We start from the raw sequence: 115050 nt of genomic DNA on the forward strand, positions 1-115050 counted from the left end.
CGCCACCGTGACAGGCGGCACGGTCAGCAGCTCGGGCGGCACCCTGCGGGTCTCCGGCGCCACCAGCGTGACGGTGCTGGTGTCGATCGGCTCCAGCTACGTCGACTTCCGCAACGTCGGCGGCGACTACCAGGGGATCGCGCGGCGCCACCTCGACGCCGCCCGCAACGTCGGCGTCGACGAACTGCGCCGCCGGCATCTCGCCGACTACCAGGGGTTGTTCAACCGGGTGTCGATCGATCTGGGCCGTACGACGGCGGCCGACCAGCCGACCGACGTACGGATCGCGCAGCACGGGCAGGTGAACGACCCGCAGTTCTCCGCCCTGTTGTTCCAGTTCGGCCGGTACCTGCTCATCTCGTCCTCGCGGCCGGGCACCCAGCCGGCGAACCTGCAGGGCATCTGGAACGACCAGATGGCTCCGTCCTGGGACTCGAAGTTCACCATCAACGCCAACCTGCCGATGAACTACTGGCCCGCCGATACGACGAACCTGTCCGAGTGCTTCCGCCCGGTCTTCGACATGATCGACGACCTGACGGTGACCGGCGCCCGGGTGGCCCAGGCGCAGTACGGCGCCGGCGGCTGGGTGACGCATCACAACACCGACGCGTGGCGGGGGGCCTCGGTCGTCGACGGAGCGCAGTGGGGGATGTGGCAGACCGGTGGCGCGTGGCTGGCCACCCTGATCTGGGACCACTACCTGTTCACCGGTGACATCGACTTCCTCCGCTCGAACTACCCGGCCCTGAAGGGCGCCGCCCAGTTCTTCCTCGACACCCTCGTCGCCCACCCGACGCTCGGACACCTGGTCACCAACCCGTCGAACTCTCCGGAGCTCCCTCACCACGCGAACGCCACCGTCTGCGCCGGGCCCACCATGGACAACCAGATCCTGCGCGACCTCTTCAACAGCGTCGCCCGCGCCGGCGAAGTCCTCGGCGTGGACGCCGCCTTCCGCGCTCAGGCACTGGCGGCCCGGGACCGGCTGGCGCCGACGCGGGTCGGCTCCAGGGGCAATGTCCAGGAGTGGCTGGCCGACTGGGTGGAGACCGAGCGGACTCACCGGCACGTGTCCCACCTGTACGGTCTGCATCCGAGCAACCAGATCACCAAGCGCGGGACACCCCAGTTGCACGAGGCCGCGCGGCGGACGCTGGAGCTGCGCGGTGACGACGGGACGGGATGGTCGCTCGCGTGGAAGATCAACTTCTGGGCCCGGTTGGAGGACGGCGCCCGGGCCCACAAGCTGATCCGGGACCTGGTGCGGACGGACCGGCTCGCGCCCAACATGTTCGACCTGCACCCGCCGTTCCAGATCGACGGCAACTTCGGCGCCACCTCGGGCATCGCGGAGATGCTGGTGCAGAGCCACAACGGCGAACTGCACGTGCTGCCGGCGCTGCCGGCCGCCTGGCCCACCGGGCGCGTGAGCGGACTGCGCGGCCGCGGCGGACACACCGTCGGCGCCGAGTGGAGCAGCGACCGGATCGAGTGCGTCGTCACACCCGACCGAACCGGTGCCGTCCGGGTGCGCAGCCGGATCTTCGCCGGTGACTTCACGCTGCGGGACGAATCGAGCGGCGATCCCGTCCAGCCGAAGCGGCTCGAGACCGATCTCATCGAGTTCGCCGGCCAGGCCGGCCACACCTACCGCGCGTCCGCACGCAGGTCGGGGCCGGTGGAGACCGGCGTGGCCTATCGGCTGGTGGCCCAGCACAGCGGCAAGGCCGCCGACATCAGCGGTGCGTCCACGGCCGCCGGTGCGCGGCTGATCCAGTGGCAGATCACCGCCGGTCTCAACCAGCACTTCGAGTTCCTGCCCTCCGACGGCGGGCACCACAAGATCCGGGTTGGGCACAGTGGTCTGTTCCTGCAAGCCGCCGGTAGCGGCAGCGGCGCCGACATCACCCAGCAGCCGGACACCGACACCACCGGCCAGCAGTGGCGGACAGTCGACCACGGCGGTGGTGTGGTCAGTCTGGTCAACCGGCAGAGCGGCCTCGCCCTGGACGTGTGGGAGGGCTCCACCGCCGACGGAGCCCGCATCTCCCAGTGGGCAGCCACGGGCAGCGCCAACCAGCGGTTCCGACTCGACCGCGTCCAGCCCCAGGGCCTACGGCGGCAGGACCGACCTGCCAGAGCCATGTCACCGAGCAGCGAGGGAGCCGCATGATGCCGATCCACCGATTGTTCTCCTGGCGAACCGTGTTGGCGGCGTTACTCGTTCTCGCCATGGCCGACGTGGCGCGAGCCGCCGCGGCCGACGCGTCACCCACCGCACGGTCCACCCTCGCGGGGACCGCCGGATGCGGACGCACCCCCACGCTGACGAACGGCACGCACACCATTCAGAGCGGCGGCAAGAGCCGCTCCTTCATCCTCAGCATCCCGGAGAACTACGACAACACCCGCCAATATCGACTGGTCTTCGGATTCCACTGGTTGGGTGGCACCGCCGGGCAGGTCGCCGGCGGCGGAAGCGACGGCGATGTCTATGCCCACTACGGACTCCGGCGACTGGCGAACAACAGTGCGATCTTCGTAGCTCCGCAGGGCCTCAACAACGGCTGGGGCAACTCCGGCGGCGAGGACGTGACCTTCGTCGACGACATGATCAGGCGTATCGACAACGACCTCTGTGTCGACACCACGCAGCGCTTCGCCCTCGGCTTCAGCTACGGCGGAGCCATGAGCTACGCACTCGCATGTGCCAGGCCCAACGTCTTCCGTGCGGTCGCCGCGATAGCCGCGCCCGGGGGGATCAGCGGGTGCAGCGGAGGCACCCAGCCCTTCGCGTACATGGGAATCCATGGCATCAACGACAACATCGGCGCCGGTCGCGGGATGCGGGACAGGTTCGTCAGGAACAACGGCTGCACTCCCCAGAACCCGCCGGAGCCCGCGTCGGGCAGCCGCACCCACATCACCACCGCCTACTCGGGCTGCCGCGAGGGGTATCCGGTCGTCTGGGCCGCGTTCGACGGAGGCCACCAGCAAGGCCCCGTGGACGGGTGCGCGGGCTGCGAGAGCGGCGCCAGGAGCTGGGTCAAGCAAGAGGTCTGGAGCTTCTTCACGGGTGCCGACCCGAACCCGAATCCCCCGGACCCGACCACATTCCGGCTGCGGAGCCAGTCCGCCGACCGATGCCTGGACGTCAGCGGTGCCGACTCGTCCAACGGTGCCCAGATGGTCATCTGGGACTGCCACACCGGCACCAACCAGCAGTTCACCCAGACCGGACAGACCCTGCGGGTGCTGGGCAGATGCCTGGACGTGCCGAGCAACGCCGCCTCCGGCACCCGAGCGCGGATCTGGGACTGCACCGGCGGTGCGAACCAGCAATGGAATGTGAACACCGACGGAACCGTCAGCAACGTCCAGACCGGACTCTGCCTGGACGTCAACGGCGGCAGCACCGCCAACGGCGCTGCGGTGATCGTGTGGAGCTGCCACACCGGAGTCAACCAACGCTGGGCCCGAGCGTAAGCAGAGGTGTGAAGGCGGCCGCAGTAGTCGCGGCCGCCTCCACCTCCAGACGGCCCAGCCCTTCGGAAGTCCGTCTCGCCCTGACCGCACGCGATCTTCCGCAACCTCGGCAGTCACCCGGACCGGCGTCCGCCTCCACGCCTCAGCGCCGGTCGGCAGGTGCATGTCACCTTCGGGTGTGGACGACGCGTCGCCGGATGCACCAGGCGCGTTGCTCTCCGTCTCCCAAGCCGCGGCAGCCTCCCGCCCATAGCGAGCGTCTGGGTGTTTGTGCAGGTCAGGGCCATGATTGGGTCGCTCAGGTCAGTAAATGGTCAGCATCAGGTGCTCAAGCGTCCCGTCATGCCGACCTGGTGACCGCCGCGGCAGCGGCCCGGGCGCAGACGCCGGGCTCCCGCTCGGAAGGTTCACTTCCTGGCTCGTCGGCTCGCTCGCGGTATGGGGTCGTTCTTCAAGGACTGAGGCTGTGCCAGGCCGAGCCGGTGCCAGCAGCCTGTCGGAGTGGAGGCGGGACCGCTCGCAGTGAGCGGCACCCCGCACCACGCTCCGGCGCCGCTCCGCCCTCTCTTACCGGCACCCCGTTGGTCCGATACGCCCGAGTCGGTGCGCCGCTGGGCCCCTCTTCGCCCAGCGCCGTGCAACGACGCCGAGACCCGGCCTGGTGACTCATAGGGACCGATGGGGCCGGTCGGCTCCGCACCGGGGACCTGCGGTACCTGCACCCGTGGCTTCCTCCGCCACCACCCTGGCATCGCAACCCCGACACAGGAGGTGGACAGCATGTCCCGCAATGTCACCGTGGGCCTCGACGGCTCAGCAGAGAGCCGCGCGGCTGCCGAGTGGGCGGCCCGGGAGGCGAAGCTGCGCGGCCTGCCGCTGCGGCTGGTGCACGTCTGGGAACCCGTCCCGGAGCCTTTGGCGCAGGCGCAGGCCCCGCTGCTCGGCGCCGAGAAGCTGCGGCACTGGGGCGAACGGATTCCGCGCGAGACGGCAGAGGGCCTGCGTCGGCGCCACCCCGGCGTGCAGGTGGAGATCGAGCCGATCCCCGGCAGGCCGATGGACGCGTTGCCCAAGGCGGCGAAGGACACCGAACTCCTCGTCCTCGGCTCGCGTGGGCTGAGCGGGATCGGCGGGTTCCTCGTCGGGTCGGTGGGCGCGGCTGTGATCGCGCACACCGACACCCCCGTCGTCCTGGTGCGGGCCGGGGAACAGGCCGCCGACGAGCACGAGATGGACCCCGCCGGCATCCCGTCCGCCGCCACCCCGTATCGGCCCGTCGTGCTCGGCCTCGACCCCGCACACCCCGACGACACGGTGATCGCCTTCGCCTTCGAGGCGGCAGCCCGCCGCGACACCGCCCTGCGGGTCGTGCACGGCTGGAACCTCCCGCCCTACGTGGCCTACGGTCTGCTCGCCGACGCCGAGCTCGACTCCGCACTCGGCCGGCAGGAGGCCGCCGCCCTCGCCGCGGTGCTGCGGCCCTGGCGGTGCAAGTACCCGGACGTCGAGGTCTTCGAGGAGACCCCCTCCGGCAAGCCCTGCCCACCACGTCGTCGACGCCTCCCGGAACGCTTCCCTGGTGGTCGTCGGCCGCCGGGTCCGCCGCAGCCCGTTCGGCGTCCACATCGGTCCCGTCACACACGCGGTACTGCACCACGCCGCCGCCCCCGTGGCCGTCGTCGCGCACGACTGACCACGCTCTCGGAAGGAGTGGAGACCATGAACCCGCAGACGAGCGAGCCCTCGGCGGGCCCCTGGTCGTAGGCGCCGACGGTTTCGAGCCGAGCCTGCGCGCTGCCGACCGGGCCGCCGACGAGGCCGTCCTGCGCGGGGCGCCACTGCGGGTGGTGCACGCCTGCCTGTGGTGGCGGTACGAGGGCGCCGCGCTCACCCGGGACATCGGCAAACCGACCGAACTGCCCCTGCCTCAGGACGTGGTGGGCGCCGCTGCCGAGCGTGTCCGCGCTCGGCACCCCGGGTCTGTGGGTCATAGCGGACGTCGTGTTCGAGGAGCCGGAGCACGGGTACGTCGCCGCCGCGAAGGAGTGCCGGTCGGCCCTGGCCGTGGCGCCATCAGGCCCATGCGGACGGGGCGCGGCCGGGGGAGTGTGGCGGGTGAGCGTACTGGCGTACTGGATGTGGGAGGCACGATGAGCGGTGTGGTGGTAGCCGGTGTGGACGGGTCGGCGTCGAGTCTCGCGGCGGTCGAGGCCGCGGCGCGGGAGGCGCGGTCGCGCGGGGCGGGGCTGCGGGTGGTGCACGCGTTCATCTGGCCCGCGCTGCACGTGCCCCTGGGCCCGCCACCGTCGGGTCCGGCCGAGGGCGGACTCCGGAACCTGGCCGACCGTGTGGTGGCCGAGGCGGTCGAGCGGGCGCGCGCCGCGGCGCCTGAGGTCGAGGTCAGCCATGCCGTGGTGACGGGTGAGCCGCTGACGGTGCTGGAGGCGCAGTCGCGTGCGGCCGAGCTGGTGGTGGTCGGGTCCCGCGGCATGGGCGGGTTCGTCGGGCTGCTGGTCGGGTCGACGGCCGTCCATCTGGCGGCACACGGCCGGTGTCCGGTGCTGGTCGTGCGTGAGCAGCCGAGAACGGAGGGCCCGATCGTGCTGGGCGTCGACGGCTCGGCGGCGGGCGGGCCGGCGGTGGACTTCGCGTTCGCCGAGGCCGAGCTGCGCAAGGCGCCGTTGGTGGCGCTGCACGCCTGGACCACGTGGAACGCGCCGATGCCCGCACCGCAGGATGTGTCGATGCCGTACGCGAACCCGCCGGGCGCCCTCGTCGGGGAGGAGGAGCGCCTGCTGTCCGAGGCGCTGGCCGGACGCCGGGAGCGGCACCCGGGTGTCGTGGTGGAGCACCGGGTCGTGCACGGCGGGACGCGGGAGGCGTTGATCGAGGCGAGCCGGTCCGCCCAGCTGGTGGTGACCGGTGCCCGCGGGCGGGGCGGCTTCGCCGGGCTGCTGCTCGGCTCGGTCAGTCAGGCCCTGCTGCACCACGCCCACTGCCCGGTCGCGGTGGTGCGGGGAGCGGAGGCGCGGCACTGACCTCGTGCGGTGGGCGGCCCCCTGCCCTGTCCCGCGCCGCGGGACAGGGCAGGGGGCCGTCTGCCTGGTGGACGCGAAGCGGGTGAGGAGCGGGCCGCAGACGCCGAGGAGCATCACGTAGGTGGTGACCGGCGCCGCCAGGCGGCCCTGCCCGGGGGCGGCCAGGCCGATGATGACGACGGAGAACTCGCCGCGGGCGATGAGCGCGGTTCCGGCGCGGAGCCTGCCGCGGCGGCCGGCGCCCTCGCGGCGGGCCGCGTACCAGCCGGAGGTGACCTTGGTGGCGGCCGTGACCACGGCCAGCGCCGCGGCAGCGGGCAGCGTCGGCAGCAGGTCGCCCGGGGCGACGGACAGGCCGAGGGCGAGGAAGAACACCGCGGCGAACAGGTCGCGCAGTGGGCTGAGCACGGTCCGGGCCCGGTCGGCGGCGGTCCCGGTCAGGGCGAGGCCGATCAGGCCGGGGTGTCCGACAGGGCCGAGTGGCCCCTGGGCACGGACTGACGGCCCCTGGGCGTACCGGCTCGCCGCGCCGAGGCTGGGAACCGAGGGCCCGCGCGTCGGCGACGGGCCGGATGGGAGTATCCAGTGAGTGACCGTGACACGGTGAGTGATCCGGTGATCGTGGGCGTGGACGGTTCCGCCTCCAGCATCGACGCGGTCGAGGTCGCGGCCCGTGAGGCGCATCTGCGCGGGGTGGGGCTGCGGATCGTGCACGCCTTCGGCCAGGTGCCCGGACGCCGGCCGGCCGGTGCGCCACCGTGGGACCCCGCCGGCCACGGCCTGCAGCCGATGGTGCGGGGTGCACTGGCCCACGCCGAGGAGCGGGCGCACGCGCTCGCGCCGGACATCGAGATCACCCGGTCGGTGGTGGCCGGGGCAGCGCTTGAGGTGCTGGAGATCGAGTCACGGTCGGCGTCGCTGGCGGTGGTCGGCAGCCGGGGCCTGGGCAGCTTCTCCGGGCTGCTGCTGGGCTCGACGGCGGTACATCTGGCCGCCCACGGCCGGTGCCCGCTGATGGTGGTGCGGGGCCGCCCCGATCCGGCCGGTGCGGTGATCCTGGCCGTGGACGGCTCCGAAGCCGGCGAGGCGGCGGTGGGGTTCGCGTTCGCCGAAGCGGCGCTGCGCAAGGCGCCGCTGGTCGCTCTCCATGTGTGGAACACCTTCAGCGAGCGTGCCTACGAAGGCCCCGGTGACCCCCTCACCGCAGTGGTGGCGGACATCGACCGTATTCGCGAGGCCGAGCAGCAACTGCTGGACGAGACGGTGGCCTCCTGGCGGAAGGTCCATCCCGAGGTCGTGGTCGAGCGGCGCCTGGTGCGTTCCCGTATCCGCCCCGCCCTGATCGATGCCAGTCGCGGCGCCCAACTGGTGGTGACCGGCGCCCGGGGCCGGGGCGGCTTCGCCGGGCTGCTGCTCGGCTCCGTCAGCCAGGCCCTGCTGCACCACGCCCACTGCCCCGTCACCATCGTCCGCGGCAAGGAGTGACCGTGCCTGAGCAGCAGTCCACGGCCGGGAAAGACACCCGGCCCGAGCGGCAGCCCACGGCCGGGAGCCACACCCTGTCCGAGCAGACCCCGGCCGCACATCATGCCCTGCCGGTACGGACGCCCCCGCAGGCGGACGCCTACCGGCGCGACGCCGCCGAAGTGGCGGGCTTACTGGCGGTGGTCCCGGCCAGGGGCCTGAGCACGGCGGACGCCGAGCAGCGGGCCGCCGCCTGGGGCACCAACGTACTGGCCGAGCCGGTGCGCCGGCCGCAGTGGCTGCGCCTGCTGGACCAGTTCCGCAGCTGGCTGATCGGCATCCTGCTCGCCGCAGCCGTCGTCGCCGGAATCATCGGTGAGATCAAGGACGCCCTCGTCATCACGGTCGTCCTGCTCATCAACGCCGCTATCGGCTACCTGCAGGAACGCCGTGCCGAGCGCAGTCTGGAGGCGCTGCGCCAGATGCTGGTCCCCACCGCGCGCGTGCGCCGGGACAGCCAGGTGAAGGTGATCCAGGCCGATGCCCTGGTCCCCGGCGACATCGTCCTTCTGGAAGCGGGTGACCGTGTCCCGGCCGACGGTCGCCTGGTGGTCGCCGAGTCGGTCGAGGCCGCCGAGGCCGCGCTGACCGGCGAGTCCCAGCCCGTCGCCAAGACGACCGCGCCCACCGAGTCCGACGGCGCCGAGCCCGTACCCGTTGCCGAGCGCACCGGCATGCTCTTCATGAACACCGCGCTGGCCCGCGGCCGAGCCGAGATGATCGTCACGGCCACAGGCATGCGCACCGAGGTCGGCGCGATCGCCGAGGCACTGCGCACCGGAGCGGAACCACCCAGCCCGCTGCAGGTCCAGATGGACAGCCTGGGTCGGCGTCTGGCCCTGGTCAGCGGCATCGCTGTGGCCGCCTACACGCTCGTGGCCCTCCTGCGCGGCGAGGAGCTCGCCGACCTCGCGCTGCGCGCGGTGGCCCTGGCCGTCGCCGCGATTCCCGAGGGTCTGCCGGCCGTTCTCGCACTCACCCTGGCCCTGGGCGTCCACCGCATGGCCCGCCGCGGCGCCATCGTCAAGCGCCTGGCCTCCGTCGAGGCACTCGGCTCGGCGACCGTGGTGTGCAGCGACAAGACCGGCACCCTGACCCTGAACCAGATGACCACCCGAGCCCTGTGGGCCGCCGGGCGCGCGTATGAGGTGACCGGGGAGGGCTACGAGACCGTCGGCGCCGTCCGCCTCACCGACGAGCGGCACGGCCGGGACCCGCACGATGCGGCCCTGCCTGACGCGGCCACCCGCGATATGAGGCAGCATGACGCGCCCGTGTATGACGCGGCTCCGCCTGCCCTGCGCGACGCGGTGCTGCCGTTCGCGTTGTGCAACGACGCCCGGATCACCCCGGACGGCGTCATCGGGGACCCCACCGAGGCCGCCTTGGCCGTACTCGCCGCCAAGGCCGGTCTCGATGCCGGACTCCGCGACCGCACGCCACGCACCGGTGAGATCCCCTTCGACTCGGACGCCAAGTACATGGCCACCTTCCACACCGACGCGGACGGCCGCGTCCGCGTCCACGCCAAGGGGGCCGTCGACGCCCTGCTGGACCGCTGCACCCACGTCCTGACCGCTCAGGGCCGCGTCCCCCTCGATGCCGAGCGCCGCCGCGAGGTCACCCACGTTGCCCGGGGAATGGGTGGTCAGGGCCTGCGGGTCCTCGGGGCGGCCACCGCCACCACCGACCGGCCGAACCCCCAGGAGGTGACGGGACTGACCCTGACCGCGATCGCGGGAATAGCCGACCCTCCGCGTCCTCAGGCCCGCGACGCCGTCGCCCTGGCCCAGGCCGCCGGAGTCACCGTCAAGATGATCACCGGTGACCATGCGGACACCGCCGCCGCCATCGCCCGCGAAATCGGCATCACCGGTGACGTCGTCACCGGCACCGAACTGGTCCGGATGAACGAGCGGGAGCTCGCGGACCGTATCGAGGACATCGGTGTCTTCGCCCGCGTCGCCCCCGAACACAAGGTGACCGTCGTCCGCGCGCTCTCCGCGAAGGGCCACATCGTGGCCATGACCGGAGACGGCGTCAACGACGCCGCCGCCCTGCGCGCGGCCCACATCGGCGTCGCGATGGGCATCACCGGCACCGACGTGGCCAAAGAGGCCGCCGACATGGTCCTGACCGACGACGACTTCTCCACCATCGTCCGCGCGGTGCGCGAGGGCCGCTCGATCTACGACAACATCGTCACTTTCGTCCGCTTCCAGCTGTCCACCAACATCGGCGCCATCCTCACCCTGCTCGCCACCGTGCTCGCCGGCCTGCCCGCGCCCATGTCCGCGATCCAGCTGCTGTGGGTCAACATCATCATGGACGGGCCGCCCGCCATGGCTCTGGGCATCGACCCTCCGCGGGACAACGTGATGAGGCGTCCGCCCCACCCGCCCGGCGAACGTATTCTGAACGCCCGCCGCCTGACCGCCATCACCCGCTCCGGCGCGGTCATGGCCGCAGGCACCCTGGCCGTCTTCGCCGGCGCCCGCCACCTCACCGACCCCGCGACCGCCGCCACCATGGCCTTCACCACGTTCGTGCTCTTCCAGCTGTGCAACGCCCTGACCGCGCGCGGCGAGGACGGCCCCGTCCTCGGCCGCCACCAACTGCGCAACCGCACCCTGTGGATCTGCCTGGCCGCCGTCCTGATCCTCCAGGTCGTCGCCGTGCAAGTGCCCATGGCCCAGGGAGTCTTCGACACCGTGTCGCTCAGCCCCGCCCAGTGGGCGATCTGCCTCGGCACCGCCTCCACCGTGCTGCTGACCGAGCACGCCTGGCGCGTCGGCCGGCAGCACGGCCGCTCCGCGGACGCACCCCGCAGAGCGTCTCGTGGTCGCGGGTCAAGACGGCGGTGGAGCATCAGCCGACCGTAGGTCCGCACATTCTGGGAGGACCGGGCGAAGCCCCGGGTCGACGGGGTGGGTTGACCCGCCCGACTTGTCGTCAGGCAAGTCGGTGTCCGGTCAGCACGGAATCGCAGGCTGGAAGCCTGCTCGTCAGAGCGAAGCGATGTTCCTCACAGTCACCGACTCCGACGCGTGCCCGTGTAGAGTGAAAACCGCCTTTGACCTGCACAAAGCAGGCAGGGAGCCGTCTTTCAGGAGTCCAAAATGCTGCGTACGATGTTCAAGTCGAAGATCTAGTATCTGGGCGTTTGTGCAGGTCGGAGGTTTGATCGGGCGCAGCGGGTCAGCAAACGGTCAGCATCGGACGCGGGGCGTCCCGGGTTGATGGCCTGGCGACCTCCTTGGTGGGGGTCTGAAGCAATGCCTGGTTCCGGTCCGGAAGGCGGAGAGGGCTGCACCAGGTTCCCGTGCGCGGGCTGTTCATGGTCAGGCGGGCGGACGGCCACGACCGAGGGCATGTGGCGGTGCCGCCCGGATCGCGGCGGACCTGGCAGTCACAGGCCGCGCTCCTGATTCGCGCTCTGGGGGACCTCCTCGACAGCCCATCCGACTGCCTGTGAAGGCAGATCGGTCCGCGCTGCGTGTCGCCTGCCGGGCAGGCGGTCGCTCAGGGCCGGGCATGCTGCGCTAGGCGAACACCTCGGCCCCCCAGGCGCCGGTTGGCCATCGTGGCAGGGCCTTCGCGGTTGCTGTGCTCTGCTCCTCAGAGCGCTTGCCAGACCTGGGCCAGCGCCGACGTGGTCAGGACCTGGTCCGGACGTCCCTGCCCGACGAGGCGGCCGTCCTGGAGCAGGAGGCAGGTGTGCGCCGCGCGCGCGACCTCCAGGTCGTGCGTCGCCTGGACGACCGTCACGCCGTCGGCGACGAGCGCCGTCAGCAGTGCCCCGATCCGCTCCCTCGCCTCCGGGTCCAGGCCGGTGGTCGGCTCGTCGAGGAGCAGCAGGTCCGACTCCTGCGCCAGACCCTGGGCGATGAGCGCACGTTGACGCTGCCCGCCCGACAGTTCGCCCAGTTGACGTGAGGCGAGGTCGCCGATGCCGAGCCGGTCGAGCGCCGCGTCCACGGTCGCGTGGTCTCGTGCGGTCAGCCGGCGCCACGGCCCGCGCTCGCCCCAGCGCCCCATCTCCACGGTCTGCCGAACGGTGAGCGGGAGGGTGTCGCCGACTGCTCCGCGCTGCGGTACGAAGGCGGGCGGTCGATCGCCGGTGCGGAGGAGATCGCCGGATGTCGGCTTGATCACACCGGCGAGCACACCGAGCAGGGTCGACTTGCCGCTGCCGTTCGGGCCGACCAGCACCGTCGTGGTCAACTCGGTTATTTCCGCACTGACTTGATGGAGTACTGGGCGCCCTGGATAGCCGGCGCACAGCCTCGAGAAGCGGAGGTGAACAGTCCGCTCGAGGGGAGGGGCGGGAGAGGTGCACGGTTTTTTGAACATGGTTTTCATTGTAGTGTCCTGCCTCATGGAGTGGTTGACGGTCCCGTTCGAGGTGACCTTCGTGCAGCGGGCTCTCTGGGGCGGGATGCTCGTGTCCGCGATCTGTGCGCTGGCGGGCACCTGGGTGGTGCTGAGGGGGATGGCCTTCCTCGGTGACGCCATGTCCCACGGGCTGCTTCCGGGCGTCGCGGTGGCCGCGCTCCTCGGGGGGAACCTGATGGTGGGCGCGGTGATCAGTGCCGCCGTCATGACGGCCGGTGTCACCGCGCTCGGCCGTACGCCGAGGCTGTCGCAGGACACCGGCATCGGGCTGCTGTTCGTCGGCATGCTCTCGCTCGGCGTGATCATCGTGTCGCGCTCGCAGTCCTTCGCGGTCGACCTGACCGGCTTTCTCTTCGGTGACGTCCTCGCTGTCAGGCAGCAGGACCTCCTGGTGCTCGCGGCGGCGTTGCTCGCCGCGCTGGTGGTGTCGGTGCTCGGTCACCGTGCCTTCCTGGCCCTGGCGTTCGACTCGCGCAAGGCCCACACCCTGGGGCTGCGCCCGCGCGTGGCCCACGCCGTGCTCCTCGGCCTGCTCGGTCTGGCGATCGTCGCCTCGTTCCACATCGTCGGAACGCTGCTCGTCCTCGGACTGCTCATCGCACCGCCGGCGGCCGCCCTGCCCTGGGCCCGCTCCGTGCGAGGGGTCATGGTGCTCGCCGCCCTGCTCGGCGCCTTGGCCACATTCGGCGGCTTGCTGGTGTCCTGGCATCTGAGCACCGCAGCCGGAGCGACCGTCTCGGCCCTCGCGGTGAGCCTCTTCTTCCTCTCCCACGTCCTGTCCGGGCTGCGTGACCGCCGTACGCCCCACGCCCACGCCCCCGCCCCTGTACTCGAAGTCAACTGAAAGAAGCCAGAGGCGATCGTCATGACCGTCCGCAGAAACGTCTCTCCGTGGGCATCGGCCGCACTGGTGCTCACCGCGCTGCTCACCGCGAGTTGCGCGGGGGAGAAGAGCAACGCTGCACGACCCGCCGCGAGTTCCCCGTCCGCCGTTCCGCACGGGTACGTCGAGGGCGCCCAGGAGGCCGCCGAGCAGCAAGCCCGGCTCCTCCTGAACGACCCCGACAGCGGAAACACCAGGATCCTCGACCTCGTCACCGGCAAGGTGCACAGGACGGCCCAGGTGAAGGGCGCCGTTCGGCTGGGTACGGACGGCAGGTTCGGCTACCTCCAGGCGCCCGGCGGCACGCATGTGCTCGACAGCGGCGCCTGGATGGTGGACCACGGAGATCACGTCCACTACTACAGCGCGGCGACACGCGACGTGGGTGAACTCCCTGCGGGCAGCCGAGCCCAGGTACGCAGCGACACCGCCGTGACCGCGGTGACCGACGAGAACGGCCGCACCGTCCTGTACGACCGCAGCAGGCTGGAGAAGGGGGAGATCACATCTCCCCAGACGCTGCCGGGCACTTACACCGGTGCCGTCGTGCCGTACGAGGAACACCTGCTCGCCTTCGAGAACAAGGGTGGCACCACCGAACTCGTCGTCCTCGACCGCAAGAGCGGGCGCGTCGCCTCCCCGGACGTGACGTGCGAAGAGCCGCGAGGAGACGCCGTCACCCGACGCGGCGTGATCCTCGGCTGCGTCGGCGGCGCCCTGCTCGTCCGGGCGCAGGACGGCGCCTTCACCGCCGAGGAGATCCCCTACGGGCGGGACGTCCCGGCGCAGGAACGAGCCACCGCCTTCCGCCATCGAGTCGGCAGCGACACCCTCACCGCCCCGGCCGGAGACGACGCGGTCTGGGTCCTCGACGTCGCCGAGCGGACCTGGAAGCGGGTGGACACCGGACCGGTCGTCGCGGCCAACACAGCCGGAGAGGGCTCCCCGCTGCTCGTTCTGGAGAACGACGGCTCGGTGCACGGCTATGACATCGCAACCGGAAAGCAGACCGCACGGACCAAGTCGCTGCTGACGGAAGGGAAACGGGCCGGCGCAGGCGGCCGGTCCCCCGTCATCGAGGTCGACCGCAGCCGCGCCTACGTCAACGACCCTGAGGGCAAGAAGGTGTTCGAGATCGACTACAACGACGGACTGCGCATCGCGCGCTCCTTCGACCTGGACGTCAAGCCCGTCCTCATGGCGGAGACCGGACGATGAGCCGAACCCAGGTGAAGCAGCGCGCGAGGGTGGGCATCGCACGCCTGCGGCACCTGATCGCGGGCCTGCTCGCCCTCGTGACAGCCGTGACCGCCACCGCATGCACCACCGGCGATGACCGGCCCAGCATCGTCGTCACGACCAACATCCTCGGCGACGTCACCCGCGAGATCGTCGGCGACGAGGCCGACGTCACCGTCCTGATGAAGCCCAACGCCGACCCGCACTCCTTCGGTCTGTCGGCGGTGCAGGCCGCCGAGCTGGAGCAGGCCGACCTGGTCGTCTGCAACGGCCTGGGTCTGGAGGAGAACGTACTGCGGCACGTGGACGCCGCCCGCGAGTCCGGTGTCGCCACCTTCGCGGCCGGCGAGGCGGCCGACCCGCTCACCTTCCACGCGGCCGACGACGGCGGCCCCGAGGGCGAGAAAGGGCAACCCGACCCGCACTTCTGGACAGACCCCGACCGGATGCGCAAGGTCACCGGCCTGATAGCCGACCAGGTCATCGAGCACGTCGACGGCGTGGAGTCCGGAACGATACGCGCCAACGCCGACCGCTACGCGAAGCAACTCACCGGCCTCACCACCTGGATGGAGAAGTCCTTCGGCCGCGTTCCCTCAGACAAGCGGGCCCTGGTCACCAACCACCACGTCTTCGGCTACCTCGCCGACCGCTTCGGCTTCCAGGTGATCGGAGCGGTCATTCCCAGCGGCACCACGCTGGCCTCTCCCAGCTCCTCGGATCTGCGCTCCCTCACCGAGGCGATGAAGAGAGCAGGCGTACGCACCGTCTTCGCCGACTCCTCCCAGCCCAAGCGGCTCGCCGAGGTACTGCGGACGGAGATGGGCGGCGGTGTTCGCGTCGTCGAGCTCTACTCGGAGTCCCTGACGGCGAAGGGCGAGGGCGCCGACACCTACCTGCGGATGATGCACGCCAACACCACCGCCATGGTCACCGGCCTGACCGGCGACTGACCCTTCGAGCCTCCCGGCACACCGGTCATCGGGCGCCACACGCCATACCTCTCATACCGCCACCGCGCGGTGCAGAAAGGAACACACTGATGAACAAGTCGATACGCGGCAGAGCCCTCACGGGCGCGGCACTGGCCTTGGCGGTCTCCTCGGTTCTGACCGCCTGCGGCGGAGAGGGCTCTTCCTCCACCGATACCAAGTCCGACGGAACCACGAGCGCCACGCCCGCCGTGGCGGTCAAGGATCCGCTGGTCGCCACCTTCGACGGCGGCCTGTACATCCTCGACGGCGAGAGCCTGAAGCTCGCCAAGACCATCGACCTGCCCGGCTTCAACCGGGTCAACCCCGCAGGCGACGAGGACCACGTCGTCGTCTCCACCGACAGTGGATTCCGTGTCCTGGACGCCACCGACCAGACCCTCACCGACATCGAGTACAAGGGCGCCAAGCCTGGCCACGTAGTCCGTCACGCCGGACAGACCGTGCTCTTCACCGACGGCACCGGAGAGGTCAACGTCTTCGATCCCACCGCCCTGAGCACGGGCAAGAAGCCGGAAGGGCGCACCTACACCTCTGCCGAGCCGCATCACGGTGTAGCCATCGAACTGGCCGACGGCAAACTCGTGAGCACCCTGGGTACCGAGGAGAAGCGCACCGGCGCGCTGGTGCTGGACAAGAACAACAAGGAGATCGGGCGCAACGAGGACTGCCCCGGTGTCCACGGCGAGGCCGCCGCCAAGAACGAGGCCATCGGCATCGGCTGCGAGGACGGCATCCTGATCTACAAGGACGGCAAGTTCACCAAGATCGACGCCCTCGACGACTACGGCCGCATCGGCAACCAGGCCGGCAGCGACGCCTCGCCGATCCTGCTGGGTGACTACAAGATCGACCCCGAGGCCGAGCTGGAGCGGCCCACCCGCATCTCGCTCATCGACACCGACAAGAAGAAGCTGCGTCTGGTCGACCTGGGCGTCAGCTACTCCTTCCGTTCGCTGGCTCGCGGCCCGCACGGCGAGGCCCTGGTCCTCGGCACCGACGGCGCCCTCCACGTCATCGACCAGAACACCGGCAAGATCGAGAAGAAGATCCCCGCCGTGGGCAAGTGGCAGGAGCCGCTGGACTGGCAGCAGCCCCGGCCCACCTTGTTCGTCCGCGGGCACGTCGCGTACGTCTCCGAGCCCAGCAAGAAGGTGCTGCACGCGATCGACCTGGAGAAGGGGAAGAAGATCACCTCTGTCACCCTGCCGGAGAGCACCAACGAGTTGTCGGGCGTCGTCGCCGGACACTGACTCCGCCACGTCCCCTCGCCGCCGTGGCCTTCGCGCCGCGGCGGCGAGGGCACACCGCTACCACCCGCGCCGCGGGACCGGACTCGGCAGCCGGCCACGACAGGAGAAGCGGCGTACGGACGTACGTGTGGCGCGGTATCGGGCAACGGGCAACGCCCCTGCGGGCGGCGGCCGTTCCCGCCGCCTGGAGTGTGCCGGCCCGCACAGGCCGTCACCGCCCCACGGGATCGCCGTCGGCACCGTCGTTCCGGACGCGCAGTGTCATGTGGCCGCCGTGATGCAGAGGTGTGGTCAGCCGCGGACGGGTCGCCTCGTTGCCTGTCTCCGCGTCGATGATGTGCACCTCGCCGTGGCCGCCCCGGGTGACGGCGATCCAGTCGGAGCCCGGTGAGGCGGCCACCGCTCGGCGTTGGACGCCTTCCCAAGGGGTGCCACCGCGACGCGGAGCGCCGTCCATGGCCGGCAGGGGACAGCGGCGCACGACGCCGTCGGCGCCGACAAGGATCAGTTCGTCGCCGTCGGGGTGGACACGGGTGAAGGCGGTGTGGCGCCGGGCGAGGGCCAGCCGGAAGACGAGCCCGGGACCGAGGTCCGTGAGTACGGTGCGGCCGGTTGTCAGGTCGTGGTGCCATGCCTGGTTGGTCCATTCCGGCCATCGCAGCGGGTCCGGGTCGCCGCCGCGCAGTGTGGTCCACAGCGCCTGTCGGCGGGTGTCGAGCCGGAGGTACCAGCCCCGCGCCGACGATCCCCAGGGGATGATCGCCTCGGCGGCGAGCGCGTCGCCCTTCCTCCGGGCCCGGTGCACTCCTTCGCTCGTGGCTGCGAACACGCGCTCCGAGCCGGGTGCTTGTGCGTCCCCGTGTCCGTCGTCCGGCAGCGGCAGGAGCGCGTGAGGTGTGACCGGAGGGCAGCCGGGCGGAGCCGCGAGGAGATCCATGAACCGGTGGACCGCCAGCGCACCGGGCTCCCGGTGCCGCAGTACGACCAGCGGGTCGCCTTCGCCCAGGACCGTCACGCCCGGTTCGCCGACGCGCGTGCGTACCCGCGCGGTTTCCCCGGTGGCCAGGTCGAGGACCGTCAGCAGGTCCGTCCACGGTTCGCTGTTCTTGCCGAGGCCGGTGGTGACGGCCAGTCGGTGGCCGGACGGGTCGCAGGCGAGGTGCTCGGCCGGCACGGCGACCGAGATCGCACGCTCCACGAGCTTCTCGGCGAAGGGATCGAGCACCAGCAGTTCCCCGCGACGGTCGTCGACGCAGGCCACCCGCCCTCCCGGGAGTGCCAGGAACCCGGCGTGCTCGGAGAGATGACGGCCGGTGAGGCGTCCTACTGCGGCGCCGTCCGGCACGGTCAGCAGGTGTACGGCTCCGGCCACATGGTCGGAGACGAGCAGGACGGGTGTGGCAGCAGGCATGAGTCCTCCAGAAACCGGTCTAGTGAAAACGATTATCATGTATCTTCGGTGCGTTCCCGGTACCTGAAAAGAAGCGAGGGCATCGATGCTGCGCTCATCGTCGAGATCTGTTCGCAGTTGGATCGCCGCAGCGGCGGTGGGTTCCGTCCTGGTCGGCTGCGGCTCGTCCTCCGAAGAACCCGCGAGCGACAAGGCCAAGCCCGCGGCGAAGACGGAGGTGACCGTCGAACCCATCAAGGCGTCGACGGAGTTGACCGACACCAACGGCGTCAAGGTCTCCTTGAAGAAGGAGCCCGAGCGGATCGTCTGCCTCTTCGCCCTGTGCGACGACATCCTGACGGAACTGGGCATCGTGCCGACGGCCACCAACAGCGCCTTGCTCGCCCACCCGGACTTCCTGGGGGAGGAGAAGGCCAAGGAGATGGACGTCATCCCGGGCGGATTCATCGCCCCCGAGGTGGAAGCGATCCTTTCCCACAAGCCCGATCTCGTGATCGGCCTCGGGGACACCCACGGCAAGCTTGCTCCGGCGCTCAAGGGAGCGACCACGTTCTGGGCCATGCAGCCCGAGACGTGGCAGGACAGCGTGGGCTACCTGCGCGACACCGCCGCGCTCACCGGCCGCACCGCCCAGGGGGAGAAGGCGGAGAAGACCTTCCGGACGAAGCTCGCCGAGGCCGAGAAGGCCCCGAGCGAGAAGACCGCGCTCATCATCTACGGCAGTGACGAGAACTTCGGCGTGGCGACGCCGGAAGGTGACGTGGCCGCCAGCCTGTTCCCCAAGATCGCCGACTACCCGTGGAAGTCCCGCGGTGTGGAGGGCAGCTACAGCCTCGAAGAGATCCTCGCCCAGGACGTCGACGTGCTGTTCGTCGAGACGCTGAGCTTCGGCGACGCGGACGGCAAGCTGTCGGAGAAGCTGGCCGAGAACCCGCTCTGGGGCAAGATCCCGGCCGTGAAGAACGGTGACGTCCACGAGGTGAACTCAGAGGTGTGGGCCAAGGGGCGCGGCACCCGCTCGCTGGGCATCGTCCTCGACGAGGCCACGGCCGCGCTGCGGTGAGGAAGCCCCTCCCGGTGCCCGCCGCGGCCGATCGCGCCGCGGCGGGCGGAGAGCGGCCGTCGCGCGGTGCGCGGAGGTGGCAACCGCTTCTGGTGGTCGTGTTGCTGGCCGTCTCCTCGGTCTGCGCGCTCAGTCTCGGCACCCCCAACGTCCCCCCGTACCGGCTGGTCGCCGCGGTGATGGACGGGGACACCACCCTCGCCGGGATCGTCGTGAGCGAACTCCGCGTGCCCCGCCTGCTGCTGGCGTTGGTCGCCGGAGCCTGTCTGGGGGCGGCCGGACTGGTGCTCCAGGAGGCGCTGCGCAATCCCCTGGCGGTGCCGGAGATGCTGGGCGTGTCGTCCGGGGCCGCGCTCGGGGTGGCCGCGCCGCTGGTGCTGACCCTCTCGCTGCCCGCCGCCGTCCAGCCGCTGCCGGCCATCGGCGGGGCCGCGCTCGGCGGCGGGCTCACCCTGCTCGTCGCCGGGCTCGGCCGCAGTCCGTCCGCGGTGCTGCTGACCGGCGCAGCGGTGGCGGCCGCGCTGCAGGCCGCGCTGCTCGTCCTGATGGTCATGGCCGACCAGCTCGACCTCCAGCTGATCTACCGCTATCTGCTCGGTTCCCTCTCCGCCCGGACGTGGGACGACGTGACGGGCCTGTGGCCGTGGCTGTTCGTCGCCGTGCCCGCCCTCGTGCTGTGCGCGCCGGTGCTGTCGGTGCTGCGGCTGGGAGATGAGGACGCCGAGGCGCTGGGTGTGCGAGCTCAGCGCGCCCGGCTGGCCGCGCTGGCCATCGCCGTGGTGCTGATCGCCCCGGTGACGGCCGTGTGCGGGCCCGTCGCATGGGTGGGGTTCCTCGCCCCACACCTGAGCCGCTGGTTCGATCCCGGGGCCGGAGCGGTGCGCTGGCTCCCATGGTCCGCGGCGTGGGGCGCTGTCGTCGTGGTGGTCGCCGATGTCCCGGCCAGACTGGCGCTGGCACCCGTGGAGACGCCTGCCGGTGCTTGGACGGCCCTGCTGGGGGTGCCGACCGGCGTCGCGCTGATGCGGTCGGGTGGCCGCCGCCGTGCGGTCCGGCGCGAACCGCTGCCCGGACCGCGGAAGACGGCTTCCGGTCCGGCGGACGAAGTCCCTCACGCCAGGGCATCGCATCACCTTCGCCGGGACGACCCCGGGTGCGGCGGGCCCGGCGATACCTCCTCGCCACCTCTCAGGAAAACCAGTGCGGAGGACGTACGGTGACCCGGCGTTTCACGGCGCTCGCGGCACTGGCCGTCGTCTGCGCCGGAGTGGAAGTGGTGGCCGGGCGCGGCATGTCCCCCGGTGTGGTCTGGGACGTCCTCAACGGGGGCGGTGACGCGACGGAACGCCACATCCTGTTCCAACTGCGCCTGCCGAGGCTGCTGGTGGCCCTCGGCGCGGGCGCCTGCCTGGCCGTGGCAGGGCTGGTCCTGCAGTCTGCCCTGCGTAATCCCCTGGCCGGGCCGGAGGTGACGGGCGTGACCCCGGGGGCGGTGCTCGGTGCCGTCACCGCGACCGCCCTGGGACTCGCCGGGTGGGATTCGCCCCTGGCCGTGGTCCTCGCCGCGTGCACGGGTGGGTGTGCCGGAGCGGCGCTCCTGTGGCTGCTCGCCGGCCGCGGGCGCGGTGATCCCGCGCAGACCGCCGTGCACGGGGTGCTGGTGTCGGCGGTGCTCGGCGGGCTCACCGCCATGGTGCTGCTGGTGGAGCCGGGTGAACTCGGCAGCGTGGTGCAGTGGCTGGTGGGCACCACGGAGGGCCGGGTGTGGCAGCACTGGCACCTGCTGTGGCCCTGGGCGCTCGTCTGGGGGGTCGCGGCCTGGCTGCTGGCCGGGCCGTTGACCCTGCTGCGCTGCGGGGACGACATCGCCCTGGCCGCCGGCCTGGCCGCCCGCCGGGCCCGGACCCTGGCCCTGCTGTGCGCGGTGGCGCTGACGGCGGGCGCGGTGGCAGCCGTCGGGGCGCTGGGCTTCATCGGGTTGCTCGTCCCGCATCTGGCTGTGGCCGTCTTCGGCGCGGACCTGCGCCGGAGCCTTCCCGGCGCCGCCCTGACGGGCGCGGTCGTGGTGTGCGGGGCGGACGCGGCCGCGCAGCTGTCCTCACGGCTGGTGGCGGCGGTGCTCGACTCGGGACGGCTCACGCTGCCGGTCGGGGCGCTCACCGCGTGCCTCGGCGCCGCGTTGCTGCTGGTCGTCGTGCGCCGCACGCCGAGCCGTACGTTCTGACGTCGAATTGAGGACAGAGCATGACCGAGTCCGTGGGGATCCACGTCGAGGGGGTCCACTTCGGCTACCCCGGACGACCCGTGCTGCGGGGCGTCGACCTGACCGTCCGGCCGGGCGAACTGACCGCCCTCATCGGCCTGAACGGCTGCGGCAAGTCGACCCTGCTGCGGCTGGCCGCCGGGCTGCTGCAACCGGATGAGGGGAGCGTTCGGCTCGGTGGGGACGACCTCGCCCGGCTCTCGAGGCGCGCCACGGCCCGGAGAGTGGCGCTGCTGCACCAGTCCGCTCCGGCCGTCCCGGGCATGACGGTGAGTCACCTCGTCCGGCAGGGGCGCTACGCGGCACGCGGCCCGCTGGGCATGCTGCGCGAGGGCGACGACCCCGTCGTGCACCGGGCGCTGAAGGACGTCGGGGTGGAGGACTGGGCCGACCGCGACGTCGACGCGCTGTCCGGGGGCGAGCGGCAGCGGGTGCGGCTCGCGATGGCGCTCGCCCAGGACACGCGCGTGCTGCTGCTCGACGAGCCGACCACCTACCTGGATTTGCACCACCAGCTCGACGTGCTGCAGACCGTGGTGCGCCTGCGCGAGGAACGCGGGCTCACCGTGGTGATGGTGCTGCACGACCTGGCCCACGCGGCCCGGTTCGCCGAACGCGTCGTCGCCCTGCGCGACGGCCGTGTGGTGGCCGACGGAACGCCGAAGGAGGTCGTGACACCGGGGTTGCTGGCGGACGTGCTGAAGGTGGCCGGCCGGGTCGGCCGGGACCCCGAGGGGGGCTGGCCGGTGTGTTACCCAGATCACCCTCTCTCCGCTCTGGAATATGAAAATCAGATTCATTAGATTGTGGTCACGGCGCTCATCCGAACGCCGTATCTCCCTGCTGATGAAGGAGAGTTCATGGACAACGAGCAGGTCTTCGCGCCGATCGCCGACCCGGGACAGCTGGCTCACGACTCGGCCTCCCACTCCAACGCGCTCGTCGAGAACCCCTTCGAGGACACCGAGGAGTAAGCAAGGGCCTCACCGCCCTCGACCGTGGGCCCGCCCGATGCCTTCCGGGCGGGCCCACGCCCGTCCCAGGTCCCGCCGACAGGAGGAACGCCGTGTCCCGCAGCCGACTAGTCCCCGGTGCCGAGGTCGTCGCTGTGCCCGGGCGAGGGCTCGCCGTCCGCACCCCGGAAGGGGAGTTCTTCAGCGTCAGGACAGCAGACGCGGACGAGGACGCCCTGCTCTCCCTTCTCACGGGCGGGACCACAGCCCCGGTGGACGGGGGACTGGAGCGCGTGGTGCGGGCGTTCGAGGCGGCCGGCTATCTGGCGGAAGGGCCGCGGCACTCGCCGTGGCCCGCCGCTCGCCGGGACATCCGGATCCTCGGCGACCCGGTGCTGACCGAACCGCTCGCCGTGCAACTGGCCGCCCTGGGCGCGCGGCCGCGCACCTCTTCGGCCGTGACCGCCTCCGACAGATCACCGGTGGGTATCGAGGACCTGCTCGACGGAAACCCCTCCGCGGTCGTGTGGTGCCTGGACGGGCCCGTGCCGGACGGGTTGTGGGACGCCGCCGACCGTTTGCCCGAGCACGGTGTCGCGTGGCTGCGCTGCCACCGCGAGGGCTGGCAGGCGTATGTCGAGCCGGTGGCCGCCGCTCCTGGAGACGTCACCTCGGCGCACGTCCGGTCCCGTCGGCTCGCCGCCACGCCCGCTCACCGCGAACTGGCCGCGTACTGGAGCGGACCGCGTACCTCCGGTGCACCGGTCCGGCTCGCCGTGCCCGCCGCAACGCTGCTCACGGCACTGCTCTCGGACGATCTCAGCCGGTGGGCCACCGACGCCCCCGCTGCGGCCGGCCTCCCGGCGCGGCGCCGCCTCCGACGGGTGGACCTGCGCACGCTGACCGTCACCGAGCACCCCGTCCTCCCGGTGCCCGACGTCGCACCGATGCCGAAGAAGGACGGATGACGGCGTTCAGTACGGCTGTGGGGGAACTCGCCACGGACGTCCGACTCCCGGCCGGCGACGGCCCCTTTCCGGCCGTCCTGGTGCGCACCCCTTACGACCGGACCCGGCACAGTGCCGAGGCGCGCGGCTGGGCCCGCCGCGGGTTCGCCGCCGTTGTCCAGGACGTACGGGGCCGGTTCGCGTCGCTGGGGGAGTGGCACCCGTACGCGGACGAGGCCGCCGACGGAGCGGCGACCGTGCGCTGGATCCGGCGGCAGCCTTGGAGCGACGGACGGCTGGTGGCCGTCGGAGCCTCATACGCGGCCCACTGTGCCCTCGTCCTCGCCCTCGACGTGCCCGAGGACGTCCGGCCCGATGCCGTCATCGCGGCCGTGCCCGCCCTCGGGTCCGCGGAGACCGCGCGCGAGGCGTCCGGAGTGGAGAGGCTGCTGTCCCGCGCCGGATGGTGGGCCGCCCACGGTGACCGGCGAGACTCCGACGAGAGCGCGCTGGACAAGGCCCTCTCCGCTGACCCGGGACTGCTCACCCACCTGCCACTGAGCGCCCTCCCCGAGCGGCTGGGCCGCGGCCTGCCCTCCTGGGCGGGCCTGTGGCGGCACCGCGACCGCGGCCGTCTCGTATCGCGGGCGGCGCACGCCGCCGTGCCCCTGCTCGCGGTGGGCGGCCACCATGACCACTTCACCGAGGAGACCGTCGCGCTGTGGCATTCCTGGGGCGGACCCTCGGCCCGGATGCTGCTGGGCCCCTGGAGGCACGGTCTCGTCACCGCGCCCGGTCCCGACTCCGGCCCGGCCCACCGGCTGAACCTCGGCGAGCTGTACGTGCGCTGGGCCCGCCGCGCCCTGACCGGCGAACTCGCCCCCGGCCACCATGGCGCGCAGGGGCTGGGCGGCGCCGACCTGTGGCTGTCCGCCCGCACCGAGGGCGAACCGCGCACACCACGCACGCGACTGTTGCACGGCTCCGTCTTCACCGCCGACTCCGGCAGGCCCGTCCGTTCTGACGACCTGACCGTCCCCACCGACGGCCCGCCCGACCGCTGCCTGCTGGTCACGCCGCCGCTCCCGCGTCCGCTCGACGTGGTCGGCCCCGTGAGCGTGCACCTGCGGGCCACGGCTCACAGCCCGTCCGCCGACTGGGCCGCCCGGCTCGTCGCGCTCACGCCGGAAGGGAGCGCCGAGCGGCTCGCCGTCGGCGTCGTCCGGCATGCCGAACCGGCCGGTAGTGAGGCCGAGTTCACTGTCGGCCTCGGCCGGGTCGCGCGTCGGCTGCGGGCCGGCACTCGGCTGCGCCTGGAGATCGCCGGGCACCATTTCCCGGCCCACGCCCGCAACCCCCACACCGGGGAAGACCCCGTGACGGCTTTGGCCGGCTGCACGCCTCCCGACGGGAGGTCGATGCGGACAGCGTGGTGCTGAGACTGCCCGTGCTCCCGTCCCGCCCCACCCCCGTCGACCCCTGCCGAGGAGATTCTGAGATGACGACGCTGCCGCTGGAAGCACTCGTCGACCCCGTCTGCGGCATCGTCCGCAAGGTCAAGCCCGTCGAACACCCCGCGGGCGCCCCACCCCGCTACACCGCGCTCACGGCCGAGATATCCGACGCCCGCAGACACGGCCTGTGGCCCGCCGACCGCGTCTCCTCGGCACCACCTTCGGCGACCCCGAGCAAGCCGCGTCGCCGCGATAGCCGAGGGGTAGAGCGGTACTGCGGCAACCGCGTGCCGCCCCCGGCCACCCCCGACGCCCCCGTGCGCGCCACCGCCGCCGAACTGACCGAGAAGGGCCTGCGGCTCTACGGCCCCGGCGACCTGCCCACGTACGCCGACTGGCAGTACGCCCGCGAGAAGTTCCCCTACCGACCCCTCACCCCCAGACCCCGGCCCTGTGGACGCGCGGAACCGAGCAGCTGCCCGGCGGACGGACGGCGGAGGTCTGGGCGCCCGTCGCGCTCACCCACCTCAACTGGCGCCAGGGCGCATTGCGCGAGCTGCCCCGCACCCATCACCTCAACTACGCGGGCATCGCCACCGGACAGGGCCTCGACGACGCCGTCGAACGCGGCCTGCTGGAGATCGTCGAACGCGACGCCCTGGAACTGTGGTGGCATCTGGACGGCCCGACCCGGGGCATCGACCCGGCGAGCGTGCCCGGCCTCGCCGACGACCTCGCCGGCTCCGCGCTCGACGTCCACATCGTGGAGATGCGCTCGGAGTTCGCCCCCTGCATGGCCGCGCTCGTGCACGACCCGCGCCTCGGACTGTACGCCGCCGGGTTCGCCTGCAAGTACGACCCGGCCGAGGCCGCCCGCAAGGCCGTCCTGGAAGCCGTCCACACCTGGGTCTTCACCCAGGGCCTGACCGACTCCGACGGCTGGGTGTTCCAGGCCGTCGAGGCCGGGCTGCTGGCGCGCGGGCTGTACCTGGAGCACCGGGCCGACGGCCGCTATCTCGATGTGTGCGGCGAGCAGTTCGAGCACGTGCGGGACCTGGGTGCGCACGTGCAGGTGTGGCTGGACGAACGGATGGCGGCCGAGGCCCGGCGCTTCACCGCGCCCGCGCTCGGGACCGTGTCCGTCGACGCGGTCGAGCCCGGCAGCCGGGAGCGGCTGGAGAGCACGCTGCGCGCAGGCGGTCACCGCGTCATGACCTTCGACCTCACCACCGAGGACGTGACCGAGACATCGCTGCGCGTCGCCCGGGTCCTCGTCTCCGGGCTCCTGCCCAACGCCCCCGCCGCCTTCGGCTACTTCGGCTGTCCGCGCCTCGCCGAGGCCGCCGTCGCGCGCGGATGGCGCACGACCGCGCCGAGCGCGCCGGAGGACTTCACGCTGGCGCCTCCGCCGCACATGTGAGGGCCGCCGTGGAAGACCTCCGCGAGGACCGCCCTGTGGAACTCGCCGCCGCCCTCGCCCGCGCCCGCTCCCCGGAGCGTCCCGGCCCCGACACGCCCGCCGGGACAGCCGTCCGGCCCTGGCCGGGGCCGCCGCTTCCGATTCCGGAGGCAGGCCCGGCGGACCTCGATCTGCAGGCCCTGCTGCGTCTGTCCCTGGCGGCCTCGGACGCCTCCGGACGCCTCAGGCCCGCGCCCTCCGCGGGTGCGCTGCACCCGGTGGACGCCGAACTGGTCGTGGGCGCCGGCTGCTCCCTGCCGCCCGGCCGCTACGGCTACGACCCGCTGCGCCACCGCGTCCACCGCGTTGGTCTGCCTTCCGACGACACGCCGCCAGGCGTGACGGCCGAACTCTCCGTCACCGCACGGCGCACGGCCTCCCACTACGGCCACCGAGCCTGGCCCCTTCTGTTGCTGGACACCGGGCACGCCGCCGCGGCGCTGTTCCTGGCGGCCCGCGCGCTGGGCGCGGGCGAGCCCGAGGCACGGCTGGACGGACTCACCGAGAATCCCTTGGCCGTCGTGCGCATCCCGCCGCCCGACGGGCGGAGCCCGATGCACCCGGCAGACAGTCCCCACGTCCCGGAACCGTCCGGGGGTACGCCCACCCCGGCCGAACTGCTGGCTCGCCGCAGTACCCCACCGCCGTTGCCGGGCGCCCCCTCCCACGGCGCACTGCGGGCAGTCCTGGCCACCGCCGAACGGGCCGGCAACGGCGACCTGTTGCGCTGGTGCGCCGCGGTCGGCCCGCCCCGACCCGGCCTCATGGAACTGGCACCCGACGGCACGACCCTGCGGCGGTACGCGGCAGGGGAGGCCCGCCAGACGCTCGCCGCCTGGGCCGCGGGTCAGGCGTGGATCGCGGACGCGGGCGCCGTTCTGCTCGGCCACGGCTGCCCCACGGACGCCGACGCCGCACACATCCGCCGCGCCCACCTGCGGGCCGGCTTCGCCGTCCACCTGGCCCAGGTCACCGCCCGACGCCACGGGCTGGCGGCCCGGCCCGTCGGCTCCTGGCAGCAGGCGGACCTCGGGGCCGCCCTCGGAGCCGCGCCGGACCGGGACTGGGTCGTCCACGCCCTGGCCCTCGGCATCCGTCACGCCGACGAGGAGAACACCACGTGATCGTCCACCCCGAGCTGCGCCGCGCTGCCCGGCGCGCACGGCGCCCCCTGCTCACGGCCACCCTCCTGCAGGGCGCCGTCACCCTCACCCACCTGGCACAGGCCGCACTGCTGGCCCTCGCCCTCGCCGGCCTGGCCCGCGGAGACACCGGCCGGCTCCCGTGGCTGCTGGCCGCCGTGCTCGCCGTCGTCACCGCCCGCGCCGGTCTCACCCTGTGGCAGCGACGCACCGCCACCCGTGCCGGAGCCCGGGTCAGGGTCGCCGTGCGGGACGAACTCCTGGCCCACCTGGGCCGGCTGGGGCCCGCTCACCTGACCACCGCACGCGCCGGAGCCGTCCGCACCACCCTCGTCGACGGGGTGGAGGGCGTCGACGCCTACGTCTCCCGCTACCTGCCCCAGCTCCTGATCACCCTCACCGTGCCGCCCCTCGTCCTGGCGGCCCTGGCCGTGGTCGAGCCGTGGGCCCTGCTCGGCCTCGTCCCCGCCCTGCTCCTCGCCCTGGCCGGGCCGCGCGCCTGGGACCGGCTCCTCGCCGCCCGCGGCAAGGAGCACTGGGACACCTACGAAGGCCTGGGCGCCGACTACCTGGAGGCGCTCCAGGGCATGCCGGCGCTGCGTGCCGCCGGTGCGGTCGGCCGTACCCGTTCGCGCCTGGAGGAGCGGTCCGCGGCGCTGCACCGGGCGACCGTCGCCAAACTGCGGGTGTCCCTGGTCGACACCGGCATCACCGACCTCGCCATCCAGGGCGGCACCGCCGCCGCAGCCCTCCTGGCGTGCTGGTCGGCCGTCAGCGGATCCACCACGGCGACCGGCACGTATCTGGTGCTGCTGCTGGCCTCGGAGTGCTTCCGCCCCGTCCGCGACCTCGCCCGCGAGTGGCACGCCGGATACCTCGGAGTCTCGGCCGCCGACGGGCTCGCGGCCCTGCGCACGACCGAGCCGGCGGTCCCCGACACCGGAACGGCCCCCGCGCCCCGGCAAGCGCCGCCCGAACTGCGCTTCCAGCACGTGCGGTTCGCCTACGACGGCGCGCCGTCCCCGGCCCTGGACGGCGTCTCGTTCACCGCGCAGGCGGGACGGACGACCGCGATCGTCGGCCCGTCCGGCGCGGGCAAATCCACCCTGCTGGCCCTGCTCCTGCGCCACCACGACCCGCAGGAGGGCCGGATCACCCTCGACGGGCGCCCCACGATCGAGTACGCGCTCGACTCGCTGCGGCAGGGCATCGCCGTCGTCTCGCAGGAGACGTACCTCTTCCACGCCACCATCGCCGACAACCTGCGCCTGGCCCGGCCGGACGCGACGGACGACGACCTGACCCGGGCGGCGCGCGTCGCCGGTGTCCATGACGAGATCGCCGCCCTCCCCGACGGTTACGCCACCGTCCTCGGCGAGCGCGGCGCCACCCTTTCCGGCGGCCAGCGTCAGAGGCTCGCCCTCGCGCGAGCCCTGCTGGCCGACGCCCCGGTCCTCGTCCTCGACGAGGCCACGAGCGCCGTCGACGAACGCCGGGAGGCGGACATCGTCCGGGAACTGCTGAACGCCGCGAGCGGCCGGACCGTCCTGGTGGTGGCCCACCGGCTGGCCGCCGTCCGACACGCCGACCGCATCGTCGTCCTCGACCAAGGACGGGTGGACGCCGTGGGTGAGCACCCCGACCTGGTCGAGGCCGACGGCGTCTACGCGCGGCTCGTCGAGGCCGGCCGCGCCAACCGAGGAGAACGCGCCGCATGAGCACCGCTGCCACCACTGGCACCGCCACCACCGCTGCGGACGAACCCGCGCGAGGCGCACTGCGGGCCCTCCTCCCCGCCCTCGCCGCGCACCGCGCCATGACAGCTCGCACCTGTGCCGCCGCGCTCCTCGAACAGGGCTCCCTCGTCGCGCTGCTCACCCTGGCCGCGCACACCGTGGGCACCGCCGTCATCGAAGGGCGCGCCCCCTCGGCCGGCACCGTCACCGCGCTCGTCGCACTGGTCCTGGTACGCGCCCTGATGACCTGGCGGGAGATGGACCTCTCGCACGACCTGGCCTACCGGGTGCTGGCCGTACTGCGGGTGCGCGTCTTCGACGGACTCGCCCGCAGCGCGCCCGCCCGCGTCGCGGGACGGCGCAGCGGCGACCTCGCCGCCACGGCCATGGCCGACGTGGAGGCCCTGGAGTTCTTCTACGCCCACACCACAGCCCAACTGCTGGCGGCAGGAACGGTCTTCACCGGTGGTTCCATGGTCCTTGCCACGGTGGAGCCGTGGCTGCTGGCGGCCGTGCTGCCGGTCGCGGCCCTGCTCGCCGCTGCGCCCTTCGCGGACGCCCGCGCGCGCACGGCACGCGGCGGCCGCACCCGGACGGCCGTGGCCGGGCTGTCGGCCGACACGGTGGAGGCCGTCGACGGGCTGCGCGAACTGCTCGCCTTCGGCGCTCTGACCGAACGCCGCCGCAAGCTTTCGGAGCGGGGGTGGCAGGTGGGTGACGCCCAACGTGCCGAGGCCACCTGGGAGGCCGTCGCCGCCGCGGTCCGCGACCTCCTCATCGTGGCCGCGGTCCTCGGCGTGGTCGCCGCGGCGGCGCAGTCGGTGACCTCCGGCCGGCTGCACGGCGCCTGGGCCCCGGCTGCGATGGCCCTGGCCCTTTCCGTCCTCGGCCCGGTCGCGGAGTCGGCCCGCGCTCTCAGCCAGGCCGTGGTCCTGCGCGCCGCTGCCTCCCGCGTCAACGCTGCCGTCAAGGCCCCCGCTCTCGCCCGCCGCCCGCCGCCCCCGCGCCCTGCCGCCCGGACCGCTGGGCGTACGGCTGCACCGGCTGAGGTTCGACTACGGAGGACGGCCCGTGCTGGACGGCGTCGATCTGACCGTCCCTCCGGGCCGGACACTCGCCCTGGTCGGCGCCTCCGGCGCCGGCAAGTCGACCTGCGCCCACCTGTTGGCCCGCTTCTGGGACCCCTCCGCCGGTGCGGTCCAGTTGCTGCCCGCCTACGGCGACTCCGTGGACGTGCGTGAGGTGAGCGATGCGGAACTGCGGCGTGCGGTGGTGCTGGTGGGACAGGACACGCCCCTCTTCCACGGCTCCCTCGCCGAGAACCTGCGGCTCGCCGCACCCGAGGCGGACGACCAGGCGCTGGCCGAAGCGGCCCGGTTGTGCGGTGTCGACCGGATAGCCCCGATGGACACCCTCGTCGGCGAGCGCGGCGCCACGCTCTCCGGCGGTCAGCGGGCCCGCATCGCCATGGCCCGCGCGCTGCTGGTCCGGCCGAGGGTCCTCGTCCTCGACGAGTCCACCGCCCACCTGGACAACGCCGGCGACGCCCAACTCGCCACCGCGCTGCAGGAGGAGGGACGCACCACGATCGTCATCGCCCACCGCCCGGCCACCATCCGCCGTGCCGACCGCATCGCCGTCCTCGAGGAGGGCCGCATCGCGGAAGTGGGGACCTGGGAGGAACTCACGAGCCGCCCCGGCAGCGCGCTCAACCGCATCCTCACCACCACCCCTTCCTGAGCACGGGCGTTTGCCCCGAGACCCGGGCCGGTGAGGCTTAGGGCCGGGTATACCTGGAAACGACTACTCCCGAACGATCGTCGCGCCGACGGTCGACCCGCACCGGGAGGGGTCTCACGTGGATGCGCCCTTGTATCTGAGGCCCAGGGTGGAGCCGCCGCTCGGCGCACTGCTGACGGACCGGCCCTTCCTGCACTCGCTCGTCGACGCGCTGGGGTCGCCGCTCAACGTGCTGCTCCCCGAGGCCGTGGCCGAGAACGCCGCCCGCTTCCGTGCCGTCTACAGCCGCCACCATCTGACCGGGCGGGTGTACTTCGCGCACAAGGCGAACCGGTCCAGTGCCCTGCTGCGGCGACTGGCGGCGGAGGACCCGGTCGCCGTCGGCGTCGATGTCGCCTCTCTGGAAGAGCTGAGGCACGCACTGGGCTGTGGGTTCACCGGCGACCGCATCATGGCCACCGGTCCCAAGGACGCCGCGTTCCTCTGGCTGGCGGCGCGCGTGGGAGCGACGGTCAATCTGGACTCGCCCGGGGAACTGGAACGGCTCTGCGGGCTGGTGCGCGCGCACGGGCTCGGCCGGGTGGCCGTGCTGGCGCGCCTGTCGGGGTTCGAGTCCGCCGCCGGCCACGGGGGAGCGGGCACCCGGCTGCTCTCCCGGCGCAGCCGCTTCGGCACCCCGGTACGGGACAGGGAGGCGCTCCTGTCGGCGCTCGAACGCAACGCTGACACCGCGGAGTTCGTCGGCGCCGCCTACCACCTCGACACCACCGGCGTGGAGGAGAAGGCACGGGCCCTGGAGCAGTGCGTGCTGTTCCTGGATGAGTGCCGGGCACGGGGACTGGCGCCGCGCGCCCTCGACATCGGCGGCGGATTCGGCGTCGGATACGTCGCCGAGGCGCAGGAGTGGGAGCGCTGGACCACCGCGCTGACCGAGGCGGTGCTCGGCGTACGCCCGCCGTTGACCTGGCGCGGTCATGGATACGGGCTGCGCAACGAGGGCGGCACGGTGCGCGGGAACGCCGCGCTGTACCCCGCCCACCGCCCCACCGCCGGCCCCGGCTACCTCGACGAACTGCTCTCACTGCCCGCTCCGGTGCTGGGCCGGTCGTCCGCCAACCTTCTGCTGGAACACCTCCACGACCTGTACATCGAACCCGGTCGCGCCCTGGTCGACCAGTGCGGACTGTCGCTGGCCCGGGTGCTGGACGTACGTCCCGCGGACACGGACTCCGGGCAGTACCTGGTGCACCTCGGCATGAACGCGGGAGACATGAGCCTCGAGGAGCACGGAGTCCTCGTGGACCCCGTCCTGCTGCCGCACGGCGAGGCCGCGGCCGGTGACGAGGAACCGGTCGGCGTCTACCTCACCGGCAACCTCTGCCTGGAAGGCGATCTCATCACCCGCCGCCTGGTCTTCCTGCCCCGGCTGCCGCAAGCGGGGGACCTGCTGGCCTTCGCCAACACCGCCGGCTACGCCATGGACTTCCACGCCCATCACGCGCAGCGGCAACCCGTCGGGCGGACGGTCGCGGTGGAGCGGCGGGGCGACTCCTGGCGCTGGTGTCCTGACGAGGACTACTGGCCGATCACACCCTTGGGGGGAACAACCGGATGAGGTACGACAGCATCACCGAGGCCATAGGCAACACGCCTCTGGTGCGTATCGATCCCGCCGTGCACGGGCTGCGCAACATCGACCTCTACGCCAAGCTGGAGATGCTCAACCCGTTCGGGTCCGTCAAGGACCGGCCCGCGTGGCACATGGCCCGGCCCCAACTGGAGGCTGCCACCGACGGTGACGGCACGGTCGTGGAGCTCTCCAGCGGCAACACGGCCAAGGCACTGGCCCTGCTGGCCGGTATGCACGGAGTGAGGTTCAAGAGCGTCACCAACCGCATGCGCGTACCCGAGATCAAGGAACTCCTCCTGCTCATCGGTGCCGAGATCGAGGAACTTCCCGGGCGCAGCGAGTGCCTCGATCCGACCGACACGGACGACCCGCTCACGCACTTCCACCGGGCGCTCTCCGACCCGGGGAGCACGTACCTGCACACCGACCAGTACTTCAACCCCCGCAACGTCGAGGCCCACGCGGCAGGCACCGGACCCGAGATAGTGAAGGACCTGGACGGCCGGGTGCCGGACTGGTTCGTCGCCTGCGTCGGCACAGCTGGTTCGTCGACCGGTGTCGCCCGGGTCCTGCGCGAGCACGACCCGCGCGTGCGGGTCCTCGGCCTGGTCGCCCACAAGTCGGACTTCATACCGGGCATCCGCACCATCGACGAGGTCCACCAGGTCGGCCTGTTCGACCCGGCGACGTACGACACCATCGAGTCGGTCACCTCGGACGAGGCCATCGACGGGATGCTCACCCTGATCCGCCGCTGCGGACTGCTGAGCGGACCGACCGGCGGCGCCGCCTACCAAGGAGCGGTGCGGCAACTGCGGTACGCCGACGCCGAACTGGACGGAACGGGGCAGCGCCGGACGGCGGTGTTCATCGTGTGCGACCGGGCCGAGAGCTACCTCAGCTATGTGCGTCAGCGACGCCCGGAACTCCTGGGCCGGACGGACCGGGGGCACTCCGCGGCGGCCGTCACCGACGCCGAAGCCCGTGCGGAGGCCCGCGTCATCGACGTGGACGACGCGCGGCGCTGGTCCGCCGGGGGTGACCCCCGGCCACTCGTCGTCGACCTGCGCAGCCCGCACGCCTATGCCGCCCTGCACATCGAGGGCTCGGTCAACATCGTCGACGAGGTGTTCGAGGACCTGCTCCGCGGCGGGCTCCCCTTCAGCAAGCGCACTCCCGTGCTGCTCGCCTGTCCCGTCGGGGAGAAGTCACTGCGCTACGCCGCCGCACTGACCCGGATGGGCCACCCGGACGTCCGCAGTCTGGCCGGCGGGATCGTCGCCTGGCGGGACGCGGGCGCACCGCTGGTGCGCGAATGAGCCCGGCGCGCCCGCTTCCCGCCCTGGAGCCCGAGAACCCGCTCTGGCAACGGGAGATGAGGGAACAGTTCCCCATCGTCACCGCGCATCCGGAGCTGGCATACCTCGACAGTGCGGCTACGTCACAGAAGCCACGTGCCGTACTGGAGGCCGTCCAGACCTATCTCACGACGTCGAACGCCAACGCCGGCCGCGGCACCTACCCCTGGGCCAACCGGACCACGGAACTGGTGGAATCGACGCGGGAGCGGGTCAAGGAGTTCCTCCACGACCCCGAACCGGGCCGCTCCGGCGTCCACTTCACCAGCGGCACCACCGAAGGGCTGCGTACCGTCGCCCGCGACTGGCTCGTTTCGTACCTCGTGGACGGGGACGAGATCCTCGTGCCGTACGCCGACCACCAGGCCAATCTCGACCCCTGGCTCGAGGCCGGCCGGCTGCTGGCCGAGCGCGGTGTCGAGGTCCGCGTACGAGCCCTGCCGTACCAGGCGGTCTCCGGTGACTACGACCACCGGGCCCTGGCCGAGGCCGTGGGCCCGCGTACCCGCTTCGTTGCCGCCACCCACGTCCACCACGTGTACGGCGGCGACATGAACGTGCACCGCATCCGCGCGGCGGTCGGGCCGGATGTCCCGATCTGCCTGGACGCGGCGCAGAGCGTCGGCCACGTGCCCGTCCACCTCGACGATCCGTCTCTGGACGTGGACTTCGTGGTCTTCTCGGGGCACAAGGCGATGGCTCTGCCCGGCTCGGGGGCGGTCTGGGCGCGTAACGCGCGAGGGCCGGTGTTCCGGCCGGGCGGCTGGCAGGGTACGCCCAACACGGCGGGCATCGCCTCCCTGCGGGCCGCGCTCGACTGGCTCGACGCGGCCGGAGTCGAGCGGATCGCGCGCTGGACTACCACGCTCACCACCCGGCTGACGGACCGGCTCGGGTGCCTCGGCCCGTACGAGGTCCTGGGCTGTCCGGCGAGCCTGGCTGCTGACTCCGCCCTCCCCGTCGCCCAGCGCCGCCACGGCATCGTCACCTTCCGGCACAGCGACATCCCGTCCGACGACCTCGGGTTCATCCTTTTCAGCCACGGTTTCATGGTGCGAGCCGACAGCCTCTGCCAAGCCGGCGCCGACGCCCGGGACGCTTCGGTGCGTGTGAGCCTGCACGTGTACAACACGGTGGAGGAGATCGACCGCCTGCTGACCGTCCTCACGTCGTTGGCATGAAACGCAACTGACAATCGTTTCCAGATGTAGATTGGTTCCCACCCGTGGACGGACGAGAGACGGATGGGGTGACGCAGGGGATGGGCGTGAGTATGGCGACCGCCAGGGTGTGGGTGGAGCGCTGGGAACGGCAACAGGAGCGGTACGCGGTGGACCGCGAGGAGCGGTTCACGGTGATCGGGGATGTTCTCGAGCACACCACAGCCGACCACGACCGCCCCCTCCTGCTCGATCTCGGGTGCGGGCCCGGCTCCCTGGCTGCCAGGCTTGCCGGCCGTTTCCCGGACGCGGAGATCGTCGCCACCGACATGGACCCCGTGCTGCTCGAACTGGGCAGGACCCACCACGCCGACGCCGCCCGCTACGTCGACACCGTCATCGGCGAGGAAGGCTGGGTCGAGACCCTCGGACTGGAACGCCCCCTGGACGCCGCCGTCTCCACGACCGCGCTGCACTACCTGCCGGAGCCGGCGCTGCTGCGCACATACCGCGCTCTCGCGTCCCTGCTTCGCCCCGGCGGTGTCCTCGTCAACGGAGACCACTTCCCGCCGGACGTGGTGACGTGCTCGGAGCTCACCGCCCATGTGGGCCGTCGCAGAACGGAGCGTGCGGGCGGCAGCTCACGGGAGGACTGGCGGTCCTGGTGGGACGCCGCGGCCCGGGAACCCGAACTGGCCGACCTGCTTGCGGAACGCCGACGGCGTCACGCCGACCACGCGGGGAGCGGAGGCGACGAGCAGGTCACGGTAGGCCGCCACGCCGCACTGCTGCGCCAGGCGGGCTTCGCTCATGTCATGCCTGTCTGGCAGTTCGGTGACAGCGCCGTACTGGTCGCGGTCATGGACCACCGGCGCGGAGCCCGGCCTCCCGTCGGGGCTCGGCAGCGGGAGGCGACCGCTTCAGAGAGCCAGACTCATGAGGATCTCGTCCCGGTCGTCACCGGGCGCCACCCGTAGCGCGCCCGGCCACCGGCCGACCTCGGTCCACCCCGCCTTGCGGTAGAACTCCTCCAACCCCAGCCCGGACCGCACGGCGAGCTGCAGCCGCTCCAGACTCATGTCGTCGCGCTCGACGCCTTGGGCGCCGCATCAGCGCGGCGCCCACACCCATGCCACGGAAGCGCACAGGTGTCTGGACATGGTTCACCACGCCGCAGTGCGCCACGAGAGGGTGCTGGTCGCGGCGCAGCAGCAGCCAGCCCGCGAGCGCGCCGTCCACGGTCGCCAGGAGGAGTCTGCTGCGCTCCGGGGACAGTCCACGTGCGATCCTCTCGACCGCAGGCCGGAGCGCCGGGGAGTGAAGGTCTGATGGCCAAGAAGAGCAAGGTCGCGCAGAACGAGAAGCGCAAGGCGACCGTCGAGCGGTACGCGGCCCGACGGGCGGAGCTGAAGGAGATCATTCGCCGACCGTCCTCCACCGACGACGAGCGCCGGGCCGCAGTGGTGGAACTGCGGCGCCAGCCCCGCAACGCCAGTGCGACCCGGGTGCGCAACCGGGACGGCGTGGACGGGCGGCCACGGGGCCACCTGCGGAAGTTCGGCCTCTCGCGTGTCCGCATGCGTGAACAGGCCCATGCCGGATTCCTTCCCGGCGTCACGAAGTCGTCCTGGTAACCCTGGCGCTCTTGCAGTAGACGGAGTCTGTGGCCGTGACTCGCCGGAGTTGAGGTCAGAGCCCCGCCCGGCGCCTGCCGTCCTCTCTGTGTCTCCGAGTCCTCTTGCGGGTTCTCCAGGCCAAGCGCCGGCCCAGGCCCCACGGGGGCGCCGGGTCGCAGGGCGGGGAAGCCGCCGTGACGGGGCTTCGGGCCGTAGATCTCAGCCCCGGCAGTATCGGCCCAGCATCTGAAGAGGCGTCCCCGCCCGCCCATGCGGAACTCGCACGCCCCGGTTCGTCGCTCGTGCGGCGGCGGGCCGGGGCGAGTGCAGCAGGTCCGCGACTGTCGTGGTGTCAGGGCAGGCGCAGGAGGTTGAGCCGGTAGCCGTCTGCTTGAGGGAGCCGCTGCGCAGCGAGCACGGACAGCATCTCCTGGTAGGGAGCCGGTAGTTCGTCGACGAGAGGGTGGGGGAGGCTCGTGAGTGTGTGCGACGCCAGTACGTGGACGCCGGGCCGCCAGGCGTCCAGCCCGGTCAGGTCGGGGCAGCACCAGTGCATCCGGGCCGCGACCTTGCTGAGGGCGTCGTGCTCTTCCTGGGTGTCGAAGAAGCCGGGACCGGCGGTGTCGAGTGCCAGCAGCGAACCTGGGAAGCGGTCGGAGAGCAGATCGACGACTCGACGGACATCGGACTCGTACAGGTAGGGCAGCACGGCCTCCGCCACGAGCAGGTACGGGCCGTCGGTCCGGGAGGCCACCTCGGCGGCCCATGCCTCGTCCGTCACCGACGCCGCGACCATCGTCCGCCGGGGTGTGTCCGCGAAGAAGGCCCTGCGCAGGTCGATCACGTCGGGAAGGTCGAGGTCGAACCACCTGACCCGACCGTTGTCGAGACGTTCGTAGCGAGTGTTCAGTCCGGTGCCGATCTCGACGACGGTCGCGTCGGGATGTGCGGCGAGGAAGTCCGCGACCCACCGGTCGAACAGGACGGTGCGCAACATCGCACCGGTGAGGCTGGGCAGGCCGTCGAAGCGTGCGAAGTCGTAGTCGATTCCGGCGACGATCTCCTCGGCCCGGGCGTCACGCAGCAGGGGAAACTCCTTGCGGTTCTCCATCGCCCGTGCGTACAGCGGGATGAGGAGGGTCTCCTGGACGGTCCCCAGTCGGGGCTGCTTCCTGTCCATGAATGGCCTCCCTGGTGCAGATGGTGTACCGGGCCGGACGGTGCCGTGGCTGCGACCACCGCCCGGCCCGGAGTTTCAGGGCCCCGTCGTGGCTATGAGGGGCTCGTGCTCGTGCGCGCAAACCTCGTCGAAGCCGTAGGTGTCCCAGGCGGGAAAGGGGTCGGAACGGGGGAGCCGCTCGTCCTCCCTCATGAGGCAGTCGGTCAGGGCCGCTTGCAGGGACGCGGCGTTCAGGTGGGTGCCGATGAACACGAGTTCCTGTGCGTAAGGACTCTCGGCGTCATGCGCGGAGGAGGGCTCGAAGCGTGCCACCGAGCCGGCCTGGGACCACAGCCCCGTCACACGAGGGCGGCTGGCCAGTGTGAAGAAGCCCTTTGACCTGAGCACCTGCCCGTAGGCGCCGCTGTCGAGTGACTCGTTCACGAACGTCCACAGGCGCCCGGGGTGGAAGGGCGTTCCCGACCGGAAGACGGTCGAGGAGATGCCGTACTCCTCCGTCTCGGGAACATGGTCGCCGTTGAGTTCCCTGACCCAGCCCGGGGCCTGCTGTGCTCGCTCCAGATCGAAGCGGCCGGTGCCCAGGACCTCGCCGACTGGTACGCGGCCCCGCACGGCCGGCACTACGCGGGCGGCAGGGTTGAGCCGCGCCAAGGTGGCCCGCAGCCGGTCGGCGGACGGGGCGTCGACGAGGTCGAGCTTGTTGAGGACGATGACATCGGCGAACTCGATCTGGTCCATCAGCAGGTCGCTGACTGTGCGTTCGTCGTCCTCGTACTGATCCAGGCCCCGTTCGACCAGTTCATCACCGCCGGCAAGCTCGGGCAGGAAGTTTGCGGCGTCCACGATCGTGACCATCGTGTCCAGCCGAGCCAGGTCGCCGAGGGTGGCGCCGTCGTCGCGGGCGAAAGCGAAGGTCGCGGCCACCGGCATGGGCTCGGAGATGCCGGAGGACTCGATGAGGAGGTAGTCGAAACGCCCCTCGCGCGCCAGCCGGTCCACCTCCTCCAGGAGGTCGTCGCGCAGGGTGCAGCAGATGCACCCGTTGGTCATCTCGACCAGGCGTTCCTCGGTGCGCGACAGGGCTGCCTCGCCGCCGCGCACCAGGGCGGCGTCGATGTTGATTTCGCTCATGTCATTGACGATGACGGCAACGCGCAAGCCCTCACGGTTTCCGAGGACATGATTGAGCAGGGTGGTCTTGCCGGCACCGAGGAACCCCGACAGGACAGTGACGGGTAGGCGCGCGGGAACGTGGGTCATGCGGTGTCAGCCCTCGGGGTGGAGCACGCCACGCTCGTACGCCTTGGCCAGCCGCTGGGGTACGCGGTACGGAACCCCGTCCACCGTGACCGTCACCAGCTGAGGCGTCACAGCCTTCCACTGCGCGCGACGGTGTCGGGTGTTGCTGCGCGACATCTTGCGTTTGGGTACGGCCATGAGGACCTCCTGTGTGAGTGAGCGAGGCAGACAGTACATGAAAATGGATGTCATTACATTGGTTGGTTGTCGAGGCCGCTCGAGGTGCGGGAAGGGAGGGTGTGCTAGGGGGTGTTTCGAAAGTCTTGTGCGGTGCCCGCGGTGTCCGGTGCGTGCTCTCGGCGTGCCGGACGAAAGCCCTCGTACTGGACGTACTTGGGGTTTCGGCCGGTGCAGCGAGAGTGCGTGCCGGGCGCCGTGGGTGCTGTGCGGGACTTCCGAAACACCCCCTAGAGGTCGCGGTGGGCTGACTTGGCGAGGGAGGACGCGTGGACCCGCTCGATGAGCGTCTTGCCGAGCTGCGCTCGTGCCTGCCCGCGCGAGCGGAGCTCCAAGGAAGGCGCCCCGGAGGCGGCGCTGGAGATGCTGCGCCAGGACCTGCTTCAGCACGTCAGTGGCCCGCGGTACGACGATGCGGCTCTATTGATGCTCCGGTACCGCTGACGTTTGCGGGCTCTCGCCAACGGTGTGCCGACATTGCAGGGTGCGAGGAGAAGGCCGCCCATGCCCAGCCGACGATGGCTTGGGCCTGGCTGCTCGTTGTCGTCCATGACCTGCGGGATGTGGGGTATTCGGCCGGGGCGCACAGCGGGGCGCACGCAATGATCTATGGCGGCGGGAAGGGCGGGTCGTACTGGTGACGAGCGCGGACGCGGTTTTCGCGTGGCTGGGGGTCGGAGCGTTGCTCGCGGCCGTGCTGCCTCGGGTCCTGTCCGGACGACCGCTGTCACTGCCGCTGGTCTTCCTGCTGTGCGGCATCGGCGTGTATCTGTTGCCTCTGCCACTGCCCGTGATCGACCCGGTGGATGACCGGGCGGTGGCCGAGCATGTCACCGAAGTCGTGGTGATCATCTCGTTGATGGGCGCGGGGCTGGCGCTCAACCGGCCTGTCGGGTGGCATCGGTGGGGCGCGACCTGGCGATTGCTGGGTGTCACCATGCCGTTGACGTTTCTGATCACCGCGCTGGTGGCCTGGTGGTTGCTGGACTGGCCGCCGGCCGCCGCGTTGTTGTTGGGGGCTGCCCTGGCGCCGACCGATCCGGTGCTCGCTGCGGAAGTGCGGGTGGGCGAGCCCACGGATGACGAGCACGACGAGGACGACGTGCGGTTCGCTCTCACCAGTGAGGCGGGCCTGAACGACGGACTGGCGTTTCCGCTGACCTACGCGGCCGTGGGGCTGGCCGCCGCCGCAGGCAGCGGCTGGTCGACCGAGTGGATCGGTCCGTGGGCCGCGCAGGACGTCGCGTACAAGTGCGCTGTCGGTGTGCTGGGCGGGCTACTGATGGGGCGGTTGCTCGGCTGGCTGTTCTTCCGGACACGATCAAGAGCGCTGCGGCTGTCTCAGCACCGGGAGGGCTTCGTCGCGCTGGGCGCCACCTTCCTGGCCTACGGAGTGACGGAGCTTGCCGGGGGTTACGGCTTCCTGGCGGTGTTCGTCACCGCGTGCGCCATCCGGTCCGCTGAGCGATCCCACGGCTACCACAACGTCCTGCACGACTTCATGGAGCAGGTGGAGCGCCTGATGACCGCAGCCGTGCTGTTCCTGCTGGGCGCCTTCATCGCGCTGGGCGGCCTGTCTGCCCTGACGTGGCGGGGCGCGATCACCGCATGCGCGGTGGTGCTGGTGATCCGGCCGCTGTCGGGGTGGGCCGGCCTGCTGCGGAGCTCCCTGGGAAGCCGGGAACGCTGGGTCGTCGCGGCGTACGGCGTCCGGGGGATCGGCTCGTTGTACTACCTTGCCTACGCCTTGGGCCACCATGGTTTTGCTCTCCCGGAGCGGGAGCTGTGGGCAGTGGTGACCTTCACCGTGCTGGCCTCAGTAGTACTGCACGGGATTACCGCAGGCCCGGTCATCGCCCGCCTGGACCGGCATCGAGACACCCGGTCCATGTAGCAGCCGCGATCTGTGCTGCAACCGCGGCGGCGCGTCCTTGTGAAGAAGGACGCTGACCTTGCCGAATGACGCCTACTGTGTGCGAGGGACGTCAGCCACTTCGGTCGCGCTCGTGCTCACCGTCCGACCCCAGGTCGGCTTCATCCAGGGCGACCTGTCTGAACGGGCTCGACATCACCCTTCTCGCCGAACCAGCGCGCGAGTTTGCCGCGCCGACCCACCGCCCGCAGTCGTCGTTCAGCCGCCTCACGGGTGTCCGGGGTGGTGATCAGAAGAAGCTCGTCGCCGCTGAGCAGCGGCGTGTCGTGCTGGGGGGACGAGGGTGGCACCGTCGCGGACGATCAGGGTGAGCACTGTCGGGGGAGGCAGCCGCAGTTCGAAGACGGCCACGCCGTTCAGGCGCGAGCCCGAGGGCACGGTCAGTGTCAGCAGGTCCGCGTCCAGGACGTCCAGCGGCGCGGGCTCCACCTGCACGTCCCGCAGCGCATCCGGACGGGTCAGGCCCAGAGCTCTGGCCGCGGCGGGCAAGGTGGGGCCTTGGATCAGGGTGAACAGGACTTGGCCTTTCGTCCGGTGCGGCGGTGGGGGTACCTTCCGGTCGAGCGCCAGCCGAGACTGGGGGAGCGTGCCGGGCGTCGCAGAGCAGAAGGGACTTCCGAAACACGCCCTAGCGGCGCGGCGCCGACCCGCACCGTCTGACCGGCCGCCGACACCGGTGGCAGTGGAGTGATGCGCACCGCCAGCCACACGGCGGCGAGCGCAAGAGCCGAAAGCCCGAGAACGTACAAGGCAGCGACCGACACGCGCCGCCGTATGCTGCTGGATCGCGGTGGGGCCGGTCGCTTCCGCCTCAACCTCAGTGCTCCCACTTCCGCTTCCCTGATGCGCTGCGGGCAACGGCCGGCATGGGTCGCGAGCGTGGTGAAGGGGGGAACGCGGACGGTGTAGGTCGCTGCTGTCCGCGCGGACCGGCAAGGTAGGAGGTGGGCACGACGACTCCGCCGTGCCCAGCGTTCTCCGGCCGATCATTGCCGGCGATCACTGCCTGGTCGGCGTCATTCGTCCGGTGAAGGGGAGGTGAGCCCTGGTTCGTCGGTGGCGTCGTCGTCGACGTAGGTGGGGCCGTCACGCGCTACCTCGGGTCTTGACTCGGTTACCTCAGGGCTCCAGCCGGAGGGCTCTCTCAGCTTGTTGGGCGTACCGGCCTACACGGGTGCGGCCGAATGCGCAACTCTCCGGTTCGTCACCGAACTGTCGGGGATACACGAACAGCAAATTCAGGGCATGGCGTGGGAGGACGAGGCGCTAATCGGGGTGGCGTGACGTGATGGCGTCCGGCTGTGGCGCTGACGTCAGGCAACGGAGTTCGGCGCGGAAGGAGGCCATCAGGCCGAAACCGGACCGGCCGCGGGCCGACACGCGTTGGCCTATGAGTCCACATCCCGGCGCCAAGCACGATGGAACCATTTGGGAGCGCGCAGTGTGGCGCGCGGCTGTTTTCCCGGGGCGGCGGCACGAGCCTGGCGGGAGAGTGTTGCAACACCGCCGTGGTGCTGGACTGGAGCAGGTACTGCAACCGGCTGCTGTCCGTGGGCACCGACAACCGGCGGTGCGTGGTCGAGCCGGGCATCATGCTGGACGACTTGAACCGGCAGTTGGCCGCGTACGGCCTGCAATACGGGCCCAGGCCGGCCACCCACCCGAACTGCACCCTCGGCGGGATGATCGGCAACAACTCGTGCGGGTCGACAGCCCAGGCGTACGGGAAGGTCGTCGACAACCTCCACCGCCTTGAGGTCCTCACCTACGGCGGAAGCCGCTTGTGGGTCGGCCGGACGAGTGAGGCCGAGCTGGAGCGGCTGATGTCCGGCGGCGGACGGGAGGCGGAGCTTCACCGCGGGATGGTCGCGCTGCGGGACCGGTACGCAGGCCAGATCCGTGAGCGCTATCCCGACATCCCACGCCGGGTATCCGGCTTGGACCTCGACTCGCTCCTGCCCGAGCGAGGCTTCGATGTCGCCGGGCTGCTGACCGGTTCGGAATCCACGCTGGTCACGGTTCTGCGAGCGGAGCTGGAGCTGGTGCCCGTGCACGCACCACGTGCCCGCGGTCCTGGAGCACGAGCCCATGACGCTGGAAGGAGTGGACCACCAGCTGATCCACTACCAGCAGAAGAAGCATCTCAACCCGGAGGCGTTGCGGATCCTGCCGGGCGGCCGGGCGTATCTCTTCGTGCAGTTTGCGGGGGACACGTGCGTCATGATCACCCGCGCCCGCGAGTGGGGCTGGTCCCGGGTCGGCAGGGCGGCCCGTTGCCGCGTCACTGTGGGCTGCACGGGTAGACCATGATGCGCTAAGCGCCCACTGGGTGAGATGTGCGAGGGAGGGGTGGGCGGTGCCCGACCCGTACGTACGACAGGGGAGCCCTGTATCCGCCATGTCGCCGCCTCCCAGCAGCGATACTGGATGCATGGACACGACGATCACCGCCCCCCGCGCCGAGGTGTTGCGGGACCGTTACCGCAGCCGACTGCCCGAGCGCTTGCAGGAGCTGGCCGGCCCCGTCGAGGGCAACGTGGACCTGCCGCTCCACATCGTCTGGTCCGGGCGGACGAGCTACAGCCTGGACCGTCCGAAGTCCCGCATGACGCTCTACCGGACCGTCCTCGCCGAAGGACTGAGTGAGGACCTGGTGGCCCTCCTGCACCACCGGCTGCTCATCGAGCAGTGGCCCGTGCTGCGGCGCTTGATCAGTCCCTACATCCGCGAGGTCTGGGAGGACGCCTTCCCCGAGCTGCTCCGCACCGCTCGGGCCGGCACGACCGCCGAATGAAGCTCACTCCACTCCACGAGCGTCTCCTCGCCGACATTCTCGACCGCGGCTCCCCTACCCTCTGGTCCTCACCGGCGGATACGCCGTGCAGGCCCACGGCCCGGTCGAACGCTTCAGCCGCGACCTCGACGTCGCTACCGAGAACCCCGCTCCGATGCAGGAGATCGTCGCCTCACTCACAGCAGGTCTCAGCGCGCGCGGATGGCGGACCACGCACGTCCAGACCGATCCGCTCAGCGGCCGGTTCCTCGTCACCGATCCGGAAACCGGCGAGGAGTGCGAGGTCGACGTCCTCAAGGAGGCATTTTGGGCTCCGCCCGCCCAGACCCCCTACGGCCCCGTTCTTTCCCTCGACGACGTGATCGGCACCAAGGTCCGTGCCCTCGCCGACCGCGGCACCGTCCGCGACCTCATCGACGTCCAGGCCGCATCCCGCCACCGCTCCACCGCCGACCTCGAATCCCTGGGCCGCCGTCGCGCCCATGACGAGTTCAGCCTCGAGGACCTCCGAGACCGGCTCGTCGGCGCGGACTGGTACGAGGATGAGGACTACACCGCGTACGGGCTCACCTCCCGGCAGATCGAAGAACTCAAGGCGTGGGTGCTGGAGTGGGCGGAGGATCTGGGTGTGCGGATTCATGACGAGAGTGCCTGAGAGGCGGTCACACGTCCGTCCTCTCTACCGCCGTTGCGACGAGAGGAAGCGGTGTGGCCACCGCTTCGGCGTGGGCCGAGGTGGAGGCCAGCTGCTCGGCGGAGGTGGCGGAGTCGCTGTGGTTGCCCTTGCAGGCGAGGGGGATGACGAGGGACGGCTCGCCCGGCCGCCAGACCTCCGCGAAGTACTGGGGACGATAGCGGTACTTCACCTTCTCGCCCTTGTCCCTGCTGGTGAGGGCTCAGCCCGCGCGTAACGTCGTGTCAGCGGGGCCGATCGTCACTGAGTGGTCGGGGAAGCGGCTGTGCAGCATGTGCTCGGTGAGTGTGAGCGCGAAGCCGATGCCGAGTTCGCCGGACTGCAGTGACTTGTAGTGGTCCGCGATGCGGTGGCCTTCGTCGGTGAGGCCGAGGAAGGAGTTGCGACCGCCGGCCAGGGCCTGGGTGTACTTGAGCGCGCCCCAGTGCTCCGCCAGTCCCCGGACCGCACCACGCCACGACGGGGCGGTGGCCCGGGCGAGGGTGTGGAGGACGTCCCAGAGGGTCACTTCGAGCTGCCGGGGCAGCTCCGTCTGCGGGATCGGGACGAGGTCGGGCTTCCGGCGGAGCGTCTCGTCCTCGTTCTCCTTCCGCTTCTTGTCGTCCGCCGCGATGGCGGAGCTTCCACCTTCCCGACGAGCGCCACGTCGGAGTGGGCGGAGACGTTCGACGGCTGGGTCAGGTCCTGGAGCACTTCCTCGGTCGGCTTCAACAGCTCTCCTCACGACGTGCACGGGCGATTCACCATTGGCTGGACCGTACGGAAGGGAGGAGCGGCGCACGCAAGTGCGCAGGGGCGCGTGACCTGGGCTTCGGCCCGGGCGGGCCGGTGTCGGGGCCTTGGCCCCGCCTCGCTCGCGAGTTCCACGCTGCCGAGGAGCCTCGGGCGGGCGGCAGGCAGCGAGCCGGCTTCCGGGGCGGTCGACCGGCTGGTGGCCAAAGGGGCCGTGTTCCATGAACCAGAGTGCTGTCGGTGCCCGACAGGTCAGTGGTGCGTGGACGCACGTCGTCCGTACGTACAGAGCAGTCTCCGCATGTTTGATGGTTCATCAGGCAAGTCAGCATCCGGTCAGCATGAGTCGCCGGGCCTTCCCGAGGGACTCTCTGTACAGGCGTCGGTGACGGCGCGAAAGCCCAGGCAGGAAGTCGTCTCGCCTGACCGGAGCGATGTTCCTCACAAACATCGAACGGGGGTGTCGGTGTAAGGTCGAGACCGCCCTTGACCTGCACAAAGCAGGCAGGGAGCCGCCTTCCAGGAGTCCAACATGCTGCGCACCATGTTCAAGTCCAAGATCCACCGCGCCACCGTCACCCAGGCCGACCTGCACTACGTCGGGTCCGTGACCATCGACGCCGAGCTGCTCGACGCCGCCGACCTGCTGCCGGGCGAGCTCGTGCACATCGTCGACATCACCAACGGAGCCCGGCTGGAGACCTACGTCATCGAGGGCGAGCGGGGCTCCGGCGTGATCGGGATCAACGGGGCCGCGGCCCATCTCGTCCATCCCGGGGATCTGGTGATCATCATCAGTTACGCTCAGGTCTCCGACGCCGAGGCCCGCGCCCTGGAGCCCAGGGTCGTGCACGTGGACCAGGACAACCGGATCGTGGCGCTGGGCTCGGACGCCTCCGAGCCGGTGCCGGGTTCGGACCAGCGGCGCAGCCCGCAGGCCGTCACCGTCTGAGGCCCGGGGGCGACCACCGTCCGAGACCTCGGGCGGGCGACCGGCGTCCCCGATCCGCACGCGAGGAGTGCCATGAGCGACGTACAGATCCGTGACGACCGGGTGGCCGGCCGGCTGGAGGCCTTCGCCGGCGACGAACTGGCCGGTCACATCCAGTACTTCGTCCTCGCCTCCCCGCGGGACGCGCTCGTCCCGGTCCACACGATCGTCGAGTCCGCGTACGAGGGGCGGGGCATCGCGGGCTCGCTGGCCCGGGAGCTGTACGGCATCGCGGCCGGCGAGGGCGTCGTGGTCGCCCCCCTCTGCCCGTACGTCGTGAAGTGGGCCGAACGCCACCCCGAGGAGGCCCCGGCCGCCGATCCGGAGCTGCTGCGGGCCGCGAAGGACTGGTTGATCGCCCACCCTGAGGGCTTCTGAGGGACCCCTCGGCGGGCGCGGTCGCGCCTCGCCCGCCGACCGGGTGACTGCCCGTGCGGGCGACGGGTACCCGTGGCATCAGTCCATGGCCGACGTATCCCTGGCTGGAGGACGCGATGACGCATCCCGACCCGGACCCCGTGAAGCCCGGCCCCACTCCGGGCCCGGGCCCCGACCGCCGGAACCCTTCCGGAGCCCCTTCCCCGACCCGTCCCCACCCCGATCCCCGCCCCACCCCGGAACCGGACCCCATTCCCAACCCTCCGGGCCCGGATCCGGTCCCGGGCGAGCCCAGGCCGGGGCCACTGTCGTAGCGGAGTGGTGGACAGACCAGTGGCCCGGCGTGAACTGCTCACACCGGGCCACATCAACGAGCTTCAGGGGCGCGGGGCTGTGACATGTGCGGCTCCGCCGCGCGGGCGCCACCAGCCACAACCGAGCTGCGGCCGCCAACCGGTCAGCACCCCGACCCCTCGCGCGGTCCTCGGTCGGTCGACCTCAGGCCTCGACCTCACCGCGGCCCTGCCCCCACAGCGTGTGGAACGACCCCTCCCGGTCCACCCGGCGGTACGTGTGCGCCCCGAAGAAGTCCCGCTGCCCCTGCGTGAGCGCCGCGGGCAACCGCTCGGCGCGCAGCGCGTCGTAGTACGCCAGCGCCGCCGCGAACCCGGGCGTCGGCACACCCTGCCGCGTCGCGGCGACCAGCACCTCGCGCCAGTCGTCCTGCGCCGCCGCGATCTCCTGGGCGAACGTCTCGTCGGAGAGCAGGCTCGGCAGGTCGGGCCGGGCGTCGTAGGCCGCGCGGATCCGGTCCAGGAACGCCGCCCGGATGATGCAGCCGCCACGCCAGATCGAGGCGACCTTGCCCAGGTCGATGTTCCAGTCGTACTCGTCGCGCGCGGCGTCGATCTCGTGGAAGCCCTGGGTGTACGACACGATCTTGGAGGCGTACAGCGCCTGCTCGACCCGGTCGGCGAAGGCACCCGCCTCGGCCGCGCTGAGCGGGGTGGCCTTGGGGCCGGCCAGCGAACGCGAGGCGTCGCGCAGCGCGGCGTGACCCGACAGGGAGCGCGCGAAGACGGCCTCGGCGATTCCGGACACCGGAACGCCCAGGTCCAGCGCGATCTGGACGGTCCAGCGGCCGGTGCCCTTCTGCTCCGCCTGGTCGACGACCACGTCCACGAACGGCTTGCCGGTGGCCGTGTCCACGTGCGCCAGCACCTCGGCCGTGATCTCGATCAGGTACGAGTCGAGGCGCCCGGTGTTCCAGGTGCGGAAGATCTCGGCGATCTGCGCGGGGGTGTAGCCGGCCACGTCGCGCAGCAGCTGGTACGCCTCGCCGATCAGCTGCATGTCGGCGTACTCGATGCCGTTGTGGACCATCTTCACGAAGTGCCCGGCGCCGTCCGGACCCACGTGCGTGACGCAGGGCGCGCCGTCGGCGGCCTTCGCGGAGATCTTCTCCAGCATCGGGCCGAGGGAGTCGTACGACTCGACCGGGCCGCCGGGCATGATGCTCGGGCCGTTGAGCGCGCCCTCCTCGCCGCCGGAGATGCCGGCGCCGACGAAGTGGATGCCCTGCTCGCGCAGCGCGGCCTCACGGCGGCGGGTGTCGGCGAAGTGCGCGTTACCACCGTCGATGATCATGTCTCCGGGCTCCAGGAGCGGCGCGAACTCCTCGATCACCGCGTCCGTCGGGCCGCCCGCCTTCACCATGACGACCAGGCGCCGGGGGCGCTCCAGCGCCTGGACGAAGTCCTTGGCGGTCTCGGCCGCGATGAAGTCGCCCTCGTGCCCGTGCTCCTTGATCAGCGCGTGGGTCTTCGCCGCGGAGCGGTTGTGGACCGCGACCGTGTAGCCGTTGCGGGCGAAGTTGCGGGCGAGGTTGCTCCCCATGACCGCGAGGCCGGTGACGCCGATCTGGGCTGAAGTGCTCATACGGTTGGCTCCTATGGATCCTGATATCGGTGGTGCCGTTCCTGCTCGCCAGTATTGTCCTTCCGGCCATCCTGACGTGCACCGGCCCCGTCCGCACTGCGCGGCCTGCCGGGCTTGAGTACGCAGGAAGAGCCCTACCTGCCTCAATGGGGCGCGCAACCCGATGCGTTGCGCGCCGTCCCTGGTCACTCGCGCGCCGGACGGGAGCACTTACGCGCCGGATCAGGTCGCTTACCCGCCACACACGGGACGGGAGCGGCTGAATTTTCGTCTTGTCCTGGCCGGTTCGTGGCGCTTACTTTTGCGGCTCACTGCATAGGCGAGGGGGATACTCCATGGCCGTACGCGGTCGGCACCGGCGGTACCAACCGAACAGGATCAACCGCGCCTCACTCACCGTCACGGCGGGCGGCGCGGGGATGGCGCTCCCGCTGATGGGCACCGGCGTCGCGGAAGCGGCCGATGTCGAGACCTGGGACAAGGTCGCGGCATGTGAGTCCACCAACGACTGGAACATCAACACAGGCAACGGCTACTACGGCGGCCTGCAGTTCAGCCAGTCCACGTGGGAGGCCTTCGGCGGTACGGCGTACGCCGCCCGCGCGGATCTGGCCACCAAGGAACAGCAGATCGCGATCGCCGAGAAGGTCCTCGACGGCCAGGGCCCCGACGCCTGGCCCGTCTGCTCGCAGCGCGCGGGCCTCACCCGCGGCGGCGACGGGCCCACCCGCCAGATCGAGGACGTGAAGCCCCAGACCACGCCCCAGTCGCAGGCCGGCAAGGTCGAGATGTACACCGTGGTCCGTGGCGACACCCTCTCCGAGATCGCCGACTTCCAGGACGTCAGGGGCGGTTGGCGCAAGCTCTACGAGGCCAACCGCAGGACCATAGGGTCCGACCCGGACGTGATAATCCCTGGCCAGCGCCTGAGCCTGCACACGGCCGGCCAGAAGAAGGAACAGAAACAAGATCAGAAGCACGAACAGAAGCAGGAGAAGAAACAGGAGAAGAAACAGGAAAAGAAGCAGGGCCAGAAGGAGCAGAAGCAGCAGGCGTCCGACAAGCGGCAGGAGTCGGCGTCCCTCGTCGCTCCCGTGAGCGCTTCCCTCGGCACCCCCTACCGCGCCTCCGGCTCCTCCTGGTCGAAGGGCTACCACACGGGCGTCGACTTCCCCGTGTCGACCGGCAGCACGGTCAAGTCCGTGGCTGCGGGGGAGGTGGTCACCTCGGGCTGGGGCGGCTCCTTCGGCTACCAGGTGGTGATCCGGCACGCCGACGGCCGGTACACGCAGTACGCCCATCTGTCGGCGATCTCCGTGAAGGCCGGGCAGAACGTGAGCGCCGGCCAGCGCATAGGCCGGTCCGGTTCCACGGGCAACAGCTCGGGCCCGCATCTGCACTTCGAGGTGCGGACGGGGCCCGGCTTCGGCAGCGACATCGATCCGATCGCCTATCTACGGGCGGGAGGGGTTCGGATCTAGCGTGGTGCGGGAGGCCCGGTCCGGGCCTCCCGCTCAGGATTTCACGTGGTCGCGATGCCGGTCCAGGAGTGCCCTCGGCATGTACGGCCCGCCGTGGAAGGGTAGCGGCAGCAGGTTGCCGGGCAGGGCGTCGTCCTCGTACTCCGGCTTGTACTCCGGCGTCCGCCCGAGGAACGGGGCCGGTACGACCACGGACTTGTCCAGGTCGATCCCGCCCTCGACCCTCTCCGGCGCCCCGAAGGTCTGGTGCGGCAGACCCGCGAGCAGCTTCTCCACGGTGAGCGACTCCGGGTCGACGCCGACCGCCGCACGCCCGGGGACCGCCGCCGGTTGCCCGACGGACGGGACCGGCCGTCGCTCGTCGTCCCGCTCCGTCCGCACCTCGTCGCCGAGCCGCTCGGTGGTCAGCAGGATCAGACCGCCCGCCGCGACGACACCGCAGCCCAGGGCGAGCAGGGTGCCGGTCGTGCCGTAGCGGAACGTCTCGCCGAACATCGTGATGCCGACCGCGGCCGCCACCACCGGGTTCACCACGGTCAGGGTGGCGAGCGGGGCCGCCAGGCCGCCGCCCCGGTAGGCGGCCTGGGACAGCAGCAGACCGGCCGTCGCGAAGACGCCGATGACCGCGAGGGTCGGCAGGTCGGCGAGCGCGACGCCGTCCGTCCAGTCGACGGTGGCCGTCTTGGTGAAGACCGAGGACATGCCGAACGCGACACCGGAGGCGACCGCGAGCAGAATGCTGCGGACCGCCGGGTGCCGGTGCACGGCGCGTGCCGCCACCATCAGCGTGGCCACCGCGCCCCCGCTGACCACGCCGACCAGCACCCGCTGGATGTCGCCCAGCGACTGGGCGTCGGCCGAGCCGACCAGGGAGAGCAGACCCGCGAGACCCACCGTTGCCATGATCGCGCCCCGCCAGGCCGTCGCACCGGCCCTGCGGCCCACGAAGAGCGCCGCCATGGGCAGGGCGAAGACGATGGTCAGCGCGCCGAGCGGCTGCACCAGGCTCAGCGGGCCGTAGGCCAGAGCCACCACGTGCAGCAGCCCGCCGAGGCCGTTGAGGCCGACGGCGGCCCACCACCCCGGCCGGCGCAGCGGCGCGTAGGACTGGCCGGGCAGGGACACCGCGACGCGCTCCTGGACGATCGCCCCGCCCGCGTAGGCCACGGCGGAGACGAACGACAGCAGTACGGACAACGCGAGGGCGCTCATGTGCGGCTCCTCAGCGAGGCGCGGGGGCTCCAGCCCCGGCGCGGTGAACGCTCGGCTCTCATGGTGACCACGATGCCTCGGATGGGCGTCGGCGTCGTCGTACCTCAGCACTCAATAGGTCCTACTGCCGTTGGAGTACGAGGGGCCCGTCGTCATCCCTGAGGGGGGCGACACGGGGTGCACTCCACCGGCTGGACAAGGACCCGGCCCCTGGTACTACTCGTCCTCGTGGATCACGACCCCGGCCTCGGCGCCCTCTCGTCCCTCGGCGGCTTCTTCGTACTACGCACGGGGCGACCACCGCACGACGGTCCGCCGACGCTCGCGGAGGCCTACGCGGCACGGGATGCCGATGTGGAACCGGAGGTTTACGCGAATCCGGTAATTTTCCGTGTCCGCAAGGTCGCCCGCAGTCTCCGGGCGCCCGAGCTCCGGGTGGCCGCGTCCATCGCCCACCTCGGCTTCACCGCCCGCCTGTGGTCGGTGGCCCTGGGGTCGGCCGCCCTGTACGGCCGCGTCCCCGACCTCGACCCCCGTCTCCTGCGCTGGGACGCCGACGCGAGCGCCCCCGACGAACTGTGGCTGGCGGAGGTGCGCGGCCTGCCCGCCGAGCGGATTGGCGAGGTCGTACGGGAGGGCCATCTGGTACCGCTGGCGGCGGCCCTCCGTGCTCAACTGCCGCTTTCCGAGCGGCTGCTGTGGGGGAACGCGGCCTCCGCGCTGATGGGCGCCGTGCGTCAGATCGACCGGTGGGCGGCCGTCAACGGCCGTACCGAGGTGGCGAGTCGGGCACGGGCACGCGCCGCCGAGCTGTTCGCGCACCCCACCCTGGCCGGCACGCTCGACCCGGCCACCCGTCGCCGCCGCAGCTGCTGCCTCTACTACCGGCTGCCCGGCGGCGGACTGTGCGGCGACTGCTGCTTCGACCGGCCACCCGGTACCGACGCCCGCCCCGACCCTCGCTCCTGACCCCGGAGCGTGCGCCCGCGCGAACATCGTGGTCTTCCCCAACTGACCCTTCTGGGTGACCATGTGGGAACCAGCCGCTGAGACAGGGGGTTCCGGGTGCGAGTCGGCCTGCTGACCCGGGAGTATCCGCCCGACGTCTACGGCGGCGCGGGCGTCCATGTCGAGTTCCTCGCCCACGAGTTGCGATCCCTGGTCGATCTCGACGTGCACTGCTGGGGAGAGGGCGCCGCCGGTGGTGTCGTGCGCCACCGGCCCTGGTCCGCGCTCGACGGCGCCAACGACGCGCTGCGCACCTTCTCCGTGGACCTCTCCGTCGCCGCCGGCCTCCAGGGCCGCGAACTGGTCCACTCGCACACCTGGTACGCCAACCTGGCCGGCCACCTCGGCAAACTGCTGCACGGTGTCCCACACGTGATGACCGCCCACTCGCTGGAACCGCTGCGCCCCTGGAAGGCCGAGCAACTCGGCGGCGGCTACGCCCTGTCCAGCTGGGCCGAGCGCACCGCGATCGAGTCCGCCGACGCGGTGATCGCCGTCTCCGGCGCCATGCGCGACGACATCCTCGGCTGCTACCCCGCCCTGGACCCGGCGCGGCTCCATGTCGTGCACAACGGCATCGACACCTCGCTCTACCGGCCGGACCACGGAACGGACGTCCTCGACCGCCTCGGCGTCGACCCCGGCCGTCCGTACGTCCTGTTCGTCGGCCGTATCACCCGGCAGAAGGGCGTGCCCCACCTGCTGCGCGCCGTGCGGGACATCGATCCGGCCGCGCAGGTCGTGCTCTGCGCGGGCGCCCCCGACACCCCGGAGATCGACCAGGAGTTCCGCGACCTCTTCGCGGAACTGAGCCGCGTGCGCAAGGGCCTGCTCTGGATACCGCAGATGCTGCCCCGCCCGGACGTGATACAGCTTCTCACCCATGCGGCGGTGTTCGTCTGCCCGTCGGTGTACGAGCCGCTCGGTATTGTCAACCTGGAGGCCATGGCATGTGGGACGGCCGTGGTGGCCTCGCGGGTCGGAGGTATACCGGAAGTGGTGGAGCACGGTGTCACGGGCCTCCTCGTACCGACCGATGACGACTTTGGAGACGGACTGGCCCGGGCCCTGGACTCGGTGCTCGCCGACCCCGCGACGGCCGCCCGGATGGGCGAGGCCGGCCGGGAGCGCGCGGTGCGGGAGTTCGGCTGGGACGCGGTGGCCCGGCGGACCGTCCGGCTTTATGAGGAAGTCCTCGAACAGGGGTAGTCACAGAGCAGTCAGGATCAGCGTTCGGCACGACCGGGCGTAGAGGGGCGGCGGCATGCGGCGCGGTGGACCTTCGGTGCTGGGAATCGTACTGGCGGGCGGTGAGGGCAAGAGGCTGATGCCTCTCACGGCCGACCGCGCGAAACCAGCGGTGACCTTCGGCGGTACGTACCGCCTGGTGGACTTCGTCCTGTCCAATCTCGTCAACGCGGACATCCTGCGCATCTGCGTGCTCACGCAGTACAAGTCGCACTCGCTCGACCGGCACATCACCACGACCTGGCGGATGTCGAGCCTGCTGGGCAACTACGTCACCCCGGTCCCGGCCCAGCAGCGGCTCGGCCCGCGCTGGTACCTGGGCAGCGCCGACGCCCTCCTGCAGTCCCTGAACCTGGTCCACGACGAACAGCCCGAGTACGTGGCCGTGTTCGGCGCCGACCACGTGTACCGCATGGACCCCCGCCAGATGCTGGCGCAGCACATCGAGGGCGGCGCGGGTGTGACGGTGGCCGGTATCCGGGTGCCGCGCGGGGAGTCGTCCTCCTTCGGAGTGATCACGCCCGGCTCCGACGGCCGGACCGTCGAACGCTTCCTGGAGAAGCCGGCCGACCCGCCGGGCCTGGTCGACGACCCCGAATGCGTGTTCGCCTCGATGGGCAACTACATCTTCACCACCAAGGCCCTGGTGGAGGCGCTCCAGCGGGACGCGGAGGACGAGGACTCCGTCCACGACATGGGCGGCTCGATCCTGCCCCAGCTCACCGAGCGGGGGGAGGCCCAGCTGTACGACTTCAGCGCCAACCACGTGCCGGGCGAGACCACCCGTGACCAGGGCTACTGGCGGGACGTCGGCACCCTCGACGCCTACTACGACGCCCATATGGACCTCATCGCCGAGCGCCCCGCCTTCAACCTCTTCAACCGCAGCTGGCCCATCTACACCAGCTCGGGCCAGCTCTCCCCGGCCCGTTTCAACGCGGGCGGGATGGCGAGTGAGTCGATCATCAGCGCGGGCTGTCTGATCCGCGGCCAGGTCACACGGTCGGTGCTCTCCCCGGGGGTCGTCGTGGACCCGGGCGCGGTCGTCCAGGGCTCGGTCCTGCACGACAACGTCCACATCGGGCGGGGCGCGGTCGTCCGGGGAGCCGTGCTCGACAAGAACGTCCAGGTGCCCCCGGGCGCCACCATCGGAGTCAACCCCGAACGGGACGCCGAGCTGTACACCGTCTCCCGGGGCGGGGTCATCGCGTTGGGCAAGGGGCAGCAGGTGTCGTAGGCCGGGCACCTAGCCCTTCAGGGTGACCGCAGTGCACACAGATGTCCCATGGGTCCCGCCTTTTCTCGGAGGCGGGACTTAACCTGTTGTTAACTGTGCGTAGCTTGATCGCACTTGACCGTAATCGGGCAACGGCGATTGACTACCGACTCACCCGTCGTCGACGCGAGGCAAGCCATTGACTTCTGACCTGCTCGCCCCCCTCGACCTTGCGTTCTGGAACATCGAGTCCGCCGAACACCCCATGCACCTGGCCGCCCTCGGCGTCTTCACGGCGAACTCGCCCACCGCGGGCGCGCATGCCGCCGAGCTGCTCGCCACGCGGGCCGCCGCGGTGCCCGCGCTGCGGATGCGGATCCGGGACGTGTGGCTCCCGGACGTCCGGCTGCCCCTGGCGTTCGGCGGCGCGACCCGGGAGCCCGTCGCCGACTTCGAGCCCTTCGACCACGTACGGCTGCACGCGCCGGCCGCCGACTTCCACGCCGTGGCCGGACGGCTGATGGAGCGCCCGCTGGAGCGCGGCCGGCCGCCCTGGGAGGCGCATGTGCTGCCGGGGGAGGACGGCACCTCCTTCGCCGTGCTCTTCAAGTTCCACCACGCCCTCGCCGACGGACTGCGCGCGCTGACGCTCGCCGCCGCCGTCATGGACCCCATCGACATGCCCGCGCCCCGACCCCGCCCCGCCGAGCCTCCCCGCGGCCTCCTCGACGACGTACGCAAACTCCCCGACCTGGTCAGGGGCACCCTCTCCGACCTCGGGCGCGCCCTCGACATCGGCGCCTCCGTCGCCCGCACCACGCTCGACGCGAGCCTCGGCGCCCGGTCCCCGGCCGCGCTGACCTCCGGGGCGAGCGGCACCCGCCGTACCGCCGGGGTGCTCGTGGACCTCGACGACGTGCACCGGATCCGCAAGACCGTCGGCGGCACCGTCAACGACGTCCTCATCGCCGTGGTGGCGGGCGCGCTGCGCCGGTGGCTGGACGAGCGCGGGGACGGCAGCGAAGGGGTCGCGCCCCGGGCGCTGATCCCGGTCTCCAAGCGCCGACCGCGCACGGCGCACCCGCAGGGCAACCGGCTCTCCGGGTACCTGATGAAACTGCCGGTGGACGATCCGGACCCGCTGCGCCGGCTGCGTACCGTGCGAGCGGCGATGGACCGCAACAAGGAGGCGGGGCCCAACCGGGGCGCGGGCGCGGTGGCCCTGCTCGCCGACCACGTGCTGCCGCTCGGTCACCGGCTCGGAGGGCCGCTGGTCAGTCAGGCCGCGCGCCTCTGGTTCGACATCCTCGTCACCAGCGTCCCCCTGCCCAGCCTCGGCCTCCGGCTCGGCGGCTGCCCGCTGGCCGAGATCTACCCCCTCGCTCCGCTGGCCCACGGGCAGTCCCTCGCCGTGGCCGTCTCCACGTATCGGGGGAGCGTCCACTACGGGCTGGTCGCCGACGGGGAGGCGGTCCCGGACCTGGAGCGGCTGGCTGGGGCGGTGACGCGGGAGGTGCGGGAGCTGTTGGCGGCGTGTGAGGTGTGACGGGTGGAGGTGCGTGGTCGGGTGCGGGCCCGGTGGGGCTTCTCGCGCAGTTCCCCGCGCCCCTCAAAGCAACGGCCCCTGCGGGCCCGAAAAGCACGGGGCGCAGCCCCTGCTTTTCAGGGGCGCGGGGAACTGCGCGAGAAGCCCCCACCGGACCCGCACCCGAATTTTGGTCACCACGCCTCCGCTCCGTACAATTTCCCGTTCGACAGCGGATGCGGCCGGCGCGCCGCACGTGATCAGGGAAACGGCAGCGCGATGACGGTGACAGAGGACGGCCCCGCGACCACGGACGAGGTCGTGTACGGCCCCGGCATCGACCCGGACCGGCTCGCCGTGTGTCTCAGCGTGCTGGAGGAGCTCGACAAGCTGGACGTCGACCACCCGGACGCGATCGCCGTGCGCCGGGCGACCGCCGGCGTCTACCGCACGGTCAAGCAGCGCCGCCGCCAAGAACGCCGCGCCGCCAAGACCGCCCACGACAAGGCGGTCACCGAGGCCACGGCGACCGGCTCAGCCCAGCGCATCGACGACGAGACCGAGGGCATCCTGCCGTCGTCCGTCACGGAGGCGGGGAAGATCGCGGGGATACTCCAGCGCCCGCGCTCCTGCTACACCTGCAAGACCCGGTACGTGGAAGTCGACTACTTCTACCACCAGCTCTGTCAGGACTGCGCCGCCCTGAACCGCGCCAAGCGCGACGTCCGCGCCGACCTCACCGGCAAGCGCGCCCTGCTCACCGGTGGCCGCGCCAAGATCGGCATGTACATCGCCCTGCGCCTGCTGCGCGACGGCGCGCACACCACGATCACCACCCGCTTCCCCAAGGACGCCATCCGCCGCTTCAAGGCCATGGACGACTCGGGGGACTGGATGCACCGGCTGGAGGTCGTCGGCATCGACCTGCGCGACCCGGCGCAGGCCGTCGCCCTCGCCGACCAGATTGCCGAGGCCGGCCCCCTCGACGTCCTCATCAACAACGCGACCCAGACCGTACGCCGGCTGCCCTCCGCGTACGCCGCCCTGGTGGACGGGGAGAGCGCCCCGCTGCCCGCCGGGGAGCTCCCCGCGCACCACGTCATCGGCGCCTTCAACTCCGGCGCCGTCGGTGATCTCGGCGGGCCCGCCGCGCTGCCCGTCGGCACCGGCGGCCTCGACGCGCAGCAGGTCGCCGACCTCGCCCTGGTCGCGGGCAACGCCAGCGTCGCCCGGCACCTCGACGGCACCGCCATCGACGCGGGCGGTCTCGTCCCCGACGTCGTCGACACCAACACCTGGGTGCAGACCATCGAGCAGATCTCGCCGGTGGAACTGCTGGAGACCCAGCTGTGCAACTACACGGCGCCCTTCATCCTGATCAGCAAGCTCCGCCCGGCCATGGCCGACGCCGCCCGCAAGGCGAGAAGCGGACGCGCGTACGTCGTGAACGTCTCGGCGATGGAAGGCGTCTTCGGCCGTGGCTACAAGGGCGCGGGGCACCCGAACACCAACGCAGCCAAGGCCGCGATGAACATGGTCACGCGGACCAGCGCACAGGAGATGTTCCAGACCGACGGCATCCTCATGACCTCCGTCGACACCGGCTGGATCACCGACGAGCGCCCCCACTTCGACAAGCTGCGCCTCGCCGACGAGGGCTTCCACGCCCCGCTCGACCTGGTGGACGGCGCGGCCCGCGTCTACGACCCCGTCGTCCGCGGCGAGCAGGGCGAGGACCTGTACGGCGTCTTCCTGAAGGACTACGCGCCCGGCAAGTGGTGAGCCGCCCTCGCCCGGCCCGCCACCAGCTCCAGTACCGTCCGCCAGTCCTCCAGGACCCCGGCGTCCATGCCGGGGGTCCGGCCCGCCTCGTCCGCGTGCCGCAGGGCCAGCACGTCCTCGACGAGCGTGGCGTCCGCCCACCCGCCCGCGTGCAGCCGCACCAGATCGTCCGCGCCGAGGGCGTGCAGGCGTAGGAGCCGGGCCACCCGCTCGCCGAGCAGGGAGCGCACCGTGTCGGCGGCCAGGTCGGCGTGGCCGGTGTCGTCACCCGGACGGAGCAGCCGTCCGATGACGTGCACCAGGCCCGCCACCTGCAGTTCCTTGTCGGCGGGCCGGCCTCGGCGCAACAGCGCGGCGGTCTGCAGCGCGTGTTCGTACGGATCGACCGCGGTGCCCCCGCGGCGGTCCGCCGGCGGGCCGCCGCCCCGGCAGGCGTGCAGCAGGTCCATCAGCTCCTCGACGCCGCGCAGTTCCATCCGCCGGTCCTCCCGAGTCCGCCCGCGAGAAATGCCGTTGCGACACATGAGCAGACCATGGTCGGCTTGCGATTCGGCCAACAGGACCTGAACTGCGTACCGGGCACGGCGATCCGATGGGTCGTCGGATCGGTGCGGGGGTCGAGTGCTGGGCCGAACGGGTGATGAGAAGTCGAACAAATGGGTCAAATTGCCCTAGGGTGGGGCTTGCTGGGCGCTGAACGACTCAAGACAGTTACCTCTTGTTTTCAGCCCCATCGAGCGGCCGCCCGCTCATTTGGTTACTCTGTACCGGACGGACAGCCTTATATGGGTCCCACCCACACCCACGGTCCGTCCCGGGACAAGCCGGTCACCACGGCCTGCTCTCATCTCCAGGCAATCCGGCGCCACCGCGTCCGAACTGACAACGACTCAGACCCGAGCGGACGTCAGGCGCTACAGCGGCAGGCTGGGCCGACGTCCCGAGGGTGACCCGACACATAAGGAGTGCGCGGTGACACCAGAGAAGACGAATCGCGAGCCACGCCCCGAGGAACACACCGAGGGCGGCGGCCGGTCGAAGAAGGAGCTGGGCAGCCTGGACGTGTGGGCCAGGTCCGCACCGATCCGGCTGGCGGGCTACGAGGACGACCTCGCCGAGCCCCACATCCTGCCCAGCGTGGACTGAGCGGGGGCATCGCGATCGCCGTCTGCATGGGCGTGCCAGACTCACGCCCATGCAGATCAGAGAAGCCACCGCCGACGACTGGCCCGGCATCTGGCCGTTCTGGCACCGCGTCGTCGCCGCGGGCGAGACCTACACCTGGGACCCGGACACCTCCGAGGAAGCCGCCCGCGCCCTGTGGATGGCCCCCGCCAAGCGCGTGTACGTCGCCGAGGACGAGACCGGAACGCCGGTCGGCTCCGCCTACCTCACCCCCAACTACGGCGGCCCCGCGGCCCATATCGCCAACGCGGGCTTCATCGTCGACCCCGACCACGGCGGCCGCGGCATCGGCCGCGCCCTCGCCGCACACGTCCTCGCCGAGGCTGCGGCCCAGGGCTTCCGGGGCATGGTGTTCAACGCCGTCGTCGAGACCAATCCCGCCGTACGGCTCTGGACCTCGCTCGGCTTCACCGTCCTCGCCACCGTTCCGGACGCCTTCGAGCACCCGAAGGACGGCCTGGTGGGACTGCACATCATGTACAAGGCACTGTGACGAGACCGGTCACGTCCGTCCGGAAGGCGCCGTTTCGTGGCCGGTTCCATGTGCCTCTACCGATCCAGCCGGTCGACCGGTGCCGTCCGTGACCAGGGGTTCAGTTCCTCCAACCGGCCCGCCACCGACAGGAGTTCGAGTTCGCTGCCCGGGCGGCCCACCAACTGCACCGCGCACGGCGCCCCCGAGGGCAGCGTGCCGAACGGGACGGACATCGCAGGCCAGCCCGTGAGGTTCCACGGCGGGGTCAGCGGTGAGTAGTTGGTGTTCACCAGCAGATTGCGCAGCCACCCCCGCTCGTGCCAGTTCGCGGCGGCCGGCCCGCGCCGGGCGAGCGCCGGGGTGAGGAGCACGTCGTGCTCGGCGAAGAACGGCTCCATGCGCCGGCGCAACTGCTCCCGGCGGTCGCCCGCGCGCACCCCTTTCAGGAAGCGCCGCCCCACGGCCGCGTGCACCCGCGTGCGCCGGGTGAGCAACCGCGGATCGAGGCCCTCCGCGTCCACCGCCGTCCCCGCGGTCCAGTGCGCCAGCGAGGTCGTGCCCAGCCAGAGGGGATACGGCGGATCGGCCCGCCGTACCGTCAGCCCGGCCCCGGCCAGCATCTCGGCGGCCCGGCGCGCGGCATCGGCGTACGTGCGCGTGACGGTCACGCCGACCAGGGGGCTGCGCACGGACACGGCGATGCTCGGCGCGGGCGGCGCGGATCCGGGCGGGGCTGCGGCGGCCGTGCCCGCCAGTACCCCGAACATCAGCCGGGCGTCCTCGACCGTCGTCGCGAGCGGCCCGTTCTCGGACATGCCGAACCAGTCGCCGTGCCCGATGTCCGCCGGGACGACACCGAAGCCCGGCTTGAGGCCGAGCACCCCGCAGTTCGCGGCCGGTATCCGCAGCGAGCCCATGCCGTCGTTGCCCAGGGCCAGTGGCACCAGCCCGCCGGCGACGGCGGCCGCGCTGCCGCCCGAGGAGCCACCGGTGGTGCGCGAGGTGTCCCAGGGGTTGCGGGCGGTGCCGTGCACGCCGTCGGTGGTGCCGAAGACACACAGCTCGGGGACGTTCGTGAGCCCCACGACCACGGCGCCCGCCGCCCGCAGCCGGGCCACGGTCACATGGTCCTCCCCGGCCGGCGTCCCTGAGGTCGCGGCGGACCCGTTCCGGGTGGACTCGCCCCGCACGGCGAGGTTGTCCTTGATCGCCACCGGTACGCCCGCCAGGGGCAGTTCGGCCAGATCGGCCCGGCCGGCCACCTCGTCGGCCTCCGCCAGGGCCGCCTCCGCCCGGACCGTGCGGAACGCCCCGACCCGCCCGTCCAGGGCCTGGATCCGCGCCAGATGCTCCGCCACCACCTCACGCGGCGTGGCCCGCTTCTCCCGTGCAGCGGCGGCTATCTCGACGGCGGTCCGGCCGACCCAGCTGGTCACGGGCGCTCCCTGGCGGTGTCGTGCGCGTCGGTTCGTACGCGACGGAGAGGCGTACTCGTGAGTAGTGATCGAGTACGCCCAGCACTGTGCCCTGTGGGGCGGCCCCGCGTCGAGAGGCCGCCGTGAAGAAGTCCGTGCCCGGCCCGGTCAGGGGTTGCGCGCGGGCGACGCGGCCAGCCGCGTCGGGGGCAGGAACTCCCGTACGTACGTCCGCTCCCAGCACGCTCCCGTCTCCCGCAGCTCACGCCAGGTCGTGTAGCGGTAGCGGAAGAGGCGGGCGCGGACGAAGCGCGGCGGGGCGTCGGCGGGGAAGGGGGAGCGGCGCAGCAGGCGGAGCGTGTCGCGGTCGTTCTCCAGAAGGCGTTCCACCAGGGCGCCGAACCAGGAGCCGGCGTACGCCGGGGAGAGCGCGGCGAACCACATCAGCCAGTCGAGCCGCAGATGGTACGGGGCGAACTGGCGGGGCCAGCGCCGTGGATCACCCGGCTTGCCCCGGAACTCGTACTCCCGCCATTCGGAGCCCTCGCGCGGTACGTCGTCCGCCGTGCCCTCCACCACCACCTCGTACCGCACCCGGCTGACGCTGCCGAAGGCCCCGTAGGTGTTGACCAGGTGCAACGGGTCGAAGGAGCGGTTCATGACCTGGCGGCGGGAGATCATGTTGCGGACCGGGTGGTAGCTGAGCCCGAGGATCAGCGCGGCGACGGCGAACACGATGACCGTGTACCAGAGGGGCGGGCCGGGGGTGTCCCCCGCGCCCGTGCCGAAATCGACGGCGGACAGGGCCAGCACGATGGTGATCCAGTTCAGCCAGGCGAAGTTGCCGGAGAGCACCAGCCACAGCTGGGTCGCGATCATCAGCGCGGCGGCGGCCGTCGCGATCGGCTGCGGGGTGAAGAGCAGGAACGGGACCACGAGCTGGGTGACGTGGTTGGCGGCCACCTCGACGCGGTGGAACGGCTTGGGGAGGTGGTGGAAGAACCAGCTGAGCGGGCCGGGCATCGGCTGGGTCTCGTGGTGGTGGTCGAGGCAGGTGAGCTTCCGCCAGCACTCGTCGCCGCGCATCTTGATCAGCCCGGCCCCGAACTCGACGCGGAAGAGCACCCAGCGCAGCAGGAACAGCACGACGACCGGCGGCGCCACCTCGTCGTTTCCGAGGAAGACGGCCAGGAAACCGACCTCCAGCAGCAGCGACTCCCAGCCGAAGGAGTACCAGGTCTGGCCGACGTTCACGATCGACAGGTACATCGCCCACGGCACGAACCACAGCACCATGCCCGCCCAGAGCGGCAGCAGCGAGTCCAGCCCGGCGACCAGCGCCACGGACACCGCGCAGCCCGTCCAGGCCCACGCCGCGTAGAAACGGTCCGAGTAGTGGCGGTGGAACACGCTCGGCGCATGCCGGAACGGCACCCGCTCGACGAAACGGGGCACCGGCAGCATGCCCCGCTCGCCGATCAGCGCGCGGAACTGCAGGGCCGCTCCCAGGAAGGCGACCACATAGATCACGGCCAGGGAGCGCTGGAAGAGCAGTCGGCTCAGCCAGAGGTCGGGTGCGGTGAACCAGTCCACGCTACCGACGATAGTGAGCGCGTCGAGGTCCGGTCCGATATCGATCCCTCCACTCGAATAATCGGGCAAATACTGTCAAAGTGGCCCCATGGTTGATCGGGGAGCGAGCGACTCGGACGTCCCGGACGACTGGCTCTCCCACCCGGACCCCGTCCTGGCGCTCAACCTCATGGGCACCTTCGACTGGGACCTCGACGCCGGTGCGTTCCACATGGACGCCAAGGCCCACGAGATCTTCGACGTGCGCCCGGAGGAGTACGACGGCAGACCCGAGAGCCTGTCCGGGCGGGTGCCCCCGATGGAGGGTTACAGACTCGACGCCCTCGTCTCGCAGGCCCTCAAGGACGGCAGCGAGAACTACGGCGCCTACTTCCGCATTCGGCTGCGCGACGGCACCCTGCGCTGGACGCACACCCAGGGCTACATCCGCCGCGACGCCACGGGGCGCCCGTACCGGGTCATCGGCATCGTGCGCGACGCCACCCGTGAACTGGACGAGATCGGCTCCCGCACCGAGCAGGCCGCCCTCGACGAGGTCCGCAGCAGACAGGCCAACGTCGTTCAGGTCATCACGGCCGCCCTGGCCCACGCCCGGACCGTGCAGGACGTGATCGACGTCCTGGAGGACACCGACGGGCTCACCCACCTCGGCGCGACCAGCCTCGTCATGGGCCTGGTGGAGGCCGGACGCGTCCGGATGGTCGCCGCCGGCCCCGAGGACAGCTATGTGCCGGGCACCCGGATCACCCGCCTCGACGTGAAGTACCCGATGAACGAGGTCGTACGGCACCTCGCCCCACACTTCATCGAGTCACCGGAGGAGTTCGCCGAGTCCTATCCGCTGCTGTGGCCGCACATCACCGACCTCAAGATCACCTCGGCCGCCTATCTGCCGCTGATCGTGCAGGCCCGCCCCATCGGGGCCATGGGACTGCTCTACAACGACCGGCGCGGCTTCACCTCCGAGGAACGCGACATCCTCATCGCGCTCGGCAGCAGCATCGCCCAGAGCCTCCAGCGGGCCATGTTCTACGAGCAGGAGAAGGACCTCGCCGAGGGGCTCCAGCAGGCCATGCTGCCCCGGTCCATCCCCAGCGTCCCGGGCGCCGACGTCGCCGTCCGCTACCGCGCCGCGTCCTTCGGGGGCTCGCTCGGCCGGGACATCGGCGGCGACTGGTACGACCTGATCCCCCTGCCGGGCGGGCGTGTCGGCGCGGTCATCGGTGACGTCCAGGGCCACGACACACACGCCGCGGCCGTCATGGGGCAGCTGCGCATCGTCCTGAAGGCCTACGCCACCGAGGGCCACACCCCGGCCACCGTGATGGCCCGCGCCTCCGCCTTCCTCCACGAACTCGACACCGACCGCTTCGCGACCTGTCTGTACGCGGAGGCCGACCTGTCCACCGGGGTGGTCCAGGTCGTCCGGGCCGGCCACATCGACCCGCTGATGCGGCACACCGACGGCTCCTGCCACCGGGTCGCCGTGGAAGGGGGGCTGCCACTCGGGCTGTCCGCGGAGTTCGGCGGCCTGGAGTACCCCGTCAGCACGGTCGAGATGTTTCCCGGACAGACGTTGCTGCTCTGCACCGACGGCCTCATCGAACAGCCCGGCGCCGACCTCGACGACGGCATGCGGACGCTGAGGACGCTGATCGCCACCGGCCCCGAAGACGTCGACGATCTCGCGGACCGGCTGATCGACGTGGCGGAGGAACGGGGCGGCGACGACGACGTGGCCCTCCTGCTGCTGCGCCGTCGCAGCCGCACCGCGGAGCCCGGCGGGCGGCTCCAGCAGCATGTCGCGCCGGGCGATCCGGAGGCGCTCACCGAGGCGCGGCACATGATCGGCGCGGCGGTCCGCACGTGGGGCGCGCGGGATCGGGCCGACGAGATCGAACTCGTCGCCGACGAGCTGATCACCAACGCGCTCATGCACACGGAGGGCTCCGCGATCGTGACGCTGCGGGCCCTCGCGGGATCCGAACGGCGGTTGCGGGTGGAGGTCGAGGACTCCTCCAGCGCGCTGCCGCGGCGGCGCGAGGGGGGGAGGCGGGGGTGTCGGGGAGGGGGTTGCTGTTGGTGGACCGCTTGACGGATGTATGGGGGTGGAGGCGCGGGGTGGGGGCAAGTGCGTGTGGTGCGAGTTCGTGCTGCCGGGCGCGTCATAGCGCGGGGGTGCGGTGCGTGGGCGGGTCCGGCTCCGGTGGGGCTTCTCGCGCAGTTCCCCGCGCCCCTGAAAACAGGGGCCCCGTGCTTTCATCCCGCAGCCCCGTGCTCTTTCAGGGCCGCCGGTCCGTGGTCTTCCAGACCCGCAGGGCCTGGTCTTCTAGGGGCGTGGGGAACTGCGCGAGAAGCCCCACCGGGTAGGCGGTCGACAACGCACCCACCCGCACCCACCCCACCCGCACCCGGCGGAGCCTGCAGGCACTCTGGACGTATGCCCGAATTGCCCGAGGTGGAGGCTCTCCGGGACTTCCTGGTCGGCAAGATCGTCGGTCATGAGGTCGTCCGCGTGCTGCCCGTGGCCATCAGCGTGCTGAAGACGTACGACCCGCCCCTGAGCGCCTTCGAGGGTCGGGAGGTCACCGGCGTACGCCGGCACGGGAAGTTCCTCGACCTGGCGGCGAACGACGGCGAGCTGCACCTCGTCACGCATCTGGCGCGGGCCGGCTGGCTCCAGTGGAAGGACCGGCTGCCGGACGGACCGCCGAGACCCGGAGGCAGGAGCCCGCTCGCGATGCGGGTCGCGCTGGAGACCGGCGAGGGCTTCGACCTCACCGAGGCCGGGACGCAGAAGCGGCTCGCGGTCCATCTCGTACGGGACCCGGCGGAGGTGCCGGGCATCGCCCGGCTCGGCCCGGACCCGCTCGCCGCCGATTTCGACGTGACCCGCTTCGCCGGGCTGCTCGCGGGGGAGCGGCGGCAGATCAAGGGCGCGCTGCGGGACCAGAGCCTGATCGCGGGCATCGGGAACGCGTACAGCGACGAGATCCTGCACGCCGCGAAGATGTCGCCCTTCAAGCTGGCCTCGTCGCTCAAGCCGGAGGAGGTCCGCCACCTCCACGAGGCGCTGCGCGTCACGCTCGCCGAGGCCGTCGAGCGCTCCCGGGGGCTGGCGGCCGGAAAGCTGAAGGCGGAGAAGAAGAGCGGGCTCCGGGTCCACGGCCGTACGGGGGAGCCGTGCCCGGTGTGCGGTGACACGGTCCGGGAGGTCTCCTTCAGCGACTCCTCGCTGCAGTACTGCCCGACCTGTCAGACGGGAGGCAAGCCCCTCGCCGACCGACGGTTGTCCCGGTTGCTCAAGTAGTCCTGATCGACCGCTCGAACAGCCCGGAACCCGCGTCGGCCATGATCCGCAACCATTGAAGGTGCAGACCAATGCGGCGCAGTTCAGCGCCAGGCCGGGGCCTCGATCGTCACCAGGAGTTCGCCGTCCTGGCTGCGCACCTCGAAGTGGCTGATGTCCTCGCGCTGCATGGCGGTTCCCCCCACCATCTCGGAGGCCTTGTCGGCGCCCTCGGGGGACTTCCAGTTCGCGGCCGTCTCCTCGGAGCCGTCCTTGCCGATCACCACGAGGCGGCAGGCGTGGACGCCCTCGGCCTCCTTGACCTTCAGCTCGATGTCACTGCCCCAGAGCCGCTCCTCGGCCTTGACCTCGGCCCAGACGCCCGTCTTCGAGTCGGTGGCGGCGACGGTGTCCGGAGCCTCGCCCGGACCTGCGAGAACGGCCACGGCGGGGCCGCCGACGGCGATGACCACGGAGGCCGCGAGGGCGAACAGCCAGCGCCGGCGCTTCGCCCGGTGGCGGGCGGCCACCTCGTCGAGCAGCCGTCCCAGCATCCGGGGGCCGGGCGCCGCGAACGGGTGTACGGAGCGCGGGGTCGCGTTGCGGTACAGCATCAGCTGCCGGGCAGCCGGACGGAACTCGGTGACCTGTAGCGCGCACTGCGGGCAGCCGCGGACATGGTCCTCGAAGTGGAACGAATCCACCTCGTCCAGCACGCCCAGCGCGTACGCGCCGACGTCGTGATGACGATCCTGGGACCACATGGCGATTCCTCGGGCCGGTGTGCGGTGGGGGTTGCTTCCTGCCCCCACCGGTACGGACCAGACCGGCGAATCACTCAAGCCTCACGACAATGCCAACCAAAAGATTCGGAGCCCTCCGCCGGGCGGATTGGTCCCGGACGGAAAAAGTTGGTTCGGCGGGCCGGGACAGGTAGGCGGTCGACACCCGGACCCGGGGTCCGCCGGCTAGAAGAGGTGGATCGCCAGATGCCCCAGCGGCAGACCGAGCCGCCAGGCCGGCGTCCAGACCTTCGGGCCGTCGTCCTCTCCCAGCACCGCGCCGCCGCCGGGCACCGCGTCCAGGTCGGGTGCGAGCAGCTCGGTCTCCTCCAGCCAGCGCCACGCGGCGGCCGCCAGCTCCAGGTCCGGGGACGGGCCGCCCGACTCCAGCGCTTCAGCCGTGAAGTCCGCCATGCGCTCGCACACCCAGTCCTGCCACGGCTGGTCGTACGCCGTCAGCGACAACCAGGTCTCCAGCTGGGTGACGACCCGGATGCCGGAGAGCTCACCGCCCGCGTCCGAGAGGAAGATGGTCAGCGCCAGGGCGTCCCGCCCCGCACGGAACTCGAAGGACGTCGGCGGCATCAGGTCGCCCGTCCGCAGCAGTTCCTCCGCGATGTACTCGGCGTAGAACCACGCCATCGGGACGGCCAGTTCGCCGCCGCCGGCGCCGTCCGTGCTCTCGTGCCCTCTGTGCAGCATCCCTTCCTGCCTTCCTCCGGTGCGTGCGCGTCGCCCGACCCCGGGCCTGGAGACCAGGCCCCGGCCCCCATCCGGAACACGGATAGAAGACAGCTGATTGCTCAACAGGGGTCCTCAGCAAGGCGCTTTACGGAGGTTTGACTCGGCCATGGGTTTCACTGCAGGTCGGCCGCGTATCCCGGAAGCACCCGGCGTAGGGCGCGCAGTGCGTAGTACGCGCGAGACTTCACCGTACCGGGCGGGATCCCGAGGGCTTCGGCGGCTTCCGCCACACTCGCCCCCTGGAAGTACACCTGCACCAGTACTTCGCGGTGCTCGGGAGTGAGTGTCTTCACAGCTTCCCGTACATCGAGCGTCGCCACCGACCGATCGGCGTGATCGGTCATCACTCGGGCGTTCTCCAGCACCGCGTCCCCCACCTCCGCGGGGCGCGCCTGCCGGGCCCGCCGCGCGTCTATGGCGAGCCGCCGCCCGACGGTGAGCAGCCAGGGGCGTACGGAGTCGAAGTCGTCTGCGCGCAGCGCCTCGGGGTGTTGCCAGGCGCGCACGAAAGTCTCCTGCACCAGGTCCTCGGCGCGATGGCGGTCCCCGTCGGAGAGCCGCAGCAGTAGGGCGAAGAGGGGGCGGCCGTGTTCGCGCTGGAGCTCGGCCAGCTCGTGTTCGGCGGTCGTCCCGTTGGTGATCGTGGTTCCGGCCGTCATGGCCGTATGGGAACGCGGGGCGCTGCGCGGGGACAGAGGCCGGTCACGGATGTGCGGCGGGCGGTCGAACCTGTCGACGAACGGTGCGACGAACGGTCGGCGGACCCGGACCACCACCACCGGCGAACCTACGGCACCACCGTCACCGGCCGGCGGCCCGCCTTCACCAGGCGCAGGGCGACCGAGCCGACGATGCGGTGGCCGGCCTGCTGGGAGGCGCCCACCACGACCGCGTCCGCCTTCAGCTGATCCGCCGCCGTCACCAGACCGCTGTACGGGTCGCCGCGGAAGGTGTGGAACTCCCAGCGCACCTCGAAGACGCCCTTCACCTGCTCGGCGGCCTCCCGGATCTCCGCCACCAGCTGCTCGGCGATCTCCTCGGTCGTCCCCACCACCGGCATCCCGAGCGCCGCGCTCGTCGCCAGCGGCGGCTGCACGTACACGATGGCGAGCAGCGCGTGCTGGCGGCGGGCGAGACCGGCGGCGTAGGACACCGCGCGCAGGGACGTGTCGGAACCGTCCAGTCCGACGAGGACGACCTTGGGGCCGTCGGTGCCGCGTTCGAACCGGTGTGCTTGCTGATCGGTCACGCTCGCGAGGCTATCCGAGCCCCTGGCCCCCGGCGTGCGCCGGGCGGTCGACAGGGGCGCGGAAAACTGCTCTCATCGTGTGACTTCATGCCGCCACCCCGGTGTCGTGGTGGTGCGCCGCCCTCGCCTTGGTCGACTGATGAGTCATGACGAAGGATCAGACGCTCACAAGGCGCCGCCTGTTCACGCGCCGCCACCTGCTGACCGGTACGGCCGCCCTGCTGGGCGCCGCCGGCACGGCGGGCACCGCCGCCCTGCTCGTCGGCGACGGGGCCCCCGGCCCGGCACCGGCCGGAGCCCCCGCCCCGGCCGCCGGTCCGCCGGGCAGGCCCGCGCTCAAACCCTCCGCGTACCGTCTGGAGCCCATCGCCGGGTACGGCCCGCGCACCCGCCGCCGCACCCTCGTCCGGGCAGGCGTACGGCGCGAACCGTATCTGCGGGTGGACGGACGCGGCCGGAGCATGGTGCTGACCTTCGACGACGGCCCCGACCCCCGCTTCACCCCGGACATCCTGCGCATCCTGCGCCGGCACGACGTCCGGGCGATGTTCTTCGTGTGCGGGGAGATGGCGGTCCAGCACCAGGACCTGCTGCGCGAGATGGCCGACGACGGCCATGCGGTCGGCAACCACACCTGGTCCCACCCGCTGCTCACCACCCTCTCCCGCTCCAGGGTCCACACGGAGATGGCCCGCACCAGCGAGATCATCGAGAAGGCGTACGGCGAACCGCCGCTGTGGTTCCGTGCGCCCTACGGTGCCTGGAACCGGGCCGCGTTCCGGTTCGGCGCGGAGCTCGGCATGGAGCCGCTCGGCTGGACCGTGGACACCCTGGACTGGCGCAGGCCGGGCGCGCACTCCATCGCCCAGCGCGTGGCGGACGGCGCGGGCCCCGGGGTCGTCGTGCTCTCCCACGACGCGGGCGGCGACCGCTCGCAGAGCGTGGCGGCCCTGCGCGACTATCTGCCCGAGCTGCTGGACTCCGGTTACCGCATCACCGTGCCGCAGCGGCAGTACGTATGAGGCCCCGATCGAGGCCCCGATGACGGTCGTGGGCGTTCGCCCGCCGGCCGGGAGCGCTCAGCGCACCTCGACCAGGCGGGCGAACACGACGACGTTCCCGTCGTAACCGTTCTGCTTGGAGAAGCCGCCCCCGCAGGTGATGACCCGCAGTTCGGGAATCCCGCTGTTGCCGTAGACCCGGTCGCCCGGGAAGTTGTTCTTGGCGAAGACCTCGACGCCGTAGGTCTCGAACACGGCGATCCTCCTGTCCGCGCGCCGGATCTCCACCTTGGCGCCCTTCTTCAGCGCCCCGAGCCCGTAGAACACGGCGGGGCCCTGATCGTTGTCGACATGGCCGACGACGACGGCCGTGCCCTTCTCCCCGGGGGAGACCGCGCCGGTGAACCAGCCCGCGAGGTTCGGGTCCCGGGCCGGGGGCGCGTCCACCCAGCCCTGCGCGTCCAGTCCGACGGCCACCGCCGGCGCGTCGACCCGGATCGACGGGATCCGCACCCGGTCGACCATGGCGTACGGCAGCGGGTCCGGGGCGTGCGCGAAGGTGCCGTGCGGGGTGCCGCCGCTGTCGGCGGCCGCCGCCGACGCCGGCTGCGGCGGACCCACGTCGAACTCGCCCGAGCCATTGCGAATGAGAGCGAGACCGGTCAGCAGGACAAGCGCTATCACGCCCCATGGAGCACGCTTCTTCCGCCGCTCCTCCCACTCGGCCTCGGCCGGTGCCGACGAAGACATTCGCCATCCCCTCTCGACACGGCCGTCGCCGTGTGCGTCGCGCGTAGGAAAACGCTAAGCGCACCGCAACGCGACGGCGACGGGGGCGGGTACGAACGGGTGGCGGCACGGCGGAGCCCTGCGCCATCCGAGTGCGCCGTCGGGAGAAACTTTCTGACGGTCCGTGACCTGCGGTGATATCGGATCGTCCGAAGATATGCCCGGCGTGTCCCTTCGCCGGGACTCACCAGGACGGACCAGCCCCGAAATGCGGCCCCGCGCACGGCAACTGAGGGTCTATCCGGGAGGCGCTTTCTCGCCGATCGACCGGGGACGGGACCCGGGGCGTCTTCCGCGGAGGATCACATGCGTACTACTCGTGTCCTGGCGGCCTCGGCCGCCGCGGCCGCCCTGGTCGGTGTCGCCGCGCCGACGGCCGCCGCCTGGGACCAACCGAGCTCGGTCACGGCCGCCCCCAACGTCATCGCCCGCGGCGGGCAGCTCGTCCTCACCGTCAAGGGCGGTGACGCGTGCGCGACCGCCGGCAGCACGATCAGCTCGAACGCCTTCCCGACCACCAACCTCGCCTCCATGGGCGGTACGACCGCCACGGCCAAGGTGCGGGTCAACTCCGACGCCAGTCCGGGCTCGTACAGCGTCACCACCCACTGCGAGGGCGAGCGCAAGACGTTCACCGGTGTGTTCACCGTCATCGGCGGTGTCCGCGGCGGGCTCGGCGGCGGCAGCTCCACCGGAGCCACGACCACCGACATCGCGATCGGCGGCGGACTGGTGACGGCGGCGGTCGTCGGCGGGGGCGTCTTCTGGATGCGGCGCCGCTCCGAGAACAAGGCCTGAGCCCGCCGAGCTCCGCGAACAGGGCCTGAGCCGAACGGCAGGCCCCGCCGCACAGCCCTACGCCCCGGAACCCGTAACGGTCCGGGGTGAAGGGCTGTCGGGGGTGCCGCGCCGAGCGGCGGTCAGGAGTGGCCGTCGCCCTCGGGGCGGCGGCGCGACCAGTACCAGGCCGCTCCCATCGTCCCCGCGACGAGCGCGGCGCCGAGACCGATCTCCGAGAGGTCGAAGCCCGCGACGGTGCCGCCGGCCCCGGCATGGGAGCCCCGGGTGGGGTGGTGCGTGGGGTGATGGGTCGGACGGTCGCCGACGATGGTGAGATCCGTCCGGCCGCTCTCGTCGCCGCACTGGAACGTCACCTCGTACACGGTCCCGGGCCGGGCGTCCCGGTCGACGGTCGCCGTCGCCGAGGAATGGCCCCTGGGGATCATGACGGCGTCGAAGACGCCCGAGGAGACGGTCGTCCGGTGGCGGCAGCCGTCCACGCGCAGGATCACCTGCCCGCCGGGGGCGACGGCCGAGGGCGTCACACCGAAGCCGAACGACGTGAGGTCACTGAGCCGTGCCGCGTGCGCGGCGGGAGCGGAGAGGGAGAGGGCGGTCACGCCCAGCAGAGCGGCCGAAGCGACGCGTATCGCGCGCATGGTGGAGCCTCCGGGTCCCCGAGGAGCCTGCTGCGGACCGTTTCCGCCTGCGCCTGAAATGCACCTCGATGACGGAAACGCTAAGAAGGCGCGCCCGGTGGCGCGATCGCAGTCGCGCGAATGGGGCACGTGTGTGCTCCGCCCAGGGGACCCGGACGCGTACGGCCGGGGGACGGGCGCGGCGCGGCACCCGTCCCCCGGCCGTGGACCGGACTGAAAGGACCGTCACCCGCCCGCGTTGGGGAACAGGGCCAGGAACGGGTCCGCCGTGGCCGACAGCCCCCGGCTGTAGGGCGCGTCGAAGTCCCAGACCAGGAACAGCAGGAACGCGATGAGTGCGGAGAACAGCCCGGCGAGGATCAGTTCGCGCGGCGTGCGCCGGATCTGCAGGGCGAACACCATGCCGACCGTCACGACGGCGCCGATGATCAGGCCGAACCACACCACGCCCGGCATCGTCTCGCCGGTGGAGTCCGCGCGGCTCCCGCGCGCGGCGTCGGCCGTGGCGACCTGGTCCAGCAGGGGCTGGTAGGCCTGCGCCTCGAAGTCGCTGCGGGGCTCGTAGTCGGTGACCTCGTGGCGCACGGTGTCGAACAACTCGGTACCGCGCTCGGTCACCTCGCCCTTCTCGGCCATGACCTTCCACTCAGTGGTCACCACGTGGTCGACGTAGGCGTCGATGTCCGCGCGGATCCGGTCGCGCACGTCCGCCGGGTACACCCGCACCCGTTCACTGATCTCGTGCAGGGCCTGTGCCTCCGTCTGTACCTGGTCCTGGGCGGCGCTGCGGGCCTCCCAGACACCGGCGATCGCCAGACCCAGCACGATGGCGTACACCACGCCGATCATCATGGTGATGTACTCGATGACGTCCGGGGTCTCGGACGGGTCCTCGTCCGCGGGTGCGGCGTGATGCCGTACTACGGCCACGATGAGGACGACCAGACAGGCCGCCCCCATCGCGAGGGTGAGAACAAGCCATTCCGACAAGAGGTTCCTCCAGGAATCAGCGCGGACGCAGGGCGGCGGCGGCGAACACCGCGGGCACGGTGACGAGCAGGGCGAGTGAGACGAGCGACGGGCCGGACGGCTTGGCGCGCGCGTGGGACGGGGTGCGGTACGGCGGGTAGCTCACCGGGGTCGGCGACACACCTGGGGGGCTCGGCGTGGCTCTGGCCTTCGGCGAGTGGGGGCGGATCGGCGGGCGCCCCACGGGCGCGCGGCGGCGGTGGCGGTGCGGGCCCCGGGGGCGGGGGCGGTGTCGGTTCTGGGCGCGGGCGGGGGTCCGGAGCGGGCCCGGGGTCGGGGTGGCGGCTCGGCCGCGGCGGAGGCGTCGGTGGGCGTCGGCTCCGGCGGACACGACGGAGTCGGCGTGGCGGCGGGGCGGGGGTGGAGGGGTCGGCTCGCAGGAGTCGGTGCTCCCGATCGCCACGGCGACCCGGCCTCCGCCGTCCGGGCCGACGGTGCCGTACGCGCAGGCGTCGGCGACCGCGGTGCCGCTCGGAGTTGCGGTGAGGAGCCAGGTCAGTGCGAGCAGGGCCGACAGCCGTAGGGCGAGAGCGGATCGGGTCCGCTGGGGTCCTTGCACGTCGGAGATCATCCGTGCTCGCGCTCCCGCGTACGCGGGAGCACGGAGCGATTGCTCCAAAGGAGCGAATAACGGGCCCCGAATGTTTGAGTGCGGACGCCCGGTGCTGACGCCTCTTTCGATACCGCCGCAGGCCGCGCCGCGGAACCGCGCCACAGACTTCGGAAAGAAATTCGTGCCACGTTGAACACAGAAGCCACTCCCACCCGTACCTAGGACCAGCAAGCGGCGCAGTAGGGCGCTGCGACACCCACCGGATACACGGGGAGTTGGAATGAAGACCTCCTGGCGGAGCGCCTCACTCGTAGCGACAGCTGCGGCTGTACTGGTGCTGACGACGGCGTGCGGTCAGGAACAGGGGTCGACGTCCTCGCAGAACGTGGGCGCCGCCTCGACCCCGACGCTGGGTGCCGGCGCCATCGCGGGCACCGGTACCGGTACGGCCGGCGCCGGCGCGGCCGGTTCCGGCACGTCGAACCAGGCCCAGTCCACCACGGCGGCCTCCGCGGGCCAGTTGACCGTGTGGAACAGCGACGAGTACGGCAAGGTCCTCACGGACAGCGCCGGTCGCACCCTGTACCGCTTCGACAAGGACTCCTTCGAGCCGCCGAAGACGACCTGTGAGGGCGAGTGCGCCACTACCTGGCCGCCGGTGCCCGCCGCGGGCGCCACCGCCGCCCAGGGTGTCGACAAGGCCCTGCTCGGCGAGGTCAGCCGTCCCGACGGCACCAAGCAGCTGACGGTGGGCGGCTGGCCCATGTACTACTTCGCCAAGGACACCAAGGCCGGTGACATCAAGGGCCAGGGTCTTAAGGGCACTTGGTTCGCGTCCGCGCCCAACGGCAAGAAGGCCTCCACCAAGGGCGGCGGAGCGGCCACCGGCGGCACGGGTGGCGAGGCCGTCGAGCAGGTGGGCCTGTCCACCCGTAAGGACGCCAAGCTCGGCGAGATCGTCGTCGACAAGAACGGCATGACGGTCTACCGGTTCATGAAGGACACCCAGTGGCCGATGTCGACCAAGTGCGTGGGCGACTGCCTCGACAAGTGGCCTGTGGTCGCGCCGGTCGACGCGAAGAACACCAAGGGGATCAACCTGCAGGGGTCCACCGCCAACCGAGGCTATGTCGTCTTCGACCGCCCCGACGGCATCAAGCAGCAGACCATCGACTGCATCCCGCTCTACACCTTCGCGAACGACAAGGCCCCCGGCGACACCAACGGCCAGGGCGTCGGCGGCACCTGGTTCGCGATCAACGGCGACGGTGAGCCGATCGGCGCCGACAAGTAGGCCGCGCCTTCCCCGCGCACCGCACCAGCGCGGCTGATCCAGGTCCGCCCCCTCCGTACCGCACCGGAGGGGGCGGACCGCTTGGCATGCCCGGGTTCGAACAGGCATGGTCGGGGCGGTGGTTGGGCATGTGGCACCGGCAGCGGTTTTGAACGGACGGTCAATTTCCGGTTTCGCTCGCTCCTTCGGCGGACGATCAGTAGCCTCAGCTCGAACACCGGATCGCCTACGCCACCCCCGACGCGTTGGAGAACACTGATGGAGCGTCCCGCCTGGGCGCCGCGGAGCATCGACATCTCGATGCCGTCCGTGGCCCGCATGTACGACTACTACCTGGGCGGTTCGCACAACTTCGAGGTCGACCGCGAGGCGGCCCGCCGGGCCATGGAGTTCGTGCCCGGCCTGCCCAAGATCATGCAGGCGAACCGCGCCTTCATGCGCCGTGCCGTCCGGTACGCGGTCGACCAGGGCGTCACCCAGTTCCTGGACATCGGATCCGGGATACCCACCTTCGGAAACGTGCACGAGGTCGCCCAGGAGGCCAGCCCCGGCGCGCGGGTCGTGTACGTCGACCACGACCCCGTCGCCGTAGCACACAGCCAGGCCGTTCTCGAGGGGAACGACGACACGGATGTGGTCGCGGCCGACCTCCGCAAGCCCCGCGAGATCCTCGAGAGCCCCCGGGTCCGGCGACTGATCGACCTGAACCGGCCGGTCGCGCTGCTTCTGGTTGCCATACTGCACTTCGTGGAGGACAAGGACGACCCGTACGGAGCGGTGGCGGAGCTGCGTGACGCGCTCGCACCGGGCAGCCTGCTCGTCGTCTCGCACGCCTGCCGCGAGGGAATCCCGCTGCCCGAGGAGCGGGCGGCGGGCGTGGTGGACGTGTACAGGAACATTCGCAATCCGCTGACCATGCGCTCGTCCGACGAGGTCGCGCGGTTCTTCGAGGGGTACGACATGGTGGAACCCGGGGTGGTGCCGATGGCGAAGTGGCGGCCCGACACGGCTTCCGAGGACGACGATCCGTACGCCTATGCCCAGTTCGCCGGCGTGGGGACCAAGGCGTGAGGGCGGAGCCGGACGGGCCGGAGGACAGACTCCGCAGGTTCGCGACGATCTGGAGCCGGGCGGTCTACCCTGCCACCTCCACCTCGCTGACCCGGCCCGAGTTCGAGGAACAACTCCTGCCGCTGGCCCGCAGACTCAGCGAGGCACTGCGGGCCAGGACGTACGACGCCGAGGAGGGCAGGGCCGTCGGCGCCGCTCTCGTGGCGGCGCACTGCACCGAACCCGAGGCGCTCAGCCAGACCCTGGACTGCGTCGAGGCCTATCTGGTGCTCTACTGCGGCGGCGACGGCCCCCAGGAGGATCTGCGGGCGCGCGCCGCGCGGCTGCAGTCCGCGATGGCCGCCGGATACGCCGAGGCCCTGCGGCAGCGCACCCTCGCCGAGCAGGAGGCGATCGCCCGCGCCGCGCTGGAGGCCCAGGGCGCGGTAGCCCGCGCGCTGCACGCCACGGAGGCCCGCTTCCGCGCGGTCTTCGAGGGCGCCGCCATAGGCATCGGCATCGCCGATCTCGACGGCAACGTCCTCCAGGTCAACGGCGCGCTGCTGCGTATGTTCGGCATCACCGAGCAGACGATGCGCGGGCGGCCGGTCCCCGACTGGAGACACCCCGACGACGCGCCCCAGGTGTGGCGGCTCTACGACGAGCTGGTCCGTGGCGAGCGCGAGCACTACCACACCGAGAAGGCGTTCTCCCGCCCCGACGGAACGGTCCTGTGGACCAACCTCACCGTCTCCCTGCTGCGGGACGCGGACGGCCGGCCCCAGTACCAGCTGGCTCTCATGGAGGACACCACCGAGCGCCGGCTGCTCAATCTGCGCCTGCGCTACGAGGCCACCCACGACGCGCTCACCGGACTGCCCAACCGCACCCTGTTCTTCGAGCGGCTGGAGAAGGCCCTCGCGGCGGGCGACGGCCAGCGCTTCGGCCTCTGCTACCTCGATCTGGACGGCTTCAAGGCCATCAACGACAGCCTGGGGCACGCGGCCGGCGACCGGCTGCTCGTGGAGGTCGCCGACCGGCTGCAGTCCTGCGCGACCGCGCCCGGTGAGATGGTCGCCCGGCTCGGCGGCGACGAGTTCGTGGCGCTGACCACCGGCACCGACACCGAACGCGAGGTCGACGAACTCGCCGACCGCATCATGAGCGCGCTGGTCACCCCCGTCCGCATCGACGGCCGGGAACTGCTCGTCCGCGGCAGCATCGGCATCGTCGAGGGCCCGGCGGGGGAGCGCGGCCCGGCGGAGGTGCTGCGCAGCGCCGACATCACGATGTACCGCGCCAAGTCGGCGGGCGGCAACCGCTACGAGATGGCCGACGCGGAGGCCGACGCCCGTGCCATCACCCGGCACGGACTCACCACCGCACTGCCCGCCGCCCTGGACCGGGGCGAGTTCTTCATCGAGTACCAGCCGCTGGTCCACCTCGGCGACGGGACCGTGCGCGGTGCCGAGGCCCTGGTCCGCTGGCTGCATCCGCAGCACGGTGTGCTGGGACCCGACCGGTTCATCCCGCTCGCCGAGCGCACCGGACTGATCGTGCCGCTCGGCCGCTGGGTCCTGGAGCAGTCGGTGCGCCAGGCCCGGGAGTGGCAGGAGCGACAGGGCGGCATCGTGGCCGCGGGGCCGCTGCGGGTCAACGTCAATCTGTCGCCGTGCCAGTTGACCCACCCGGGGCTGGTCCAGGACACCGTCGACATCCTGGAGCGCGCGGGCCTCGAACCCGACGCCCTCTGCCTGGAGGTCACCGAGTCCGCTCTGATCGGCGCCGACGACGACCTGCTCAAACCCCTGCGCAGGCTCTCGGAGATGGGCGTCGACATCGCCCTCGACGACTTCGGCACCGGCTACTCCAACCTCGCCAATCTGCGCCGACTGCCGGTCCGCGTACTGAAGTTGGACCGGTCGTTCACCCAGAGCATGCAGCAGTTCCCGGCCGACCCCGTCGATCTGAAGATCGTCGAGGGGATCGTCTCCCTCGCCCACAGCCTCGACCTCGCGGTCACCGTCGAGGGCGTCGAAACCGGCGCCCAGGCCGAGCAGTTGCGGATACTCGGCTGCGACACCGCCCAGGGCTGGTACTACGCCCGCCCGGGCCCACCGGACCGCCTCCACGAACTGGCGCTGGTGGACGCGACGGGATAGGGGGCCTTCTCAACCACCGGGCTTCTTCGGGGGCGCGCGCAGCGTGCCCGCGAAGGGGCGCGGGGCTGTATCGATGTGCGGCTCCGCCGCGCGGGCGCGACCAGCCACAGCGCACCCGCAGACCCGAACGGCGCGCACCACCGACGGCGGGACCGGGCCCGACAGCCGGCGCTCACCGCTCCACCAACATCCGCTGCAACTCCCGCGCGGCCCGAGGCGGAGCCACATCGCTGCGGTGGGCCAGGGCGATCGTGCGGTGGAGGCCGGGCCGGGCCAGCGGGGTGACCCTGAGGCCCCGCCCGGAGCGCGTGGCGACCATGCGGGGGACGACGGCCACCCCGAGGCCCGCCCGGACGAAGCCGAGGACCGCGTCCATCTCCCCGCCCTCGACCGCGAAGTCCGGCTCGAACCCCGCGGTGCGGCACGCGGCGACGGTGAGTTCCCGCAGGTCGTAGCCGTGTCGGAACATGACCAGACGCTCGCCCTCCAGATCGGGGACGCGCACGGTACGGCGGCCGTTGCCGGGCCTGGGCGCGTCGGGCGAGGAGACCACCACCAGGTCCTCGCGCAGCAGTTCCACCGTGGTGAGCGCGGGGGAGGGCGTGGGCAGTGGGAGGACCACCAGCGCCAGATCCAGCGCGCCGCGCGCGAGCTGGCGTACGAGGTCGTGGGAGCCGCCCTCCTCGATCAGCAGCCGGATGCCGGGGTAGCGGTCGTGGAAGGCGCGCAGCACGTCCGGGAGCAGGCCGGTGCACAGGCTCGGGGTCGCGCCCAGCCGGACCCGGCCCCGCCGCAGCTGTGCCAGCTCCTGCACCTCGTGCCGGGCGGTGTCCGTGTCGGCGAGGATGCGCCGGGCCAACGGCAGCAGCGCCTCGCCGGCGTCGGTCAGCGTGATGTTGCCACGAGCCCGCTGGAAGAGGTCGGCCCCCAACTCCCTCTCCAGCGCCTTGACCTGCTGCGACAGCGACGGCTGCGCCACATGGACCAGCTCGGCGGCCCGGGTGAAATGCCGGGTCTCCGCCACCGCCACGAAGTACTGGAGCTGCTGGAACTGCATCCCTCCACTGTACGGGACGATAGTTTCCGACTATCGAAACGAGCTGTTTCATGTCTTGGACCGATGGGGTGGCGCGGTTCTAGCGTCAGGTGCATGGCTCTGGCAACGCGGACGGAACGGGCGGAACGGGCGGAGCGGCGGGGACGAAAACCGCCCCTGGCGCGCTCGGCGTGGGACAGCTCCCTCGGCAAGAAGACGGTCATGGCCGTCAGCGGACTGATCATGCTGGCGTACCTGGTCGTCCACATGCTCGGCAACCTCAAGATCTTCTTCGGCTCCGACGAGTTCAACGGCTACGCGCACTGGCTGCGCACCCTCGGCGAGCCCTTCCTGCACTACGAGTGGGCGCTGTGGCTCGTCCGTGTGGTCCTCGTCGCCGCGGTCGTCGCCCACGCCACGGCCGCCTACCAGCTCAGCCGCCGTGACCTCCGGGCCCGGTCGACCGGTTACGTCCACAAGAAGCGCCGGGCGAGCTACGCGACCCGCACCATGCGGTGGGGCGGCGTCGTCCTCGGCCTCTTCATCGTCTGGCACATCCTCGACCTGACGACCGGCACCGTCCACCCGGGCGGCTTCGAGGCCGGACACCCGTACCAGAACGTGATCGACACCTTCTCCACCTGGTACGGCAATGTCATCTACCTCGTCGCGATGCTCGCGCTCGGCCTGCACATCCGCCACGGCTTCTGGAGCGCCGCGCAGACCCTCGGCGCCGGCAGCCGCACCCGCGACCGCGCCCTGAAGACCACCGCGAACGTCCTGGCCCTGGTGCTGACCGTGGGCTTCGTCTCCGTACCCGTCGCCGTCATGACCGGAGTAGTGAACTGACCATGACCACGTCCTCCGAGTACGCGGACTACGTGACCGGTGACCCGGTCGTCGACGGCAAGGCGCCCGAGGGCCCGATCGCCGAGCGCTGGGACAGGCGCCGCTTCGAGGCGAAGCTGGTCAACCCCGCCAACCGCCGCAAGCACACCGTGATCGTCGTGGGTACGGGTCTGGCCGGCGGCTCGGCCGGTGCCACGCTCGCCGAACAGGGCTACCACGTCGTCCAGTTCTGCTACCAGGACTCCCCGCGCCGCGCCCACTCGATCGCCGCCCAGGGCGGCATCAACGCCGCCAAGAACTACCGCAACGACGGTGACTCCGTCCACCGGCTGTTCTACGACACCGTCAAGGGCGGCGACTTCCGGGCGCGGGAGTCGAACGTCCACCGCCTCGCCCAGATCTCCGTCGAGATCATCGACCAGTGCGTGGCACAGGGGGTACCGTTCGCCCGGGAGTACGGAGGTCTGCTCGACACCCGCTCCTTCGGCGGCGTCCAGGTGTCCAGGACCTTCTACGCCCGGGGGCAGACGGGACAGCAACTGCTGCTCGGCGCCTACCAGGCCCTCAGCCGGCAGATCGCCGCCGGAAACGTGGAGATGCATCCCCGCACCGAGATGCTCGACCTGATCGTCGTCGACGGGCGGGCACGCGGGATCGTCGCGCGGGATCTGATCACGGGGAAGATCGACACGTACTTCGCCGACGCCGTGGTGCTCGCGAGCGGCGGATACGGCAACGTCTTCTATCTGTCGACCAACGCCATGAACTCCAACGCGACCGCCGTGTGGCGAGCGCACCGGCGGGGCGCGCTGTTCGCCAATCCGTGCTTCACCCAGATCCATCCGACGTGCATCCCGCGCACCGGCGACCACCAGTCGAAGCTGACGCTGATGAGCGAGTCGCTGCGCAACGACGGCCGGATCTGGGTGCCGAAGGCCCAGGGCGACACCCGTCCGGCGAACAAGATCCCCGAGGACGAGCGCGACTACTACCTGGAGCGGATCTACCCCTCCTTCGGCAACCTCGTCCCGCGTGACATCGCCTCCCGGGCCGCGAAGAACGTCTGCGACGAGGGCCGCGGCGTCGGCCCCGGCGGGCAGGGTGTCTACCTGGACTTCGCCGACGCCATCGCGCGGATGGGGCGCGGGGCCGTGGAGGCCAAGTACGGCAACCTCTTCGACATGTACCAGCGGATCACCGACGAGGATCCGTACGAGGTGCCGATGCGGATCTACCCGGCCGTGCACTACACGATGGGCGGACTGTGGGTCGACTACGACCTCCAGACCACCGTCCCCGGCCTGTTCGCGATCGGGGAGGCCAACTTCTCCGACCACGGGGCCAACCGGCTCGGCGCGTCCGCGCTGATGCAGGGCCTCGCCGACGGGTACTTCGTGCTCCCGGCCACCATCAACGACTATCTCGCCCGGCACCCCGGCCAGGACGGCATCGACCGTGAACACCCCGTCGTGCAGGAGGCGCTGGCCGAGACGGAGGACCGGCTGAACCTGCTGCTCTCCGTCGACGGCGACCGTACGCCCGACTCCTTCCACCGCGAACTCGGCGAGCTGATGTGGGAGTTCTGCGGCATGGCCCGCACCGACGGCGGACTGCGCAAGGCCCTGGAGCGGATCCCGCAGATCCGTGAGGAGTTCTGGCGGCGGATCAAGGTGCCGGGAACCGGCGAGGAGTTCAACCAGTCGCTGGAGAAGGCCAACCGGATCGTCGACTACCTGGAACTCGCCGAGCTGATGTGCCTCGACGCGCTGCACCGGAGCGAGTCGTGCGGCGGTCACTTCCGCGAGGAGTCCCAGACGGCCGACGGCGAGGCGGAGCGCCGGGACGAGGAGTTCTCGTACGCGGCCGCCTGGGAGTTCACGGGGACGGGCTCGGCTCCCGTCCTGCACAAGGAAGACCTCGTCTTCGAGTACGTCCACCCCACCCAGCGGAGCTACGCATGAGGCTCACCCTGCGCGTATGGCGGCAGCGAGCCGCCGACGCAGACGGCGCCATGTCCACGTACGAGGTGGACGACATCTCGCCCGACATGTCCTTCCTGGAGATGCTCGACACGCTCAACGAGGAACTCATCCTGCGCGGCGAGGACCCGGTGGCCTTCGACCACGACTGCCGGGAGGGCATCTGCGGGGCGTGTTCGCTGGTCATCAACGGGGACGCGCACGGCCCGGAGCGGACGACGACCTGTCAGCTGCACATGCGCTCCTTCTCGGACGGCGACACGATCGATGTGGAACCGTGGCGGGCGTCGGCGTTCCCGGTGGTCAAGGACCTGGTGGTCGACCGGTCCGCGTTCGACCGGATCATCCAGGCCGGCGGGTACATCACGGCGCCGACCGGGGCCGCGCCGGAGGCGCACGCCACGGCGGTGCCCAAGCCGGACGCGGACTTCGCGTTCGAGCACGCGGAGTGCATCGGGTGCGGTGCGTGTGTGGCCGCGTGTCCCAACGGGGCGGCGATGCTGTTCACCTCGGCCAAGATCAACCACCTGAACGTGCTGCCGCAGGGGGCGCCCGAGCGGGAGACGCGGGTACGGGACATGGTCGCGCAGATGGATGACGAGGGGTTCGGGGGGTGCACGTTGGCCGGTGAGTGCGCCACGGCTTGTCCCAAGGGGATCCCTCTGGTGTCGATCACGAGCATGAACAAGGAGTGGTTGCGGGCCACGAGGAAGGCCGGGAAGCGGTAGCGCCGTCGGGTGCCTGTCGATTGCGGGGTGCGCCCCCCGCGCCCCTTCGGGGGCGCTGAACGTTCGCCGAATCGTGCGGACGGGCGGGGTCGGGAGTGGTGCTCAGTCCCGGCCCCGTCTGGATTTTCTGTGTAGGTAGGCTGCGCTCATGATGTTCGGGCGGAGGGGGAGGCAGCGGTTCCTGGAGGCCGTCGCCGGCTTCGACGCCGCTGTGCGGGAGCGCGACGGCGCCCGGATCCAGCGCGCGTACCAGGAGATGCACCGGCGGTTCGAGGGCGCGGCGGAGCACGAGATCGCCCAGGCGGCGCCCCGGCTGGTCGCGTTGCTGCCGGAGCTGCCCGCCGGGCCCGACACCATGGTCGCCATCGTGATCGGCGCCTGCGTCGAACGGGGCGCCGACCCGGCCGACTGCGCGCCGGCGATCTTCCACGGGCTCGACTGGGCGCTCGGCGCCGCGGGGGAGTTCTGCGAGCGCTGGTCGGCCACCGGCGGCGGTGACTTCCCCGAACCCGACCACGGGGACCCCGACCCCTCGATCGTCGAACGGGTCGGCATGGAGGCGGCCCTCGGCTGGTGGCTGCTCCCGCGCTGGGAGATGGCGGCCGTCGCCCTGCTCAACCGTCCCGCCGTACGGACCGGCCTCGGTGCCGAGACCCGCGCACGGGTGTCCCGGGCGCTGCGGACCGTGGAGGAGGCGTCCGGGCACGACGTCAAGTGCCTCGCGTACGCCCTGCTCGTGCTCGACGACGAGCCGCTGGTGGTGCTGCACCGGCCCAGCGGCACCGGGTACGCGATGCGGATGAGCGGCATCGGGGACAACTTCCAGCTCCACACCCTGCTCGCCGGGGTGCTCGTCGGCGGCGGGCACGTCGACGGGCGGGCGCCGTCCGAGAGGGAGGTCGCCGTGTGCCGGGACACCCCCGGGCAGGTACCGACGACCGGGGCCTTCAACCTCGTCACACCCGGCGGAGAGTGGGTGTGGAACGAGGGCACCCCCAGCGACATCCCCGTCGTCGAGGGCGTACGGCTGCTGGTGCTCGATCCGCCGCCGTACGAGCGGAGCTGGCCCGCCGGGCGGTTCTTCCCCCGGATGACGGGCGAACTCGTCCTGGAGCGGGTCCTCGACGCCGATGAAACCCGCACGTGGCTCGGGGGTTGCGCCCCGGCCAGGTGACGTCCACCGGGACCGTTCCGTTCAGCAAGCGCACATCCGGGCTCCCGCCACCGGTCACACGAAGGCCAGACGGCATCGGAAGAACTGGGGCGGCGGACCGCACGTCCCCAGGTCCGCCCCTGACGCCGCCGAGTCGGCCCGTGACCGGGAGATGCCATGACCGCCTCCACACTCGACAGCCCGCCCCAGTCGGCCGCCCCACCCGTTACCGCGTCACCCTGGCCCGCAGCGGGAGGACGTCCGCGCCGCGCAGCGGCTGCGGCACGACGTGTTCGCCGGAGAGCTGGGCGCCCTGCTGGCAGGCCCGCAGCCGGGGCTGGACGTCGACCCCTTCGACGCCTACTGCGACCACCTCCTCGTCCGCGACACCCTCACCGGCCAGGTCGTCGGCACCTACCGGCTGCTGCCGCCCGAGCGGGCCGCCGTCGCCGGACGGCTGTACTCCGAGGGCGAGTTCGACCTCGGCCGGATCGACGCCATCCGGCCCGGGCTGGTGGAGGTCGGCCGCTCCTGCGTCCACCCCGGCCACCGGGACGGCGCGGTCATCGGTCTCATCTGGGCCGGCATCGCCCGCTACATGCTCGACGGCGGCCACGAGTGGCTCGCCGGGTGCTGCTCCATCCCCCTCGCCGACGGCGGCACGCTCGCCACCGCCACCTGGGACCGGGTGCGGGACAAGCACCTGGCGCCCGAGGAGTACCGGGTACGGCCGCTGCTGCCCTGGATCCCGAACAACGAGACCCCCGCGTCCCGCACGGAGCTGCCGCCGCTGCTGCGCGGCTATCTGCGGCTCGGCGCCTGGGTCTGCGGCGAGCCCGCGCACGACCCGGACTTCGGCGTCGCCGACCTCTACGTGCTGCTGTCGATGCGCCGGGTCAACGCCCGCTACCTGCGCCACTTCCTCTCCCTCGTCCCGGCGGCGTGACCCGGTGAGCGTCTGGCTGCCGAGCGCGCCCTGCACCCCGGGGGCCTGCGTGGAGACGAGGGCGTCCCGCGCCGCCGTGCCCCGGGCCGCCGTCCGGTTCGCGGCGGTCGTGGCCCTGGTCCTCGTCGGGGTCCTGGTGAGCCTGGTCGGCCTGCGGCCCCCGGCCGGGGCCGTACGGCGATGGTCCCGGTGGGTCGTGCGGGCGTCGGGGGTGCGGGTACGGATCTCCGGCGCCGCCCCGCCCACCAGCGGGCTTCTCCTCGTCGCCAACCACGTCTCCTGGCTGGACATACCCCTGCTCGGCGCGGTGCGTCCGGCGCGGATGCTCGCCAAGGCGGACATCCGGGCGTGGCCGGTCGTGGGCGCTCTCGTCGCGCGCGGCGGAGTGCTGTTCATCGAGCGGGACCGCATCCGCGCGCTGCCGGACACGGTCAGCCGCATCGCCGACGCCCTGCGCGGTGGTGCGGCCGTCGTCGCCTTCCCCGAGGGCAGCACCTGGTGCGGCCGCGGGCAGGGACGCTTCCGGCGGGCCGTGTTCCAGGCCGCGCTCGACGCCGACGTGCCCGTGCAGCCGGTCCGCGTCCGCTACCGGCTCGCCCGGGGCGGACCGAGCACCACGCCCGCCTACGTCGGGGACGACGCGCTGCTCACCTCCGTGTGGCGGGTGGTGACGGCACGCGACGTCGTCGCCGAGGTGGACGTACGGCCCGTCGTCCGCCCGGCCGACCACCTCGACCGGCGGGCGCTGGCGAGGGCCGCGCAGACGGCGGTGATCGACGTGGCGGCCATGGTCGCGCACGTGCCCGAAGTGAGCGGCGGGTGCCTGCCCGCTCAGCCGAGTCCCGCGATCCGGGCCAGCCTGGTGTAGGAGTCCAGCAGCGCCTCGCGGTCGTACGTGCTGGTCGTCACCAGGACCTCCTGGGCGCCCGTCTCCTTGATCAACGACTCCAGTTCGTGCGTCACCTGCTCCTCGGTGCCGTACACCTGACCGGTCAGCCCGGCCTCGTAGAAGCCCCGCTCCCTGGCCGTCATCGTCCGCCGCTCGACCTCCTCCGCCGGGGCGAGCGGCGGGAACGTGCCATGGGTACGGGAGTGGGCCATGGCCCAGGCCTCGGGGAGCAGGATCCGGTGCGCCTCCTCCGGGGTGGCGGCGACGGCGATCGTGCCGGAGACGACGACGTACGGCTCCTCGGCCCACGCGGACGGACGGAAGCCCGCGCGGTAGCGGTCGATGCCGCGTCGCACCCGCTCGCGGTCGCGGAGATCGCCGATCACCATCGGCAGGCCCGCCCGCGCGGCGATGTCGGCGCCCTCGCCCATCGCGAGCACGAACGGGGGGACGGTCAGGCCCTCCGACGGGCGGGCGTGCACGCCGGTCGGGGAGGTGCCCCGGAACCAGGAGAGCAGCTCCTCCAGCTGGCCCGCGAAGTCGGCCGCTTCGGCGGCGTCCTTGTCCCGGCCGAGGGCCCGGCGTACGCCTTCCGTGAAGCCGACGGAGCGGCCGAGGCCCATGTCGATCCGGCCCGGGAACAGGGACGCGAGGACTCCGAACTGCTCCGCGACGATCAGGGGGCGGTGGTTGGGGAGCATGACGCCTCCGGTGCCCACGCGGATGGTACGGGTGGCGGCGGCCACGGCCGCGGCCAGGACGGTGGGGGCGGAGCCGGCCACTCCGGGGACGCCGTGGTGTTCCGACACCCAGAAGCGGTGGAATCCGAGCCGTTCCGCGTCCTTTGCCAGCCGGACGGTGTCCCGCAGGGCCTCGGGGTGGGGTGGTTCTCGCGGGTGCGGGAGCGGTCGAGGACGGAGAAGCGGGTGGAGGCGGTGGAGGGGAGGGCCGGGGTCATATGGGGTTCAACGTTCTGGGGGGGGGGATTCCCGGCGGGTGCGGGTGCGTCGTGGTTGGTCGCGCAGTTCCCCGCGCCCCTTGAAAGCATGGGGTGAGCCCGGGTTACCCAGGGGCGCGGGGAACTGCGCGAGAAGCCCCACCGGGCCTGCGGACGGCGACGCGCCCCCGCACCCCCACACAAGACCGAGCCGCGCCCGGAAAAACCGGACGCGGCTCGCTCCAGGTGTCGCCAGGACAACGGGTCACTTGCGACCGATCGTGATCCCCTTCGTCTTCGCGGCCGACTTGTTCTCGTAGACGACCGCCCCCGTGGACTTCTTCCAGATCTTGATCTTGAAGGTGTCCGGGCCGTCCGTGGCCGTGATGCGGAAGGCGTACCCGGTCTTCCCGTTGACCGTGCCGGAGCCCTGGTAGACCGCCTTCGAGCCGGTAACGACCAGCCAGTCCGAGCCCGTGGAGCGGAACTTCAGCTTGGCCTTGGCGAAGTCGAGCGCGGCCTTCCCGGACGGCTTGGTGGCGTTCTTGCCGTACTTGGCGTTGAAGGAGAAGCCGGCCGTGCCGGTCAGCTTCGGGCTCGCCGGGAAGGCCCCGGCCGACGAGGTGAAGCTGCCCTTTCCGGTCGCGGAACCCGCGGCCCGGTCGTAGACGATCAGCTCGGAAAGCGTGCTGCTCGCCGAGGCGCCGTCGTCGTCGGTGACGGTGATCACCGGGCGGAAGATGCCGGCCTTGCGGTAGGTGTGCGCCGCCTTGCAGACACCGAGGGAGATCTTGCCGGCGGTGGGCTTGGTGCCGTCCTTCCAGTCGACCTTGCAGGTGTGGGTGTCGCGGGTGCCCGGGTCGGTGAACTTCGCCGTGACCGAGGTGGCCTTGCCCGCCGCCACCGGGGACTTGGGGCCGGTCGCGGAGGTGATCTTCGGGGCCGCGTTGGTGACGGTCACCTTCGCCGTGTCGCTGCTGCGGCCGCCGGTCAGGGTGACCTTGTACGTGCCGTTGTCGGCGCAGGTGACCGTGGTCTTCGCGGACTTGGCGTCGGCGAAGACGCAGGGCACGTCGTTGCCGATCGTCCACTGGGCGGTGCCCGCGCCGGAGACCGTGCCGTTCAGCTGGATCTTGGCGCCCTCCTTGCCGGAGGCGTCCGCGCCGGCCCGGGCGATGGTGACCGGGTCGATGCTCTCCAGGGTCGGGACGACCTTCTTCAGCAGGCCGTCGGCGTCGAACTCCAGCTTGTCGATGGTGGTTTCGCGGTGGGTGCCGTCACCGCCGGGGATGGCGAAGCGGTGGTAGACGATGTACCAGTCGTCCGTGTTCGGGACGTGGACCACCGAGTGGTGGCCGGGGCCCTTGATGCCGAGCGAGAGATCCTTCTCCAGGATCACGCCCTGCTTGGTCCAGGGACCGGTGGGTGAGGAGCCGGTGGCGTAGGCGACCCGGTAGTTCTCGTCGCGGGTGTCGTTCTCCGACCACATGAAGTGGTAGGTGCCCTTGCGCTTGATGACGAAGGTGCCCTCGTTGTAGCCGCTGGGGGTGATGTCCGAGATCTTGGTGGAGTCGAACGACACCATGTCCTCGTTCAGCGGGACCACATAGGCGCGGCCGTTGCCCCAGTAGAGGTACGACTTTCCGTCGTCGTCCGTGAAGACGGCCGGGTCGATCATCTGGCCGGGGAGGGTACCGGCCTTCAGCAGCGGCTTGCCGAGCGCGTCCTTGAACGGGCCGGTGGGCGAGTCGGAGACCGCGACACCGATGTTCGCGTCGGCGCAGAAGTAGAAGTAGTACTTGCCGTTCTTCTCCTCCATGGCCGGCGCCCAGGCCCTGCTGTCCGCCCAGGAGACGTCCGGACCGAGGTCCAGGATGACGCCGTGGTCGGTCCAGTTGACCAGGTCCTTGGAGGAGTATGCCTTGAACTGCGTACCGCTCCAGCCCTCGAAGCCGTCGGTGGTCGGGTAGATGTAGAAGGTGTCGCCGAAGCGGACGATGTTCGGGTCGGCGTTGAGACCCGCCAGGACCGGGCTCTTCATGACCGCCGCCGACACGGTCCAGGTGCGCTTCTTCCCGTCCGAGCCCGTGACCTCGTACGTCACCGGCTTGCTGAAGTCGCGCAGGGTGCCGGAGGCGGGGCTGACGCTCGCGCCGTGGGCCAGGGTGAACTCCGGTGCCAGGGCGGTGACATCACTGCCCGGGGTGAGCGGCAGGACGACCTTGCTGTCCTTGTCGGTGATGATCGCGTCGGTCTTGAGCGCCGGGTGGGTCACCGCGGCGATGCCGGTGGTGTTGCCGCCCAGCTCCAGGACCTCGGCGGGCGTCAGGGCCCGGTTGTAGATCCGGAAGTCGTCGACCTCACCGCCGAAGTACGGGTCGGGGGAGTACAGGGACTTGCCGATGTAGCCGGAGTGGTCCTTCGCGGAGTCGTACAGGTCGGACGGCTTGATGGTGACTCCGCCGACCCGGGCGACCTCGGCGCCGTCCACGTACAGGACGGCCGTCTCGGTCGCGCCGTTCAGGGTGATGGTGAGGTGCTTCCACTCGCCCGGGGTGAGACGGGAGCCGCCGATCATCTGCTTCTCACCGGACCAGGTGGCCTTGGTGATCGCGGAGAACAGCTTGCCGCCGCCGTTGGACGGCGTGGCGAACAGGTACTTGTCGCTGTCGGGGCCGAGCCCGAACAGCCACTGGAAGTTGTCGCCGCCCTTCCACTTCACGTATGTGGAGACGGTGACGCTGCTCGTGTCCTTCAGAACGCCGTTCGGGATCTTGACGTACGGCGAGCCGGAGCCGCTGTTGCCGCCGGACATCTTGAACGAGCCGCCGTCCACGCCGGTCCCGAAGTCGGGCGTGCGGACGTAGGTGCCGTGGTAACCGTGGCCGCTGGAGTCACGGGCGATGCTGCCGCCGGTCTCGTCGAAGTCGTAGCGCAGCAGCAGGTCGGCGGGGACGTCGGGGCCCTCGGCGGAGACCGTGACCTCCGCGGTGACCTCGATCGCCGAGTCGCCCGCGATGTCGCCCTTCACCGTGAAGGTGCCGGCCTGCGCGTACTGCGACGCGTCCACGGCCCCCCAGGTGACGGCGACGGGCCGCTTCACACCGTCGCCGGTCTCGGCGATGACGGTGGCAGGCAGGACAGGAGCGTCACCGACACGCGTCTCGACCTTGACGTCCTCGACGTCGGTGATGATCTGGTCCGGCTGGTAGGTCTGCAGCAGCCGGTCGTACTCGGCCTGGGTCACCGGCAGCACGGTGCCGTGCCGGGGCTTGGACGGCAGGTCGTAGCCGGTGGACGGGGTCCAGACGCCGGAGGCCAGGTCCGTCGTCTCGAAGGGGATGTAGCCGCGCCCGCCGAACTCGTCCAGGAACGCGTACCACTTCTCCTCGGTGTTCGACTTGAACACCAGCGGGCCCTCGGCGGCGCTCATCTCGCCCTTGCCGATGCCCTCGGCGACGGCGGTCCAGGAGAGGTTGCGCAGCGAGTCGCTCTTCTCCTCGAAGATGAACTTGCTGTTGGGCGTGGAGGAACTGTTGTTGCGCTCGTCCTTGGAGAGGCGGAAGTACTCGCCGTCGTGCCGGATGACCGTGGAGTCGATGACCGAGTAGCCGCGGTCGATCCAGACCTTGGGCTCGCTGAACGTGTAGAAGTCACGGGTCGTCGCGTACATCATGCGGTTGTACGTGTCGCCGGAGTGGGCCTCGTTGTCGTACAGCTTGGACGCCCAGAACACGACGTACTCGCCGCGCTCCTCGTCGTAATAGGCCTCCGGGGCCCAGGTGTTGCCGGCCGAGTCGGGGGAGACCTTCACCAGGCGCTGGTTCGTCCAGTTCACCAGGTCGGTCGACTCCCAGACCATGATGGACTTGCTGCCGGTGCGCTGCGAGGCGTCCCAGTCGCCGTTGCCGTAGATCTTGAGGTCGGTGGCGATCTGGTAGAACTTGTCGCCCTCGGGAGAGCGGATGATGAACGGGTCGCGCAGGCCCTTCTCGCCCAGCGTGGACGTCAGGACCGGCTTGCCGTCGTTCAACTCCCGCCACTTCAGCGGGTCGTTGCCCTTGCTGAGGGCCGCGTAGAGCTGCTCGCCGTCCGAGGTGCCCTCGCCGGTGAAGTAGCTGAACATATAGCCCTTGAGGGCTTGCTTCTTCGGCAGCTCCGGCACCTTCGCGGTGAAGGAGCGGGTCTTCTTCGCGTCGCCCTTGGTGACGGTCGCGGTCAGCTCGACGGTGGTGGCGCCGTCGCCGTCGGCGGGACGCTTCACCACGCCCTCGGCGGAGACGACGTCCGGGTTCGCGGAGGACCAGGCGACCTTGGTGGCGAAGTCACCGGACGTGGGGAGCGTCAGGTTCCCCCGCACGTCGTCGAGGTTGTGCACGGTCAACGCCTCGGTGGCCTGGTCGACGGCGGTCGTGTCGTCGAAGGCGGGCAGGACCGTGACCTCGAAGGTCTTGGTGGCGCTCGCGGGACCCTTCTTCAGCGTCGCCGTCAGGGTGGCGTGGCCGTCCGGCTGACCGGCCGCGGGGCGGGTCACCGCGCCGGAGTTCGAGACCACGTCCGTGTTGTCGCTCGCCCAGGTGATGGTCGAGCCGCCGGCCGTGCCGGTCTTCGGCAGGTCCAGGTCGGCGGTCACCGCGCTGGTGTCGCCCAGGGTGAGGGCCGCCTTGTCGGCGGCGACGCCCTCCGCGGCGATGGGGAGCGAGAGCTGCTCGACCTCGGAGCCGGCGAGGGCCCGGTCGTAGACCCGGAAGTCACGGATCTTGCCCTTGAAGAGCTTGTCGCCGGTGTAGACCGACTTGCCGATGTGGTTGGCGGTCGTCGTGCCCGAGCCGATGGAACCCGGGGTGGTGGTGACCGAGGTGTTGCGGCCGACCTCCACGCCGTCCTCGTAGAGCACGCCCGTGGTGCCGGTCTGGGTGTAGGTGAGCTGCTTCCACACCGAACGGGTCAGGTTGTGCGAGTCGGAGGGCCGGGTGCTCTGCTCGGTCGACCAGTTGCCGGACGCTATGGCGGTGCGCAGGGAGTTGCCTGTGGCGAAGAGGTAGCCGTCGCCCGTGCCGTTGCTGGTGTTGCCGAAGCCGTAGATGAAGTACGGCCCGGCCTGCGACTCGTCCATCAGCACGTCCATGGAGACGCTGATCGAGTTCATGCCCTTCATGATGTCGTTCGGCACCTTGACGTAGGTGTCCGAACCGTTGAAGGCGAGACCCTGACCGTTGCCCGTCCAGCCGGCGGTGCCGTTCACCGTGCCGTCACGGCCGTTGCCGGAGGCGTCGGTGACCGTGGTGCCGGAGGTGGCGTCGAGCTTGTACCAGAGGGCCAGACCGTCGGCGAGGTCGGCGTCGTCCGCGGTGGCCGGAGCGGCGGGCCCGGCCAGGCCCAGAAGCAGTGACGCGGCGGTCAGTCCGGCGAGCGGACCCGCCCAGCGTCTCGCGCCGCCGCGCAGACGTGCGATGTACGTCATGTGGAGTATCCCTGCTGAGAGCACGGCTGATGAAGGGGTGGCGAAGACAACGGGAACGCAAGTGGGAGGGGTCGGGAAAGGGCGGGAACCCTCGCCCCGGGTGTCCCGCTGTTTCGGCCGTGTGACGTCGTGTTGCGAGAGTGTCAATCGGCGCGTGGTGGGGCGTCAAGAGGTATCGAACAATGTCCGACAGGTCGAACAAAGAGCCCCCGTCCTCGGGGGAGAACGGGGGCGCTGGGAGCGGTGCTTACCGGACGGGGCGTATCAATTCCCACGTGTCGACCGCGAAGTCCCGCTGCATACCGTGCCGTTCGTACAGGGCGAGGGCTCCGGTGCTGTTGTCGGTGTCGACGCCGAGGCTGACGCGGTCGCGGCCCAGGGCCGCGTAGTGGCCGAAGGTGTGGCGGAGCAGCAGGCTGCCGAGGCCGCGGCCGCGGGCCTCGCGCAGGACGCCGATGCTGGAGATCCAGGCCGCGGCGGAACGGTCGTTGCGGGACCGCAGGGCCGCCACGCCCCCGACGCCGTCGACGTGGGCGATCCAGACCAGCGACCAGTCGACGTTCTCGGCGTCGATGTCGTCCAGCCACTGCTCGTACGTGCGCGGCTGGAAGTCGAAGTGGTCGGCGAAGGCCGTCTGCAGCAGCCGGTGCGCCTTCCTGCGGTCGTCCTCGGTGGCACAGGTGCGCAGGGTGACGCCGGGAGGCGGCGTCGGCAGGGGCTCGGCGGGGAGAGGGGCCGGGCCATGACGTTGTAGCGGCGGACCGTGCGCCAGCCGCGTCCGCGCAGCGCGTCCAGGTCCATCGTGGGCGTGATGTTGAGGTGCATGTGCACGACGGCCCGGTCCGCTCCGTTGGCCGCCGCGCGCTCGGCCGCCCGGGCCTCCATCAGGTCGAACAGGTGCAGCGCGCCGAGGGGTTGGTCCGGCAGCGTGTAGTGGTCCATGTCGATGCGCTCACCGCCGGACTCGTCCCACTGCAGGCCGTACGCGAGCAGGCGGTCCCCTTCGAACAGCAGCCAGGAGTCCCGCTCCAGGTCCGCCTCCGGATGCTTCAGATCCGCCTGCACCTCGACGAGTTCGGTCTCGGCACGGCCGATCTCCAGCAGGTCGATCTCGTTGAGCAGCGCGCACACGGCCTCGGCGTCGTCGAGCGTCGCCGGGCGTACGGTCAGGCCGGATGGGAGGGGGTGGGGCGGGTCGTGGTCATGGGGGCCACTGTCCGGGGGCGGGGCACGGTCGCAACGGGATTTTCGAGGGCACCCGGGGCTTTGGCCGGGCGGGGTGGGGGCGCTTGCCGCTGACAGGGTGCCGCTGGGCCCGTGGCAGCCGGGGCCGGCCCTTCAAGGGGCGCGGGGAACTGCGCGATCAGCCATGTACTGGCCGCAGTCGCCGAACTACCCGCACCCCCGAGCTATCAAGGCGCGCTCACACCCGCACCCTCACCCTCACGCCGCCACCGGCAACCCCGGCGTCCGGAACACCCTGTGGCGGGCATCGACCGCGAACACCTCGCACCCCTCCCTCGACGCGGCCCACTCGATCCCCTCCGCGCCCATCGCGAACGCCGCCGTCGCCGTCGCGTCGGCCTTGGTGAGAGTCGGCGCCACCACCGTGAGGCTGAGCAGGCCCGTCGCCGGGCGCCCGGTGCGGCCGTCGAGGATGTGGTCGCCGCGCTCGTACCTGGCGGACGTGGCGACCGCGCCGTCCGCGACCGACAGGACCACACAGAGGCGGTCCGCCCGCTCCGGGTGGCGCACCCCCACCCGCCACGGCCCGCCGGTCGCCGCCACGTCGCCTCCCGCGTTCAGGCACAGGCGCTTCGCGCCCAGCCCGGTCAGCATCTCCGCCGCCCGCTGCACGGCCCAGCCCTTCACCATGGCGCAGGGGTCGAGCCCGCGCCCCGGCAGCCGTACGTCGAACGCGCCGCCCGTCGCCACCCGGTACTCCTCGCACAGGGCGAGGACCTCGGTCAGGTCCGGGCTCAGCTCGTGCGGTGCCAGCTCGCCCCGGTCCAGCCGCGACACCTCGCTGTCGGCGCGGAAGGGGCTGAAGCGCGCGTCGACCTCGCGCAGCCAGGCGAACGCCGGCTCAGCCGCCTCGGCGGTGGCCTCCTCGTCCTCGATCAGCAGCGAGATCGGGAACCCCATGATGTGTTCGACGCGGCGCACCGGCTCAGGCCTTCGCGTCGATGGCGGCCTGGAGGGACTCCCGGTAGCCGTCGCTGGTGATGGTGGCGCCGGAGACGGTGTCGATGTCGGCGCTCTGTGCCGCCAGGGTCTCCTTGACCAGCACCGGGACGGCGGCCTCGGTCTGCGGGTGGTTCGGCTGCTTCAGCATCTCCACGGCGGTGATCTTCTCGCCCTCGAAGGTCACCTGGACCTGGACGTCGCCCTTGGAGGTGCCGACCGTCGGGCCCGCGACCGTCCGGCTCGCGCTCTCCTTCGTGGCCTCGGAGTCGTCCGAAGCCGAGTCGTCCGAGGCCGAGTCGGACGACGAGGCCGACTTCGCGTTCTCGTCGATCACGGCCTGGAGGGACTCCCGGTAGGCGTCACTGGTGATCGTGGCGCCCGAGACCGTGTCGATGTCGGCGCTCTGCGCCTGGAGCGTCTCCTCGATCAGCACCGGCACCGCGGCCTCGGTCTGCGGATGGTCCGGCTGCTGGAGGAACTTCACGGCGGTGATCTTCTCGCCCCGGAAGGTCGCCTGGACCTGGACGGGTCCCTTCTCGGTGTCGATCGTCGGGCCCGTGACCACGGTGGAGCCCGACGACGTGGACGCGGAGGCCGACGGGGCGGGTTCGGCGGTCGTCGTCGTGGACGTCGTGTCGGTCGAGGGGGCGTAACGCCAGACGGGCACCAGCGCGGCGGCGCTCAGGACCAGGGCGGGTATGGCTCGTTTCACAGTGCTGTCCTCGTGTCCCGGTGTCCCTCAGCCGGCCAGGCTGAAGCGTTCGAAGTGGATCTGCGGCCTGGGCACGTCCAGCTCGCGCAGGCTGCCCAGGACCGCGTTCATCATCGGCGGCGGCCCGCACAGGAACACGTCCCGGTCGGCGATGTCGGGCACCATCCGCAGCAGCTCGCGCGGGGCGAGCAGATCGGGGCTGGCGGGACCGGAGACCAGGTGCAGCTCGGCGCCCTTGTCGAAGGCGAGCCGCTGCAACTCGTCGTAGAGGACCGCGTCCTGCTGGGTGGCGACCCGGTAGATGACCACCGCGTGCCCCTCGATCTCCTCCAGCAGGGCCCGGATCGGGGTGACACCGACACCGCCGGCGATGAGCACGGACTCGGGCCGGGTGCGGTGCATCGTGGTGAAGGCGCCGTAGGGGCCCTCGGCGAAGACGCGGGTGCCGACCTTGACGTGGCGCAGGGCGGCGGAGCCCGCGCCGGCCGCCTTGGCGGTGAGCCGCAGCTGGGTGCCGTCCGGCGCGGCCGACAGCGAGAACGGGTTGGCCTGCCACCAGCGGTCACGGGTCAGGAACCGCCACAGGAAGAACTGGCCGGCCCGGGCGGGCATCCGGTGCAGGTCGCGGCCGCTCATGTAGATCGAGACGACGTTGTCGGCCTCGGGGACGACCGCCGTGACGCGGAGCTGGTGACGCCAGTTGCGCCACAGCGGGAGCACAAGACGGCCCACGAACACGGAGGTCAGGGCCACGCCCCAGAGCCCGTACCAGTACGCCGTCGCGACCTTCGACGACGCGAACGACGTCCCCGCCGCGACCTGGTGCGTGAAGGCCAGCACCACCGCGACGTAGGTGTACAGGTGGATGAAGTGCCAGGTCTCGTAGGCCAGCCTGCGGCGGGCGAAGCGGGCCGAGACCACGCCGATCACGATGATGATGCCGAGCGCGACGATCGAGCGCAGCACGCCCTCGACCGTCTCGGCGAGGTCCACCAGCTGGCTGAGCGGGTCCAGGTCCGAGGACTGGGCGTAGCCGAAGGTGATGAACACCCCGTGCGCGACCAGCAGCCACAGCACCGAGAAGCCGGTCCAGCGGTGCCAGGAGGTCAGCCGGTCCATGCCGATGCGCCGGTCGAACCAGGGCAGCCGTGCCACCAGCACCAGCTGGAAGGCCATCAGCAGCGCACCGTACAGACCGGCCAGGCGGCCCAGCACGATGAGGGCGTTCGAGGCGAAGCCCGCCTGCACGAAGAAGAAGGTCACCACGGCGACGTTCGCCGCCAGCACCGCGTACAGACCGGTGCGGGCGACCACTTTGGGGCGCGCTCCCGAGCGGCTGACCGCCGCTGGGGGGTGTTGGACAGTGGTCACGGGGAGACTCCTTGATCGAGTGGGGGATACGAGCTTCTCCGGTGGCTGCTGTCGTTTTGCTGTCGGACAACTTTCAAGTATTTATCGATCGGCCGCCTGACTGTGAGCGGCTATGGCGGGACGCGATCGGTAGCGCAGTATGAGCACGTGGAAAAAGTGCGACTGCTCGTGGTGGACGACGACCCGCCGATCGCGGACCTGGTGGCCACCGTCGCCCGCTACGAGGGCTGGGACGCCGTCACGGCGCACTCCGGGGAGGAGGCGCTGCGACAGGCGGCCGAGTTCCGTCCCGACATCGTGGTGCTGGACCTCATGCTGCCCGGTGTGGACGGTTTCGGCGTGCTGGACCGGCTCCGCCGATCCGGGATGATGGTGCCCGTGGTGTTCCTGACCGCCCGCGACGGTGTCGCCGACCGGGTCGCCGGCCTCACCCGAGGCGGCGACGACTACCTGGTGAAACCGTTCGCCGTGGAGGAGCTGATGGCCCGGCTGCGCACCGTGCTGCGCCGCAGCGCCGGGCCGGCCTTCCAGCGATCGGTGCTCCAGGTCGCCGACCTGACGATGGACGAGGACACCCGCGAGGTCCGCCGCGGCGACAAGCTGCTCACCCTCACGCCCACCGAGTACGAGGTCCTGCGCTACCTCATGCGCAAGTCCCCGACGGTCCTCACCAAGGCGCAGATCCTCGACCACGTCTGGGAGTACGGCTTCGGCGGCCGCTCCAACGTCGTCGAGCTGGTCGTCAGCCGACTGCGCCGCAAGCTCGACGACACCGGCGAACCGCTCATCCACACCGTCCGGGGATTCGGCTACGTCCTGCGGCAGGCCGGCGAGTGATCGCCCGATTCCGGCAGAGCTATCGCGACATGCGCCTCGGCACCCGACTGGCCCTCGGCCTCGGCGCCCTGGCGCTCGTCGTGTTCGCCGTCGTCGGCAACACGCTGACCATGTACATGCGCGACTATCTGTCCGCGCAGCTCAACGAGCAGCTCAAGATCGCCCAGATAGCCCAGTCCAAGAGCATCGCGGACGACGGCACCCTCGCCGGGAAGAAGTACTACCGCTGGTACTACGCCGTGTACGACACCTCGGACGGCACCCCGGTCCTCCGGAAGCCCGAGGACCCCGGCGACCTGCCCGACGACATCGACGACTTCACCCTCGTGGCCAAGGCACTGACCATCGAGGGCACGGAGGTCACCCGCACCGAGCACCTCGAGGGCCACGGCCAGTACCGGCTGCGGGCCTGCGAGGTGGAGCCCGGGGTGGTCCTGGTCAGCGCCGCGCCCATGGACGTCATCGATGACACGGTCGGCCGGCTGATCACCGTCCAGGTCGTCACCTTCGCCCTCGCCCTGATGGCGCTCGTCGTCTTCGGCCGGGCCATGCTGCGGCGCGGGCTGAAACCCCTGAGCGACATGGCGCACACCGCCCGCGGCATCACCTCGCACGACCTGACGGACTCGGCACGGCTGCCGGTGCGCCACGACAACCGCGACGGCGGCCACGAGGTCGAGGAGCTGCGCACCGCCTTCAACACCATGCTGGAGCACATCGACGACGCGCTCGCCGTGCGCACCGAGGCCGAACAACGCCTGCGCCGCTTCGTCGCCGACGCCTCCCACGAACTGCGCACCCCGCTGATGTCGGTCCGCGGCTACGCCGACCTCTTCCAGTACGCCGCCGCCCACAGCCCCGAGGAACGCGACAAGCACCTGGCCCGGCTGCGCGCCGAGGCGGCCCGGATGGGTGTCCTCCTGGACGACCTGCTGATGCTGGCCCGTCTCGACGCGGCCGACGTGGAGACCCCGCTGCGGCTGGAGGAGGCCGACCTGGTGGAACTCGCGCGTCAGGCGGCGGACGGCTTCCGGGCCGGGCACCCCGACCATCAGCTGACCGTGGCCACGGGCGCCGCACCGGTCCGGCTGCGCCTCGACCCCCTTCGCCTGCGGCAGGTCCTCGACAACCTCCTCACCAACGCCGCCGTGCACACCCCGTCCGGTACGAAGGTCTCCCTGGAGGTTGCCGTGGCGTCCGGCACGGCCGAGGTACGGATCACCGACTCGGGGCCCGGTATCCCGGCCGACGACCAGGAGCGCGTGTTCGACCGCTTCTACCGCGTCGACAAGGCCCGCAGCCGCGACCGGGGCGGCAGCGGCCTGGGCCTCGCCGTGGCCCACTCCCTGGTCCGCGCCCACGGCGGCACCATCACCCTGACCAGCGAGCCGGGCACGACCACGTTCACGGTCCGGCTGCCCCTGGCAGGAGCGGGGGCGTAGGCCGGTACCCCCTAGCGCCGCCAGGACGGCCGGGCCACGCTCAGTTGGGTGTGGCCGTCGAGATGGCGTTCCGGACCTCGCCGTCCTGGACGTCCGGATGCCGCCCGGCTTCCGCGACGAGGGGCTGCGCGCCGCGCTGGAGGCCCGCCGACGGCTCTCCGGCCTGCCCACCGGCGACAGCGGCCACCGCAGGGTGCTGGCCGTGCCGGCGTCTGAACAACAAGCAGGGGCGCCGTCAGCCAGGACGACGCCCCTGCTACCCACTCCTGCCGAACCGGACTCAGCTGCACTTACGTCCGGTGTTGATGCACTGCACCGCCTTGTTCATCAGCTTCTTGTCGAAGACGTTGATGAAGTCACCGTGATCGGTGACCGGCTTGTGCTGCTGCTCGGGGAAACCGTCCAGCGAGTAGAACGGACGGGTCTTGCCGTTGTCCTTCACGCTGGGCGCGTCCACGTCGTACACCAGCCGCTGCACGAGCTGCGGGATGGCCTTGAACCCGGCCTGGCACTTGCCGTTCGCGTCGGCGAAGGCCACGTGCGTGCGGTGGTTGGCGCTGTCGATGTTCTTGCCGTCCCAGCAGCTCTGGAACTTGAAGGTGCGCACCACGTCGCTGCCCGAGGGGCAGAGCGGGTACTTGTCCTTCAGCTGCACCTTGTTCTCGAAGCCGGTGCAGCTCCAGGACGCGTTGGCGTTGGCGTTTCCGTTGACGAACGCCTTGGCGTCACCGGTGATGATGCGCAGGAACTTGGGCATCGCCACCACCTTGCCGCGGGGGCTGCCCACGAAGTTCAGGGTGGCCTTCTTGGCCGTCAGGATCCGGCCCGTGTTGCCCTCGGCACCGCCGCCCTGCAGGGCGGCGTCGAACTCCTTGGTGCCGTCCTGGAGCCGCAGCACCGGCCAGTAGTACGACGACTTGTCGCCCTTGTTCCGGCAGCTGGTCCCCGCCTTGGCGAAGTCCTGGTCGCTGGAGAAGGCGTCGTTGTCCTGGTTGCCGATGTAGTCGTGCATGTGGTGCGCACCGTTGGTGACACCCGGCGCGACGATGACGTTGTCGCTGTTGTACAGCTTGTTGGCGTTCACGCCGCACTGGGTGACGAAGACGCCCTTCGACGCTCTCGCCGACCGGGCGGGCGTGCGGACGTTGGGCCTCACCTTGGTGATGTCCACGAAGTCGGCGGCGACGGGACCGTTGCCGGCCACACCGGCATTGGGGTTGTTGCCCCCCTGGTTGCCACCTTGGTTGGCGCCGCCGCTCGGGGCGGGAGCGGGCTGGTTGCCGGTGGGGCGCAGTGTGCACGCCGCCAGGGCGTCGAGGCCCTGCGGCTTGGCCGCCACCCGGCCGATGGCGATGGCGATCCGGTCGATCGTCGCCTTCCGCTTGTCCTTCAGAGGATTCACGATCGCGTTCTGCGCGAAGTTGGGGTCCTGCTGAATGGCCCGCTGCGAGGTGGAGAGGCGCTGGTACGCCTCGGAGATCTGCTTGTCGAGCAGGGCCAGTTCCCTGTCGACCTGAGCCTTCGCCTGGGCCGGCACCGACGTCAGCTTCTGGCCCACGTCAGGACAGTCGATGGTGGACGTTCCGGCCGCGAGCACCTGGTTCTGGGCGGAGCCCTTGGATGCGCCGGTCTCGCCTGCCGAGGCGTAGATGTTGACCGCCACCAGTCCGCCGGCGCCGATGGCCACAGCGGCTGCCGCACCCACCGCTCGGCGGGCGGTGTTCGATCTCTTTCGCGTGTTGCGTCTCATCTTGCCTCTCAAGGACAACTCCGGAGCCGGCGGGACATCCGGCACGGGTCATGCGCGTGCTTATCTACGTAAGGGGTACACGGAACACTCAGCGGATCCTCGGATCCGGAGGATCCTCCAGGCGTGAAGCGCTCATGTGCACTCAATCCGGACCGAGTTGGCGGCTCGTAGGACGCGGAGAGACGGCAGGGGCCTGCCGCCCGGCGGCAACCGGCGGCAGGCCCCCGTCCCTTGGGACCGTCGATCTCTACTCGTCGAACGTCACGACCGTCTTCTCCGCCGCCCCTGCGTCAGCGCCGGCCCGAAGGCCCGGGGGCGACGTCGGTGGCGGGCGCGCGGTGGCTGATGAGCCGGGCGAAGCGCTCGTGGTGCTCGACGATCTCGGGGGCGACCTCGAAGATCTCGGTGGGGTAGCCCTGGGAGGCGATCAGGGTCGGCCCACTGCGGAGCATGCCGCCGAGGTCGATCTCCGACCCCTTACTTCTGCACGGCGACCATGACCGGCTTCGCGCCCCCTTGGCCGGGCTCGCCACGGTGTTGAACACGGCCGGCGCCCCGGCCGTGTCGAGGGGGCGGGACGCCGGCCGTCAGACGGCGGCCCAGGCGTCGTCGACGGGCAGTACCACGCCGTTGACGAAGGCGGCCGCGTCGGAGGCGAGGAAGACGATGGCGTCGGCCTGTTCCTCGGCCGTGCCGAGCCGGCCGATGGTGGCGCCGATCAGCCCGCCGATGACCGCCGGGCCGTGCGCCTGCTGGTCGGCGTCGACCTGGATGTTGGTCAACGTCGGGCCGGGGGCTATCGCGTTGGCCCGGATGCCCTGCTTGCGGTACATCACCGACAGGCTCTTCACCAGGCCGACGACACCGTGCTTCGACGCCGTGTACGCGGCACCGGCCGCGCTGCCGCGCAGTCCCGCCTCGGACGCGGTGAAGACGATCGCGCCGCGTCCCGCCTTCAGCATGTGCGGCAGGGCGGCCCGGGTGAGCAGGAACGGCGCGGTCAGGTTGACCCGGATCACCCGCTCCCACTCGCTGTCGTCGACATCGGCGAGGGCGGACATCCGGTCCATGATCCCGGCGTTGTTCACCAGGACGTCCAGCCCGCCGAAGGTCTCCACGGCACGCGCGACGACCCGGTCCACGACCACCTGGTCACTGAGATCGCCGACGACCGCGACGGCGCTGCCGCCGACCGTCGTGATCGCCTCGACGGTCTCCCCGGCGGCCTTCTCGGCGATGTCGGCGACCAGTACCTTCGCACCCGCCGCGGCGAACTTCAGGGCCGCCGCGCGCCCGATGCCGGAACCGGCGCCCGTGACGACGACACCGCGGCCGTCGAGACCGTCACTGCTCATGGAATCCCTCTTTCATGGGTGAGTCGATCGCCCGGCTGCTCCTCGCCTTGCTTGAGTGAGGCAAGCACGTGGGGCTTACTTGAGTCAAGCAACGAGAGCGGTAGGCTGCTGTCCCACGACACCCCGCCCTCCCGTGAGGAAGGAGCCCGACCGGAATGGCCTTCGACCTCGTCGTGTTCGACCTCGCCCTGCCGGACCTGGAGGGCCTCGGCCGGGAACGCCGCCCCCTGGCGCACCGCCCGCCCGTCCTGTTCCTGGCCCGGTACGACACCCTCGGCCGGCTCCTCCCGGAAGTCGGCCTCGGGGAACAGGACTACGTCACCAAACCCTTCCGCATCGCCGAGGTCCTGGCCCGCGCCCAGGTGCTGCTCCGGGGCCGGAAACCGGTCCGCCGGAACGGTGAACTCGCCTATCGGGACCTGATCCTGGACGACGCCGCCTGTCAGGCCCTGCGGGCGGGCCGGGCGTTGAACCTCACGCCGGCCGAGTACCGCCTCCTGCGCTACCTCCTCGTCAACGCGCGCAAGGTGCTGTCGAAGGAGCAGATCGCCGTGGCCTTCCTCATCGGCCCCGAAGCGCGTTACATCACCGGCACGGACCTGCTCGTCGACGGCGGCCAGGCCGCCTGGCTGCGACACCGTCGACAGGCCTGACACCACGGCTCACGCACGTCACCGCACACGTCACGACGACGTCCGCACCACAGGCGTCACGACGGCAGCGCGCGGGCGACCGCACCACCACACACGTCCACGGACCGCAGAGAGGACCCCGATGTCCACCCCACTCCCTCCGGCCCCCTGTTCCTCGACCCCGAGGAACTCGGCTTCGAGGCCCTCGGCTTCGACCCGGACGCCCTCCGCGCCCGCTACCGCGCCGAGCGTGAACGCCGGATCCGTCCGGACGGCGGCCGGCAGTACCAGCGGATCGCCGGCGAGTTCGGGCACTACGACGACGACCCGTACGCCGACGGGGAGTTCACCCGCGAGCCGCTGACCGACCGGGTCGAGGCGGTCGTCGTCGGCGGCGGCTTCGGCGGGCTGCTCGCCGGGGCCAGACTGCGCCAGGCGGGCGTCGAGTCGATCCGGGTGATCGAGAAGGGCAGCGACTTCGGCGGCACCTGGTACTGGAACCGCTACCCCGGCATCCACTGCGACATCGAGTCGTACATCTATCTGCCGCTGCTCGAAGAGCTGGGCTACGTCCCGCGGTGGAAGTACGCCCCGGGCGAGGAGATCCGGCAGCACTCCCGGGCGATCGGCCGCCACTTCGACCTCTACCGGGACGCCGCCTTCCAGACGGTCGCCACCGAACTGCGCTGGGACGAGACCGAGTTGGAGTGGATCGTCTCCACCGACCGGGGCGACCGCATGCGCGCCCGGTACGTGGTCGTCTCCAGCGGCACGCTCAGCCGGCCCAAACTTCCCGGCATCCCCGGCATCGAGACCTTCAAGGGCCACACCTTCCACACCAGCCGCTGGGACTACGACTACACCGGCGGCGACGCGAACGGCGGTCTCACCGGCCTCGCCGACAAGCGCGTGGCCGTCATCGGCACCGGCGCCACCGCCATCCAGGTCGTCCCGCACCTGGGGGCCGACGCGGCCCACCTCTACGTCTTCCAGCGCACCCCCTCCACGGTGGACGTCCGCGGCAACGGGCCCACCGACCCGGAGTGGGCGAGGACGCTGGCCCCCGGCTGGCAGGCCGCGCGCATGGACAACTTCCTGAAGACCGTCACCGGCGTCCGGGCCGGGACGGACCTGGTGAACGACGCCTGGACCAGCAGCGCCCGCCTCCAGGAGAAGCTGATCCCGACCGACGCGTACGACGACGTCCCGCCGGACGAGCGGGAACGGGCCTACGAGATCGCCGACTTCCAGAAGATGAACGAGCTGCGCGACCGCGTGGCGACCATCGTCGAGGACCCGGAGACCGCCGAGAAGCTGAAGCCCTGGTACCGCTACATGTGCAAGCGGCCCACCTTCAGCGACCACTACCTCCAGACCTTCAACCGGCCCAACGTCACCCTCGTCGACACGGCCGACACACACGGCGTCGAGCGGATCACCGAGAAGGCCGTGGTCGTCGGCGGGGTCGAGTACGAGGTGGACTGCGTCATCTTCGCCACCGGCTTCGAGGTCGGTGTCTCGGGTCTGCTCTCCGGCCGCCTCCCCGCGTACGGCCGGGACGGCGTCGGCCTGCTGGAGACCTGGATGACGACCGGCCCGAAGACCCTCCACGGCTTCTACAGCCATGGCTTCCCCAACCTCTTCCAGCTCGGCCCGCTGCAGAACGCCAGCGCCGTCAACTACGTCCACATCCTCGACCAGCAGTCGATCCATGTGGGCGAGGTCGTCGCCGAGGCCCGCAGGCGCCGCGCCCGGTACGTGGAGCCGAGCGCCGAGGCCCAGGACGCCTGGGTCGCCACCATCCGCGAGAAGGCCGCCGACCTGTACAAGTTCCAGGCGGAGTGCACCCCCGGCTACTACAACAACGAGGGCCGGCCCAGGGAGCGCAGCGAGTCGTACGGCGACGGACCCGTCGCCTTCCACGAACTGCTCCGGCGGTGGCGTGCGGACGGCGGCTTCGACGACGTGCTCGTGGGCGCCGAGTGACGCGGGCGGGAGGAGACACGACCAGCCCGGGAGAGCACGGGGGCGAGCGGCCCAACCGGTACGACGCGAGCGGCCAACTCCGTACCGCCAGCGCCCGTTGGGAGACGCGGCGGCTCAACCCGCCCAACCCGCTGTGGGGTTCCAACGGCGTCGCCTTCGGCCCCGACGGGCGCCTGTACGTCGCGCAGTTCCTCGCGGGACAGATCAGCGCCGTCGACCCGGCGACCGGGGACGTGGACGTCGTCGTCCCGATGGACGGTCCCGTGCAGTCGCCCGACGACCTCGCCTTCGGCGCCGACGGCTCGATGTACATCGCCGACCTGGTCCCGGGCCGGGTGTGGCGGCGGAACCCGGCGGGGGAGTACCACCTCGTCTCCGACGACATCACGAACCCCAACGGCATCACCTGCGTCGGCGACCGGCTCTTCGTCAACGAGATGAAGCCCAACGGCCGGCTGCTGGAGCTGTTCCCGGACGGCGGCGACCCGGTCGTGCTCACCGAGGGCCTGGCCCTCGGCAACGCGATGCAGCTCGGCCCGGACGGGCACCTCTACTACCCGCACATGATCACCGGGCAGGTCTGGCGGATCCCGCCGGACGGGGGGACGCCCGAGGTGGTCGCCGAGGACGTGCACGAGCCGGTCGCGGTCCGCTTCGACCGGGGCGGTGTCCTGCACGTCCTCTCCCGGGGTGTCGAGGGCATCGTCACCCGCGTCGACCTGCACGGTTCCGGTGTCCGCACGCTCGTCACCAGCGGGCTGAAGGGCCTGGACAACGCGGCGTTCGACGCCGAGAACCGTATGTTCGTCTCCAGCTACGCCAGCGGCGGCGTCACGGAGATGCACCCCGACGGCCGCACCCGCGAGATCGTGCGCCGCGGTCTCGACGGCCCCTACGGCGTGACCGTCGACCTCGGCGGCACGGTCTACGCCGCCGACCACTACCGGCTCGCGAGCCCGGCGGCGACCGACGAGGGCGAGCCGGTCGGCGCCCGTCCGACGGCCGGGCCCGGCGGAGTGACGACGCACCGAGGTCGTCGACCTCGCCGAGGACCCGCCGCGCCTGCGACACCACCCGCAGCCCGGTCGGCGTGGGCGTCACCTCGCGTGAGGTCCGCCGCAACAGCCGTACCCCCAGGGCCCGTTCGAGCGAGGCAAGGGTGCGGGAGACCGCCGCCCGGCTGACGTCCAGCGCGATGGCGGCATCGGTGAAGGTGCCCTCGTCGACGATCGCCACGAGACAGCGCAGCTGCCGCAGCTCCACCTTCCCGACGGCGGACGCTGGACGCCGCATCACCGAGGTCTTTCGTGTCATCCATTCTCCAGCCGCCCGGAGCACCCCTCGGCCGTGCTGCTGCCGGTGCGGGCTGCCGCGCAGGCCCACCGACCCGTGGAGACCCTGTGAGAACAGAATTGTTGACAATTTTGTTGGCCTGGATTTACGTTCGAACAGGCACTCACTCAGGGAGGGCGCGATGCAGGAGGAAGCCCGTCCGGGCACCGGGGAGCAGGCCAAACAGCTCGCGCTGGCGAAGCTGCGGCAGGCGATCCTGCGCGGCGAGATGGCACCGGCCCAACGGCTGGTGGAGAACGAACTCGCCGAGCAGTTCGGTGTGACACGGGCCAGCATCCGCGCGGCACTGATCGATCTGGAGGCCGAAGGGCTGGTCGAGCGCATCCGCAACCGCGGCTCGCGGGTGCGGGTGGTGACCGTGGAGGAAGCGGTCGCCATCAGCGAGTGCCGCATGGCGCTGGAAGGGCTGTGCGCGGCGAAGGCGGCCACCGTGGCCACCGACGACGAGCTGGCCGAACTGGCCGACATCGGCACGGCGATGACCAAGGCCGTGGCCGACGGAGAGCCGGTGACGTACTCCGAGCTGAACCAGCGGCTGCATGCCCGCATCCGGGAGATCTCCGGCCAGCGGGTGGCCGTGGAACTGCTGGAACGGCTCAACGCCCAGCTGGTCCGCCACCGCTTCCAGCTCGCGCTGCGGCCGGGACGGCCCCAGCACTCCCTGGGTGAACACCTGGCCATGATCGAGACGATCACGGCGAGGGACCCGCGGGCGGCCGAGGAGGCCGTCCGCGCCCACCTCACGAGGGTGATCGCCGCGCTGCGCGAATAGCGTGCCGCCTCCCGTGCGCTCCGGGGTGGGCCGGCAGGCCTGATCGGCCTGTCCGTTCCGTCCACCAGGGAGACCATCAGATGACCGACGGCACGACGTCCGACGCCGCCCCACCACGATCGACACTCGTCATCACCGCGCACGCGGGGGACTTCGTGTGGAGGGCCGGCGGCGCCATCGCCCTGGCGGCCTCGCGCGGGGAGCGGGTCACCATCGCCTGTCTCACCTTCGGTGAGCGCGGCGAGTCCGCCAAGGCCTGGCGCGAGGGCCGGACCCTCGACGAGATCAAGGCGATCCGCCGCGAGGAGGCCGAGAAGGCCGCCGCGACCCTCGGCGCCGGGATCGTCTTCTTCGACGCCGGCGACTACCCGCTGACCGGCACCCCGGACCTCACCGACCGGCTGGTCACCGTCTACCGCGCGGCCCAGCCGGACGTCGTCCTCACCCACCCCCTGGAGGACCCCTACAACGGCGACCACCCGGCCGCCTCCCGCATGGCCCTGGACGCCCGGGTCCTCGCCCAGGCCATCGGCTACCCGGCCGAGGGCGAGACCATCGGAGCCCCGCCGGTGTTCTTCTTCGAGCGTCGTCACCACCACCTCGCCCTCCACGGACGGCATGTTCGGCGAACTCTTCGCCACCGCCCTCAGGCGGCGCGGCGTACGCGGCCTTCCACGGCCGCAGCATCGGCCGGGCGATCGCGGCCCGCTTGTCGCGGGCGCCGGTGGCGAGGTCCAGCGGCGGATAGTGCAGGACCTGGAGCGCGATCGAGGGGCCTTTCTCCTCCAGGGCCTGACGGGCCACCGCCGCCGCGAGGCCGCCGCCCGCGCTCTGGCCGCCCACCGAGGGCCGGTCGCCGTCCCAGCCGTGCTCGCCCCCGTGTCCGGCCACCCAGCGCACGATCTCGTACGCCTGCCGGGGCGGTGCCGGGAACGGGTGCTGCGGGGCGACCACGTAGTCCACGTTGAGCACGGCCGCGCCCGCCTCGACGGCTATGCACCGGCACAGCGCGTCGTCCAGCTCGATCTGGGGCAGGACGTAGCCGCCGCCGTGGAAGTTGACGTGGACCGGCGGGGGAGAGATGCCCTCACCGGCCGGCAGGTACAGCACGGCACGGGCCGGGCCGTACGCGGTGGGGACCGTCAACTCGCGGGAGGCGCAGGCGTACTCGGGAGGGCGGGCGCGCCACTCGGCGGCGGAGCCCCGCCCACCGGCCCGGCGGCTCGCCGCCGCCGAGACACGCTGCATCGCCTTGGCCGCGAAGGACGCCACCGCCGGGCGGGCGAGAAGGGACATGCGGCTCCGTTCGGACGGGGGAGCGGGGGCTACCCGTGCGATGAATTTACTTGAGTCAGGCAACGAGATGGTACAGTGGCTCCCATGTCCCCATCACCGCCACCCTCCGACCCCGCCTCGGCGGAAGTGATCGAGATCGAGCGAGCACTCACCCGCATCACCTACCTCAGTACCCGGGCGCGGGCCCACGAGCGCCTGATGAGCCTGGCCGGGGTACCGCTGGACCGTGCCGCCGTGGCACTGCTGCGGCAGATCGCCGACTCCGAGCCGTTGCGCCCGGGGGAGTTGGCCAACCGGCTCGGCGTCGAGGCATCCCACGTCACCCGCCAGGTCCAGCAGCTCCAGAGGACCGGCTACGTCACCCGCGTCCCGGACCCCGACGACCGCCGGGCCCAGCGCATCGAGCTGACGGCGGCCGGCCAGGACGCCATAGGCCGCATCCGCGAGGCAGGCGTCCGCGGTATGCGGGTGGCGCTGTCCGAGTGGTCCCCGGAGGAACTGCGGCAGCTCGCGGGCCTCTTCCACCGGATGGTCGACGACTTCCTCGCCCACGCGAACGACCTGGTGGACCAGGAGGCGGCGCGGGTCGAGTGAGGCGGGGGTGCGGATTGGGGCGCAGCCCCTGCTTTTCAGGGGCGCGGGGAACTGCGCGAGAAGCCCTCATTCACCCGCGCCCGACAACGCACCCCAATGCGCCCCAACTCCCTCAGTACCCCAACTGCTTCCGCACGTACGGCGTCATCAACGTCTTCGCCTTCGCCAGCGTCGACGTCCGAGCCCCCAGCACGGCCGTCTCACCCCCCGGCACCGGCAGCAGCGTGACCCCGTCGGCCGAACCGAAGGGAATGATCAGCGGGGTCCGCCGGATCGGCCGGTACAGTCGCGGTTCCTTGCGGTGCCTGCCCGAACTCTCCAGGTAGGCGCGGATGTTGTGTGTGGCGAGGTCCGCCTGGGCGAACGCGACGGGCGAGACCTTCAGCTCGCTCACATCGTTCACGTCCCCGACCGCGAACACGTCGAGCCGCCCGTCGACCCGCAGCATCCGGTCGACCTTGACCTGCCCGTCCGCGTTCAGCCACGCCCCGTGCCCGGCCAGCCGCAGCCAGAGCGTGTTCGGGGTGGTGCCATTGGCCCAGAACGACAGGTCCGCCTCGATGAGCCCGCCCCGGCCGTCCCGGTACGTGCCGAAGTCGGGTCCCTGGGAGACGAACGAGTCGAGGCGCACCTCGACGTCGTGCGACTCCAGCCAGGACAGGGCTCGTCGTCCCGCCCACTTGCTGCCGGTGGAGCTGAGCAGTTCCGGTCCCGCGTGCGCGAGGGTGATCCGCGCGTCCGGCCGGGCCAGCCGGATCTCGGCGGCGAGTTCCACGCCGCCGGGCCCGCCGCCGACGATCAGGACGTGCTCGGCGGCGGCCACGCTCTCCTGGTGCGCGGCGAACGTCTTGCCCGCCTCCTCGGTGGTGGTGCCCAGGAAACGCGCCGGCTCGGGATAGTCCGCACCGGTCGCGATCACCACCACGTCGTACGGCAGCAGCTCACCCGTGGCGAGTCGCACCTGTCGCTCGCCGGTGTCGATGTCGACCGCTTTGCCCACGACCACACGGCCGTGGCGCAGCAGTCGGTCGTAGGGGATGAAGGGGGTGGTCGTCCATGCCTCGCGCACGCCCGCGCGCAGCGCGGCGATGCGGTGGAAGAAGACTTCCTTGCGGTCCACGAGGGTGACCCGTGCTATCTCGTCCAGCTGTTTGGCGAGGCGGATGCCGCCGTATCCGCCGCCGATCACGATCACTTCGCCGTCAGGCACGCCGATTCTCCTGTGCTGGGTGGGGGGAGATGACGACCCTAGCGTTTGAAACCTCAAGCTACTGGCGGGGTTCGTGGTTGTTGTGTGAAGCGACGACGAACGACACGAGTCAGCGGCTGCCGACGGCTGCCTAGGCTGGTGCCGTGACCGACAACGACCGGCCCCTCGCCGTCTTCGACCTGGACAACACCCTCGCCGACACCGCGCACCGGCAGCGGTTCCTGGAGCGCAGCCCGCGCGACTGGGACAGGTTCTTCGCCGCCGCCCCGCAGGACCCGCCCCTGGCCGAGGGCGTCGCGCTCGCGCGGGAGAGCGCGGAGGAGTGCGAGGTGGTGTACCTGACCGGGCGGCCCGAACGCTGCCGCCGTGACACCGTGGACTGGTTGGCCGCGCAGGGGCTGCCGGAAGGGCGGATCTGGATGCGCCGCAACAACGACCGCAGGCCCGCCCGCCGCACCAAACTGGAGATCCTCCGCGAACTCGCCCGGACCCGTGAGATCCGCGTCCTCGTCGACGACGACGAGCTGGTCTGCGAGGACGCGGAGCGGGCGGGCTTCACGGTCGTACGGGCGCGCTGGGCCGCGGCCTCCGCCGCGCTGAAGGTGGCGCAGGAGCGGGAGGGCCGGACCTGAGGGCCCGGCCGCCCCGGTCGGTCAGTCGGTGTCGTCCAGCCGGAAGCCGACCTTGAGGCCGACCTGGTAGTGCGCGATCTGCCCGTCCTCGATGTGCCCCCGGACCTGCGTCACCTCGAACCAGTCGAGGTTGCGCAGGGTCTGGGCGGCGCGGGCGACGCCGTTGCGGATGGCGTGGTCGATGCTCTCGCCCGAACTCCCGACGATCTCGGTGACCCGGTACACGTGGTCGGTCATGCGGGTTCTCCTTGTCGCGTGCTCCACCGGTGGCCGATGCGCCACATCCCTCCACGGTGCCTCAGGCTCCGCCGGTTCGCGAGGCAGGCGGAGTGGGGAAGGGAGCGCTGTGGGGTGCGGGTGGGCGGGGGCTGGTCGCGCGGTTCCCCGCGCCCCTGAAAGCACGGGCTGCGCCCGTGCTTTTCAGGCCCGTCGCCGGTCGCTTGTCAGGGCCGCGGGGCCTGGATCTTTGAGGGGCGCGGGGAACCGCGCGAGAAGCCCCACTCACCCGCACCCGACAACGCACCCCCCGGCCGCCCGCTACCCCGCTCGACTCAACGACAGCGCGAACCGACCCTCCTCATCCGTCCACCACCGCGTCAACTCCAACCCGACAGAAGCCAGTTCAGCCCGCACCCCGTCCCTCCTGAACTTCGCGGACACCTCCGTCCGCAGCTCCTCCCCGGCCTCGAAATCGACCGCGAGGTCCAGCGCAGGGATCTTCACCGTCTGCGCCGCCCGGGACCGCAGCCGCATCTCGATCCACTCGCACTCCGCGTTCCAGAGGGCGACATGGTCGAACGCGTCGGGGTCGAAGTCCGCCCCCAGCTCCCGGTCCACCACGTTGAGCACGTTCTTGTTGAACTCGGCCGTCACCCCGGCCGCGTCGTCGTACGCGGCGACCAGCACCGCCTCGTCCTTGACCAGGTCCGTACCCAGCAGCAGCGTGTCCCCCGGCGCCAGCAGGGCCCGTACGGCGGCCAGGAACGCGGCGCGCTCCACGGGCACCAGATTGCCGATCGTGCCGCCCAGGAACGCCACCAGACGCGGCCCCGGCGTCGGGGGCAGTGCGAGCCCGGCCGTGAAGTCGGCGATCAGGGCGTGCACGTTCAGCCCCGGCTGCTCGGCGACCAGCGCCTCGCCGGCCTGCCGCAGCGCGCTCTCGCTCACGTCGACCGGCACGTACGTGTGCAGGCCCGGCATCGCGTCCAGCAGGTGCCGGGTCTTGTCGGAGGAGCCGGAGCCCAGCTCGACCAGGGTGCGCGCCCCGCTCGCCGCCGCGATCTCACCGGCCCGGCCGACGAGGATCTCCCGCTCGGCACGGGTCGGGTAGTACTCGGGCAACTCGGTGATCCGCTCGAACAGTTCACTGCCGCGCGCGTCGTAGAACCACTTCGGCGGCAGCGTCTTCGGGGTGCGGGTCAGGCCCTGCAGGACATCGGCGCGCAGGGCCGCGTCGGTGGCGTCCTCGGGCAGGGTGCGGGTGAGAAGGAACGGGCTCACGCGGAAGGCTCCTTCGGTGCGGCGGAGGCGGACTCGTCGTGTGGACTGCTGGGTTCGTCCAGTTCCTTGAGCGGAGTGAGCAGGACGTCCGTACGGCTCGCCGCCAGCAGCGTGCGGTCCGGAACCTCCACCCAGTGCGGATCGTCGTCGTAGGGCTCGGACGCCACGACCGTGCTGCGGCCGGGCTCGGCGAGGTACCAGAGGGTGTCGCCCCAGGCGGTCGCGGCGATCGCCTCCCCGTTGGTGAGCAGCAGGTTGAGCCGCGAGCCGGGCGCCGCCCGGGCGACGTCGAGGACCGTGTCGGCCAGCGCCTGACCCTCCTCGTCGCCCGCGCGCAACCGGTTCAGGACCAGCGCCCACACGAGCGCGGAGTCGTTGCGGGCCTCCATCGACAGCAGTTCCGCGGCGGGCAGACCGTCCGCGAGGTGCCCGAGCGACCGGGGCCACCCGGCGACCGCCCCGTTGTGGCTGAACAGCCAGGGCCCGGCGGCGTACGGCGCCGCGGCGGCCTCGTTGTCCGCCCCGGGCACCGTGGCGTCCCGTACGGCGGCCAGCAGCGCCCCGGAGCGGACCACCCGGGCGAGGTCGGTGAAGGACAGGTCCCCCCAGATGGGACCCGACCGGCGGTACCGTCCCGGCACCGGGTCGCCCTCCGCGTACCAACCGACTCCGAAACCATCGGCGTTGACCGTCCCGTGCCGCTGCCGCCGGGGTGCCCACGACTGCCGGAACAGGCTGTGCGGCGGATCCACCAGCACCCTGCCCAGCGCCGACTCCGGCCCGAGATAAGCGAGATGACGACACATCAGACGACCTCCGGGGAGGCGTCACGCGCCGTTCGGAAGCCGCTGAAGATCTGCCGCCGGATCGGGTAGTCCCAGTTGCGGAATGTCCCCCGGCACGCCACCGGGTCCACGGCGAACGCGCCACCGCGCAGCACCTTGTACTCCGGGCCGAAGAACACCTCCGAGTACTCCTTGTACGGGAACGCCGTGAACCCCGGGTAGGGCAGGAAGTCGCTCGACGTCCACTCCCACACGTCACCGATCAACTGCCGTGCGCCCAGCGGTGATTCGCCCGCCGGATAGCTGCCGGCCGGCGCCGGGCGCAGATGCCGCTGCCCCAGGTTGGCGTGCTCGGGCCCCGGATCGGCGTCGCCCCACGGGTAACGGCGGGAGCGGCCGGTGACCGGGTCGTGCCGGGCGGCCTTCTCCCACTCGGCCTCCGTCGGCAGCCGCCGCCCCGCCCAGCGGGCGTACGCGTCGGCCTCGTACCAGCACACGTGCAGCACCGGTTCGTCGGCCGGTACGACCTCGGTGACCCCGAAGCGCCGCCGCAGCCACTGCCGACCGTCGCGCCGCCAGAAGAGCGGCGCGTGGATGCCGTGCGCGCGGATGTGGTCCCAGCCCTCGGCCGTCCACCAGCGCTCGTCGTCGTAGCCGCCGTCCTCGATGAACGCCTGGTAGGCGCCGTTCGTCACCGGTGTGGTGTCGATGTGGAACGCCGGGACGACCCGCCGGTGCGCCGGCCGTTCGTTGTCCAGCGCCCACGGCTCGGTCGAGGTGCCCATCACGAACTCCCCGCCGGGTACGAGGACTTCGGACGGCCCTGTGTACAGCGGGACCGGCTCCGGGTCCGGCGCCGACAGCACGGCGGGCCCCTTGCGGAGCTGATGGGTGATCAGCATCGTCTCGTCGTGCTGCTGTTCGTGCTGGGCGATCATGCCGAAGGCGAAGCCCGTGTCGGTGAGCCGGGTGCCGTGGAAGTCGATGCTCTCCAGCACGTCCAGCGCACGGCCGCGCACCTCGTGCAGATACTGCCGGGCCTCCTCGGGCGGCAGCAGCGGCAGCGAGGGCCGCTCGGCGCGCGGGTGCTCGAAGGCGTCGTACAGCCCGTCGATCTCGGGCCGCATCGCCTCCCGTCCGGCGACGTTCCGCAGGAGCCACAGCTCCTCCTGGTTGCCGATGTGGGCGAGGTCCCAGACCAGGGGCGACATCAGCGGCGAGTGCTGCGCGGTGAGATCGGGTTCGTCGACGGCGGTGGTGAGGAGCGCGGTGCGGGCCCGGGCCGTGGTCAGCGCCGCCAGCGCGCGCTCCCGGAGTATGTCCGGGTCGGCGTCGGCCGTCGGAGCCGGCGTCTCGGGTGCGGTCATGCGGGGAGGTCCTTCCCGTGGAACAGGTCCAGCAGATCGTCGGCGGGGCAGCGGCCCCGGGCCACGTAGCGGTCGGTGTACGCCGCGACCGCGTCCAGCACCTCGGAGCTCGCCCCGAGTCCGGGCAACGCCTCCGCGGCCGCGGCGAAGCAGATGACCGCCGCCTCCCGCAGTTCCGGATCGGTCAGCCCGTCCCGGGCGGCCGCCTCCCACAGCGGATTGCGCGGTGGCGGTTGCGAACCGGCCCGCTCCGCGAGGGGCTTGACGGTCCGGTAGGCGGTCTCGGCGGCCGCCGGGTCCTCGAACAGCGCCGCCGTCACGGCGAGCGGCACGATCCACCCGTCCTCGCCCGGCTGCGCGTCGATCATCCGGAACTCCAGGTGGCCACGCGGGCGCACCGGCGGGAACAGCGTCGTCAGGTGGTAGTCGAGGTCGGCCCGGCTCGGCGGGGTGTCGGACCGTGTCCACTCCCGGAACGTCATCGCTCCGGGGACACCCCAGGGGCCCTCGTCGGCGCGTACGCACATCACGGGCGCGTCCAGCACCAGCCGGGCCCACGCCTCGCGCGGGTCGCCGTCCAGCGACGGCGCGTCCGTGCGGCCGGGGTCCATGGCGGCCCACAGTGCCTGCCGGGTCGAGCGCCAGCCGGTGACCCGGCCGCGCGCCAGCGGGGAGTGCGCGAACGCCGCCACCAGGACGGCGCCGAGCTGGTGCGACAACCACCAGCGCCGCTGGTGACCGAGGGGGCCCGGCTCCTCGTACCCGGCGTCGAGACACACCTGCACCGACGCGGAGGAGCACATCATGGCCCGTCCCTCGGGTCCGAAGCGGTCGAGATAGATCTCCATCGCGTCGTAGCGGGGTTCGTGGAGATAGCGGGCCGGGGGGTTCCAGGGTTCGTGGCCG

General features: G+C 71.4%; 94 protein-coding genes and 17 pseudogenes (2 of these 111 only partly in view). 68 read left to right on the forward strand and 43 right to left on the reverse strand.

Going from position 1 to position 115050, the window contains the following annotated elements:
- The 6 genes and pseudogenes from E4N62_RS39490 to E4N62_RS39510 form a co-directional block, all read left to right on the forward strand.
- A protein-coding gene (locus E4N62_RS39490; RefSeq protein ID WP_230222440.1) for a glycoside hydrolase N-terminal domain-containing protein crosses the window boundary here: on the forward strand, positions 1-2176 show its 3' portion. Its footprint begins 746 nt before the window's first position; 2176 of the gene's 2922 nt are visible here — the last part of the coding sequence; its start codon lies beyond the left edge, outside the window; it ends in the stop codon at positions 2174-2176.
- On the forward strand, positions 2173-3489 hold the full coding sequence (locus E4N62_RS39495; protein ID WP_230222443.1) for a ricin-type beta-trefoil lectin domain protein: 1317 nt from the start codon (positions 2173-2175) through the stop codon (positions 3487-3489). The genes E4N62_RS39490 and E4N62_RS39495 overlap by 4 nt, the downstream gene beginning before the upstream one ends.
- A gap of 780 nt (positions 3490-4269) precedes the next feature.
- A pseudogene (locus E4N62_RS39500) lies at positions 4270-5182 on the forward strand (universal stress protein).
- 94 nt (positions 5183-5276) lie between these two features.
- Positions 5277-5381 (forward strand): annotated as a pseudogene (locus tag E4N62_RS49875) (universal stress protein); the annotation flags it as partial.
- 64 nt (positions 5382-5445) lie between these two features.
- A complete protein-coding gene (locus tag E4N62_RS39505; protein WP_230222444.1) occupies positions 5446-5643 on the forward strand; it encodes a hypothetical protein in 198 nt (65 codons plus the stop codon).
- Positions 5640-6527, forward strand: coding sequence for a universal stress protein (locus E4N62_RS39510; RefSeq protein ID WP_230222447.1), 888 nt, complete (start codon positions 5640-5642; stop codon positions 6525-6527). The genes E4N62_RS39505 and E4N62_RS39510 overlap by 4 nt, the downstream gene beginning before the upstream one ends.
- A 210-nt stretch (positions 6528-6737) precedes the next feature.
- On the opposite strand, the pseudogene E4N62_RS48990 reads toward E4N62_RS39510, so the two are convergent.
- A pseudogene (locus tag E4N62_RS48990) lies at positions 6738-7211 on the reverse strand (hypothetical protein); the annotation flags it as partial.
- On the opposite strand from E4N62_RS48990, the gene E4N62_RS39520 reads away from it, so the two are divergent.
- Together E4N62_RS39520 and E4N62_RS39525 are read left to right on the forward strand one after the other, a co-directional pair.
- Positions 7143-8012 carry a universal stress protein gene (locus E4N62_RS39520; RefSeq protein ID WP_230222885.1) on the forward strand — a complete coding sequence of 290 codons (870 nt, stop codon included), beginning with the start codon at positions 7143-7145 and terminating at the stop codon, positions 8010-8012. The pseudogene E4N62_RS48990 and the gene E4N62_RS39520 sit on opposite strands and share 69 nt — an antisense overlap.
- 2 nt (positions 8013-8014) lie before the next feature.
- Positions 8015-10933 carry a cation-translocating P-type ATPase gene (locus tag E4N62_RS39525; protein WP_230222449.1) on the forward strand — a complete coding sequence of 973 codons (2919 nt, stop codon included), beginning with the start codon at positions 8015-8017 and terminating at the stop codon, positions 10931-10933.
- Between the two features lie 736 nt (positions 10934-11669).
- Here E4N62_RS39525 and aztA read toward each other — a convergent pair.
- Positions 11670-12413 (reverse strand): zinc ABC transporter ATP-binding protein AztA, encoded by a 744-nt coding sequence (gene aztA / locus E4N62_RS39530; protein WP_374117189.1) that lies wholly within the window; start codon positions 12411-12413, stop codon positions 11670-11672.
- Between the two features lie 16 nt (positions 12414-12429).
- On the opposite strand from aztA, the gene aztB reads away from it, so the two are divergent.
- From aztB to aztD, 4 genes are all read left to right on the forward strand, one after another.
- Entirely contained in the window at positions 12430-13290 is an 861-nt protein-coding gene (gene aztB, locus E4N62_RS39535; RefSeq protein WP_230222453.1) for a zinc ABC transporter permease AztB, read from the forward strand.
- A gap of 21 nt (positions 13291-13311) precedes the next feature.
- On the forward strand, positions 13312-14547 hold the full coding sequence (locus tag E4N62_RS39540) for a hypothetical protein (protein WP_230222456.1): 1236 nt from the start codon (positions 13312-13314) through the stop codon (positions 14545-14547).
- Positions 14544-15521 (forward strand): zinc ABC transporter substrate-binding protein AztC, encoded by a 978-nt coding sequence (aztC, locus tag E4N62_RS39545; RefSeq protein ID WP_230222458.1) that lies wholly within the window; start codon positions 14544-14546, stop codon positions 15519-15521. Before E4N62_RS39540 ends, aztC begins: the two co-directional genes overlap by 4 nt.
- A gap of 89 nt (positions 15522-15610) precedes the next feature.
- Positions 15611-16813, forward strand: coding sequence for a zinc metallochaperone AztD (gene aztD / locus E4N62_RS39550; protein ID WP_230222460.1), 1203 nt, complete (start codon positions 15611-15613; stop codon positions 16811-16813).
- Between the two features lie 211 nt (positions 16814-17024).
- Here the strand turns inward: aztD and E4N62_RS39555 are convergent, their stop codons facing one another.
- Positions 17025-18224 carry a hypothetical protein gene (locus E4N62_RS39555; RefSeq protein WP_230222462.1) on the reverse strand — a complete coding sequence of 400 codons (1200 nt, stop codon included), beginning with the start codon at positions 18222-18224 and terminating at the stop codon, positions 17025-17027.
- A gap of 85 nt (positions 18225-18309) precedes the next feature.
- Between E4N62_RS39555 and E4N62_RS39560 the strand changes: the two genes are divergently transcribed.
- The 16 genes and pseudogenes from E4N62_RS39560 to E4N62_RS39625 all read left to right on the forward strand — a co-directional run bounded on the left by E4N62_RS39560 (position 18310) and on the right by E4N62_RS39625 (position 36106).
- On the forward strand, positions 18310-19287 hold the full coding sequence (locus E4N62_RS39560) for an ABC transporter substrate-binding protein (RefSeq protein WP_230222464.1): 978 nt from the start codon (positions 18310-18312) through the stop codon (positions 19285-19287).
- A 92-nt stretch (positions 19288-19379) separates the two neighbouring features.
- Entirely contained in the window at positions 19380-20507 is a 1128-nt protein-coding gene (locus tag E4N62_RS39565; protein ID WP_230222466.1) for an iron ABC transporter permease, read from the forward strand.
- Complete coding sequence (locus E4N62_RS39570) at positions 20504-21511, forward strand: iron ABC transporter permease (protein ID WP_230222469.1); 1008 nt, start codon at positions 20504-20506, stop codon at positions 21509-21511. Before E4N62_RS39565 ends, E4N62_RS39570 begins: the two co-directional genes overlap by 4 nt.
- Positions 21512-21531: 20 nt before the next feature.
- Entirely contained in the window at positions 21532-22353 is an 822-nt protein-coding gene (locus tag E4N62_RS39575) for an ABC transporter ATP-binding protein (RefSeq protein WP_230222471.1), read from the forward strand.
- 57 nt (positions 22354-22410) lie between these two features.
- Positions 22411-22524: a streptamidine family RiPP gene (gene amiA, locus E4N62_RS48355; protein WP_241270818.1), complete on the forward strand. Its 114-nt coding sequence runs from the start codon at positions 22411-22413 to the stop codon at positions 22522-22524.
- A gap of 92 nt (positions 22525-22616) precedes the next feature.
- Positions 22617-23471: a hypothetical protein gene (locus E4N62_RS39580; protein WP_230222473.1), complete on the forward strand. Its 855-nt coding sequence runs from the start codon at positions 22617-22619 to the stop codon at positions 23469-23471.
- Positions 23468-24889 (forward strand): CocE/NonD family hydrolase, encoded by a 1422-nt coding sequence (locus E4N62_RS39585; protein WP_308186127.1) that lies wholly within the window; start codon positions 23468-23470, stop codon positions 24887-24889. Before E4N62_RS39580 ends, E4N62_RS39585 begins: the two co-directional genes overlap by 4 nt.
- A gap of 409 nt (positions 24890-25298) precedes the next feature.
- Positions 25299-26324: a YcaO-like family protein gene (locus E4N62_RS39590; protein ID WP_230222887.1), complete on the forward strand. Its 1026-nt coding sequence runs from the start codon at positions 25299-25301 to the stop codon at positions 26322-26324.
- Positions 26325-26332: 8 nt separating this feature from the next.
- On the forward strand, positions 26333-27487 hold the full coding sequence (locus E4N62_RS39595) for a SagB/ThcOx family dehydrogenase (RefSeq protein WP_230222475.1): 1155 nt from the start codon (positions 26333-26335) through the stop codon (positions 27485-27487).
- Positions 27484-29223 (forward strand): ABC transporter ATP-binding protein/permease, encoded by a 1740-nt coding sequence (locus E4N62_RS39600; RefSeq protein WP_230222477.1) that lies wholly within the window; start codon positions 27484-27486, stop codon positions 29221-29223. The genes E4N62_RS39595 and E4N62_RS39600 overlap by 4 nt, the downstream gene beginning before the upstream one ends.
- Before the next feature lie 260 nt (positions 29224-29483).
- Positions 29484-30020 (forward strand): annotated as a pseudogene (locus E4N62_RS49880) (ABC transporter transmembrane domain-containing protein); the annotation flags it as partial.
- A gap of 292 nt (positions 30021-30312) precedes the next feature.
- Positions 30313-30981 (forward strand): ATP-binding cassette domain-containing protein, encoded by a 669-nt coding sequence (locus E4N62_RS49885; protein WP_374117190.1) that lies wholly within the window; start codon positions 30313-30315, stop codon positions 30979-30981.
- Positions 30982-31099: 118 nt separating this feature from the next.
- Positions 31100-32596, forward strand: coding sequence for a Y4yA family PLP-dependent enzyme (locus E4N62_RS39610; RefSeq protein WP_230222479.1), 1497 nt, complete (start codon positions 31100-31102; stop codon positions 32594-32596).
- Positions 32593-33930, forward strand: coding sequence for a pyridoxal-phosphate dependent enzyme (locus tag E4N62_RS39615; protein ID WP_230222481.1), 1338 nt, complete (start codon positions 32593-32595; stop codon positions 33928-33930). The genes E4N62_RS39610 and E4N62_RS39615 overlap by 4 nt, the downstream gene beginning before the upstream one ends.
- The gene (locus tag E4N62_RS39620; RefSeq protein WP_230222483.1) at positions 33927-35150 is read left to right on the forward strand and encodes an aminotransferase class V-fold PLP-dependent enzyme; all 1224 of its coding nucleotides are present in this window, start codon (positions 33927-33929) and stop codon (positions 35148-35150) included. Before E4N62_RS39615 ends, E4N62_RS39620 begins: the two co-directional genes overlap by 4 nt.
- Before the next feature lie 80 nt (positions 35151-35230).
- The gene (locus E4N62_RS39625) at positions 35231-36106 is read left to right on the forward strand and encodes a trans-aconitate 2-methyltransferase (RefSeq protein ID WP_230222485.1); all 876 of its coding nucleotides are present in this window, start codon (positions 35231-35233) and stop codon (positions 36104-36106) included.
- On the opposite strand, the pseudogene E4N62_RS39630 reads toward E4N62_RS39625, so the two are convergent.
- Positions 36050-36428, reverse strand: a pseudogene (locus tag E4N62_RS39630) (N-acetyltransferase family protein); the annotation flags it as partial. The gene E4N62_RS39625 and the pseudogene E4N62_RS39630 sit on opposite strands and share 57 nt — an antisense overlap.
- Before the next feature lie 29 nt (positions 36429-36457).
- Here E4N62_RS39630 and rpsN point away from each other — a divergent pair.
- Entirely contained in the window at positions 36458-36763 is a 306-nt protein-coding gene (rpsN, locus tag E4N62_RS39635; RefSeq protein ID WP_230222487.1) for a 30S ribosomal protein S14, read from the forward strand.
- Between the two features lie 334 nt (positions 36764-37097).
- On the opposite strand, the gene E4N62_RS39640 is transcribed toward rpsN, so the two are convergent.
- From E4N62_RS39640 to rpmF, 3 genes are all read right to left on the reverse strand, one after another.
- Complete coding sequence (locus tag E4N62_RS39640) at positions 37098-37925, reverse strand: class I SAM-dependent methyltransferase (protein WP_230222489.1); 828 nt, start codon at positions 37923-37925, stop codon at positions 37098-37100.
- A gap of 75 nt (positions 37926-38000) precedes the next feature.
- Complete coding sequence (locus E4N62_RS39645; RefSeq protein WP_230222491.1) at positions 38001-39185, reverse strand: GTP-binding protein; 1185 nt, start codon at positions 39183-39185, stop codon at positions 38001-38003.
- A gap of 6 nt (positions 39186-39191) precedes the next feature.
- The gene (gene rpmF, locus E4N62_RS39650) at positions 39192-39362 is read right to left on the reverse strand and encodes a 50S ribosomal protein L32 (protein ID WP_230222493.1); all 171 of its coding nucleotides are present in this window, start codon (positions 39360-39362) and stop codon (positions 39192-39194) included.
- Between the two features lie 321 nt (positions 39363-39683).
- Here rpmF and E4N62_RS39655 point away from each other — a divergent pair, with 321 nt between their 5' ends.
- Both E4N62_RS39655 and E4N62_RS39660 read left to right on the forward strand, forming a co-directional pair.
- Complete coding sequence (locus E4N62_RS39655) at positions 39684-39845, forward strand: serine/threonine-protein phosphatase (RefSeq protein ID WP_230222495.1); 162 nt, start codon at positions 39684-39686, stop codon at positions 39843-39845.
- A gap of 193 nt (positions 39846-40038) precedes the next feature.
- A complete protein-coding gene (locus E4N62_RS39660) occupies positions 40039-41295 on the forward strand; it encodes a sodium:proton antiporter (protein ID WP_230222498.1) in 1257 nt (418 codons plus the stop codon).
- A 140-nt stretch (positions 41296-41435) separates the two neighbouring features.
- Here E4N62_RS39660 and E4N62_RS39665 read toward each other — a convergent pair.
- Positions 41436-41853: pseudogene (locus E4N62_RS39665) on the reverse strand (TrkA C-terminal domain-containing protein); the annotation flags it as partial.
- Positions 41854-42752: 899 nt separating this feature from the next.
- Between E4N62_RS39665 and E4N62_RS49890 the strand changes: the two are divergent.
- The 4 genes and pseudogenes from E4N62_RS49890 to E4N62_RS39680 all read left to right on the forward strand — a co-directional run.
- Positions 42753-43064: pseudogene (locus E4N62_RS49890) on the forward strand (FAD-binding oxidoreductase); the annotation flags it as partial.
- A gap of 358 nt (positions 43065-43422) precedes the next feature.
- Complete coding sequence (locus E4N62_RS49895; RefSeq protein WP_374117201.1) at positions 43423-43644, forward strand: hypothetical protein; 222 nt, start codon at positions 43423-43425, stop codon at positions 43642-43644.
- Positions 43645-43765: 121 nt separating this feature from the next.
- Positions 43766-44128 carry a hypothetical protein gene (locus E4N62_RS39675; RefSeq protein WP_230222500.1) on the forward strand — a complete coding sequence of 121 codons (363 nt, stop codon included), beginning with the start codon at positions 43766-43768 and terminating at the stop codon, positions 44126-44128.
- Positions 44125-44783, forward strand: a pseudogene (locus tag E4N62_RS39680) (nucleotidyl transferase AbiEii/AbiGii toxin family protein). The gene E4N62_RS39675 and the pseudogene E4N62_RS39680 overlap by 4 nt, the downstream one beginning before the upstream one ends.
- Positions 44784-44790: 7 nt before the next feature.
- Here E4N62_RS39680 and E4N62_RS39685 read toward each other — a convergent pair.
- Positions 44791-44994, reverse strand: coding sequence for a hypothetical protein (locus E4N62_RS39685; RefSeq protein ID WP_230222502.1), 204 nt, complete (start codon positions 44992-44994; stop codon positions 44791-44793).
- A gap of 30 nt (positions 44995-45024) precedes the next feature.
- A complete protein-coding gene (locus tag E4N62_RS39690; RefSeq protein WP_230222504.1) occupies positions 45025-45546 on the reverse strand; it encodes a hypothetical protein in 522 nt (173 codons plus the stop codon).
- A gap of 540 nt (positions 45547-46086) precedes the next feature.
- Between E4N62_RS39690 and panD the strand changes: the two genes are divergently transcribed.
- Together panD and E4N62_RS39700 are read left to right on the forward strand one after the other, a co-directional pair.
- Entirely contained in the window at positions 46087-46506 is a 420-nt protein-coding gene (panD, locus tag E4N62_RS39695; RefSeq protein WP_184902292.1) for an aspartate 1-decarboxylase, read from the forward strand.
- Positions 46507-46578: 72 nt separating this feature from the next.
- Positions 46579-46923 (forward strand): GNAT family N-acetyltransferase, encoded by a 345-nt coding sequence (locus E4N62_RS39700; RefSeq protein WP_230222506.1) that lies wholly within the window; start codon positions 46579-46581, stop codon positions 46921-46923.
- Between the two features lie 498 nt (positions 46924-47421).
- Here the strand turns inward: E4N62_RS39700 and gndA are convergent, their stop codons facing one another.
- Positions 47422-48861 carry an NADP-dependent phosphogluconate dehydrogenase gene (gndA, locus tag E4N62_RS39705; RefSeq protein ID WP_230222509.1) on the reverse strand — a complete coding sequence of 480 codons (1440 nt, stop codon included), beginning with the start codon at positions 48859-48861 and terminating at the stop codon, positions 47422-47424.
- Positions 48862-49196: 335 nt separating this feature from the next.
- On the opposite strand from gndA, the gene E4N62_RS39710 reads away from it, so the two are divergent.
- Positions 49197-50342 carry a transglycosylase family protein gene (locus E4N62_RS39710; RefSeq protein ID WP_230222511.1) on the forward strand — a complete coding sequence of 382 codons (1146 nt, stop codon included), beginning with the start codon at positions 49197-49199 and terminating at the stop codon, positions 50340-50342.
- A 33-nt stretch (positions 50343-50375) separates the two neighbouring features.
- Here E4N62_RS39710 and E4N62_RS39715 read toward each other — a convergent pair whose 3' ends face one another.
- The gene (locus E4N62_RS39715; protein ID WP_230222513.1) at positions 50376-51554 is read right to left on the reverse strand and encodes a DMT family transporter; all 1179 of its coding nucleotides are present in this window, start codon (positions 51552-51554) and stop codon (positions 50376-50378) included.
- A gap of 228 nt (positions 51555-51782) precedes the next feature.
- Here E4N62_RS39715 and E4N62_RS39720 point away from each other — a divergent pair, with 228 nt between their 5' ends.
- From E4N62_RS39720 to E4N62_RS39740, 5 genes are all read left to right on the forward strand, one after another.
- Positions 51783-52523: a (2Fe-2S)-binding protein gene (locus E4N62_RS39720; RefSeq protein WP_230222515.1), complete on the forward strand. Its 741-nt coding sequence runs from the start codon at positions 51783-51785 to the stop codon at positions 52521-52523.
- 96 nt (positions 52524-52619) lie between these two features.
- Positions 52620-53771 (forward strand): glycogen synthase, encoded by a 1152-nt coding sequence (gene glgA, locus E4N62_RS39725; RefSeq protein ID WP_230222517.1) that lies wholly within the window; start codon positions 52620-52622, stop codon positions 53769-53771.
- A gap of 55 nt (positions 53772-53826) precedes the next feature.
- Positions 53827-55047: a glucose-1-phosphate adenylyltransferase gene (gene glgC, locus E4N62_RS39730; RefSeq protein WP_230222519.1), complete on the forward strand. Its 1221-nt coding sequence runs from the start codon at positions 53827-53829 to the stop codon at positions 55045-55047.
- Positions 55048-55225: 178 nt separating this feature from the next.
- Positions 55226-56572, forward strand: a complete 1347-nt coding sequence (locus E4N62_RS39735; protein ID WP_230222521.1) for a wax ester/triacylglycerol synthase family O-acyltransferase — start codon at positions 55226-55228, stop codon at positions 56570-56572.
- 258 nt (positions 56573-56830) lie between these two features.
- Positions 56831-58333, forward strand: coding sequence for an SDR family NAD(P)-dependent oxidoreductase (locus tag E4N62_RS39740; RefSeq protein WP_230222523.1), 1503 nt, complete (start codon positions 56831-56833; stop codon positions 58331-58333).
- On the opposite strand, the gene E4N62_RS39745 is transcribed toward E4N62_RS39740, so the two are convergent.
- Positions 58312-58809 (reverse strand): hypothetical protein, encoded by a 498-nt coding sequence (locus tag E4N62_RS39745; RefSeq protein ID WP_230222526.1) that lies wholly within the window; start codon positions 58807-58809, stop codon positions 58312-58314. The two genes, E4N62_RS39740 and E4N62_RS39745, sit on opposite strands and share 22 nt — an antisense overlap.
- A 496-nt stretch (positions 58810-59305) precedes the next feature.
- Here E4N62_RS39745 and E4N62_RS39750 point away from each other — a divergent pair, with 496 nt between their 5' ends.
- Both E4N62_RS39750 and E4N62_RS39755 read left to right on the forward strand, forming a co-directional pair.
- Complete coding sequence (locus E4N62_RS39750) at positions 59306-59479, forward strand: hypothetical protein (RefSeq protein WP_177261694.1); 174 nt, start codon at positions 59306-59308, stop codon at positions 59477-59479.
- Between the two features lie 49 nt (positions 59480-59528).
- Positions 59529-60011 (forward strand): GNAT family N-acetyltransferase, encoded by a 483-nt coding sequence (locus tag E4N62_RS39755; RefSeq protein WP_215451829.1) that lies wholly within the window; start codon positions 59529-59531, stop codon positions 60009-60011.
- Positions 60012-60067: 56 nt separating this feature from the next.
- Here the strand turns inward: E4N62_RS39755 and E4N62_RS39760 are convergent, their stop codons facing one another.
- Positions 60068-61429 (reverse strand): amidase, encoded by a 1362-nt coding sequence (locus tag E4N62_RS39760; protein WP_230222528.1) that lies wholly within the window; start codon positions 61427-61429, stop codon positions 60068-60070.
- 147 nt (positions 61430-61576) lie between these two features.
- Positions 61577-63001, reverse strand: coding sequence for a lipase maturation factor family protein (locus E4N62_RS39765; RefSeq protein WP_230222530.1), 1425 nt, complete (start codon positions 62999-63001; stop codon positions 61577-61579).
- 88 nt (positions 63002-63089) lie between these two features.
- Here E4N62_RS39765 and E4N62_RS39770 point away from each other — a divergent pair.
- Positions 63090-65172, forward strand: a pseudogene (locus E4N62_RS39770) (SpoIIE family protein phosphatase).
- Positions 65173-65441: 269 nt separating this feature from the next.
- Positions 65442-66311, forward strand: a complete 870-nt coding sequence (locus E4N62_RS39775) for an Fpg/Nei family DNA glycosylase (RefSeq protein WP_230222546.1) — start codon at positions 65442-65444, stop codon at positions 66309-66311.
- 83 nt (positions 66312-66394) lie between these two features.
- On the opposite strand, the gene E4N62_RS39780 is transcribed toward E4N62_RS39775, so the two are convergent.
- The 4 genes from E4N62_RS39780 to E4N62_RS39795 form a co-directional block, all read right to left on the reverse strand.
- The gene (locus E4N62_RS39780) at positions 66395-67054 is read right to left on the reverse strand and encodes a hypothetical protein (RefSeq protein WP_184902321.1); all 660 of its coding nucleotides are present in this window, start codon (positions 67052-67054) and stop codon (positions 66395-66397) included.
- Positions 67055-67258: 204 nt separating this feature from the next.
- Complete coding sequence (locus tag E4N62_RS39785; RefSeq protein ID WP_184902323.1) at positions 67259-67774, reverse strand: hypothetical protein; 516 nt, start codon at positions 67772-67774, stop codon at positions 67259-67261.
- A gap of 155 nt (positions 67775-67929) precedes the next feature.
- Entirely contained in the window at positions 67930-68475 is a 546-nt protein-coding gene (locus tag E4N62_RS39790; RefSeq protein WP_230222548.1) for a sigma-70 family RNA polymerase sigma factor, read from the reverse strand.
- Between the two features lie 128 nt (positions 68476-68603).
- Positions 68604-69065, reverse strand: a complete 462-nt coding sequence (locus E4N62_RS39795) for a universal stress protein (RefSeq protein ID WP_230222550.1) — start codon at positions 69063-69065, stop codon at positions 68604-68606.
- 146 nt (positions 69066-69211) lie between these two features.
- Here E4N62_RS39795 and E4N62_RS39800 point away from each other — a divergent pair, with 146 nt between their 5' ends.
- Complete coding sequence (locus tag E4N62_RS39800; RefSeq protein ID WP_230222552.1) at positions 69212-70087, forward strand: polysaccharide deacetylase family protein; 876 nt, start codon at positions 69212-69214, stop codon at positions 70085-70087.
- Between the two features lie 57 nt (positions 70088-70144).
- Here E4N62_RS39800 and E4N62_RS39805 read toward each other — a convergent pair whose 3' ends face one another.
- Entirely contained in the window at positions 70145-70816 is a 672-nt protein-coding gene (locus E4N62_RS39805) for a class F sortase (RefSeq protein WP_230222554.1), read from the reverse strand.
- A 345-nt stretch (positions 70817-71161) separates the two neighbouring features.
- Between E4N62_RS39805 and E4N62_RS39810 the strand changes: the two genes are divergently transcribed.
- Positions 71162-71653, forward strand: a complete 492-nt coding sequence (locus E4N62_RS39810) for a hypothetical protein (RefSeq protein ID WP_230222556.1) — start codon at positions 71162-71164, stop codon at positions 71651-71653.
- A gap of 122 nt (positions 71654-71775) precedes the next feature.
- Here the strand turns inward: E4N62_RS39810 and E4N62_RS39815 are convergent, their stop codons facing one another.
- From E4N62_RS39815 to E4N62_RS39825, 3 genes are all read right to left on the reverse strand, one after another.
- Positions 71776-72294 (reverse strand): hypothetical protein, encoded by a 519-nt coding sequence (locus E4N62_RS39815; protein WP_230222558.1) that lies wholly within the window; start codon positions 72292-72294, stop codon positions 71776-71778.
- 225 nt (positions 72295-72519) lie between these two features.
- Positions 72520-73284, reverse strand: a complete 765-nt coding sequence (locus E4N62_RS39820) for a DUF4239 domain-containing protein (protein ID WP_230222560.1) — start codon at positions 73282-73284, stop codon at positions 72520-72522.
- 16 nt (positions 73285-73300) lie between these two features.
- Complete coding sequence (locus tag E4N62_RS39825) at positions 73301-73894, reverse strand: hypothetical protein (RefSeq protein ID WP_230222562.1); 594 nt, start codon at positions 73892-73894, stop codon at positions 73301-73303.
- A 262-nt stretch (positions 73895-74156) separates the two neighbouring features.
- On the opposite strand from E4N62_RS39825, the gene E4N62_RS39830 reads away from it, so the two are divergent.
- From E4N62_RS39830 to E4N62_RS39840, 3 genes are all read left to right on the forward strand, one after another.
- Complete coding sequence (locus tag E4N62_RS39830) at positions 74157-75170, forward strand: SCO0930 family lipoprotein (protein WP_230222564.1); 1014 nt, start codon at positions 74157-74159, stop codon at positions 75168-75170.
- A gap of 258 nt (positions 75171-75428) precedes the next feature.
- The gene (locus tag E4N62_RS39835; RefSeq protein ID WP_230222566.1) at positions 75429-76241 is read left to right on the forward strand and encodes an SAM-dependent methyltransferase; all 813 of its coding nucleotides are present in this window, start codon (positions 75429-75431) and stop codon (positions 76239-76241) included.
- The gene (locus tag E4N62_RS39840) at positions 76238-78382 is read left to right on the forward strand and encodes an EAL domain-containing protein (RefSeq protein ID WP_230222568.1); all 2145 of its coding nucleotides are present in this window, start codon (positions 76238-76240) and stop codon (positions 78380-78382) included. The genes E4N62_RS39835 and E4N62_RS39840 overlap by 4 nt, the downstream gene beginning before the upstream one ends.
- 172 nt (positions 78383-78554) lie before the next feature.
- Here E4N62_RS39840 and E4N62_RS39845 read toward each other — a convergent pair whose 3' ends face one another.
- Positions 78555-79439 carry a LysR family transcriptional regulator gene (locus tag E4N62_RS39845; RefSeq protein WP_230222570.1) on the reverse strand — a complete coding sequence of 295 codons (885 nt, stop codon included), beginning with the start codon at positions 79437-79439 and terminating at the stop codon, positions 78555-78557.
- Between the two features lie 156 nt (positions 79440-79595).
- Here E4N62_RS39845 and E4N62_RS39850 point away from each other — a divergent pair, with 156 nt between their 5' ends.
- From E4N62_RS39850 to E4N62_RS39875, 6 genes and pseudogenes are all read left to right on the forward strand, one after another.
- Entirely contained in the window at positions 79596-80267 is a 672-nt protein-coding gene (locus tag E4N62_RS39850; protein ID WP_230222889.1) for a succinate dehydrogenase, read from the forward strand.
- Between the two features lie 2 nt (positions 80268-80269).
- Entirely contained in the window at positions 80270-82228 is a 1959-nt protein-coding gene (locus E4N62_RS39855; protein WP_230222572.1) for a fumarate reductase/succinate dehydrogenase flavoprotein subunit, read from the forward strand.
- Positions 82225-82974, forward strand: a complete 750-nt coding sequence (locus tag E4N62_RS39860) for a succinate dehydrogenase/fumarate reductase iron-sulfur subunit (RefSeq protein ID WP_230222574.1) — start codon at positions 82225-82227, stop codon at positions 82972-82974. The genes E4N62_RS39855 and E4N62_RS39860 overlap by 4 nt, the downstream gene beginning before the upstream one ends.
- A 148-nt stretch (positions 82975-83122) precedes the next feature.
- Entirely contained in the window at positions 83123-84148 is a 1026-nt protein-coding gene (locus E4N62_RS39865) for a hypothetical protein (RefSeq protein ID WP_230222576.1), read from the forward strand.
- Between the two features lie 156 nt (positions 84149-84304).
- Positions 84305-85073 (forward strand): annotated as a pseudogene (locus E4N62_RS39870) (GNAT family N-acetyltransferase).
- Between the two features lie 4 nt (positions 85074-85077).
- On the forward strand, positions 85078-85941 hold the full coding sequence (locus tag E4N62_RS39875; protein ID WP_230222578.1) for a 1-acyl-sn-glycerol-3-phosphate acyltransferase: 864 nt from the start codon (positions 85078-85080) through the stop codon (positions 85939-85941).
- Here E4N62_RS39875 and E4N62_RS39880 read toward each other — a convergent pair.
- The 6 genes and pseudogenes from E4N62_RS39880 to E4N62_RS39905 all read right to left on the reverse strand — a co-directional run bounded on the left by E4N62_RS39880 (position 85905) and on the right by E4N62_RS39905 (position 96633).
- Positions 85905-86920: pseudogene (locus E4N62_RS39880) on the reverse strand (LLM class flavin-dependent oxidoreductase). The gene E4N62_RS39875 and the pseudogene E4N62_RS39880 sit on opposite strands and share 37 nt — an antisense overlap.
- A gap of 244 nt (positions 86921-87164) precedes the next feature.
- Positions 87165-92363 carry a family 43 glycosylhydrolase gene (locus E4N62_RS39885; protein ID WP_230222580.1) on the reverse strand — a complete coding sequence of 1733 codons (5199 nt, stop codon included), beginning with the start codon at positions 92361-92363 and terminating at the stop codon, positions 87165-87167.
- Between the two features lie 247 nt (positions 92364-92610).
- A pseudogene (locus E4N62_RS39890) lies at positions 92611-93533 on the reverse strand (N-acetyltransferase family protein).
- A 273-nt stretch (positions 93534-93806) separates the two neighbouring features.
- The gene (locus E4N62_RS39895; RefSeq protein WP_230222582.1) at positions 93807-94529 is read right to left on the reverse strand and encodes an FAD:protein FMN transferase; all 723 of its coding nucleotides are present in this window, start codon (positions 94527-94529) and stop codon (positions 93807-93809) included.
- Positions 94530-94533: 4 nt separating this feature from the next.
- Positions 94534-95262, reverse strand: a complete 729-nt coding sequence (locus tag E4N62_RS39900) for an FMN-binding protein (protein ID WP_230222584.1) — start codon at positions 95260-95262, stop codon at positions 94534-94536.
- A gap of 27 nt (positions 95263-95289) precedes the next feature.
- On the reverse strand, positions 95290-96633 hold the full coding sequence (locus tag E4N62_RS39905; protein ID WP_230222586.1) for a ferric reductase-like transmembrane domain-containing protein: 1344 nt from the start codon (positions 96631-96633) through the stop codon (positions 95290-95292).
- Between the two features lie 147 nt (positions 96634-96780).
- Between E4N62_RS39905 and E4N62_RS39910 the strand changes: the two genes are divergently transcribed.
- From E4N62_RS39910 to E4N62_RS39920, 3 genes and pseudogenes are all read left to right on the forward strand, one after another.
- Positions 96781-97470, forward strand: coding sequence for a response regulator transcription factor (locus E4N62_RS39910; protein ID WP_184902370.1), 690 nt, complete (start codon positions 96781-96783; stop codon positions 97468-97470).
- Complete coding sequence (locus tag E4N62_RS39915; protein WP_230222588.1) at positions 97467-98912, forward strand: cell wall metabolism sensor histidine kinase WalK; 1446 nt, start codon at positions 97467-97469, stop codon at positions 98910-98912. The genes E4N62_RS39910 and E4N62_RS39915 overlap by 4 nt, the downstream gene beginning before the upstream one ends.
- Positions 98913-98982: 70 nt before the next feature.
- Positions 98983-99081, forward strand: a pseudogene (locus E4N62_RS39920) (DNA-binding response regulator); the annotation flags it as partial.
- 111 nt (positions 99082-99192) lie between these two features.
- On the opposite strand, the gene E4N62_RS39925 reads toward E4N62_RS39920, so the two are convergent.
- From E4N62_RS39925 to E4N62_RS39935, 3 genes are all read right to left on the reverse strand, one after another.
- Entirely contained in the window at positions 99193-100662 is a 1470-nt protein-coding gene (locus E4N62_RS39925; RefSeq protein ID WP_230222590.1) for a DUF1996 domain-containing protein, read from the reverse strand.
- 290 nt (positions 100663-100952) lie between these two features.
- The gene (locus E4N62_RS39930; RefSeq protein ID WP_230222592.1) at positions 100953-101207 is read right to left on the reverse strand and encodes a hypothetical protein; all 255 of its coding nucleotides are present in this window, start codon (positions 101205-101207) and stop codon (positions 100953-100955) included.
- A gap of 42 nt (positions 101208-101249) precedes the next feature.
- On the reverse strand, positions 101250-102017 hold the full coding sequence (locus tag E4N62_RS39935; protein WP_230222595.1) for an SDR family NAD(P)-dependent oxidoreductase: 768 nt from the start codon (positions 102015-102017) through the stop codon (positions 101250-101252).
- A gap of 152 nt (positions 102018-102169) precedes the next feature.
- Between E4N62_RS39935 and E4N62_RS39940 the strand changes: the two are divergent.
- Positions 102170-102565 (forward strand): annotated as a pseudogene (locus E4N62_RS39940) (response regulator transcription factor); the annotation flags it as partial.
- 135 nt (positions 102566-102700) lie between these two features.
- Here the strand turns inward: E4N62_RS39940 and E4N62_RS48995 are convergent.
- Entirely contained in the window at positions 102701-102964 is a 264-nt protein-coding gene (locus E4N62_RS48995) for a hypothetical protein (protein WP_230222597.1), read from the reverse strand.
- Between E4N62_RS48995 and E4N62_RS39950 the strand changes: the two genes are divergently transcribed.
- Both E4N62_RS39950 and E4N62_RS39955 read left to right on the forward strand, forming a co-directional pair.
- Positions 102911-104635: an NAD(P)/FAD-dependent oxidoreductase gene (locus E4N62_RS39950; protein ID WP_230222891.1), complete on the forward strand. Its 1725-nt coding sequence runs from the start codon at positions 102911-102913 to the stop codon at positions 104633-104635. The two genes, E4N62_RS48995 and E4N62_RS39950, sit on opposite strands and share 54 nt — an antisense overlap.
- A pseudogene (locus tag E4N62_RS39955) lies at positions 104632-105660 on the forward strand (hypothetical protein); the annotation flags it as partial. The gene E4N62_RS39950 and the pseudogene E4N62_RS39955, both read left to right, overlap by 4 nt.
- Positions 105661-105664: 4 nt before the next feature.
- Here E4N62_RS39955 and E4N62_RS39960 read toward each other — a convergent pair.
- Positions 105665-105928 (reverse strand): annotated as a pseudogene (locus E4N62_RS39960) (LysR family transcriptional regulator); the annotation flags it as partial.
- 181 nt (positions 105929-106109) lie between these two features.
- On the opposite strand from E4N62_RS39960, the gene E4N62_RS39965 reads away from it, so the two are divergent.
- Positions 106110-106760, forward strand: a complete 651-nt coding sequence (locus E4N62_RS39965; protein WP_230222599.1) for a GntR family transcriptional regulator — start codon at positions 106110-106112, stop codon at positions 106758-106760.
- Between the two features lie 76 nt (positions 106761-106836).
- Here E4N62_RS39965 and E4N62_RS39970 read toward each other — a convergent pair whose 3' ends face one another.
- Positions 106837-106974: a hypothetical protein gene (locus tag E4N62_RS39970; RefSeq protein WP_230222601.1), complete on the reverse strand. Its 138-nt coding sequence runs from the start codon at positions 106972-106974 to the stop codon at positions 106837-106839.
- Between E4N62_RS39970 and E4N62_RS39975 the strand changes: the two are divergent.
- Positions 106916-107209, forward strand: a pseudogene (locus E4N62_RS39975) (PIG-L deacetylase family protein); the annotation flags it as partial. The gene E4N62_RS39970 and the pseudogene E4N62_RS39975 overlap by 59 nt on opposite strands.
- On the opposite strand, the gene E4N62_RS39980 reads toward E4N62_RS39975, so the two are convergent.
- Positions 107202-108056: an alpha/beta hydrolase fold domain-containing protein gene (locus E4N62_RS39980; RefSeq protein WP_230222603.1), complete on the reverse strand. Its 855-nt coding sequence runs from the start codon at positions 108054-108056 to the stop codon at positions 107202-107204. The pseudogene E4N62_RS39975 and the gene E4N62_RS39980 overlap by 8 nt on opposite strands.
- Positions 108057-108140: 84 nt before the next feature.
- On the opposite strand from E4N62_RS39980, the gene E4N62_RS39985 reads away from it, so the two are divergent.
- On the forward strand, positions 108141-108650 hold the full coding sequence (locus E4N62_RS39985) for a MarR family winged helix-turn-helix transcriptional regulator (RefSeq protein WP_230222605.1): 510 nt from the start codon (positions 108141-108143) through the stop codon (positions 108648-108650).
- Between the two features lie 112 nt (positions 108651-108762).
- Here E4N62_RS39985 and E4N62_RS39990 read toward each other — a convergent pair whose 3' ends face one another.
- Positions 108763-109860 carry an FAD-dependent oxidoreductase gene (locus E4N62_RS39990; protein WP_230222607.1) on the reverse strand — a complete coding sequence of 366 codons (1098 nt, stop codon included), beginning with the start codon at positions 109858-109860 and terminating at the stop codon, positions 108763-108765.
- 143 nt (positions 109861-110003) lie between these two features.
- Between E4N62_RS39990 and E4N62_RS39995 the strand changes: the two genes are divergently transcribed.
- Positions 110004-110492: an HAD family acid phosphatase gene (locus E4N62_RS39995; protein ID WP_230222609.1), complete on the forward strand. Its 489-nt coding sequence runs from the start codon at positions 110004-110006 to the stop codon at positions 110490-110492.
- A 21-nt stretch (positions 110493-110513) separates the two neighbouring features.
- Here E4N62_RS39995 and E4N62_RS40000 read toward each other — a convergent pair whose 3' ends face one another.
- From E4N62_RS40000 to egtA, 5 genes are all read right to left on the reverse strand, one after another.
- The gene (locus tag E4N62_RS40000; RefSeq protein WP_230222611.1) at positions 110514-110729 is read right to left on the reverse strand and encodes a dodecin; all 216 of its coding nucleotides are present in this window, start codon (positions 110727-110729) and stop codon (positions 110514-110516) included.
- A 300-nt stretch (positions 110730-111029) separates the two neighbouring features.
- Positions 111030-111992, reverse strand: a complete 963-nt coding sequence (gene egtD / locus E4N62_RS40005) for an L-histidine N(alpha)-methyltransferase (protein ID WP_230222613.1) — start codon at positions 111990-111992, stop codon at positions 111030-111032.
- On the reverse strand, positions 111989-112798 hold the full coding sequence (gene egtC / locus E4N62_RS40010) for an ergothioneine biosynthesis protein EgtC (RefSeq protein ID WP_184902411.1): 810 nt from the start codon (positions 112796-112798) through the stop codon (positions 111989-111991). Before egtC ends, egtD begins: the two co-directional genes overlap by 4 nt.
- Complete coding sequence (gene egtB / locus E4N62_RS40015; protein WP_230222615.1) at positions 112798-114144, reverse strand: ergothioneine biosynthesis protein EgtB; 1347 nt, start codon at positions 114142-114144, stop codon at positions 112798-112800. The genes egtC and egtB overlap by 1 nt, the downstream gene beginning before the upstream one ends.
- Positions 114141-115050: the 3' portion of an ergothioneine biosynthesis glutamate--cysteine ligase EgtA gene (egtA, locus tag E4N62_RS40020; protein ID WP_230222617.1), read on the reverse strand. It continues 365 nt past the right edge of the window; only the last 910 of its 1275 coding nucleotides appear in the window; its start codon lies beyond the right edge, outside the window; its stop codon occupies positions 114141-114143. The genes egtB and egtA overlap by 4 nt, the downstream gene beginning before the upstream one ends.

Source organism: Streptomyces sp. MNU76 (assembly GCF_020982545.1).
In the GTDB taxonomy this organism is placed as follows: Bacteria; Actinomycetota; Actinomycetes; order Streptomycetales; family Streptomycetaceae; genus Streptomyces.

Bases quoted from the DNA above. Each gene is read 5' to 3' on its own strand.
- E4N62_RS39710 (WP_230222511.1), top strand. From the start codon at position 49,197: ATGGCCGTACGCGGTCGGCACCGGCGGTACCAACCGAACAGGATCAAC.
- E4N62_RS39935 (WP_230222595.1), bottom strand. From the start codon at position 102,017: ATGAGCAGTGACGGTCTCGACGGCCGCGGTGTCGTCGTCACGGGCGCC.
- E4N62_RS39980 (WP_230222603.1), bottom strand. From the start codon at position 108,056: ATGTCCCTTCTCGCCCGCCCGGCGGTGGCGTCCTTCGCGGCCAAGGCG.
- egtC (WP_184902411.1), bottom strand. From the start codon at position 112,798: ATGTGTCGTCATCTCGCTTATCTCGGGCCGGAGTCGGCGCTGGGCAGG.
- E4N62_RS39585 (WP_308186127.1), top strand. From the start codon at position 23,468: ATGACGGCGTTCAGTACGGCTGTGGGGGAACTCGCCACGGACGTCCGA.
- E4N62_RS39830 (WP_230222564.1), top strand. From the start codon at position 74,157: ATGAAGACCTCCTGGCGGAGCGCCTCACTCGTAGCGACAGCTGCGGCT.
- egtB (WP_230222615.1), bottom strand. From the start codon at position 114,144: ATGACCGCACCCGAGACGCCGGCTCCGACGGCCGACGCCGACCCGGAC.
- E4N62_RS39655 (WP_230222495.1), top strand. From the start codon at position 39,684: ATGAGCGTCTTGCCGAGCTGCGCTCGTGCCTGCCCGCGCGAGCGGAGC.
- E4N62_RS39510 (WP_230222447.1), top strand. From the start codon at position 5,640: ATGAGCGGTGTGGTGGTAGCCGGTGTGGACGGGTCGGCGTCGAGTCTC.
- E4N62_RS39740 (WP_230222523.1), top strand. From the start codon at position 56,831: ATGACGGTGACAGAGGACGGCCCCGCGACCACGGACGAGGTCGTGTAC.
- E4N62_RS39575 (WP_230222471.1), top strand. From the start codon at position 21,532: ATGACCGAGTCCGTGGGGATCCACGTCGAGGGGGTCCACTTCGGCTAC.
- E4N62_RS39540 (WP_230222456.1), top strand. From the start codon at position 13,312: ATGACCGTCCGCAGAAACGTCTCTCCGTGGGCATCGGCCGCACTGGTG.
- E4N62_RS39970 (WP_230222601.1), bottom strand. From the start codon at position 106,974: ATGGTGACCCGCTCCCCGCGCGAGGCCGCCAGGGCGATGGCGCCGCCG.
- E4N62_RS39835 (WP_230222566.1), top strand. From the start codon at position 75,429: ATGGAGCGTCCCGCCTGGGCGCCGCGGAGCATCGACATCTCGATGCCG.
- E4N62_RS39865 (WP_230222576.1), top strand. From the start codon at position 83,123: ATGATGTTCGGGCGGAGGGGGAGGCAGCGGTTCCTGGAGGCCGTCGCC.
- E4N62_RS49895 (WP_374117201.1), top strand. From the start codon at position 43,423: ATGACGCTGGAAGGAGTGGACCACCAGCTGATCCACTACCAGCAGAAG.
- E4N62_RS39555 (WP_230222462.1), bottom strand. From the start codon at position 18,224: ATGCCTGCTGCCACACCCGTCCTGCTCGTCTCCGACCATGTGGCCGGA.
- E4N62_RS39815 (WP_230222558.1), bottom strand. From the start codon at position 72,294: ATGCGCGCGATACGCGTCGCTTCGGCCGCTCTGCTGGGCGTGACCGCC.
- E4N62_RS39495 (WP_230222443.1), top strand. From the start codon at position 2,173: ATGATGCCGATCCACCGATTGTTCTCCTGGCGAACCGTGTTGGCGGCG.
- aztD (WP_230222460.1), top strand. From the start codon at position 15,611: ATGAACAAGTCGATACGCGGCAGAGCCCTCACGGGCGCGGCACTGGCC.
- E4N62_RS39620 (WP_230222483.1), top strand. From the start codon at position 33,927: ATGAGCCCGGCGCGCCCGCTTCCCGCCCTGGAGCCCGAGAACCCGCTC.
- E4N62_RS39615 (WP_230222481.1), top strand. From the start codon at position 32,593: ATGAGGTACGACAGCATCACCGAGGCCATAGGCAACACGCCTCTGGTG.
- aztC (WP_230222458.1), top strand. From the start codon at position 14,544: ATGAGCCGAACCCAGGTGAAGCAGCGCGCGAGGGTGGGCATCGCACGC.
- E4N62_RS39700 (WP_230222506.1), top strand. From the start codon at position 46,579: ATGAGCGACGTACAGATCCGTGACGACCGGGTGGCCGGCCGGCTGGAG.
- aztB (WP_230222453.1), top strand. From the start codon at position 12,430: ATGGAGTGGTTGACGGTCCCGTTCGAGGTGACCTTCGTGCAGCGGGCT.
- E4N62_RS39965 (WP_230222599.1), top strand. From the start codon at position 106,110: ATGCAGGAGGAAGCCCGTCCGGGCACCGGGGAGCAGGCCAAACAGCTC.
- E4N62_RS39775 (WP_230222546.1), top strand. From the start codon at position 65,442: ATGCCCGAATTGCCCGAGGTGGAGGCTCTCCGGGACTTCCTGGTCGGC.
- E4N62_RS39755 (WP_215451829.1), top strand. From the start codon at position 59,529: ATGCAGATCAGAGAAGCCACCGCCGACGACTGGCCCGGCATCTGGCCG.
- rpmF (WP_230222493.1), bottom strand. From the start codon at position 39,362: ATGGCCGTACCCAAACGCAAGATGTCGCGCAGCAACACCCGACACCGT.
- E4N62_RS39855 (WP_230222572.1), top strand. From the start codon at position 80,270: ATGACCACGTCCTCCGAGTACGCGGACTACGTGACCGGTGACCCGGTC.
- E4N62_RS39785 (WP_184902323.1), bottom strand. From the start codon at position 67,774: ATGCTGCACAGAGGGCACGAGAGCACGGACGGCGCCGGCGGCGGCGAA.
- amiA (WP_241270818.1), top strand. From the start codon at position 22,411: ATGGACAACGAGCAGGTCTTCGCGCCGATCGCCGACCCGGGACAGCTG.
- E4N62_RS39825 (WP_230222562.1), bottom strand. From the start codon at position 73,894: ATGATCTCCGACGTGCAAGGACCCCAGCGGACCCGATCCGCTCTCGCC.
- E4N62_RS39985 (WP_230222605.1), top strand. From the start codon at position 108,141: ATGTCCCCATCACCGCCACCCTCCGACCCCGCCTCGGCGGAAGTGATC.
- E4N62_RS39885 (WP_230222580.1), bottom strand. From the start codon at position 92,363: ATGACGTACATCGCACGTCTGCGCGGCGGCGCGAGACGCTGGGCGGGT.
- E4N62_RS39800 (WP_230222552.1), top strand. From the start codon at position 69,212: ATGACGAAGGATCAGACGCTCACAAGGCGCCGCCTGTTCACGCGCCGC.
- E4N62_RS39810 (WP_230222556.1), top strand. From the start codon at position 71,162: ATGCGTACTACTCGTGTCCTGGCGGCCTCGGCCGCCGCGGCCGCCCTG.
- E4N62_RS39780 (WP_184902321.1), bottom strand. From the start codon at position 67,054: ATGTGGTCCCAGGATCGTCATCACGACGTCGGCGCGTACGCGCTGGGC.
- E4N62_RS39860 (WP_230222574.1), top strand. From the start codon at position 82,225: ATGAGGCTCACCCTGCGCGTATGGCGGCAGCGAGCCGCCGACGCAGAC.
- aztA (WP_374117189.1), bottom strand. From the start codon at position 12,413: ATGAAAACCATGTTCAAAAAACCGTGCACCTCTCCCGCCCCTCCCCTC.
- E4N62_RS39625 (WP_230222485.1), top strand. From the start codon at position 35,231: ATGGGCGTGAGTATGGCGACCGCCAGGGTGTGGGTGGAGCGCTGGGAA.
- E4N62_RS39845 (WP_230222570.1), bottom strand. From the start codon at position 79,439: ATGCAGTTCCAGCAGCTCCAGTACTTCGTGGCGGTGGCGGAGACCCGG.
- E4N62_RS39675 (WP_230222500.1), top strand. From the start codon at position 43,766: ATGGACACGACGATCACCGCCCCCCGCGCCGAGGTGTTGCGGGACCGT.
- glgC (WP_230222519.1), top strand. From the start codon at position 53,827: ATGCGGCGCGGTGGACCTTCGGTGCTGGGAATCGTACTGGCGGGCGGT.
- E4N62_RS39745 (WP_230222526.1), bottom strand. From the start codon at position 58,809: ATGGAACTGCGCGGCGTCGAGGAGCTGATGGACCTGCTGCACGCCTGC.
- E4N62_RS39805 (WP_230222554.1), bottom strand. From the start codon at position 70,816: ATGTCTTCGTCGGCACCGGCCGAGGCCGAGTGGGAGGAGCGGCGGAAG.
- panD (WP_184902292.1), top strand. From the start codon at position 46,087: ATGCTGCGCACCATGTTCAAGTCCAAGATCCACCGCGCCACCGTCACC.
- E4N62_RS39560 (WP_230222464.1), top strand. From the start codon at position 18,310: ATGCTGCGCTCATCGTCGAGATCTGTTCGCAGTTGGATCGCCGCAGCG.
- E4N62_RS39640 (WP_230222489.1), bottom strand. From the start codon at position 37,925: ATGGACAGGAAGCAGCCCCGACTGGGGACCGTCCAGGAGACCCTCCTC.
- rpsN (WP_230222487.1), top strand. From the start codon at position 36,458: ATGGCCAAGAAGAGCAAGGTCGCGCAGAACGAGAAGCGCAAGGCGACC.
- E4N62_RS40000 (WP_230222611.1), bottom strand. From the start codon at position 110,729: ATGACCGACCACGTGTACCGGGTCACCGAGATCGTCGGGAGTTCGGGC.
- E4N62_RS39925 (WP_230222590.1), bottom strand. From the start codon at position 100,662: ATGAGACGCAACACGCGAAAGAGATCGAACACCGCCCGCCGAGCGGTG.
- gndA (WP_230222509.1), bottom strand. From the start codon at position 48,861: ATGAGCACTTCAGCCCAGATCGGCGTCACCGGCCTCGCGGTCATGGGG.
- E4N62_RS39790 (WP_230222548.1), bottom strand. From the start codon at position 68,475: ATGACGGCCGGAACCACGATCACCAACGGGACGACCGCCGAACACGAG.
- E4N62_RS39715 (WP_230222513.1), bottom strand. From the start codon at position 51,554: ATGAGCGCCCTCGCGTTGTCCGTACTGCTGTCGTTCGTCTCCGCCGTG.
- E4N62_RS39645 (WP_230222491.1), bottom strand. From the start codon at position 39,185: ATGACCCACGTTCCCGCGCGCCTACCCGTCACTGTCCTGTCGGGGTTC.